General features: G+C 69.7%; 103 protein-coding genes, 2 tRNA genes and 2 pseudogenes (1 of these 107 running past the window's edge). 45 read left to right on the forward strand and 62 right to left on the reverse strand.

All coding sequences use genetic code 11. The annotated features are described in order from the left end of the window. The 3 genes from OG787_RS20395 to OG787_RS20405 form a co-directional block, all read right to left on the reverse strand. A protein-coding gene (locus tag OG787_RS20395; protein WP_405535951.1) for a hypothetical protein crosses the window boundary here: on the reverse strand, window positions 1–419 show its beginning. 673 nt of this gene lie to the left of the window's left edge; 419 of the gene's 1092 nt are visible here — the first part of the coding sequence; the start codon lies at window positions 417–419; the stop codon falls past the left edge of the window. A 298-nt stretch (window positions 420–717) separates the two neighbouring features. After that, window positions 718–1485 carry a maleylpyruvate isomerase family mycothiol-dependent enzyme gene (locus OG787_RS20400; protein ID WP_405535952.1) on the reverse strand — a complete coding sequence of 256 codons (768 nt, stop codon included), beginning with the start codon at window positions 1483–1485 and terminating at the stop codon, window positions 718–720. Between the two features lie 72 nt (window positions 1486–1557). After that, complete coding sequence (locus tag OG787_RS20405; RefSeq protein WP_405535953.1) at window positions 1558–2355, reverse strand: SDR family NAD(P)-dependent oxidoreductase; 798 nt, start codon at window positions 2353–2355, stop codon at window positions 1558–1560. Between the two features lie 111 nt (window positions 2356–2466). Between OG787_RS20405 and OG787_RS20410 the strand changes: the two genes are divergently transcribed. Further along, window positions 2467–3069, forward strand: a complete 603-nt coding sequence (locus tag OG787_RS20410) for a TetR/AcrR family transcriptional regulator (protein ID WP_405535954.1) — start codon at window positions 2467–2469, stop codon at window positions 3067–3069. 120 nt (window positions 3070–3189) lie between these two features. Here the strand turns inward: OG787_RS20410 and OG787_RS20415 are convergent, their stop codons facing one another. Next, window positions 3190–3378: a hypothetical protein gene (locus OG787_RS20415; protein ID WP_405535955.1), complete on the reverse strand. Its 189-nt coding sequence runs from the start codon at window positions 3376–3378 to the stop codon at window positions 3190–3192. A gap of 253 nt (window positions 3379–3631) precedes the next feature. Here OG787_RS20415 and OG787_RS20420 point away from each other — a divergent pair, with 253 nt between their 5' ends. The 3 genes from OG787_RS20420 to OG787_RS20430 all read left to right on the forward strand — a co-directional run bounded on the left by OG787_RS20420 (window position 3632) and on the right by OG787_RS20430 (window position 9717). After that, entirely contained in the window at window positions 3632–4627 is a 996-nt protein-coding gene (locus tag OG787_RS20420) for a hypothetical protein (protein WP_405535956.1), read from the forward strand. A 120-nt stretch (window positions 4628–4747) separates the two neighbouring features. Next, window positions 4748–6517, forward strand: a complete 1770-nt coding sequence (locus OG787_RS20425; protein ID WP_405535957.1) for a SpoIIE family protein phosphatase — start codon at window positions 4748–4750, stop codon at window positions 6515–6517. 128 nt (window positions 6518–6645) lie between these two features. Next, window positions 6646–9717 carry an FG-GAP-like repeat-containing protein gene (locus OG787_RS20430; RefSeq protein WP_405535958.1) on the forward strand — a complete coding sequence of 1024 codons (3072 nt, stop codon included), beginning with the start codon at window positions 6646–6648 and terminating at the stop codon, window positions 9715–9717. On the opposite strand, the gene OG787_RS20435 is transcribed toward OG787_RS20430, so the two are convergent. Then, on the reverse strand, window positions 9711–10316 hold the full coding sequence (locus tag OG787_RS20435) for a TetR/AcrR family transcriptional regulator (RefSeq protein ID WP_369034364.1): 606 nt from the start codon (window positions 10314–10316) through the stop codon (window positions 9711–9713). The two genes, OG787_RS20430 and OG787_RS20435, sit on opposite strands and share 7 nt — an antisense overlap. Before the next feature lie 131 nt (window positions 10317–10447). Here OG787_RS20435 and OG787_RS20440 point away from each other — a divergent pair, with 131 nt between their 5' ends. From OG787_RS20440 to OG787_RS20460, 5 genes are read left to right on the forward strand one after another with little or no spacing between them, the layout of a single operon-like run. Beyond that, the gene (locus OG787_RS20440) at window positions 10448–11509 is read left to right on the forward strand and encodes a zinc-binding dehydrogenase (protein ID WP_369034365.1); all 1062 of its coding nucleotides are present in this window, start codon (window positions 10448–10450) and stop codon (window positions 11507–11509) included. A 36-nt stretch (window positions 11510–11545) separates the two neighbouring features. Then, window positions 11546–12043 carry a nuclear transport factor 2 family protein gene (locus tag OG787_RS20445; protein WP_405535959.1) on the forward strand — a complete coding sequence of 166 codons (498 nt, stop codon included), beginning with the start codon at window positions 11546–11548 and terminating at the stop codon, window positions 12041–12043. After that, complete coding sequence (locus OG787_RS20450; RefSeq protein ID WP_405535960.1) at window positions 12040–12912, forward strand: NAD(P)-dependent oxidoreductase; 873 nt, start codon at window positions 12040–12042, stop codon at window positions 12910–12912. The genes OG787_RS20445 and OG787_RS20450 overlap by 4 nt, the downstream gene beginning before the upstream one ends. After that, complete coding sequence (locus tag OG787_RS20455; protein WP_369034368.1) at window positions 12909–13730, forward strand: NAD(P)-dependent oxidoreductase; 822 nt, start codon at window positions 12909–12911, stop codon at window positions 13728–13730. The genes OG787_RS20450 and OG787_RS20455 overlap by 4 nt, the downstream gene beginning before the upstream one ends. Next, entirely contained in the window at window positions 13730–14545 is an 816-nt protein-coding gene (locus tag OG787_RS20460; protein ID WP_405535961.1) for an SDR family NAD(P)-dependent oxidoreductase, read from the forward strand. The genes OG787_RS20455 and OG787_RS20460 overlap by 1 nt, the downstream gene beginning before the upstream one ends. A gap of 31 nt (window positions 14546–14576) precedes the next feature. Here the strand turns inward: OG787_RS20460 and OG787_RS20465 are convergent, their stop codons facing one another. Continuing rightward, on the reverse strand, window positions 14577–15512 hold the full coding sequence (locus tag OG787_RS20465) for an alpha/beta hydrolase family protein (RefSeq protein ID WP_369034370.1): 936 nt from the start codon (window positions 15510–15512) through the stop codon (window positions 14577–14579). A gap of 101 nt (window positions 15513–15613) precedes the next feature. Here OG787_RS20465 and OG787_RS20470 point away from each other — a divergent pair, with 101 nt between their 5' ends. Next, window positions 15614–16201 carry a TetR/AcrR family transcriptional regulator gene (locus OG787_RS20470; RefSeq protein WP_369034371.1) on the forward strand — a complete coding sequence of 196 codons (588 nt, stop codon included), beginning with the start codon at window positions 15614–15616 and terminating at the stop codon, window positions 16199–16201. Between the two features lie 104 nt (window positions 16202–16305). Here the strand turns inward: OG787_RS20470 and OG787_RS20475 are convergent, their stop codons facing one another. From OG787_RS20475 to OG787_RS20525, 11 genes are all read right to left on the reverse strand, one after another. After that, window positions 16306–17601 (reverse strand): ammonium transporter, encoded by a 1296-nt coding sequence (locus OG787_RS20475; RefSeq protein ID WP_369034372.1) that lies wholly within the window; start codon window positions 17599–17601, stop codon window positions 16306–16308. Between the two features lie 115 nt (window positions 17602–17716). Continuing rightward, window positions 17717–18340 (reverse strand): XRE family transcriptional regulator, encoded by a 624-nt coding sequence (locus OG787_RS20480; protein ID WP_235475946.1) that lies wholly within the window; start codon window positions 18338–18340, stop codon window positions 17717–17719. 9 nt (window positions 18341–18349) lie between these two features. Continuing rightward, window positions 18350–19435 carry an FAD-dependent oxidoreductase gene (locus tag OG787_RS20485; protein ID WP_405535962.1) on the reverse strand — a complete coding sequence of 362 codons (1086 nt, stop codon included), beginning with the start codon at window positions 19433–19435 and terminating at the stop codon, window positions 18350–18352. After that, window positions 19432–20751, reverse strand: a complete 1320-nt coding sequence (locus tag OG787_RS20490) for an FMN-binding glutamate synthase family protein (RefSeq protein ID WP_405535963.1) — start codon at window positions 20749–20751, stop codon at window positions 19432–19434. The genes OG787_RS20485 and OG787_RS20490 overlap by 4 nt, the downstream gene beginning before the upstream one ends. 93 nt (window positions 20752–20844) lie before the next feature. Next, window positions 20845–21522: a glutamate synthase gene (locus OG787_RS20495; protein ID WP_405535964.1), complete on the reverse strand. Its 678-nt coding sequence runs from the start codon at window positions 21520–21522 to the stop codon at window positions 20845–20847. Beyond that, window positions 21510–22367: a glutamine amidotransferase gene (locus OG787_RS20500; RefSeq protein ID WP_369034376.1), complete on the reverse strand. Its 858-nt coding sequence runs from the start codon at window positions 22365–22367 to the stop codon at window positions 21510–21512. Before OG787_RS20500 ends, OG787_RS20495 begins: the two co-directional genes overlap by 13 nt. A 62-nt stretch (window positions 22368–22429) precedes the next feature. After that, complete coding sequence (gene glnT, locus OG787_RS20505) at window positions 22430–23773, reverse strand: type III glutamate--ammonia ligase (RefSeq protein ID WP_405535965.1); 1344 nt, start codon at window positions 23771–23773, stop codon at window positions 22430–22432. Window positions 23774–23890: 117 nt separating this feature from the next. Continuing rightward, window positions 23891–24568, reverse strand: coding sequence for a GntR family transcriptional regulator (locus tag OG787_RS20510; protein WP_405535966.1), 678 nt, complete (start codon window positions 24566–24568; stop codon window positions 23891–23893). A gap of 10 nt (window positions 24569–24578) precedes the next feature. Then, a complete protein-coding gene (locus tag OG787_RS20515) occupies window positions 24579–25082 on the reverse strand; it encodes a flavin reductase family protein (RefSeq protein ID WP_405535967.1) in 504 nt (167 codons plus the stop codon). Window positions 25083–25108: 26 nt separating this feature from the next. Further along, on the reverse strand, window positions 25109–25534 hold the full coding sequence (locus OG787_RS20520) for an ester cyclase (RefSeq protein WP_369034379.1): 426 nt from the start codon (window positions 25532–25534) through the stop codon (window positions 25109–25111). Beyond that, window positions 25521–26147, reverse strand: coding sequence for a BCCT family transporter (locus OG787_RS20525; protein ID WP_405535968.1), 627 nt, complete (start codon window positions 26145–26147; stop codon window positions 25521–25523). Before OG787_RS20525 ends, OG787_RS20520 begins: the two co-directional genes overlap by 14 nt. Here OG787_RS20525 and OG787_RS20530 point away from each other — a divergent pair. Then, on the forward strand, window positions 26094–26747 hold the full coding sequence (locus tag OG787_RS20530; RefSeq protein ID WP_405540535.1) for an LLM class flavin-dependent oxidoreductase: 654 nt from the start codon (window positions 26094–26096) through the stop codon (window positions 26745–26747). The two genes, OG787_RS20525 and OG787_RS20530, sit on opposite strands and share 54 nt — an antisense overlap. Before the next feature lie 51 nt (window positions 26748–26798). Further along, a complete protein-coding gene (locus tag OG787_RS20535; protein ID WP_405535969.1) occupies window positions 26799–27512 on the forward strand; it encodes a hypothetical protein in 714 nt (237 codons plus the stop codon). 10 nt (window positions 27513–27522) lie between these two features. Here OG787_RS20535 and OG787_RS20540 read toward each other — a convergent pair whose 3' ends face one another. Both OG787_RS20540 and OG787_RS20545 read right to left on the reverse strand, forming a co-directional pair. Beyond that, window positions 27523–28194 (reverse strand): hypothetical protein, encoded by a 672-nt coding sequence (locus OG787_RS20540; protein WP_405540536.1) that lies wholly within the window; start codon window positions 28192–28194, stop codon window positions 27523–27525. Window positions 28195–28209: 15 nt separating this feature from the next. Then, on the reverse strand, window positions 28210–28365 hold the full coding sequence (locus OG787_RS20545) for a hypothetical protein (RefSeq protein WP_405535970.1): 156 nt from the start codon (window positions 28363–28365) through the stop codon (window positions 28210–28212). A gap of 139 nt (window positions 28366–28504) precedes the next feature. On the opposite strand from OG787_RS20545, the gene OG787_RS20550 reads away from it, so the two are divergent. Continuing rightward, window positions 28505–28678 (forward strand): hypothetical protein, encoded by a 174-nt coding sequence (locus OG787_RS20550; RefSeq protein WP_405535971.1) that lies wholly within the window; start codon window positions 28505–28507, stop codon window positions 28676–28678. 126 nt (window positions 28679–28804) lie between these two features. On the opposite strand, the gene OG787_RS20555 is transcribed toward OG787_RS20550, so the two are convergent. The 11 genes from OG787_RS20555 to bldG form a co-directional block, all read right to left on the reverse strand. Further along, window positions 28805–28878, reverse strand: a tRNA-Thr gene (locus OG787_RS20555). 130 nt (window positions 28879–29008) lie between these two features. Beyond that, window positions 29009–30544, reverse strand: a complete 1536-nt coding sequence (locus tag OG787_RS20560; protein WP_405535972.1) for an alpha/beta hydrolase — start codon at window positions 30542–30544, stop codon at window positions 29009–29011. Between the two features lie 119 nt (window positions 30545–30663). Next, entirely contained in the window at window positions 30664–31869 is a 1206-nt protein-coding gene (locus tag OG787_RS20565) for a DNA polymerase III subunit delta' (RefSeq protein ID WP_369034385.1), read from the reverse strand. 227 nt (window positions 31870–32096) lie between these two features. Further along, entirely contained in the window at window positions 32097–35453 is a 3357-nt protein-coding gene (gene tmk / locus OG787_RS20570) for a dTMP kinase (protein WP_405535973.1), read from the reverse strand. Between the two features lie 125 nt (window positions 35454–35578). Further along, window positions 35579–38470, reverse strand: a complete 2892-nt coding sequence (gene topA / locus OG787_RS20575; protein WP_405535974.1) for a type I DNA topoisomerase — start codon at window positions 38468–38470, stop codon at window positions 35579–35581. A 269-nt stretch (window positions 38471–38739) separates the two neighbouring features. Continuing rightward, on the reverse strand, window positions 38740–38937 hold the full coding sequence (locus OG787_RS20580; RefSeq protein ID WP_405535975.1) for a hypothetical protein: 198 nt from the start codon (window positions 38935–38937) through the stop codon (window positions 38740–38742). A gap of 513 nt (window positions 38938–39450) precedes the next feature. Then, window positions 39451–40983 carry a methyltransferase gene (locus tag OG787_RS20585; RefSeq protein ID WP_405535976.1) on the reverse strand — a complete coding sequence of 511 codons (1533 nt, stop codon included), beginning with the start codon at window positions 40981–40983 and terminating at the stop codon, window positions 39451–39453. A gap of 86 nt (window positions 40984–41069) precedes the next feature. Beyond that, a complete protein-coding gene (locus tag OG787_RS20590; protein WP_369034389.1) occupies window positions 41070–41666 on the reverse strand; it encodes a small secreted protein in 597 nt (198 codons plus the stop codon). 195 nt (window positions 41667–41861) lie between these two features. Then, complete coding sequence (locus OG787_RS20595) at window positions 41862–44264, reverse strand: sodium-translocating pyrophosphatase (RefSeq protein WP_389355934.1); 2403 nt, start codon at window positions 44262–44264, stop codon at window positions 41862–41864. 326 nt (window positions 44265–44590) lie between these two features. Next, on the reverse strand, window positions 44591–45025 hold the full coding sequence (locus OG787_RS20600; RefSeq protein ID WP_369034391.1) for an ATP-binding protein: 435 nt from the start codon (window positions 45023–45025) through the stop codon (window positions 44591–44593). A gap of 126 nt (window positions 45026–45151) precedes the next feature. Further along, a complete protein-coding gene (gene bldG / locus OG787_RS20605) occupies window positions 45152–45493 on the reverse strand; it encodes an anti-sigma factor antagonist BldG (protein ID WP_005475923.1) in 342 nt (113 codons plus the stop codon). Between the two features lie 80 nt (window positions 45494–45573). Between bldG and OG787_RS20610 the strand changes: the two genes are divergently transcribed. Beyond that, window positions 45574–48048 (forward strand): DEAD/DEAH box helicase, encoded by a 2475-nt coding sequence (locus OG787_RS20610; RefSeq protein ID WP_405535977.1) that lies wholly within the window; start codon window positions 45574–45576, stop codon window positions 48046–48048. Between the two features lie 74 nt (window positions 48049–48122). Here OG787_RS20610 and OG787_RS20615 read toward each other — a convergent pair whose 3' ends face one another. From OG787_RS20615 to ssd (OG787_RS20645), 7 genes and pseudogenes are all read right to left on the reverse strand, one after another. Further along, the gene (locus OG787_RS20615; RefSeq protein ID WP_405535978.1) at window positions 48123–48581 is read right to left on the reverse strand and encodes an Rv3654c family TadE-like protein; all 459 of its coding nucleotides are present in this window, start codon (window positions 48579–48581) and stop codon (window positions 48123–48125) included. Continuing rightward, entirely contained in the window at window positions 48578–48970 is a 393-nt protein-coding gene (locus OG787_RS20620) for a TadE family type IV pilus minor pilin (RefSeq protein ID WP_369034394.1), read from the reverse strand. The genes OG787_RS20615 and OG787_RS20620 overlap by 4 nt, the downstream gene beginning before the upstream one ends. Further along, the gene (locus OG787_RS20625; RefSeq protein WP_369034395.1) at window positions 48957–49175 is read right to left on the reverse strand and encodes a DUF4244 domain-containing protein; all 219 of its coding nucleotides are present in this window, start codon (window positions 49173–49175) and stop codon (window positions 48957–48959) included. The genes OG787_RS20620 and OG787_RS20625 overlap by 14 nt, the downstream gene beginning before the upstream one ends. Before the next feature lie 88 nt (window positions 49176–49263). Beyond that, window positions 49264–50052 (reverse strand): type II secretion system F family protein, encoded by a 789-nt coding sequence (locus OG787_RS20630; protein ID WP_405535979.1) that lies wholly within the window; start codon window positions 50050–50052, stop codon window positions 49264–49266. Window positions 50053–50122: 70 nt separating this feature from the next. Next, on the reverse strand, window positions 50123–50968 hold the full coding sequence (locus tag OG787_RS20635; RefSeq protein ID WP_369034418.1) for a type II secretion system F family protein: 846 nt from the start codon (window positions 50966–50968) through the stop codon (window positions 50123–50125). A gap of 20 nt (window positions 50969–50988) precedes the next feature. Further along, a complete protein-coding gene (locus OG787_RS20640) occupies window positions 50989–52194 on the reverse strand; it encodes a TadA family conjugal transfer-associated ATPase (protein WP_405535980.1) in 1206 nt (401 codons plus the stop codon). Further along, window positions 52191–52784 (reverse strand): annotated as a pseudogene (ssd, locus tag OG787_RS20645) (septum site-determining protein Ssd); the annotation flags it as partial. The pseudogene ssd (OG787_RS20645) and the gene OG787_RS20640, both read right to left, overlap by 4 nt. A gap of 657 nt (window positions 52785–53441) precedes the next feature. On the opposite strand from ssd (OG787_RS20645), the gene OG787_RS20650 reads away from it, so the two are divergent. The 3 genes from OG787_RS20650 (at window position 53442) to OG787_RS20660 (ending at window position 58113) form a co-directional block, all read left to right on the forward strand. Then, window positions 53442–53726: a hypothetical protein gene (locus OG787_RS20650; RefSeq protein ID WP_405535981.1), complete on the forward strand. Its 285-nt coding sequence runs from the start codon at window positions 53442–53444 to the stop codon at window positions 53724–53726. Between the two features lie 401 nt (window positions 53727–54127). Then, the gene (locus OG787_RS20655) at window positions 54128–55342 is read left to right on the forward strand and encodes a PIN domain-containing protein (protein WP_405535982.1); all 1215 of its coding nucleotides are present in this window, start codon (window positions 54128–54130) and stop codon (window positions 55340–55342) included. A gap of 251 nt (window positions 55343–55593) precedes the next feature. Further along, window positions 55594–58113 (forward strand): DEAD/DEAH box helicase, encoded by a 2520-nt coding sequence (locus OG787_RS20660; protein ID WP_405535983.1) that lies wholly within the window; start codon window positions 55594–55596, stop codon window positions 58111–58113. 186 nt (window positions 58114–58299) lie between these two features. Here OG787_RS20660 and OG787_RS20665 read toward each other — a convergent pair whose 3' ends face one another. From OG787_RS20665 to OG787_RS20675, 3 genes are all read right to left on the reverse strand, one after another. Then, window positions 58300–59226 carry a hypothetical protein gene (locus tag OG787_RS20665; protein ID WP_405535984.1) on the reverse strand — a complete coding sequence of 309 codons (927 nt, stop codon included), beginning with the start codon at window positions 59224–59226 and terminating at the stop codon, window positions 58300–58302. 252 nt (window positions 59227–59478) lie between these two features. Then, window positions 59479–59748 carry a hypothetical protein gene (locus OG787_RS20670; RefSeq protein WP_405535985.1) on the reverse strand — a complete coding sequence of 90 codons (270 nt, stop codon included), beginning with the start codon at window positions 59746–59748 and terminating at the stop codon, window positions 59479–59481. A 166-nt stretch (window positions 59749–59914) separates the two neighbouring features. Further along, window positions 59915–60514 carry a hypothetical protein gene (locus OG787_RS20675; protein WP_405535986.1) on the reverse strand — a complete coding sequence of 200 codons (600 nt, stop codon included), beginning with the start codon at window positions 60512–60514 and terminating at the stop codon, window positions 59915–59917. Between the two features lie 112 nt (window positions 60515–60626). Between OG787_RS20675 and OG787_RS20680 the strand changes: the two genes are divergently transcribed. From OG787_RS20680 to OG787_RS20690, 3 genes are all read left to right on the forward strand, one after another. Beyond that, window positions 60627–61226, forward strand: a complete 600-nt coding sequence (locus tag OG787_RS20680; protein WP_405535987.1) for an RNA polymerase sigma factor — start codon at window positions 60627–60629, stop codon at window positions 61224–61226. 148 nt (window positions 61227–61374) lie between these two features. Then, window positions 61375–61563 (forward strand): hypothetical protein, encoded by a 189-nt coding sequence (locus tag OG787_RS20685; protein ID WP_405535988.1) that lies wholly within the window; start codon window positions 61375–61377, stop codon window positions 61561–61563. A 947-nt stretch (window positions 61564–62510) separates the two neighbouring features. Then, window positions 62511–62837 carry a hypothetical protein gene (locus tag OG787_RS20690; RefSeq protein WP_405535989.1) on the forward strand — a complete coding sequence of 109 codons (327 nt, stop codon included), beginning with the start codon at window positions 62511–62513 and terminating at the stop codon, window positions 62835–62837. Between the two features lie 99 nt (window positions 62838–62936). Here the strand turns inward: OG787_RS20690 and OG787_RS20695 are convergent, their stop codons facing one another. Continuing rightward, entirely contained in the window at window positions 62937–63563 is a 627-nt protein-coding gene (locus OG787_RS20695) for a hypothetical protein (RefSeq protein ID WP_405535990.1), read from the reverse strand. Window positions 63564–63916: 353 nt separating this feature from the next. Between OG787_RS20695 and OG787_RS20700 the strand changes: the two genes are divergently transcribed. Both OG787_RS20700 and OG787_RS20705 read left to right on the forward strand, forming a co-directional pair. Continuing rightward, window positions 63917–64534 (forward strand): hypothetical protein, encoded by a 618-nt coding sequence (locus OG787_RS20700; protein ID WP_405535991.1) that lies wholly within the window; start codon window positions 63917–63919, stop codon window positions 64532–64534. Continuing rightward, on the forward strand, window positions 64527–65663 hold the full coding sequence (locus OG787_RS20705; protein WP_405535992.1) for a helix-turn-helix domain-containing protein: 1137 nt from the start codon (window positions 64527–64529) through the stop codon (window positions 65661–65663). Before OG787_RS20700 ends, OG787_RS20705 begins: the two co-directional genes overlap by 8 nt. A gap of 266 nt (window positions 65664–65929) precedes the next feature. On the opposite strand, the gene OG787_RS20710 is transcribed toward OG787_RS20705, so the two are convergent. From OG787_RS20710 to ssd (OG787_RS20730), 5 genes and pseudogenes are all read right to left on the reverse strand, one after another. After that, window positions 65930–67306 carry an IS1380 family transposase gene (locus OG787_RS20710; protein ID WP_405534056.1) on the reverse strand — a complete coding sequence of 459 codons (1377 nt, stop codon included), beginning with the start codon at window positions 67304–67306 and terminating at the stop codon, window positions 65930–65932. Window positions 67307–67412: 106 nt separating this feature from the next. After that, window positions 67413–69653: a hypothetical protein gene (locus OG787_RS20715; protein WP_405535993.1), complete on the reverse strand. Its 2241-nt coding sequence runs from the start codon at window positions 69651–69653 to the stop codon at window positions 67413–67415. Window positions 69654–69755: 102 nt separating this feature from the next. Next, on the reverse strand, window positions 69756–70100 hold the full coding sequence (locus OG787_RS20720) for a helix-turn-helix domain-containing protein (RefSeq protein WP_405535994.1): 345 nt from the start codon (window positions 70098–70100) through the stop codon (window positions 69756–69758). Then, on the reverse strand, window positions 70097–71224 hold the full coding sequence (locus OG787_RS20725) for a tyrosine-type recombinase/integrase (RefSeq protein WP_405540537.1): 1128 nt from the start codon (window positions 71222–71224) through the stop codon (window positions 70097–70099). The genes OG787_RS20720 and OG787_RS20725 overlap by 4 nt, the downstream gene beginning before the upstream one ends. A 176-nt stretch (window positions 71225–71400) precedes the next feature. Continuing rightward, window positions 71401–71952 (reverse strand): annotated as a pseudogene (ssd, locus tag OG787_RS20730) (septum site-determining protein Ssd); the annotation flags it as partial. Between the two features lie 553 nt (window positions 71953–72505). On the opposite strand from ssd (OG787_RS20730), the gene OG787_RS20735 reads away from it, so the two are divergent. Beyond that, a complete protein-coding gene (locus OG787_RS20735; RefSeq protein WP_369034399.1) occupies window positions 72506–73339 on the forward strand; it encodes an HAD family hydrolase in 834 nt (277 codons plus the stop codon). Window positions 73340–73746: 407 nt separating this feature from the next. Here the strand turns inward: OG787_RS20735 and OG787_RS20740 are convergent, their stop codons facing one another. Then, entirely contained in the window at window positions 73747–74571 is an 825-nt protein-coding gene (locus OG787_RS20740; protein WP_369034400.1) for an oxidoreductase, read from the reverse strand. A 101-nt stretch (window positions 74572–74672) separates the two neighbouring features. Between OG787_RS20740 and OG787_RS20745 the strand changes: the two genes are divergently transcribed. Further along, window positions 74673–75656 carry an ATP-binding protein gene (locus OG787_RS20745; RefSeq protein WP_369034401.1) on the forward strand — a complete coding sequence of 328 codons (984 nt, stop codon included), beginning with the start codon at window positions 74673–74675 and terminating at the stop codon, window positions 75654–75656. A 93-nt stretch (window positions 75657–75749) separates the two neighbouring features. Here the strand turns inward: OG787_RS20745 and OG787_RS20750 are convergent, their stop codons facing one another. Further along, window positions 75750–77030, reverse strand: a complete 1281-nt coding sequence (locus OG787_RS20750; RefSeq protein WP_369034402.1) for a hypothetical protein — start codon at window positions 77028–77030, stop codon at window positions 75750–75752. A gap of 305 nt (window positions 77031–77335) precedes the next feature. Here OG787_RS20750 and OG787_RS20755 point away from each other — a divergent pair, with 305 nt between their 5' ends. The 6 genes from OG787_RS20755 (at window position 77336) to OG787_RS20780 (ending at window position 85448) form a co-directional block, all read left to right on the forward strand. Continuing rightward, entirely contained in the window at window positions 77336–79795 is a 2460-nt protein-coding gene (locus OG787_RS20755) for a bifunctional SulP family inorganic anion transporter/carbonic anhydrase (RefSeq protein ID WP_405535995.1), read from the forward strand. A gap of 174 nt (window positions 79796–79969) precedes the next feature. Then, window positions 79970–81967 carry an acetate--CoA ligase gene (gene acs / locus OG787_RS20760; RefSeq protein WP_369034404.1) on the forward strand — a complete coding sequence of 666 codons (1998 nt, stop codon included), beginning with the start codon at window positions 79970–79972 and terminating at the stop codon, window positions 81965–81967. 163 nt (window positions 81968–82130) lie between these two features. Continuing rightward, the gene (gene nhaA / locus OG787_RS20765; RefSeq protein WP_405535996.1) at window positions 82131–83582 is read left to right on the forward strand and encodes a Na+/H+ antiporter NhaA; all 1452 of its coding nucleotides are present in this window, start codon (window positions 82131–82133) and stop codon (window positions 83580–83582) included. A 131-nt stretch (window positions 83583–83713) separates the two neighbouring features. Then, on the forward strand, window positions 83714–84190 hold the full coding sequence (locus OG787_RS20770; protein ID WP_405535997.1) for a phage holin family protein: 477 nt from the start codon (window positions 83714–83716) through the stop codon (window positions 84188–84190). Further along, entirely contained in the window at window positions 84187–85152 is a 966-nt protein-coding gene (locus OG787_RS20775) for an alpha/beta fold hydrolase (RefSeq protein WP_369034407.1), read from the forward strand. The genes OG787_RS20770 and OG787_RS20775 overlap by 4 nt, the downstream gene beginning before the upstream one ends. Before the next feature lie 116 nt (window positions 85153–85268). Then, on the forward strand, window positions 85269–85448 hold the full coding sequence (locus OG787_RS20780; protein ID WP_235476119.1) for a hypothetical protein: 180 nt from the start codon (window positions 85269–85271) through the stop codon (window positions 85446–85448). Window positions 85449–85513: 65 nt separating this feature from the next. Here OG787_RS20780 and OG787_RS20785 read toward each other — a convergent pair whose 3' ends face one another. The 3 genes from OG787_RS20785 to nth form a co-directional block, all read right to left on the reverse strand. Beyond that, entirely contained in the window at window positions 85514–86713 is a 1200-nt protein-coding gene (locus tag OG787_RS20785; RefSeq protein WP_369034408.1) for a MarP family serine protease, read from the reverse strand. Window positions 86714–86726: 13 nt separating this feature from the next. Beyond that, window positions 86727–87449, reverse strand: a complete 723-nt coding sequence (locus OG787_RS20790) for a CoA pyrophosphatase (RefSeq protein ID WP_369034409.1) — start codon at window positions 87447–87449, stop codon at window positions 86727–86729. Window positions 87450–87549: 100 nt separating this feature from the next. Further along, a complete protein-coding gene (gene nth / locus OG787_RS20795; RefSeq protein WP_405540538.1) occupies window positions 87550–88638 on the reverse strand; it encodes an endonuclease III in 1089 nt (362 codons plus the stop codon). A gap of 417 nt (window positions 88639–89055) precedes the next feature. Between nth and OG787_RS20800 the strand changes: the two genes are divergently transcribed. From OG787_RS20800 to OG787_RS20810, 3 genes are all read left to right on the forward strand, one after another. Continuing rightward, window positions 89056–89730, forward strand: coding sequence for a Crp/Fnr family transcriptional regulator (locus OG787_RS20800; protein ID WP_006382668.1), 675 nt, complete (start codon window positions 89056–89058; stop codon window positions 89728–89730). Between the two features lie 224 nt (window positions 89731–89954). Further along, the gene (locus tag OG787_RS20805; RefSeq protein WP_369034410.1) at window positions 89955–91037 is read left to right on the forward strand and encodes a PQQ-binding-like beta-propeller repeat protein; all 1083 of its coding nucleotides are present in this window, start codon (window positions 89955–89957) and stop codon (window positions 91035–91037) included. 9 nt (window positions 91038–91046) lie between these two features. After that, window positions 91047–91883 (forward strand): nucleotidyltransferase, encoded by an 837-nt coding sequence (locus OG787_RS20810; RefSeq protein WP_369034411.1) that lies wholly within the window; start codon window positions 91047–91049, stop codon window positions 91881–91883. Here the strand turns inward: OG787_RS20810 and OG787_RS20815 are convergent. From OG787_RS20815 to OG787_RS20830, 4 genes are all read right to left on the reverse strand, one after another. After that, a complete protein-coding gene (locus OG787_RS20815; protein WP_405535998.1) occupies window positions 91880–92710 on the reverse strand; it encodes an MBL fold metallo-hydrolase in 831 nt (276 codons plus the stop codon). The two genes, OG787_RS20810 and OG787_RS20815, sit on opposite strands and share 4 nt — an antisense overlap. Window positions 92711–92807: 97 nt before the next feature. Further along, on the reverse strand, window positions 92808–93683 hold the full coding sequence (locus OG787_RS20820; protein ID WP_369034413.1) for an NUDIX hydrolase: 876 nt from the start codon (window positions 93681–93683) through the stop codon (window positions 92808–92810). A 211-nt stretch (window positions 93684–93894) separates the two neighbouring features. Further along, on the reverse strand, window positions 93895–94362 hold the full coding sequence (locus tag OG787_RS20825; RefSeq protein ID WP_369036832.1) for a RidA family protein: 468 nt from the start codon (window positions 94360–94362) through the stop codon (window positions 93895–93897). Beyond that, window positions 94359–94517: a DUF4177 domain-containing protein gene (locus OG787_RS20830; protein ID WP_086785308.1), complete on the reverse strand. Its 159-nt coding sequence runs from the start codon at window positions 94515–94517 to the stop codon at window positions 94359–94361. The genes OG787_RS20825 and OG787_RS20830 overlap by 4 nt, the downstream gene beginning before the upstream one ends. 95 nt (window positions 94518–94612) lie before the next feature. Between OG787_RS20830 and OG787_RS20835 the strand changes: the two genes are divergently transcribed. Together OG787_RS20835 and OG787_RS20840 are read left to right on the forward strand one after the other, a co-directional pair. After that, window positions 94613–95590, forward strand: coding sequence for an ArsA family ATPase (locus OG787_RS20835; protein WP_369036831.1), 978 nt, complete (start codon window positions 94613–94615; stop codon window positions 95588–95590). After that, window positions 95587–97014 carry an ArsA family ATPase gene (locus OG787_RS20840; protein ID WP_405535999.1) on the forward strand — a complete coding sequence of 476 codons (1428 nt, stop codon included), beginning with the start codon at window positions 95587–95589 and terminating at the stop codon, window positions 97012–97014. The genes OG787_RS20835 and OG787_RS20840 overlap by 4 nt, the downstream gene beginning before the upstream one ends. Window positions 97015–97024: 10 nt before the next feature. Here the strand turns inward: OG787_RS20840 and wblA are convergent, their stop codons facing one another. Further along, window positions 97025–97363, reverse strand: a complete 339-nt coding sequence (gene wblA / locus OG787_RS20845) for a transcriptional regulator WblA (RefSeq protein WP_198655578.1) — start codon at window positions 97361–97363, stop codon at window positions 97025–97027. A 421-nt stretch (window positions 97364–97784) separates the two neighbouring features. Further along, window positions 97785–99011, reverse strand: a complete 1227-nt coding sequence (locus OG787_RS20850; protein ID WP_405536000.1) for an IS110 family transposase — start codon at window positions 99009–99011, stop codon at window positions 97785–97787. Between the two features lie 573 nt (window positions 99012–99584). Between OG787_RS20850 and OG787_RS20855 the strand changes: the two genes are divergently transcribed. Then, window positions 99585–101849, forward strand: a complete 2265-nt coding sequence (locus OG787_RS20855) for a transglycosylase domain-containing protein (protein WP_369036829.1) — start codon at window positions 99585–99587, stop codon at window positions 101847–101849. Between the two features lie 93 nt (window positions 101850–101942). Here OG787_RS20855 and OG787_RS20860 read toward each other — a convergent pair whose 3' ends face one another. Then, window positions 101943–102407, reverse strand: a complete 465-nt coding sequence (locus tag OG787_RS20860; protein ID WP_369036828.1) for a GatB/YqeY domain-containing protein — start codon at window positions 102405–102407, stop codon at window positions 101943–101945. Window positions 102408–102521: 114 nt separating this feature from the next. On the opposite strand from OG787_RS20860, the gene OG787_RS20865 reads away from it, so the two are divergent. From OG787_RS20865 to OG787_RS20895, 7 genes are all read left to right on the forward strand, one after another. Continuing rightward, window positions 102522–103448: a metallophosphoesterase gene (locus OG787_RS20865; protein ID WP_405536001.1), complete on the forward strand. Its 927-nt coding sequence runs from the start codon at window positions 102522–102524 to the stop codon at window positions 103446–103448. 73 nt (window positions 103449–103521) lie between these two features. Continuing rightward, window positions 103522–104301: a Pr6Pr family membrane protein gene (locus OG787_RS20870; RefSeq protein WP_405536002.1), complete on the forward strand. Its 780-nt coding sequence runs from the start codon at window positions 103522–103524 to the stop codon at window positions 104299–104301. 42 nt (window positions 104302–104343) lie between these two features. Beyond that, a tRNA-Pro gene (locus OG787_RS20875) sits at window positions 104344–104417 on the forward strand. A 243-nt stretch (window positions 104418–104660) separates the two neighbouring features. Next, window positions 104661–105341, forward strand: coding sequence for a DUF488 family protein (locus OG787_RS20880; RefSeq protein ID WP_402493789.1), 681 nt, complete (start codon window positions 104661–104663; stop codon window positions 105339–105341). Between the two features lie 86 nt (window positions 105342–105427). Continuing rightward, window positions 105428–106246: a hypothetical protein gene (locus OG787_RS20885; RefSeq protein WP_405536003.1), complete on the forward strand. Its 819-nt coding sequence runs from the start codon at window positions 105428–105430 to the stop codon at window positions 106244–106246. 164 nt (window positions 106247–106410) lie between these two features. Continuing rightward, window positions 106411–109083 (forward strand): ATP/GTP-binding protein, encoded by a 2673-nt coding sequence (locus OG787_RS20890; RefSeq protein WP_405536004.1) that lies wholly within the window; start codon window positions 106411–106413, stop codon window positions 109081–109083. Window positions 109084–109139: 56 nt separating this feature from the next. Then, the gene (locus OG787_RS20895; protein ID WP_405536005.1) at window positions 109140–110036 is read left to right on the forward strand and encodes a phosphorothioated DNA-binding restriction endonuclease; all 897 of its coding nucleotides are present in this window, start codon (window positions 109140–109142) and stop codon (window positions 110034–110036) included. 224 nt (window positions 110037–110260) lie between these two features. Here the strand turns inward: OG787_RS20895 and OG787_RS20900 are convergent, their stop codons facing one another. From OG787_RS20900 to OG787_RS20915, 4 genes are all read right to left on the reverse strand, one after another. Then, window positions 110261–110713 (reverse strand): hypothetical protein, encoded by a 453-nt coding sequence (locus OG787_RS20900; RefSeq protein WP_405536006.1) that lies wholly within the window; start codon window positions 110711–110713, stop codon window positions 110261–110263. Between the two features lie 304 nt (window positions 110714–111017). Beyond that, window positions 111018–112535 (reverse strand): LacI family DNA-binding transcriptional regulator, encoded by a 1518-nt coding sequence (locus tag OG787_RS20905; protein WP_405536007.1) that lies wholly within the window; start codon window positions 112533–112535, stop codon window positions 111018–111020. A gap of 39 nt (window positions 112536–112574) precedes the next feature. Further along, window positions 112575–112901, reverse strand: a complete 327-nt coding sequence (locus tag OG787_RS20910; protein WP_123990764.1) for a helix-turn-helix domain-containing protein — start codon at window positions 112899–112901, stop codon at window positions 112575–112577. Window positions 112902–113026: 125 nt separating this feature from the next. After that, the gene (locus OG787_RS20915) at window positions 113027–113284 is read right to left on the reverse strand and encodes a helix-turn-helix domain-containing protein (protein WP_385134857.1); all 258 of its coding nucleotides are present in this window, start codon (window positions 113282–113284) and stop codon (window positions 113027–113029) included. 475 nt (window positions 113285–113759) lie between these two features. Here OG787_RS20915 and OG787_RS20920 point away from each other — a divergent pair, with 475 nt between their 5' ends. After that, window positions 113760–114614 (forward strand): helix-turn-helix domain-containing protein, encoded by an 855-nt coding sequence (locus tag OG787_RS20920; RefSeq protein ID WP_405536008.1) that lies wholly within the window; start codon window positions 113760–113762, stop codon window positions 114612–114614. A gap of 7 nt (window positions 114615–114621) precedes the next feature. Beyond that, window positions 114622–115308 carry a hypothetical protein gene (locus OG787_RS20925; RefSeq protein WP_405536009.1) on the forward strand — a complete coding sequence of 229 codons (687 nt, stop codon included), beginning with the start codon at window positions 114622–114624 and terminating at the stop codon, window positions 115306–115308. Window positions 115309–115343: the final 35 nt, after the last annotated feature.

Consider the following 115343-nt stretch of genomic DNA (forward strand, 5'->3'; position numbering starts at 1 on the left):
CCGCTCGCCCAGCTCGCCGCCGGCGAACCGCGGAACGGCTTGTCCAGGGTGGGGCGTTGGGCCGCCTCCGCCGAGGGTGCCTGGGTCGGGCCGGTGGTCTCGGGCGCCAGCTGCGGGGAGTCGTCGCCGGTGAACAGGTCCACTACCCGCCCCGGCGCGAGCGCCACCACGAGCAGCATCAACGAGGCCAGCAGTCCGACCACGTACAGGCCCGTGCGCCGCTTGGGCCGCGCGGGCGTGTAGCTGCGCCAGCCCTCCGGGCCGGGGCCGGGCTCCTCACGCAGCCGCTTCGCCACGTCGCGTGCCCGCGCCGACGGCTCCTTGGGCGAGTCGGCGGTACCCGCCACCGACTCGCGCAGAAACCGGTCCCACTCCTCGTCGGACCTGGACGAGCCGTCCGGCTCCTTATCCGCGCCCATCCCCAACCCCCTGGCAATCCGTAGACCGCAGCCCGCTCCCCCGGGACGCGTCCGCATGATGGCACAGAGCACTGACAGCGAGGCCGGCTGGGCGGGCGGTACGGGCGGCGCCGCCCTTTCCCAAGCCGCCACATCCCCCCAAGCCGCCACATCCCCCCAAGTCGCCGCATCTTCCCAAGTCGCCACATCGCAGCCGCTTCGGAGCGCGAAGCGCACGCGACACCTCAAGGTCACCGGCACCTCCCCCGGCGGCGCCGACTCCGAGGAGTTCGGCCGCTCCCCCGGGCCCGACCGCGTCCTACTCCTCCGGCTCCCACTCGCGCAGCAGGTCGAACAGGGCCGCGTCTCCGTCGATCCGCACCGCGTCCGCCTGGATGCGGTCGTACACGAAGAGGACCAGCTCACCGGCCGTGCCGTGGACGGCGACGCCGGGCGGGTCCGAGGCCTCGTCGGTGACGGCGACGCGTGCACCGGCGGCGTCGAGCGTGAGGCGCCAGAAGCGGCCCTCAGTGGCGTGGAAGTCGAAGGCGGTGGGCTTGTGCGGCCAGGCGCTCGTCGTGGCGACGCAGGTGGAGAGGAACTCCTCGACACCGTCGAGGGCCACCTCGGCCGGCAGCGGCTGCGGGGCACCCACGGTGACCTGGGCGTCGTACGTGTGCACCGTGATCTGCTGGAGCTGGTGCCGGGCTACGGCGCCACAGGTCTTCGGCGACTGCGACGCGCCCCACCACGTCCAGCAACCGCGGTCCGGGCCGGCCTCCCGCAGTGCGTCCAGCAGTTCCCGCGTCGACTCGGCCAGCCAGGCCGACAGGGCCTCGCGCTCCCGAGGGGCGACCGGGTCGTTCTCCGGTTCGGACTTGGCCGTCGCGGCAGGGCCTGCGGCGACGGTGGCGGCCCAGGCGCGGCGCCCCTCGCCGATGTGCTGCGCCAGATCGAACAGCGTCCATTCGGGGCAGGTCGGCACCCGCACGTCGAGGCCGGGCGCGGAGGCGACCGCCGTACGGAAGGCGGTCGAGCGTTCGTCGATCAGCCGCAGCAGGTCGGGGAAGTCCAGAGTCTTTTCCACTGCGGCTGTCTATCACCATGATCCGACAGGCAGACAGCGATTTTTGGGGCCTGCCTCTGCGACCCGTTCCGTTCACTGAGCCGCCGTCATGGACCCCATCAGCAGGACCGCACGGCGGCGCGTGACCGTACGGCCCAGGCTCGCCATCACTCGGTTGAGGCGGCCGGAGACCACGCTCGGCGGTGGTGTACGGCGGTCCAGGGCCCGTAGGGCTGTCGCCACGACCTCCTCAGGGGTCTGGCGTCGGGTGCCGCCGTTCGCGGTGTCCGTACCGATGACGTCGAAGAACTCGGTGCTGGTCGCGCCGGGCGACAGCGCGAGCACGCGCAGGCCGGTGCCGAGGGACTCCTGCCACAGGGCCTCGGTGAAACTCAGCACGAACGCCTTGGCCGCCGCGTAGACGGCCATGTTCGGGACGGGCTGGTACGCCGCCATGCTCGCGACGTTGATCAGGACCCCGGTGCCGGATGCCCGCAGCGGCTCGATGAACGCCCGGCTGATGTCGACCACACCGGCGACATCCACGCAGATCTCCTCCCGCAGGCGTTGCGGGTCCTCCGTATGGAACGGGCCGAACGTGCCGAAGCCCGCGTTGTTCACGACGCTCGTCACGGTCAGGCCGCGCCTTGCCACTTCCTCGGCGAGGGTCTGCCCGGCACCCGGCCGGCCGAGGTCGAGGGGGATGGCCACGGCCTCGACGCCGTGCGCCGCGGTGAGTTCGGCGGCCAGTTCGTCGAGGCGTTCGCGGCGCCTGGCCACCAGGACGACGTGTGAGCCGCGCGCGGCGATCCTGCGTGCGAACTCCGCTCCGATACCGGCACTGGCACCGGTGATGAGGGTGGTCTGGCCTCGGTAGTCGACGGCGCTCATGGGCTGCTCCCGGGAGACGGCGGTTGCACTCGAATGGCTGGCACTGTACGCCTGACTTGTCACTGAGTGCCAATACGGTACCGAGTGCACGCCACGGTAGGCTTGGCACCCATGAGCGATCGCGAGGGCAGCCCGTCCGGGCTACGGCAGCGCACCCGGCGGGCCGTGCAGGCCGAGATCGCCGCCACCGCGATGCGGCTCTTCCTCGAACACGGCTTCGAAGCCACCACCATGGAGCAGATCGCCGGGGAGATCGGCATCTCCCGGCGCTCGCTGTTCCGCTACTTCGGCACGAAGGAAGACATCGTGCTCGGCGACCACGCCGAGAGCGGCCGGACACTGCATGCCGCGCTGAACGCCCGTCCGGCGGACGAGCCCCCATGGGAAGCGCTCCGGGCGGCCCTCAAGACGCTCGTCGAGTCCCTCCCGTACACACCGGAGGACTTCCTCAGGATCACGAGCATGCTCCACGCGTCACCCTCCCTCCGCGGCCGTCAGCTGGAGAAACGACAGCAGTGGACGGAACTGCTGGTGCCGGACATCGCCGCGCGCCTGGGCGCCACGGCGGACCCCATGAACGAGCTGCGGGCCCGCGCGCTCGTCGCCTGCGCCCTGGCGTGCTCCGAGGCCGCGACGGAGAGCTGGGTCCGCAGCAACGGCACCATCGACATGGAACAGGCCTTCGACGAGGCGGTCGCCGCGGTACGCGCATAGGGCGCCGCAGTCGCCGCGACCGCTCCGCGCGAGGCTGGGGCCGGCCGGGGCGGCCGAGGCGGCTCCCGAAGAGGCCGCCACCCCGGGTCACGGGCCCCGTGTCACCAGGTCCACATCCGGTCATCGTTCGTGCCGCACGTCCACGGCACGGCCTTCGTACCGATCGTCGAGCGGGAATTCGGGACGGCCGGGCGCTTGCCGCCGTTCGCGTTCCGCGGGCGCCCGGATGCTGTCGTGGATCCGGATCCACTCGTCGACCGTGCCGCCGCAGGCCCACCAGGTGGCCCGGGCTGCGTCGCCGTCGGGCATCGGGCGACGGGTGCGGTTCCAGCCGCCACCCCGCGGGTGATCGGACTCGTGCGACAGGCCGTTCGCAGCGGACCGCCGCGGGGCAGCGCCGGACTCGCGCCGAACCTCCCTCCCCCACCCACCCACCACGGGACGCGTGGCGCGCACAGCAAACGGACCTTTCGCTCATTTGCCCGAGGGGCCGGACAGCCGGACGACCCCTCTCCATACTTGTCAGTACGCGATCACATGAGCAGCTGAGGAGTCCGTTGCCGTGACCATCGTCTTCTCCCGCCGTTCCGCCCTGCTGGCGACCGGCCTCGGCGCACTCGGCGCGGCTGCGGCCCCGGCCCGTGCCTCGGACCGTCCGTCGGTCGTGCACGGTTCCGCGCCCGCGCTGCATCCCGAGGGAATCACCTGGGATCACGCCCGAGGGGCGTTCCTGGTGGGTTCGGTCAGGCACGGCACGATCTCGGTCGTACGGCGGGACGGCACGGTGCGGACGCTGGTCGACGACGGCGTGATGGTGTCCACGCTCGCGGTGCACGTGGACCCCGCACGCGGGCGGGTCCTCGCGACCCACCAGGACCCCGGAGTGGGCACCAGGTCGAGCGCGGCGACGATGTACCGGCAGTCCGGGCTCGGCGTCTTCGACCTGGCCACCGGCGCGCTGCTCCACCGGGTCGACCTCTCCGCCGTGCCCGGGAGCGCCGCGGGTGTCCACGGCGCGAACGACTTCGCCCTCGACGCCTCGGGCAACGCCTACGTCACCGACATCGTGAGCGGCGAGATCTTCCGGGTCGACCCGGCTGCCGGGCGGGCGACGCTGCTGCTGAGCCGTCCGGATCTGCTGGGCCGCGACGGCGTGGGGCCGAACGGCGTCGTGTGGCACCCCGGCGGCTTCCTGCTGGTGGTGCGCTACGACACCGGCGCGTTGCTGCGCGTACCGGTGCACGCGCCCGGCCGGATCTCCGAAGTACGCCTGGACGAGCCCGTGGTGGGCGGTGACGGGCTGGCGCTCCGGCCGGACGGCACCCTCGTGGTCGTCATCAACCGGCTGGCCTCCACCGCCACTCCGGGTGTCGCGGTACTGCGTTCCGACGACGGCTGGTCGTCGGCGCGGACCGTCGCCCGCTCCGCCCCCTGGCCGGACCCCGACCCGACCACTGCCGTGGCCACCGCGCACGGCACGTACGTGATCGAGGGACGCCTCGCCGGCCTGTTCGCGGGCACGCTCGACGACACGTTCACCATTCGCGCACTGCGGTAGGACGATCCGGCCCGCCCGGCACCGCGTGTACCGGTACGCGGCCACACATGGACGCGTACCGGCGCCGATTCCGCCGTACCTCCGCGTGCGCTCACCCGCCTGCCGTGATCGGATGCTGTAGTGGGCCGTCATCGGGCCGGCGACGAGGGCGCGGGCGAGCGTGGGAGCGAGGGCGAGGCCGTGGGGCCGCCGGAGGGCGATCCGGGGTTCCCGAACGCCTGGTCCGCTCAGGTGCGCGAGCTGCTGGGGCAGCTTCTCGACGGGACGCCCGCGGCGATCGCCGTCCTCGACACCCAGCTGCGCTTCCGGTACGTCAACGCCACCCTGGCCGACATGAACGGCGTACCGGCCGAGGAGCACATCGGGCGTACCGTCGCCGAGGTCGTCCCCGGTGTCGACCCCCGCGAGGACGTGCTGCGGGCCGTGATCGCAGACGGCATCCCGCGCGAGACGATCTCCAGCGGGCACACCCAGGCCGACTCCCCGCTGGAACGCCGCTACTGGCACGGCGCCTACCACCGGCTGCGGCAGGACGACCGGACCCTGGGCATCGTCGGCATCGTGCTGGAGATCTCGGCCGCCCGGCAGGAGCAGCGGGAGCTGGAGCGGGCCCGCGAGCGCCTGGCGCTGCTCGACGAGGCCGCCACCCGGGTCGGCACCACCCTGGACATGGACACCACCTGCCAGGAGCTGGCCGAGTTCCTGGTGGCGAAGCTCGCCGACGCGGCCACCGTGAAGATCCTCCCCGAGCACGGCACCAGCCGGGCGCCCCGCGACGGCTCGCTGCGGCTGCGCCGGGCCGCGCTGGCCGCCGTACCCGAGCTGGAGACGGTCATGCGGCCGCTCGGCCGGCCCGGCGAGTACGTCGACCACAAGCCCGGCTCGTCCCTCGTCCGCTGTCTGGAGACCGGACGTCCGGTGATCGACAACCTGATGGACGAGCAGGAGATGAGCCGCTCGGCGCCCCACACCGGGAACGTCGCCGCCTATCTGGCCGCCGGTATCCACTCCGCCCTGATCGTGCCGCTGACCGCGCGCGGCCAACAGGTCGGCACCGTCACCATGGTCCGCGCGGGCGACTCGCCCCTGTTCGGCGAGACCGACGCCGTGATCGCCCAGGACCTGGCCGGCCGGGCCGCGATCAGCCTCGACAACGCCCGCCGCTACACCACCGAGCACAACGCCGTCGTCCAGCTCCAGCGCGCCCTGCTGGCCGAGCCCGGCCGGCCGCACCCGGACGTCGACGTCGCCTACCGCTACCGGCCCGCCGGACGCGGTGTCCTCGTCGGCGGGGACTGGTACGAGACGGTCGCCCTCGACGACGGACGCACCCTGCTCGCCCTGGGCGACGTGATGGGCCACGGCCTGGAGGCCGCCGTCGCGATGAGCCGCTACCAGGCCATGCTGCGCGTGGTCGCCGCCCGCGAACCCGGCCCCGACCGCATCCTGCTCGAACTCGACCACTTGCTCCACACCACCGCCGCCGACCGCCCCGCGACCTGCGTGATCGCCATCGCCGACCCCGGCAAGGGCATCTGCACCTACGCCAGCGCCGGACACCTCCCGCCCGTCGTCTTCCGCCCCGACGGCCGCGCCACCCTCCTCCCCGTCCCGCCAGGACCGCCCCTGGGCACCGGCCACAGCCGGTACGTCTCCTTCACGGCCCCCTGCGAGCCCGGCCACACCCTGCTCCTCTACACCGACGGCCTGATCGAACGCCGCCACGAGGACATCGACGCCTCCCTGCGCCGGCTGACCCGCATCCGCGGCTGCCCGGCCCCCGAGGACCTCCTCGACCTGGTCCTCGACCGGGTCGCCCCCGACGACCCGGAGGACGACATCGCGCTGGTGGCGGCGCGGTACGGGGTGTTTGACCAGTCCCTGACCTGATGGCTGTGGGGCGGCTGTTAATCTCGTGGCGCTTGTTGTGCGCTTGTCATGTGGCGCTTGTCATGGGGGGACAGCCGGGGGGCTGGACCATCTTCATTTCCGTCCAGCCGCTGTCCAGGAGACCCGAGTTGGCCCGTCGTCGTACCGCCACGCGTGGCGTCATCGCCACCTTCGCCGTTCTCGCCGTGACCGCGGGTCCCGGCCCGCTCTCCGTCCCGGCCGGCGCGGAGACCACCGCCGCCGCCGCGGACACGGTCTTCCAGTCGGACCGCTATGTCCCGCGCGGGGACCAACTGCACTCCGCCGGTCCGAGCGGCTATCTGCACGTCCAGGAGGGCCGGTCGGGCTATCTCTGGACGTCGTACGACAGCGGTACGACCACCGAACTGGGCGCCCTGGGCCGGATCAACCGCCCTGCCTACCTGGGCTCGTCGTCCGACACCGTGACCGAGGTCGTCTCACCCACCGAGAAGGTCGTCCTGCGGGACATGGCCGCCGGTACGGCCACGGACGTCGCCCTGACCCACGGCCAGTACTGGGCCACGTACGGCAGACATGTGCTGACGCAGGCTCAGGACACCGACGGCAACCGGGTGCTGTGGCTGTACGGCGAGGGCGCGCCCGCCGAGGGCACGACCATCGACGGCTGGCCGACCGGCATCACCGCCAACTTCACGGTCCTGAGCGGCGACAGCGACACCGCCGTCGTCAGCTACGCGCTCGGCGGCAAGCGGCATCTGGCGCTGGTGGACCTGGCCGCCGCGAAGGTGACCAGCGACGTGGTGGTGTCCGCCGCTCCGACGGCCGCCGCGCTGAGCGCCGACCGGCTGGTCTGGTACGCGTCCGGCAGCACCGCACACGTCCTGGACCGCGCCGACCTGTCCGCCGCAGAGACGACGGTGACGATGCCCAACGCCCTCGGCACCCCCTACCTGGGCATCGCCGGTCGCTGGCTGGTGATCGCCCGTTCCGCTTCGTCGTCCGGCAACATGGCCGACGTGTCCGGCCGGCAGCTCATGGCCGTCCCCCTCGCGGGCGGCGACGCGCTCACCCTCCTCCGGCACGCGAACACGTCGGTCACCCCCACGCCCGACGGCGGACTGCTGGTCGCGGGCGGCGCCGACTCCGGGCACTGGGCGGTACGGAAGGTCGCCGACACGGGGGCGGCCGCACCGACGCTGACGGAGGTGACTGCCGTCCCTCCGGTGGTCGCCAAGATCGACCGGCTGTCGCTTCAGAACGGCCACCTGGCCACCGCCGAGTCGGACAGCAGCTTCTTCAGCGCCTTCTACTCCCGGCGCGTCTCGACCGCCGGGACGTCCTACTCGCCCGGCGCTCCGACCCTGCGGGCGTGGGACGACGGCGAGGCGGGCCCGTACTCCACCGGCGACGGCCGCGCGGTGACGTTCGCGACCGACCGCACCCCCGACGGCAAGTCGGCCATCCGCTCCATCGACGACTCCGACCCCGCGGGCTTCGTCTATCTCCCCTCGACCGCCGGAACCGTCCTCGACGTCACCGGTCGCTACGCGATCGTCAACGGCTCCTCCCCCGCCAAGCAGTACGTCGGCGACCTCGGCGTCTACACCGACCTCCAGCCCATCCTCACCCGCTCCGTCACCGCCGCCTCCGTCTGGGGAGCCAGGCTGTGGACCCCGGGCACCGCCAAGGGCGTCGTCAACGCGCGGGACGTGCGGACCGACAAGACCACCGACACCGTGGACACCGGCGCCCCCTGCGTGCCCAAGGAACTCCAGGCCGTGGGCCGTTGGGTCTACTGGTCCTGCGGCCCGGCCGCGTCCGCCGGTGTCTGGGACCGTACGGCGAAGAAGAGCATCCCCGTCCCGTCCGGCGAGGCGCTGCTCGGCGACGGCTATCTCGTACGCCACGACACCTCGGCCGGCGCCCTCCTGCTCACCGACTTCGCCGACGGCAGCGCGGCCACCCGGAAGATCGGCGACCTGGCGGCGGGCAACTCCAGCCTGCGCGGGGTGAGTTGGACCGTGGACAAGTTCGGCGGACCGGCGGCATATGTGGATGCGGACCAGCGGATCCATCTGGTGCCCAGCGGGGTCACCGCCCAACCGCTCGGCGTCATCGAGTCCGAGGTGACCAACAACTACTGGGAGAGCAGCGCCAGCACGAACCCGTGGTGGCAGTGGCGCGGTCTGCTGTCCAAGCCCGCCGCCTCCTGGACGGCCACGTTCACCAGCAAGGCCACCGGCGCCGTGGTGCGTACGCTCACCGGCGGCGAGGTCAACGGCAACCTGGCCACGCCGTGGAACCTCCGTGACACCGCGGGTGCACTCGTGCCCAACGGCACGTACACGTTCAAACTGACGGCACGGCCCGCCGACGGGTCCGGCGCCGCGCTGACGCTGTCGCAAGCGGTGAACGTCTCCGCCGGGGCCGTCGTACGCCACGACTTCACCAACGGCTCCACCTGGGCGCCCGACGGAATCGGCGACATCCTCACCCTCACGACGACCGGCGTCATCAGCTACCGGCCCGGCACCGGCAGGGGCACGTTCGGCTCCGCCATGGCGGCCGGGGACAACTGGCCCTCCTCGGTGACGCTGGTCCCGTTCGGCGACCTGAACGGCGACCGCCGGGGCGACATCCTCGTACGGTTTGCCAGCGGCGAACTGCGGGCGTACCGAACCATGCGCGGCCAGGCCTTCATCACCGAAACCCCGCGCACATCCTTGGGCACCGGCTGGAACCAGTACAACCTGCTGACTTCCCCGGGTGACATCAGCGGCGACGGCCGCCCGGACCTGATCGCGCGCAAGGCGTCGACGGGCGAGGTGTTCCTCTACAAGGGCACGAGCGCGGGCAAGCTGTCGGCGCGGGTCCGCATCGCCACCAACTGGTCCGGCTACAAGAGGATCGTGGGCGTCGGCGACTTCAACGGCGACGGCCGCGGCGACCTGTTGGCCCAGGACAAGTCCAACACCCTGTGGCGGTACGACGGTACGGGCACCGGCGGCTTCAAGGCGCGGGTGAAGGTGGCCGCCGACTGGGGCTCGACCTACAACGCCGTCATCGGTGTCGGCGACATCACCGGCGACGCCAAGGCGGACATCGTCTCCCGCGACACGGCCGGTAACGTGTGGCGCAACACCGGCAACGGAAAGGGCTCGTTCGGGCCCCGGACGAGGGTCGCGACAGGCTGGAAGGGATTCAAGGGCCTTTACTGACCCTCTGCTTGAGGTCCTGGCAACGGGCGCAGCATCCGCAGGACCATGTCGACCGTGCGCTCGACGGGACGGCGGCGCGTGGTGACCGGCAGCAGGAGGGTGCGGGCCAGCACCGCGCCCAGGAGCATGTCGAAGACGTCGTCCGGGTCGACGGCGGGGTCGACGCTGCCGGGCGGCGCCGCGCGCAGGATGTCCAGGAACTGCGGGCGCGCCGACACCCGCAGGTCCACCTCCGGGGAACGGGGGCGCCCCGACGTCTGGTGGTGGGCGAGGAGACCGGCCGCCGCCGCGCGTGCCGCGGGTGCGCCGAAGGCCGCCAGATAGGCGCGGACGAACCGGCGGACATCGCGCCGCAGATCGCCCGTCGGGCGGACGCCCAGCGGACTGAGTCCGGGGAACGTGGCCTCCTCGATCAGCTCGATCCGGGTCGGCCAGCGCCGGTAGATGGCGGACGCGTGGACGCCGGAGTGCTCCGCGACGGCCTGGATCGTCGTCGCGTCGAAGCCGCGCCCGACGAGCAGTTCGCGGGTCGACGCGAGGGCCCGTTCGTCGATGCTCGTGTCGCGTGGACGGCCCGGGCGGCGGCGGGACTCTGTCATGGCGTCCAGCGTAGGCCGCGGCTCCCTTCATCACAGGAGGTAATTACAGGAGGCGGTCTTCTATAACTCGCCCGGCGTCGCTAGAGTCCCCTGACGTAGGCGAGAACTGGCTTCTCGGGTGGGAGAACCTGATGCGCGCTGCGGTGCTGCGGGGCGGAACGGTCGAGGTGCGGGTCGTCGACGATCCGGTTCCCGGCCCCGGCCAGCTTCTCGTACGGTCCCTCGCGTGCGGGATCTGCGCGTCCGACCTGCATTTCATGGACCATCCGGAGGCGGGCGCCGACGACGACAGCGGGATGTCGACGTACGACCAGGACGTCGACATCGTGATGGGGCACGAGTACTGCGCCGAGGTCGTCGGCCACGGGCCCGGCACCGAGCGGCGCATCCCCGTCGGGACCCGGGTGAGTTCCCTGCCGGTGCTGTCCACGGCCGCCGGGCGCCGCATCATCGGGCAGAACCCGGACTCGCCCGGCGGATTCGGCGAGTACTTCCTGCTCACCGAGGCGATGACCCGGGTCGTGGCCGGTGATCTGCCCAGCGAGGTGGTGTGTGTCGCCGACGCGATCTCGGTGGGCTGGTCGACGGCTTCGCGGGCCCAAGTCACGCCCAGGGAGGTGCCGTTGGTCATCGGGTGCGGTGCCGTCGCCCTGTCGGTGATCGCGCGGTTGCGACGGCTCGGCGTCGGGCCGGTCGTCGCGGTGGACTTCGTGGCCTCGCGGCGCGCGACCGCGCTGGCCATGGGGGCCGACCTGGTCGTGGATCCCGCCGAGATGTCGCCGTACCGGGCCTGGCGGGATGTGGCGTACGGGCCGGACGGACCGACGAAGGACCTGATGGCGTCCATGACCGGCCGCCTGCCGGGGTGCGTCGTCTTCGAGTGCGTCGGGGTTCCGGGCGTCCTCGACTCGATCATCAAGGGGTGCGAGCGCGGCACCCGGATCTTCTCCGTGGGCGGCCCGCCGGAGGGCGACCACCTCCACACCCTGACCGCCAAACGAAAGGGCATCAACATCCAGTTCGGCGGCGGCCCGTCGCCGGACCACTGGGACGAGGCGTTCGAGGCGGTCTGCTCGGGCGGCCTCGACGTCACGCCGATGCTCGGCCGGACGGTCGGGCTCGACGAGGTGCCCGCAGCGCTCGACGCCGCACGCGACGCGGGCGGACCGGCGCGCATCGTCGTCGTGCACTGAGCCGCCGTACCGAGACCGGAGAGGAACGCGGTAGAGATGACCGACCTCGGTGAACTGCGCGCCACCGTCGAGACGCTGGCGGCCCAAGTGCGCCTGCTCCAGGACCAGTTGGAGATCACGCAGCTCGTCGCCCAGTACGGGCCCGCCGTCGACAGCGGCTCCGGCGAGGCGGCGGCGGAACTGTGGACGGAGGACGGCGTCTTCGACGCGATCCCCCACCTCACCATGCGGGGCCGGGCGGAGATCCTCGGCATGGTCCACGGCACCGGCCACCAGAGCGTGATCGCGGGCGGCTGCGGCCATGTGCTGACCGCGCCGCACATCGTCGTCGACGGCGACGAGGCGACGGGCCGCAGTCACGCGCTGCATCTGCGCTGGGACGCCGACGCGGGCCGCTTCTGGGTCTTCCAGGTCTCCGCGAACACCTGGCGCTGGGTCCGCACCGAGCGGGGCTGGCGCATCGCCGAACGCGTCAACGCCAACCTCGACGGCTCCCCCGGCCCCCGCGCGATGCTGGCCCCGGAGGGGACATGAGGCTCGGATTCATCGGGGCGGGCCGGATGGGCAGGCCGATCGTCGACCGACTGCGGGCCGCGGGTCACGAGGTCACCGTTCTCGTACGCCGGCCACAGTCCCGCGCGACCGCCGAGACCGAGGCCGACGGTCTGACCGGGGCCTCCACGGTCGCGGAGACCGTCCGGGACGCCGACGCCGTGTTCGTCGCCGTGCTGACGGACGAACAGGTGCGGTCGGTGTGTCTGGGCCCGGACGGCGCCCTCGCGGCCATGCGCCCGGGGGCGACGCTGATCCAGCACACCACCTCCGCCCCCGCGACCGCCCGCCTGCTCGTCGAGGCGGCGGCGGCACGCGGGACCGGGATCAGGGTGCTCGACGCCGCGCTCTCGGGCGGCCCGAACGACATCGCCGAGGGCCGGCTCACGCTGTGGGTCGGTGGCGACGAAACGGTTCTGGAGGACGTACGGCCGCTGCTGGCGACGTACGCCTCGCCGGTCCTGTGGGTCGGCGCGGCCGGGAACGGGCAGCGGGTGAAGCTCGTGAACAACGCGCTGTTCGTCGCGCAGGTCGGCCTCGCTGTCGACGCGGTACGGCTGGCCGGATCGCTCGGGATCGGCGAGGAGGCGATCCTGGGCGCGTTGCAGCACGGCAGCGGGGCCAGTCGCGCCCTTGCGATCGTGGCCGGCGGGGGTTCGGTCGACGCGGTCGCGGACCGGCTGTCGGCGCTGATGCTCAAGGACGTCACCGTGGTGCGCGAGGTCGCGCGGAACGCGGGAGCCGACCTCGGGATCATCGGGACGGTGCTGTCGTCGGACGCGGTGGAGGACAAGGTGCTGCGGGTGGCCGACGCGGCGGACGACCAGGACACACGGAGGGCGGCATCGTGAAGGTCGGTTTCATCGGGCTCGGCAGCATGGGGCTGCCGATGGCTCAGCGCATCCGGGCCGAGGGGCACGATCTCGCCCTGTACGCCCGTAGGCAGGCGTCGTTGGAACCCTTCGCGGGTGCGGACGGTGTCACGTTCGCGGCGACCCCGGCCGAGCTGGGCGCGGCGGTCGACGCGGTCGGCGTCTGCGTGTTCGACGCGGCGGGGGTGGAGGAGGTCCTGTTCGGGACGGACGGACTGGCCGGGGCCATGGAACCGGGGAGCGTGGTGCTCGTGCACAGCACGCTGTCGCCCGCGCAGATACGGAGCATCGCCGAGCGGGCGACGACGTATGGGCTGCGGGTCCTCGACGCACCGGTGAGCGGCGGCAGCGCCCGGGCCCTCGCGGGCGAGCTGACCATCATGGTGGGCGGGGAGGCGGGGGCGCTGGCCGACGTTTCCGAGCTGCTGGCGGCGCTCTCGGGGCACGTCGTGCATCTGGGCGGGGTCGGGGCCGGGTCGTACGCGAAGCTCGTCAACAACGCCCTGTTCACCGCGCAGATCGTCCTCGCGGACGACGCGATGCGGGCCGGGGAGTCGCTGGGGGTCGATCCGGCGGCCCTCGCGGACATCCTGACGACGGGCAGCTCGGCCTGTGTCGCCTCGGGGATACGCCTGCGGGCCGGCTCCCTCGCCGGGATCGCCGGTACGGCGGCCGACGCGGCCCTCACCAAGGACGTCACGCTGATGGCGGAGCTGCTCGGCGACGCCCCCGGCAGTGAACTCGTCGACGTGGCGCGGCGGTTCGTGACCGCGATGCGAGAAGCAGGGAGTCGGTGATGGGGACGGTGACGACGACCGGCGCATACGGACCGTGGGGCATCGTCGCGGGCGGATCCGACGGGGTGGGGGTCGCCTTCGCGCACGGGATGGCCGCCCGGGGAATCAACGTCGTCCTGGTGGCCCGGCGGGTCCCCGTACTGGAGTCGGCGGCGGCGGAGATCCGCGCCCGGCACGGCGTCGAGGTCCGCACGGTGGCGCTGGACCTGGGCGCGCCGGACGCCCTCGCGGAGCTGGCCGGCGCCACCGCCGAGCTCGAGATCGGGCTGTTCGTGTACAACGCGGGCGCCGACGTCCGCAGCGTCGCGTTCCTCGACCGGGACCTCGACACCCACCTGTCCCTGGTCCAGCGCAACTGCGCCGCCGTACTGGAGGCCGCGCACCGCTTCGGCGCCCCGATGGTGGCCCGGGGACGCGGTGGCCTGGTGCTGGTGACCTCGGGGGCGGCCTGGGCGGGCGGCGCCACGCTCGCGACGTACGGCGCCACCAAGGCGTTCGACCTCATCCTCGCGGAGAGCCTGTGGGCGGAGTGGCGGGGCAGCGGCGTCGACGTCCTGGGCCTGGTCCTCGGCAGGACCGACACACCGTCGCATCGCCGGTTGCTCGACGCGGAGGGCACAGCGAGTGCGGGCGGCCAGGTGTACGAGGGTCTCGCCGACCCCACCGACATCGCCGAGGAGGCGCTCGCCCATCTCGCCGACGGTCCGACCTGGATCCACGGCAGCGAGAACCCGACCGGTGGGTCACCCTTCGGCGCGCTGAACCGCCGGGACTCGGTGCTCGCGATGAGCCGGGGCGCCGCCGGTTCATCGTGACGGATTCCGCGCCGCCTTGGTCGTTGTCCGCTTACTTGGACTCGACCTGGCCGAACGGGTCGGGGCCGGCGGCCAGTTCCTCGCGCGCCGTCCGCCAGGCGGGGTCGCCGGGGTACAGCTCGGTGCGGAGATAGGCCGAGGTGAGGCGTTGGAGCACGGAGACCCGGGCGGGATTCTCGTCCGTGGTCTCGGCGACGTCGTACCCGGAGATCCCGCCCAGTCCGTGCTCCGCGTCGAACAGGGTGAGCAGGGACTTGGGGCCCGGGGCCAGGACGTACGGGTCGGTGTGCCAGTCCGGGCCCATGACGGTCAGATGGGCGGAGGTGTCCTTGTCGCCGGCCACCACGAGGGTGGGTGTGGTCATCCGGGAGAAGTCGGTGGTCGAGAAGAAGGGCCAGTTCTCGACGACGTACTCGGTGAGGGCGTCGCCTCCTCGGCCGGGCGCGGCGAGCAGGACGCCCGCCTTGATCCGGGGCTCGGTGAGGTCCACCTCCGTGCCGTCGTCCGGGTCGGTGAGCCGGGCGCCCAGCAGCAGGCTCGCGGTGTGGCCGCCCATCGAGTGCCCGGCGACGGCGACCCTGGCGCGGTCCAGGCGCCCGGGGAGCTGCGGGACGGCGGCCTCGATCTCGTCGAGCCGGTCGAGGACGCGGGTCATGTCCTCGGCGCGGGAGCGCCAGTACATGGGGGCGCCGGGGGTGTCCGGAGGCAGGGTCGAGGCCAGGGTCGTCGAGCTGAGATGCGTGGGCTGGACGACGACGAAGCCCTGCGCCGCCCAGTAGTGGACGAGGGGCGCGTAGCCGTTGAGCGAGGAGAGGTTGTTGGAGTAGCCCTGGCCGTGCGAGAGGAGGATGACCGGCAGGGGGCCATCACCGGTCGCGGGGGCGGAGACTCGTAGCCGCAGGTCAACGGCCCGGTCGGGAGCCGACAGCACGATCGGGGCGACCGAGAGGACGGGAGTTTCACTCATGACGCGACTTCCCCTAAACTGAGGGTGAGAAACGGAACAACGTTCCGCTTAATATACGGAGCACTGTTCCGTTTAGTCAACGGGAGCCGGAGGGAGACGTGATGGCCAGCTCGGGCCAGTCCGGGGAGGTACCCGCCCGGGGCAAGCGGGCCGACGCGCAGCGCAACCAGCAGACCCTGCTCACCGCCGCCGCAGCGGTCTTCGTCACCTCGGGCGTCGACGCGCCGATCCGCGAGATCGCGGCCAGGGCGGGCGTCGGGATGGGCACGATCTACCGCCACTTCCCGACGCGGGCGGATCTCGTCGTCGCGGTCTACCGCCACCAGGTCGAGGCCTGCGCCGAGGCCGGCCCGGCCCTGCTGGCCGAGGCCGACTCGCCACTCACGGCGCTGCGCCAGTGGGCCGACCTGTTCGTCGACTTCCTGGTCACCAAGCACGGCCTGGCCAGCGCGATGCAGTCCGACAGCAGCGGCTTCGAGGCCCTGCACACCTATTTCCTCGACCGACTGGTGCCGGTCTGCGGGGAGTTGCTCGACGCGGCGGCCGGTGCGGGCGAGATCAGGCCCGGCACACAGCCGTACGAGCTGATGCGCGGCATCGGCAACCTGTGCATCGGGCACGACAACGACCCGCGCTACGACCCGCGCCGCCTGGTCGAACTGCTCCTGCGGGGGCTGGCGAGGAGCTGAACGAGGGGCGGGCGGCGCGGGTCGTCACGCGGGTCCGGGCGGGGTCTGTCCTGCGGTAGCGGGCCGGGGCGGGACCCAACCCGCGGTGGCAGGCTCGGGCGGGACTATCCCGCAGCGGCAGGCTCCGGCACGGACGACGTGGCCGGCGGGTGGGCGAGGTCGTAGGCGCTCTCCGCGTGCAGGTGGACGTCGACGCCCTCCTGTTCGACCTCGGGGCGGACCCGCAGGCCCATCGTCTTGTCCAGAGCCTTGGCGATCAGCCAGGTCACGGCGAAGGAGTACGCGAGTACGGCGAAGGCACCCACCGCCTGCTTGCCGAGGAGGCCGAGCCCGCCGCCGTACAGCAGACCGTCGACGCCGTTGGGGGCGTCCGACGTGGCGAGGACGCCGACCAGCAGGGTGCCGGTGATGCCTCCGACGAGGTGGATGCCGACGACGTCCAGGGAGTCGTCGTACCCGAACTTGTACTTGAGCCCCACGGCCAGCGCGCAGACCGCGCCGCCGATCGCGCCCAGGGCGAGGGCGCCGATCGGGGAGACTGCACCGCAGGACGGGGTGATCGCGACCAGGCCCGCGATCGCGCCGGAGGCGGCGCCGAGGGTCGTGGGGTGGCCGTCGCGGAGCTTCTCGACGAGGAGCCAGCCGAGCATCGCGGAGCAGGTGGCGGTGAAGGTGTTCAGGACGACGACGGAGGCGGCGTTGGAAGACGTCAGCGCGGAGCCGCCGTTGAAGCCGAACCAGCCGAACCAGAGCAGGCCCGCGCCGAGCATCACCAGGGGGAGGTTGTGCGGACGTTCCTGGCCGCCCTCCTTCTGCCAGCCGATACGTCTGCCGAGGACCAGGATCACGGCGAGGGCCGCCGCGCCGGAGTTGATGTGGACGGCCGTACCGCCCGCGAAGTCGATCGCGCCGAGCTTGTTGACGATCCAGCCGCCCACGACGTCCTTGCCGTCGAAGGCGAACACCCAGTGGGCGACCGGGAGATAGACCAGCGTGACCCAGATGCCGGTGAAGGCCATCCAGGCGCCGAACTTGATGCGGTCCGAGATGGCACCGCAGATCAGGGCGGCGGTGAGGGCCGCGAAGAGGGCCTGGAAGGCGGCGAAGACCGAGAGCGGGATGACCGCCTTCGGGTCGTCCGCGATGACGCCGCTCATACCGAAGTACTCGGTGACGTCACCGAGCAGGCCGGCGCCGCCGATCGAGTCGCCGAAGGAGGCCGAGAAGCCGTAGACGACCCAGATGCAGCCGACCAGGGCGACGGAGCCGAAGGTCATCATGATCATGTTCAGGACGCTCTTGGCGGCGACCATGCCGCCGTAGAAGAGCGCGAGGCCCGGCACCATCAGACAGACGAGTGCCGTGCTCGCGAGCATCCAAGCGGTACTTCCGGTGTCCATGCGCACACTCCGCGGAGAAGTCCAGCTGAAGGAAACAAGGTTTCACCGCAGTAGACATGTGGTGCGTTACAGGACAACTCCGTGGCCGATTAAGGCCGGGTTTCAGTGCTGCGGGCTAGTGCTGCGGGCTGTCGCCGAAGGCCGTCACCGTCAGGAAGCGGATCGGGAGTTCGAGCAGGCGTTCGGGGCCGTGCGGGGCCTCGCCGTCGAACTGGAGGGCGTCGCCGGGGCGCAGGGTGTAGCTGGACTTGCCGTGGCCGTAGGCCATGACGCCCTCCAGCATGTAGATGATCTCGGTGCCCGCGTGCTGGAAGAGCGGGAAGACCTCGCTCTGCTCGGTGAGCGTGACGAGCAGGGCGTCCATGCGTTTGTGGGTGCCCCGGAGCGAGCCGAGCTGGGCGTACTCGTGGCCGACCTTCGTACCCCGCCGCACGATCCGGGCGCCGTGTCCCGCCGGGACGAAGACGGCCTCGCGCTCGTCGTCCATACCCCGGAACAGGGCGGTCACCGGGACGTCGAGACCGCGCGCGAGCCGGGAGAGCGTGGTGAGGCTGCACGCGGTCTGGGCGTTCTCGATCTTCGACAGCATCGCTTTCGAGATGCCGACCCGTTGCGCCATCTCCCCGACCGACAGCCCGGCCGCCTGCCGGTACTCACGGGCCCGGACCGCGATGATGCGCTCCAGCGCCTTGTCGTCGGGGTCGCCGGAGTCGCCGCCGTCTTCGTGGTGCTCGGTCATCGGCGCATATTAGCCCGCGCGTTCCAGGCGGAAGCGGGGGTGGGGCTCGGTGCGGCCGGTGGCGAGGTCGGCGGCCATCGCGCCGATGAGCGGGGCGAACTTGGCGCCGTGGCCGGAGCACGGGGAGACGATGACGAAGGGGCCGTGGCGGTCGAGGACGAAGTCCTCGTCGGGGGTGGTGGTGTAGAGGCAGGTCGTCTCGGCCACCGGTTCGGGGACGAGGCCGGGCAGCCGCTCCCGGACGAAGTCGCTCACCCGCGCACGCGACGACGGATCGACGACTCCGCTGCGGGTACGGGCGGTGGTGACGGTCCCCCGGTCGTGCTCGGCGACCTTGACCGCGGGCAGCGGCCCGCCGTCGGCACCGGACGGCAGCCCGAACACCTGCATGGACTCGTCCTTGTGGACCAGGATCGGCCACCGCACACCCCGCTCACGCTGCGGAAAGTGAAAGACCTGCTGCTGGGTGACGCGCAACGGCGGCAGAGGAACGGGCAGTTGGAGATCGGGCAGCCATGCGCCGGCCGCGACGACAAGCGTGTCGGCGACGAGTTCCCGCCCGTCGTCGGTGTGCAGACGAACCTTCTCCCCGACCTCAACCCGCTTGACCCGTACGCCGATCAGCGCGTCGGCGCCATGCTCGACCGCCCGCCGCACACACGCCGCGACGGCCTGGTCGGCGTCGACGACACCCGCGTCCGGGTGGTACAGCACCGGGCCGGTGAAGCGGATGTACGGCCAGCGCTCGGCGGCGGCTTCGGCGTCGAGGAGTTCGTACGGGACTCCGGCCGCGCCCAGTACGGCGGCCAGCCCCTCCGGGTCGCGCCCCTCTCCCAGGTCGAGCCCACCGGTCGTACGCAGCAAGGGAGTTGAACTGTCCTGCTCCAGCTCGCGCCAGTGCTCGTACGCCTGCCCGGTCAGCCCGACGTAGAGCGGATCGGCGTACGCCCGCCGGAAGATCCGGGAGGTGCCGTGCGAACTGCCGTGCCGGTGACCGATGTCGTACGCCTCGATCAGCGTGACCTCGTGCCCCTGCCGGGCCAGTTGCCAGGCGGTGGCCGCGCCCATGAGCCCGGCACCGAGGACGGCGATCACAGACCGGCTCCGGGGATCCAGTTGGTGCCGGCGAGCGGGATACGGGCCATGGCGGCGGACTCGATGGTGAGCGCGACCAGGTCCTCGGGCTCCAGGTGAAGGACGTGGGACTTGCCGCAGGCGCGGGCCAGGGTCTGCGCCTCCATGGTGATCACGCGGAGGAAGTTGGCGAGGCGGCGACCGGCGTCGACGGGGTCGAGGCGGGCGGCGAGTTCCTCGTCCTGGGTGGAGATGCCGGCGGGGTCGCGGCCGTCCTGGTAGTCGTCGAAGTAGCCCGCCGCTGAGCCGAGTTCGCGGTACTCGGCGTCGTACTTCGGATGGTTGTCCCCGAGGGCGATCAGCGCGGCCGTGCCGATGGCGACCGCGTCAGCGCCCAGGGCGAGGGCCTTGGCCATGTCGGCGCCGGAGCGGATACCGCCGGAAACGACCAGCTGCACCTCACGATGAACACCCAACTCCTGGAGCGCCTGGACGGCTTGGGGCAGCGCGGCGAGGGTGGGGATACCGACGTGCTCGATGAAGACGTCCTGGGTGGCGGCGGTTCCGCCCTGCATCCCGTCGACGACCACGACATCGGCTCCGGCATGCACGGCGAGCTTCACGTCGTAGTACGTCCGGGTCGCACCGACCTTCACATAGATCGGCTTCTCCCAGTCGGTGATCTCGCGCAGTTCGAGGATCTTGATGGCGAGGTCGTCGGGGCCGGTCCAGTCCGGGTGCCGACAGGCGCTGCGCTGGTCGATCCCGACGGGCAACGTCCGCATACCGGCGACCCGTTCGGTGATCTTCTGCCCGAGCAGCATGCCCCCGCCACCGGGCTTGGCCCCCTGCCCGAGGACCACCTCGATGGCGTCGGCGGCTCGCAGGTCGTCCGGGTTCATGCCGTACCGGGACGGCAGATACTGATAGACGAGGTGCTTGGAGTGCCCCCGCTCCTCGGGGGTCATCCCCCCGTCCCCGGTGGTGGTGGAGGTACCCACCTCACTGGCACCGCGCCCGAGGGCCTCCTTGGCCTGCGCGGAGAGCGCCCCGAAACTCATCCCGGCGATGGTGACGGGCGTGGAGAGGCGGAGAGGGTTCTTGGCATGCCGGGTCCCGAGAACGACGTCGGTGTCGCAACGCTCCCGGTAACCCTCAAGGGGATAACGGGACATGGAGGCCCCGAGCAGCAACAGGTCGTCAAAATGCGGAAGTCGACGCTTCGCGCCCCAGCCCCGGATGTCGTAGATCCCGGTCTCGGCGGCACGCTGGATGGCATGGATGGTGGCGCGGTCGAAGGTAGCGGACTCACGCAGACCACGGGATGTGGCTTCCAAGGTTCACTCCTCTGGGTAGGGGCGAGTGGTTGCTTTTTAGGGGCGCGGGGAACTGCGCGACCAGCCCCCACCGGCCGTCAGCCAAAAACACCGCTAATACGACGCAGAATTATCAACCTTGAAGTGATAAAGCGCCCTGGCAGACCCATACCGCCGAAAATCCCCAGGGTCCTCATCCCGCTCAGCCGCCTTGAGCAACTCCCCGAGCTCCAAAAGGTGTTCGGGCCGCATCTCCTTCTCGACACAATCCGCACCGAGAGACTTGACCGCGCCCTTCACATAGATCCGAGCCTCATACAGCGAATCCCCCAGCGCCTCCCCCGCATCCCCACAGACAACCAACCGCCCCGCCTGCCCCATGAACGCACTCATATGCCCGACATCACCCCCCACCACGATGTCCACCCCCTTCATGGAGATCCCACACCGGGCAGAAGCGTCCCCCTCGACAACCAGCAACCCCCCATGCGCCGTGGCTCCGGCCGACTGCGACGCATTCCCCCGCACCCGAACCACCCCGGACATCATGTTCTCGGCAACCCCCGTACCCGCGTTGCCATGAACAGTGACCGTCGCCCGCTGATTCATACCGGCGCAGTAATAACCGACGTGCCCTTCGACATCGACGGTGAGTTCCTCCCGTATGCCGCACGCAACGGCGTGCGCACCGCGCGGATTCACCACCCGCCAGACATCCACGCCGCCAGGCGAATGCAACGCCTGGTTCAGCTCCCGCACCGGGGACTCCGCCAGGTCGATCAACGTCGCCATACGTACACCTCTTCCGGCTCGGGTTCGAAGATGCGGGCGTTCTCGATGCCTGGGAGGACATCGAGGGCCCGGTACTCGGACGCCATCGCCACCCACGCGTCGGTCTCGGCGACGAGCGCCGGCTTGCAGGCGATGGCGTCACGGACGACCGCGAAGGAGTCACCGGTGGACACCAGCAACGTGTAGAAACCGTCGAACCGCTCGCACAACAACCGCAGCGCCTTCTCGAGATCGGCGCCCTGTTCCAGCTGATGGGCGACGAACCGCGCGCCGACCTCGGAGTCGTTCTCGCTGTCGAACCCGACGCCCTGGGCACGCAGTTGACGCCGGATGGTGGCGTGGTTGGCGAAGGAGCCGTTGTGCACGAGGCACTGTCCGGGGCCGACGGAGAAGGGGTGGGCGCCCTCCGGCGTCACGGCGGACTCGGTGGCCATCCGGGTATGGCCGACGCCCTGCCAGCCGGTGACATCGGCGAGCCCGAAGGCGTCCGCCAACCGCACCGGATCTCCCGTGCCCTTGAGCACGGCGAATCCCTCGCCGGAGCCGATGACCCGGGCGCCGGGAAGCGCGGCGGCGACCGAGGAGACGTCCGCGTGGACCACGGTCGTGGCGTCGGCGTCGTAGGCCTGTACGCCCGGCAGCACGGCCTCCACCTCGGCCTTCGAGGTGCCCAGCAGCGACACGACGGTCCGTCCCGGCGGGGACAGTCGCGGGTCGCCGTACACCGCGACGCCCGCCGAGTCGGGGCCGCGTTCGACGACCTGGCCGAGCATCGCGGCCAGCAGTTCACCGAGCCGGGGTTCGAGTGCGGGCTCCCGCAGATGGAGCCCGACGATTCCGCACATCTCAAGTCCCTTCAGAAGGCGGCCAACAGGCGGAAGTAGGTCGGAAGCCGACCAGAAGCCGATCAGAAGGCAGTCAGATAGCGGTCGAGTTCCCACGGCCCGACCGTCGCGTGCCACTCGAAGAACTCCTCGCGCTTCAGATCGGCGAAGTACCGGCTCACCCCGGCCCCGACCGCGTCCAGCGCACCGCTGATCACCTCGTCCGCCTGGAGCGCCTCGACGGCGTGCAGCAGGGTCGGCGGGAGTTCCGGGCCCTTGCCTGCCGCGCCGGGCTCGCCCGGGTCGAGGCCGCGTTCGATGCCGTCGAGTCCTGCGGCGAGGGCGGCGGCAGCGGCGAGGTAGGGGTTGGCGGCGCCGTCTCCGCCGCGCAGTTCGATGCGGTTGCCGTCGGGGACGCGTACGAAGTGCGTGCGGTCGTTGCCGCCGTACCCGGCGACGCGCGGTGACCAGGTGGCGCCCGAGCGGGTGTTGACCGCGCCGGTGCGCTTGTAGGAGTTGACAGTCGGCGCGATGACCGCCTGCAACGCCCGCGCGTGCTCGACGATCCCGGCGACGAAGGAGTAGGCGAGCGGGGAGAGTCCGAGCCCGCGCTCGTCGGCGGCGTCGGGGAACGCCGGCTCCTCGCCCCGCCAGAGCGACATGTGCATGTGCATGCCGGTGCCGGTGCGGTCGGTGAACGGCTTCGGCATGAACGTGGCCGTCATGCCCCGCTGTTCGGCCAGCATCGACACCAGGTACCGCATGGTGATGACCCGGTCGGCCGTGGTCAGGGCGTCGGCGTGCTTGAAGTTCTGCTCGAACTGGCCGTTGCCGTCCTCGTGGTCGTTGGCGTAGTTGCCCCAGCCGAGGGAGTTCATGGCGCTGGAGACGGCGGTGAGGTGGTCGTACATCCGGGTCAACCCGCGTGCGTCGTAACACGGTTGGGCAGCGGTGTCCCTGGAGTCGGCGACCCGCAGCACACCGTGCTCGTCCCGGTTGACGAGGAAGTACTCGACCTCGGCGCCCACCGACAGCGACAGCCCCTGCGCGGCGGCCCGCTCCAGCAGCCGGCGCAGGATGACGCGCGGGGCGTACGGCCAGGGCTCGCCCTCCACGTACGGGTCGCAGTGGACCAGGGCCAGGCCCGGCTTGACGAAGGGGACGGGAGTGTACGAGGACGCGTCGGGGCGGGCGATGACATCGGGGTCGCTGGGCTGCTGGCCGAGCGCACCGGCCGCGTACCCGGCGAACCCGACGCCCTCGTCCCGGAGTTCCTCGACGGCCTGGGCCGGGACGAGCTTGGCGCACGGTTTGCCGGTCAGGTCGACGAAGACGGCGAGCACGAACTCGATGCCGTCGGCGCGGACCAGTTCGGCGAGATCCGGAACATCGGGAAGACCGGCGAGATCGGGGGCGGCGGTCACCATGGGCCCCTCCTTAGGGTGTCCACTGTGGTGAATCGTTGTTGCATATCAGTAGACACGCGTGCCGTTACGGAGAGATTTCCGCCGTGCAAGCTCCCCGTAAGCCGACAAGTCGGTAAGTCAGGAGGTGTGCGGACCGCCGATGGGCAGCCCCGCCAGCAACGCCCTCCTGCTGGCCCTGACGTGCTCGCGCATCACCTGCTCGGCGGTGTCCCCGTCCTTCTCCAGGATCAGCTCCACGACGACATGGTGTTCGCGGTCCGACTGTAGGGCGCGGCCCGGCCGGCTCAGCGAGGTGTGCACGAGCCGGGAGTAGTAGGCGAGTTGGTTCATCAGCATGCGGTAGTGGGCTTCCAGCTTGCTGTTGTCGGCGCCGGTGATGAGCAGGTCGTGGAACTCCTGGACCAGCTCGGCGTACCGCTCCCGGTCTTCCCGGGCCACCGCTTCGTCGGCCTCGCGCAGATTGCGTTCGAGCAGGTCGATCTCCGCGACACGGCCACGCCGGGCGAGGAGACGGGCGGCGGCGCCCTCGATGAGTTCCTTCATCTCGAAGAGTTCGGTGATCTCGCGGCGGGAGGGGACGGAGACGAACGTCCCGACGCGGGGCCGGATCTCGACCAGCCCTTCGGTCTGCAACTGCTTGAGGGCTTCGCGCACCGGCGTACGGCTGACGCCGAACTCCTCCGCGAGGGCGAGTTCCGAGGGCGGGGCGCCGGGCTCGATGTCTCCCTTGATGATCCGCCGGCGCATGTCGGCGATCACCCTGGCCTGCATCGACCCGTTCTTCGGCTCGTTCACCGAACCCTCCTCATCCCAGCGGCGCCAGCGCGCCGCCGTCGAAGAACTTACCCGCGCTGTAGACCATCGGATGGTTGTCGGCGACCGCCGCGTGCACCACACGGCAGATGAACACGGTGTGGGTGCCGGCCTGCAACCGCTCGCGGATCTCGACCTCCATCCGCGCACTGCTCCGGGCGATCAGCGGGCTGCCGTACGGCCCGCTCTCCCACTCCACCTCCCGGAACTTGTCCTCGGCCTTGCCCGCGAACACGCCGACGACGTCGAGCTGGTCCGTGGACAGGATGTTGATCGCGAGGTGGTCGGCCCGGAAGAGGCAGTCGTGGGTGGTGGACGTGCGCTGGACGCACACCATCACGGTGGCGGGCTCCAGCGAGATGCTGGAGAACGCGTTGACGGCGAGCCCTCTGGGGGTCTCCCCGTCCATCGCGGTCACGACCGTGACCCCGGTGACGAACTGCCGGTTGACCTGTTTCATCACGCCGAGGTCGGGCTTCGAGGCGAGCGATGCCATGGATGAACTCCTGGTCATGGTGATCGTCAGTCCTGTCCCACCCGGATGACGCCCAGCGCCGAGAGCAGCGCTCTGGGATCCCAGGTCACGTGCTCCTCGACAATGCGGTCCCCCTCGAAGCGCGCGAAGGTGGCGCCGCCGACCTCGACGTACCGCCTGGTGGGCGGGACGCCGAGGAACGAGTTGGTCTGGGTGCCGCCGCTGTGCCAGCGGATCGCGGCCCGGTCGCCCTCGACCACGATGTCGTCGACGGTCGTGACCAGATCCGGGAAGGCCGCCCGGGTCGAGACGATCGTGGCCTTGAGGGCGTTCAGGTCCTGCGGGTGCGGATCGCCGCCGTGGCGGAGGTACGCCGGGCTCAGCAGCGCGTCGAGGGCGTCGACGTCTCCCTGGCCCCAGGCCGCTTCCCACACCTTCTCGATGAGCCCTCGCCGCACGTCAGACCGCGACATCGGCCTTCTCCTTTCCGTCCTCCGCCGCCGGTGCCGCCGCCGATGCCACTCCCGCCTGCGCCGCGTGTCTGTCCGCGCGCAGCTCCGTCCAGAAGGACACCGCCAGCCCGGCGATGATCACGAGGAACGGCAGGGACGTCACGATGACGGTGTTCTGGAGGGCGTTGAGTCCCCCGGCGAGCATGAGGACGACGGCGGTGACACCGGTGAGGACGCCCCAGAGGATGAGCACCGGGCGGCGCGGGGTGAGCGAGCCGTCCGAGGTCATCATCGACAGGACGTAGGTGTTGGCGTCGGCGCCGGAGACGAAGAACATCACGACCAGGATGATCGCGACCACCGAGGTCACGTCGGACAGCGGGAAGTGGTCGAGGGTCGCGAAGAACGCGCTGTTGATGTCGGCCGCGGTCTGCTTGGCGATGTCGCCGCCCTCGAACATGTCGACGTGGATCGCCGTACCGCCGAAGACCGTGAACCAGGTGAAGAAGACGACGCTGGGGACGACCAGGACGCCCATGATGAAGCCGCGGATGGTCCAGCCCGCGAGAGCGGCAAGCACCTGCGCGAACTCGTCCCCGCCGTCCGGGCGTTGTGGCAGGGCGACTACGCCCACGACGGCGAGATCTGGCAGTTCCCGACCTCGACGAGCGTCCCCAAGCCGATCCAGCGGCCCACCCCGCCCATGTGGATCGCGGCCCGCGACCCCGCCTCCCACGACTTCGCGGTGGCGCAGGGCTGCAACGTCATGGTCACGCCGCTGATGAAGGGCGACGAGGAAGTCGTGGACCTGAAGCGGAAGTTCGACACGGCGGTGGCCAACCACCCGGAGGTACCGCGCCCCGACCTGATGGTGCTGCGCCACACGCACGTCCACTCCCCCGACGACCCGGAGGGCTGGCGCCCGGCGGCAGAGGCGATCAACCGCTACTACCGCACGTTCGACGCGTGGTTCGGCAACAAGGCGGCCCCGGTGAACGGCTTCCTGCCACCCAGCCCGGAGTCGAAGTTCGAGGACCGCCCGGAGTTCCGGCCGGAGTCCCTCCACAGAACGGCGATGATCGGCACCCCGGCGGAGGTCGTCGAACGCCTACGTGCCTACGAGGAGTTGGGCGTCGACGAGTACAGCTTCTGGATCGACAACAGCATGTCGCACGAGGAGAAGCGGGCGTCACTGGAGCTGTTCATCAAGGAGGTCGTACCGGCCTTCCAGTGAGCCGGTCCTTCAGCGAACCGGGCTGTCAGTGGGGCCTGCTTGGATACGGCCATGTCCGACCACACGATCGAGGACCTGGTCGCGGACTCGATCCGCGCCCTGGACACCCACACCGAGCCGAACAACCCCCACGTCCGGGACTGGTTCACGGCGCTTTACGCCTTCCAGGCCGGATACGACTGCTCGTTCACGCACTTCCGCGTGCTGGACATCCTGCTGCGCCGCGGCCACACGTACCGTTTCCCACTCGCCCGGCACCCCGACCACGCCGAGAGATCCACCTACGTCGACTCACTGACCGAGTTCACGGGACTGCGCACGTTCGACGAGGACGCCCCCGACTTCGCCGGCTACGACTCCTGGCTCGAGGACGGCTACGTGGACCCGCCGTTCCTCTACTGCGACGCGGGCACAGCCCTGTGGCAACGCATGACGGCCGCAGGCGAACTCCACGGCCCGGACGCCACCCCACCCCGCCGCACCCCACTGATTGAGGTGGTCCACGAGATCGCAGTAGCCGCCGAGAAGGACCGAAACCCCGAACTCATAGGCGAGTGGTACGCGTTCGGCTGCGAAACCCTCCTCGGCGGCCCCGCCGGCTGCCCCTACGACATCGACGAACTGGCCGAGATACCCGCCGTACGAGACCTGCGCGCGCTGGTCCGCCGCACCGAAGCCCTGCCCATCGCCCGACGGTCGCCCTACGCGATGCCGATGGAGCTCACCGACACCCAGGACCCCGAAGCATGGTGGTGGCGCCTGTAGCGGCGGGGACTCACTGCCTCGGCTCGGGACACAACTCGGCGTACACGGGCTCGAAGTCAAAGGGGTACTGCACACAGCTGGCCCCCGCGAAGCACTGACCGGCATGCCGACGCATCCGAGGCCCATACACCGGGTGACCGATCAGATCGGTATAGCTCTCTCGCTCACCGAGCCCCAGAAGATCCGCGGTGTCAGCGAGGTAGACATCGAACCCCGGATACATGAGCCCCAGATACGGAAGATCATCCAAGTCGAGGGCGAACACCGGGTATTCCCCTTCCCCGTCCGGCTCGGCGACGGCCAGAATCCGCCGCGAGTCCGATCCACCGGGAAGAAGAAAGCACTCGGAGAAACGCCCGGACAACCATGCGAACTCCGCACCCCAGAAGTCGCCCATCTCATCCCCGACCAACTGATCGAGGGGCCGCGGCGCAAAGGAACCGTCCGACGCGAACCACCCGTACCGCGCCAACAGACTGGTGTCGTACGCCATCCAGGCACGCAGACTCGGCGACAACGGCCGCCCGGACGGAAACACGACGTCCACGAGCACATCCTCGCCCATCGGCGTGGGAACACCCCCTTCCACCCAGGGCACGTTCACATACGGCAACAGATACGGCAGCGCACTGGCCGCAGGATCACGCCGCACGACCTCGATGACCCGCTCGGTCAACGGCACTCCGTGCATGGGGGACTACCTCTCGTAAGGGAGACGGATGAGGGAGCTGAGGGAGCTGAGGACGAGCAGCCAGACCACGTACTCGTCGCGGCCGTCGGTGTGCGGCTCGTCCGCGTCCCCGAAGGGAATCAGCCGACCGGTGAACTCCGGGGCGCCCGACCAGCCGACCACCAGCCCGGAGAGATCACCGTGATATCCATTACGTCTCCGAGCGGGGAAGAGAAGAAAACGAAGGAAGGCACGGGAGGGGTTCGAGGCGTGGCTGGGCACCCCGGTGTCCGGCCTGGGCAGGATAGCGAACCCTGCCGACATGTCCGACGCCGACGACACCGGCTGGCTGGCGGTCCTGTCGGTCGGCAAGAACAAGGCACACTTCATCGACACCCGAGACCTGACCGACGCAGTCGCCGGCCTACGCCCGGTCGAGAGCCGATTCACCGGCCTTCACGGACCCGGCGGTTCTGGAGCAGCAGACCCCCGATAGAGGGCTTGCCCGCTGAGACCGCAACTGAGACCAGGACCGCAGGGCAGCGCGCACGCAGCGCCGCCACCACATCCGACAAAAGCAAAAGCCCCAGGTCACGGCGAGTGAGTCCTGAGGCTTCCACAGAGCCGCCTTCGGGATTCGAACCCGAGACCTACGCATTACGAGTGCGTTGCTCTGGCCATCTGAGCTAAGGCGGCGCGCTGTCCGCACTATGGTGCGATCAGCAACGTCGGTAAGTCTACACAGTTTCCGAGGGTGCTCCGCACACCCCCCTGAGGCCTCCCAGGAGGCCTCAGCGCCGGTGTCCGCCCCGATCCGGTCACCTCGCTACGAACACCGCTTCCCCTCCACCGGAGGCGTCCCCCGGAGCAGATACGCGTTGATCGTGTCGTCGATGCAGTCGCTGCCCCGACCGTACGCCGTGTGCCCGTCGCCCTCGTAGGTCAGGAGGCGGGCCGAGGAGAGCTGGCGGGCGAGGGACCGGGCCCAGGGGTACGGGGTCGCCGGGTCGCGGGTCGTGCCGACCACCACGATCGGGGCCGCGCCCTTCGCCTCGATGCGATGCGGCTCGCCCGTCGGCCGGACCGGCCAGTACGCGCAGTTCAGGGAGGCCCAGGCCATCACCTCGCCGAAGACCGGGGACGCCTTCTCGAAGGACGGCAGCGCATCCCGTACCTGGTCGGGGGTGGCGTACGCCGCCGGGAGATCGAGGCAGTTCACGGCCGCGTTGGCGAACATCAGGTTCGAGTAGCGGCCGTCGGCGTCACGCTCGTAGTAGCTGTCGGCGAGGAGCAGCAGGCCCGCGCCGTCCTTGTCGCGCATCGCCGAGGTCAGCGACTCGCGCAGCCGCGGCCAGTTGCTCTCGTCGTACATCGCGGCGATCACACCGGTCGTGGCGAGGGCCTCGCCCAGCCGGCGGCCGTCCGCGTCGCCCGTCAGGATCGGCGACGCGTCGAGGCGGCGGAAGAACGCCTTCAGGTTCGTGCCGACCTCGCCCGCCTCCGTACCGAGCGGGCAGTCCGTCTGCCGTACGCAGTCCTTCGCGAACGCGTCGAACGCCGTCTCGAACCCCGCCGTCTGGCCGAGACTCAACCGGCTCGCGGACAGGGAGGGGTCCATCGCGCCGTCCAGGACGAGCCGGCCCACGCGCTTCGGGAAGAGACCCGCGTACGTCGCCCCGAGGAACGTCCCGTACGACGCCCCCACGTACGTCAGCCGCTCGTCGCCGAGCACCGCCCGCAGGATGTCCATGTCCCGGGCCGCCTCCACCGTCGACACATGCCGCAGCAGATCGGGCGAGCTGCTGCCACAGCCCTCGGCGAACTCCTTGTACGCGCCGACCAGTTCGTCCGTCTCCCGGGCGTTGTCCGGCGTCGCGTCCGTCTGCGTGTACGCGTCCATCTCGCGCCCGTCCAGGCACTCGACCGGCTCGCTGCGCGCCACCCCGCGCGGGTCGACCGCGACCATGTCGTAGCGCGCCCGGATCTCCGCCGGGTAGCCGATCCCCGCGTACGACTGCACGTACCCGACCGCCGAACCGCCCGGCCCGCCCGGGTTCACCAGCAGTGAGCCGAGCGATTTGCCCGGCCCCGTGGCCTTCTTGCGGGAGACGGCGAGTCTGACGTCACCCTCGGACGGCGCCGTGTAGTCGAGGGGTGCCTTCATCGTGGCGCACTGGAAACCGGGGACACCGCACGCCCGCCAGCTCAACTTCTGCGCGTAGTACGGCGCGAGCCCGGCCGGCTCCGTGGCCGCCGACGAACTCGCCGCACTCGTCGAACTCCCCGTGGAACAGGCGGAGACGAGCAGCGCGGCGACCGCGAGCAGTGTCCAGGTCTGACGAGGGATGCGCCTCATTTGCATTCACCGAGCGTAACCCTGAGGAGCGGCACGGATACTCTCCGTCCACGATATGACTCATACGAGTTACGGCTGCCGGCGACCGACTATCGGCTACCAGCCATGAACCAGCGGCCCGACCGTCAGCCCGCTCTCAGCGCCAGCGTCATCGCCTCCACCGCCAGCAGCGGAGCCACATTGCGGTCCAGGGCCTCGCGGCACGCGGCGATCGCGTCGATGCGGCGGAGCGTCGACTCGGGTGAGCCGGCGCGGGCCAGGCGCTCCAGGGTGTCCTCGGCCTCCATGTTGGCGATCGCCAGCCGGGAGCCGAGCTGGAGGGCGAGGACGTCGCGGTAGAAGCCGGTGAGGTCGATCAGGGCGAGGTCGAGGGTGTCGCGCTGCGTACGCGTTCTCCGGCGCTTCTGCCGGTCCTCCAGCTCCTTCATCACGCCCGCCGTGCCACGCGGCATCCGGCCGCCCTGGCCCGCGCCCATCGCCTGCTTCAGATCCTCCGTCTCCTTCACGTCGACGCCCTCGGCGAGCTGCTTGGCGTCCTCGGACGCCGAGTCGATCAGCTCCTGGGCCGCCTTGAGGCAGCCGCCGACGTCCTCGACGCGGAGCGGCAGCTTCAGTACGGCGGCCCGGCGCTCACGGGCCCGCGCGTCCGTCGCCAGCCGTCGGGCGCGCCCGATGTGGCCCTGGGTCGCCCGGGCGACGGTGTGCGCGACGTTCGGCTCGATGCCGTCCCGGCGGATGAGGATGTCGGCCACCGCCTCCACCGGCGGGGTGCGCAGCGTGAGGAGACGGCAGCGGGAGCGGATCGTGGGCAGTACGTCCTCGATGGACGGGGCGCACAGCAGCCACACCGTGCGCGGCGCGGGCTCCTCGACGGCCTTGAGCAGGACGTTGCCCGCGCCCTCCGTGAGACGGTCCGCGTCCTCCAGGACGATGACCTGCCAGCGTCCGACAGCCGGTGACAGCTGGGCCCGCCGGACCAGATCGCGGGTCTCCTTGACGCCGATGGAGAGCAGATCGGTACGGACGATCTGCACGTCGGCGTGCGTACCCACCATGCTCGTGTGGCAGCCGTCGCAGAACCCGCAGCCGGGGACTCCGCCGAGGGCCCGGTCGGGGCTCACGCACTGGAGTGCGGCGGCGAAGGCCCGGGCCGCCGTGGACCGGCCCGAGCCGGGCGGGCCGGTGAAGAGCCAGGCGTGCGTCATCTTCGACGCCTCGGGCAGCGGCTCCCTCGCGGCGACGGCGGTGACCAGGGCGTCGGCATCCCGCGCGGCGGCCTCCAGCTGCGCGCTCACCTTCTCCTGACCCACCAGGTCGTCCCACACCGGCATGGGAGCACCGCCCTTCCGTCACGCCGTATACGTCGTCCCGCCTCGGCAGGCCGTTCCGCACGGCTCGCCCTGTGCGGTCCATTGTGCGGGCCACCACTGACAACGGGCCCCACGGGCAACAGACACGCACCCTCACCGGCCCAGCAACAGGCCGAGCCACCGGCAACAGGCACGGTCCCTCGCCGACACCAGCCCTGCCACAGCAGCCCCGCCACGGCAGTCCGGCCTCAGCGGCGCCGCCCGCCCCGCCCCCGCCCCTCGTCCCGATCGTCGTCCGTGCGCGGCCCGAGCAGCTCGTCGGCCAGCGTCGGCAGATCGTCCAGCGGAGTCTCCTCCGCCCAGTCGGAGCGGGGACGGCGACGCGGAGCGCCGTCGGCATCGACCTGGGGCAACTCCCGCGTACGGTCCTCACCGGCCCCGGACTGCCCGTCCGCCCGCTCGTCCCGGAAGAACCCGGGCGGCACCCGATCCGTGGGCGCACTGTCCCGCCGACCCGCACTGTCCTCCCGTACGGGAGGCAGCACCGCGGTCTCGTCGGCCGCACCCGGCACCACGGGCGGCAGCACAGCGGTCTCATCAGCGGCCCCCGAGGGAACCGGCGGCAACACCGCGGTCTCGTCCGCCGCACCCGGCACCACAGGAGGCAGCACAGCCGTCTCATCGGCGGCCCCCGGAGGAACCGGCCGCAGCACAGCTGTCTCGTCCGAAGCCCCCGAAGGCACCGGCGGCTTCTGCAACTTGGCCGTCACCTCCGAATCGGAACCGCGAGACCGCCCGCCACCCGCCTCACCGGAACCCGACTCCGATCCCGACCCCGAATCCGAAGCCCCAGCCGCGCCCTTGCCCGCACCGGCACCCGTGCCCGAAGCCGAACCCGAACCAGCGCCAGCACCCGCACCCGCACCCGCACCCGCAGAACCCGAAGCAGCCGCCTCAGCCTCAGCTGCCGCCGAAGCAGCCGCTGCGGCAGCCGCGGCCGAAGCCGCCGCCTCCGCAGCCTGCCTCCGCTCAGCCTCCGCCCGAACCAGCGCCTCCTCGGCCTTCCGCTGCTTCTCCAGCCGCCGTTCCTCCGCCTCCGCGCGGAGCCTCGCCTCGTCCTCGGCCTGCTTGCGCCGGCGGTCCTCGTCGGCCTTGCGGCGGGCCTCGGCCTCGGCGCGGGCCTTCTCCTCCGCCAGCAGCCGCGCCCGCTCCTCCTCGGCGCGGCGGCGCGCGTCCTCGGCCCGCTGCCGGGCCTCCTCCGCCTGACGTTCGGCCTCGCGGCGCTGCGCCTCCTCCAGCTCGCGGCGCTTGCGCTCCTCCTCCTCAGCGCGCAGCCGGGCCAGCGTCTCCTGACGCTCGCGCTCGAGGCGCTCCTCCTCGGCCTTGCGCGCGGCCTCTTCCTCCGCCTTGCGCCTGGCCTCCTCCTCGGCCGCCTTGCGGGCCTCCTCCTGGGCCTTCACCTCGGCCTCGGAGAGGGGCAGCATCAGGTCGAGGCGGTGACGGACGACCGTCGTGACCGCTTCGGGCTCCTGGCCGGCGTCCACGACCAGATAACGGCCCGGGTCGGCGGCGGCCAGCGTGAGGAAGCCGGACCGCACGCGCTCGTGGAACTCGGCCGGCTCCGACTCCAGTCGGTCCGGCGCCTCGGTGAACCGCTCCCGCGCGGCCTCCGGGGAGACATCCAGCAGAACGGTCAGATGCGGCACCAGTCCGTCGGTCGCCCAGCGCGAGATGCGGGCGATCTCCGTCGGGGAGAGGTCCCGCCCGGCGCCCTGATAAGCCACCGACGAATCGATGTACCGGTCCGAGATGACGACCGCGCCCCGCTCCAGAGCGGGCCGTACGACCGTGTCGACGTGCTCCGCGCGGTCCGCCGCGTACAGCAGCGCCTCCGCGCGGTGCGACAGCCCGGCACTCGACACGTCCAGCAATATCGAACGCAGCCGCTTGCCCACGGGGGTCGCCCCCGGCTCGCGCGTGACCACGACCTCGTGACCCTTGGCCCTTATCCACTCGGCGAGCGCCCTCGCCTGCGTGGACTTGCCGGCCCCGTCCCCGCCCTCCAGGGCGATGAAGAAGCCGTTCGAAGCGGGTGCCTGTACGGGATCGTCGCCACCGCGCACCGCGTCCCGCAGGTCGTGCCGCAGTGGTACGCCGGACCGGTCGTCGACCTTGGCGAGAACCAGCGCGGCCACGGGCAGCAGCAGCGCGCCCACCAGCATCAGCGTGAACGCCGCGCCGCCGTGCGCGAACACGAACTTGCCGCTCTCCAGGCGGTGCGGCCCGATGAGGGCGGCCACCAGGGGCGCGATCAGCGCGGCCAGCGCCACGGACACCCGTACGACCGCGTGCAGATGCTCCGTCAGCCGCGTCCGCCGCTGGTCCTCGGTCTCCTGGTCGAGCAGCGTGTGCCCGGTGTTGGCGGCGACGCCCGCGCCGATGCCCGCGAGGGCGACGATCAGCAGCACCGTCGTCACGTCCGGGACCAGCCCGGCGGCGAGCAGCGCGACCCCGGTGAAGGCGAGGGCCAGCGCGAGCAGCCGGCGCCGCGACAGCGACACCAGCACCTTCGGTGCCGTACGGATGCCGACGACCGTGCCGCCGGTCAGCGCGAGGACGAGCAGCCCGTACGTCACCGGGCCGCCGCCCAGGTCCTTGGCGTGCAGCACGGCCACGGAGACGGCCGCCGCGACGGCGCCGGCGACGGCCGCGCAGGCCAGGACGAGCAGCGGGATCGCGCCCGTACGCCCGGTCTCGGCGACCGTACCGGACTTGGGACGGCGCAGGCCTTCGAGCGGTGACCGCGCGCGCGGGGTGCGTGCGTCGGGCAGTTCCAGGGCGGTGAGCACGGACAGCGAGGCGGCGAACAGCCCGGCCGCGACGTACGACGCGAAAGCCCCCTGGTGCAGGCCGAACCACTCGATGCCGGTGCCCAGCAGGTTGTTGACCAGCCCGGCGGCGACGAGCGCGGCGCCCGCGAGGGGCAGCGTGACGAAGGTCGTCCGCAGGGACAGGCGCCGCAGGGCGTCCATGTGGTCCGGCAGCGGGCGGACCGTCGCCCCCTCCGGGGGAGGCGTGGGCAGCAGCGCGGGCGCCGCGCTCTCCCGGCACACCGTCCAGAAGCGCTCGGCGACACCGGCCACGAAGGCGGTGACCAGCAGGACGGCCAGGGCGTTCTCCGGCGTCCAGTCGATCCACAGGGGCGCGATGATCAGCAGGACGGCGCGCAGCGCGTCGGCGCCGACCATGGTCCAGCGCCGGTCGAGCGGGCCCTCCTGCGAGGTGAGCGACGTGAGCGGGCCGAGCAGGACCGCGCCGAAGAGCAGCGTGGCCAGAACTCGTGCCCCGAAGACGGCGGTCACGGCGAGCGCCACGCCCCGGTAGCCGCCGCCGAACGAGCCCTCGGCGATGGCCGCCTGGAGGGCGAGCACCACCAGCACCAGTAGTGCGAGCGCGTCACCGACACCGCCCACCAGCTGCGCGCTCCACAGCCGCTTCAGCTGGGGCTGGCGCAGCAGGGCGCGGACGGCGCGTTCGCGGGAGTCCGCGACCAACGCGTCGTCGGGGGCCTGGGGAATGGCCGTTGGCTGCTCTGCTGGCGTCATGCTTTCAGCCTATCGGCAGCCACCGACAGCCCGACGTTGCCGTCCGTACGCGCGACCGCCCCGACACCTGATGGTGTCGGGGCGGTTATTTGACGAAGCTCGCGCGCAGACGAAGTGAAGATCACTCACTCGTCGCTTGTGCCACCTGTGACCCTCGAACTCGAAGCGGTCGCCTTCTTGGCCGGGGCCTTCTTGGCGGCCGTCTTCTTCGCGGTGGTCGTCTTGGCGGCCGTCTTCTTCGCGGTGGTCGTCTTGGCGGCCGTCGTCTTCTTGGCGGCGGCCGTCTTGGTCGTGGCCGCCTTCTTGGCGGGGGCCTTCTTCGCCGGCGCCTTCTTCGCGGTCTTCTTGGCGGGCGACTTGGCGCGCTTCTCGGCGAGCAGCTCGTAGCCGCGTTCCGGGGTGATGTCCTCGACGCTGTCGCCGGAGCGCAGGGTCGCGTTGCTCTCCCCGTCGGTGACGTACGGCCCGAAGCGACCGTCCTTGACGACGACCGGCTTCCCGCTGACCGGGTCCGTGCCCAGCTCCTTCAGCGGCGGCTTGGCGGCGGCCCGGCCGCGCTGCTTGGGCTGGGAGTAGATCTCCAGCGCCTCTTCGAGGGTGATCGTGAAGAGCTGGTCCTCGGTCTGGAGCGACCGCGAGTCCGTGCCCTTCTTCAGGTACGGGCCGTAGCGGCCGTTCTGCGCGGTGATCTCCACGCCTTCGGCGTCCTTGCCGACGACCCGGGGCAGGGACATCAGCTTGAGCGCGTCGGCCAGGGTGACCGTGTCCAGGGTCATCGACTTGAACAGCGAGGCCGTACGCGGCTTGACGGCGTTCTTGCCGGTCTTCGGGGTGCCCTCGGGGAGCACCTCGGTGACGTACGGGCCGTAGCGGCCGTCCCTGGCGATGATCTGGTGGCCGGACTCGGGGTCGGCGCCCAGCTCGAAGTCGCCGCTCGGCTTGGCGAGCAGTTCCTCCGCCAGTTCGATGGACAGCTCGTCGGGGGCGAGGTCCTCGGGGACGTCCGCGCGCTGGTGGTTCTCGGAGTCCTTCTCGCCGCGCTCGATGTACGGGCCGTAGCGCCCGACGCGCAGCACGATGTCGTTGCCCACCGGGAACGACGACACCTCGCGTGCGTCGATCGCGCCCAGGTCGGTCACCAGCTCCTTGAGACCGCCGAGGTGGTCCCCGTCGCCGTTGCCCGCCTCGGCCGCGCCGCCGACGGCGGGAACGCCCTTGGCGCCCTCGCCGAAGTAGAAGCGCTTGAGCCACGGCACGGACTGGGCCTCGCCGCGGGCGATGCGGTCGAGGTCGTCCTCCATGCGGGCGGTGAAGTCGTAGTCGACGAGCCGCCCGAAGTGCTTCTCCAGGAGGTTGACCACGGCGAAGGACAGGAAGGACGGCACGAGGGCCGTGCCCTTCTTGAAGACATAGCCGCGGTCGAGGATCGTGCCGATGATCGACGCGTACGTCGACGGGCGGCCGATCTCGCGCTCTTCCAGCTCCTTGACCAGCGACGCCTCGGTGTAGCGGGCCGGGGGCTTGGTGGCGTGCCCGTCGACCGTGAGCTCCTCGGCGGACAGGGCGTCGCCCTCGTTCACCTGGGGCAGCCGGCGCTCGCGGTCGTCCAGCTCGGCGTTGGGGTCGTCGGCGCCTTCGACGTACGCCTTCAGGAAGCCGTGGAAGGTGATCGTCTTGCCGGAGGCGCTGAACTCGGCGTCCCGGCCGTCGGAGGCGGTGCCGGCGATCTTGACGGTGACCGAGTTGCCGACCGCGTCCTTCATCTGGGAGGCGACCGTGCGCTTCCAGATCAGCTCGTAGAGCCGGAACTGGTCGCCGGTCAGGCCGGTCTCGGCAGGCGTGCGGAAACGATCACCCGACGGGCGGATCGCCTCGTGCGCCTCCTGCGCGTTCTTGACCTTCCCGGCGTACGTCCGCGGGGACGAGGGCAGGTAGTCGGCGCCGTACAGCTGGGTGACCTGGGCACGGGCGGCGGTGATCGCCGTGTCCGACAGGGTCGTGGAGTCCGTACGCATATAGGTGATGAAGCCGTTCTCGTACAGCTTCTGCGCCACCTGCATGGTCGCCTTCGCGCCGAAGCCGAGCTTGCGGGCGGCCTCCTGCTGGAGCGTCGTCGTACGGAACGGGGCGTACGGCGAGCGGCGGTACGGCTTCGACTCGACCGAGCGGACGGCGAAGCTCGTGTTCTCCAGGGCGGCGGCGAGGGCGCGGGCGTTCGCCTCGTCGAGGTGGAGGGTGTTCGCGCTCTTGAGTTGTCCCAGGGAGTCGAAGTCGCGGCCCTGTGCGACCCGCCTGCCGTCGACGGTCGTGAGGCGGGCGACCAGCGACGACGGGTCCGACGAGTCTCCCGCGCGGCCCGTCGCGAAGGTCCCCGTCAGGTCCCAGTACTCAGCAGAACGGAAGGCGATGCGCTCGCGTTCCCGTTCCACCACAAGTCGTGTCGCGACCGACTGGACACGCCCGGCCGACAGCCGCGGCATGACCTTCTTCCAGAGGACCGGCGAGACCTCGTAGCCGTAGAGGCGGTCGAGGATGCGGCGGGTCTCCTGGGCGTCGACCAGCTTCTGGTTCAGTTCGCGCGGGTTGGCGACGGCGGCCTGGATCGCGGCCTTGGTGATCTCGTGGAAGACCATCCGTTTGACCGGGACCTTGGGCTTCAGGACTTCCTGGAGGTGCCACGCGATGGCCTCGCCCTCGCGGTCCTCATCGGTGGCGAGGAAGAGTTCGTCGGAGTCCTTCAGCAGGTCCTTGAGCTTCTTGACCTGGGCCCGCTTGTCCGCGTTGACCACGTAGATCGGCGCGAAGTCGTGTTCGACGTCCACCCCGAGGCGACGTACCTCGCCGGTGTACTGCTCGGGCACCTCGGCGGCGCCGTTGGGGAGGTCGCGGATGTGCCCGACGCTCGCTTCGACGACGTATCCGGGGCCGAGATAGCCCTTGATCGTCTTCGCCTTGGCAGGCGACTCGACGATGACGAGTCGGCGGCCGCCGTGTGCGGTCTCGCTGGTCGGGGACAACTTCGCTCTTCTCTCCGGTCGACACTGGGGTCTCCCCCGGCTGCCGTGCTCCCGGGGTCGGGTCATGCTGACGCTGCGGAGTGTGACGGTACATCCCGCCCCCGTGTCAAACGGGAAAAGCCCGCAACGGCCACTCGAACGGTAACCCGACTACCGCCATTCCTGCCGCCCGGAGTGTCGACCTGCCCCGTCGCGCCTATCCGGAGGGTGACTTCCCAGTTACCGGCGACCCTCCGCCGTATGGGCCGCCCAGCCGTCTCTCCCGCACCTCACGCCCGGGTGAAGCACCATGCGCCGACCCCGAGGGCGACCAGTGCGGCGACGCTCGCGAGGGCCGCGGATGCGACGGGGTTCACACCGAGGGCGACGGGCGCCCGGTTCCGGACCCTGGCCGCGGTCCACACCAGCAGTCCGCCCCCGAACAGGGCGAACACCACTCCCACGAAGATCGCCGATCCGCTCTCCATACCCCTGCCCGCCCCTTTTTCTCCCGCCCGGGAGTCCCCGGACCCGGGAGGCTGGCACGCCCGGGAAGCCTCCGTGCGAACCCGAGGTGAACGCCGGACGGACGACGGCCCCGCCTCCCTGTGAGTACCCGCCGATCACCCCCGGAGCACCCACGCGAACGGCCCGGCCGACCACGGTCCGTCGCTACCCGACCCCCGCGAATCTCACAGCCGTTACGCGCGGCCCACCCCGGCCCGGCCGCCCAACTCGGCGCGAATATGCCGCCCGGCCCCGGCCACCCGCACACTCGGCACAGCGGTCACGAGCGAGCGCTACGACGGCACAGGCACCGCAACCGGCCCGCCCGCGCCACCCGCGCGCTTCCCCGCGCCTCACGCGCCGCCCCTGTACCTCCCACCGCCGTACGGCGGACGAGTACGCGACCTGCCGTACCGAACCCGGCCGCGGCACCCCCCTCCACCATGGTCGTCATGCCGTAGCCGACAGCCCCACCACGCCGGGACCTGACCCGCTCACCTGCCCACCGGATCCAGGAACCCCAGCTCCACCAGCAGCCGGATCTGCGCGGGCGTCCGGTCGCGCAGCGACACGGGGTCCTCGCCGACCAGTTGGGCGATGGCGTCCAGGATCCGCCCCGCGCTCAGCGTGCCGTCGCACACGCCCGCGAAGCCCGCGCCGACCGTGTCCACCTTGGTGGCCCGGCGCATCCCGCGGTGCTGGCGCAGCACCACGTGCTCCGGGTCCTCGGCGCCGGGCAGCCCGACCTGCTCCTGCACGACCTCGCTCCCCAGTCTGAAGTGCGCGGCGAGCAGAGCCGCGTCGTCGTGCGCGCGCAGGTAGTCCACGCGCTCGAAGTGCGCCCGGACCGTGTCCCCGAGCGGTTGTTCGACGGAGTGCGGCCACTCCTCCACGGTGATCGAGGGCTCGGCGGCCCCCGTCTTCCGCAGCGTGATCCAGCCGAACCCGACCGACCTCACCTTGCGCGCCTCGAACTCGTCCAGCCACGCGTCGTACCGCGCCCGGTACTCCGCCGGGTCCGAGCGGTGGTCGCCGGCGTCGCGCAGCCACAGTTCGGCGTACTGCGTGACGTCCTGCACCTCGCGCTGCACGATCCAGGCATCGCACCCGCGCGGCACCCAGGACCTCAGTCTGTCCTGCCAGTCCTCCCCTTCCACGTGCTGCCAGTTGGCGAGGAACTGTGCGAACCCGCCCTCGCGCAGCCGCTCCCCCGCCTCCTGAACGAGCGTGCGGCACAGATCGTCCCCGCCCATCCCGCCGTCCCGGTAGGTGAGGCGGGCGCCCGGCGAGATCACGAACGGCGGGTTGGAGACGATCAGGTCGTACGTCTCGTCCTCCCGGACCGGCTCGAAGAGCGAGCCCTCGCGCAGATCGGCCGCCGGGGCGCCGGACAGGGCGAGCGTCAGCGCGGTGATGTGCAGGGCGCGGGGGTTGAGGTCGGTCGCCGTCACGCGTGTGGCGTGCTGGGCGGCGTGCAGCGCCTGGATCCCGGAGCCGGTGCCGAGATCGAGCGCGGCGGCGACCGGCGTACGCACGGTGATGCCGGCGAGGGTCGTGGAGGCACCGCCCACGCCGAGGACGACGCCCTCGTCGTGACTGCCGATGCCACCGGCGCCGCCGACCGCGCATCCCAGGTCGGACACGATGAACCAGTCCTCACCGTCCGGCCCGCTGTAAGGCCGCACATCGACGGCGGCAGCCACCTCGCCACCGCCCCCGGAGTCGAGCCACCCGCTCGCCACGCAGTCGTCGACGGGCAGCACGCCCGCCACGCGCGCGTGGGGCACGGGTTGCTGCAACAGGAAGAGCCGTACGAGCAGTTCCAGCGGCGTGTCGCCACGGGTGGCCCGGAGCGCGGGCACGGTCTCGCTGCGCGCCAGGGCGGCGTACGCGGGCGCGCCGAGCAGGTCGAGCAGCCCGTCGGCGGTGAAGTCGGCGGCCAGGAGGGCGTCCCGGAGGCGCTGGGCGACGTCGGGGCGGTCGGCGGAGGGCAGGGCGTGCAGGCTGGCGTTACTCACGCCTCCCATTGTGTCCGCCCCGCCGCTCCACCGCGCACGCCTGTGGACAGACGCGCGCGGACACCCCGTACGCCTGTGGAAAACTCCCGCAGAGGTCAGCTGGCGGCCGAGGAGGCCGACGGGGCCGCGGTCGTCGACTTGCAGCTCTCCTGCTTGGCCATCGCCTTGCCGACGTCGCCCTCCTCCAGGGCCTTCAGGGCGTCGTTGCCGCTCTGGCTGAGCTTGTCCAGCTGGGTGGCGACACCCTTGAGGCCGTCGGCGAACTTCGCCTGGTCCTTGGTGTCGAGTTCGTCCACCTGCTTCTTGAGGCCCGCGTAGGAGGTCGCGATGTCGTTGAGCTCCTTGACGGCGTTCGTCTTCTTCGTCTCGCCGTCGTCGACGTTGGGCGCGCCCGCCGTGTTCACGGCCGCACCGATCGCCTTGTAGGCGGCCGCCATGTCCTGGAAGGCCTGTGCGTCGGTCTTCTGGACGGCCTCGGGCGTGCTGTTGTCCGAGGTCTCCTTCTGGATCGCGGCGTTGGCGGCCTCGATCTTCTGCGCCTGCGGTTTCACCGCGTCGCACACCTGCTTGGCCCAGGCATCCAGCTTCTCGTTGCCGTCGTCACTGCTGCATCCCGACAGCGCCAGTACCAGTACCGCACCGCCGGACAGTGCGACCGCGAGCTTCTTGTTCACCGGATTGGTCCCTTCCATGGCTCTCGGCCCCGGAACATACACGCCAACTGGGCGACATCAGCGTGACGGACATCCGCTTGATGTGTTATTGCAACCATTTGCACCAAGAGAGATAAGGCTCACGGAAATGGCGTGCAACCCACGCCAAGCGGGCGGACGACGCGTCAAAACGCGTCGTCCGCCCGCTTGTTGGCTGATTCCTGACCGGCTCCGCTACGAAACCACCGCGGGATCGGCCGATTTGGCCACCCGCTGCGCCTCCTCCTCGTCGTCCCCGGCGACCCCGCGCCGCTTCGACACGTACACCGCGCCCACGATCACCGCGATCGACAGGACCGCGATGACGATGCGCAGGGCGAGGTTCTCGTCGTCGCCGTAGCTGAACTTGACGATCGCGGGCGCGATGAGCAGCGCGACCAGGTTCATCACCTTCAGCAGCGGGTTGATGGCCGGGCCCGCGGTGTCCTTGAACGGGTCGCCGACCGTGTCGCCGATGACGGTCGCCGCATGGGCCTCGCTGCCCTTGCCGCCGTGATGACCGTCCTCCACGAGTTTCTTCGCGTTGTCCCACGCGCCACCGGAGTTGGCGAGGAACACCGCCATCAGCGTGCCGGCGCCGATCGCGCCCGCGAGAAACGCGCCGAGCGCGCCGACGCCGAGCGTGAACCCGATGGCGATGGGCGCCAGGACGGCCAGCAGCCCGGGCGTGGCGAGTTCCCGGAGCGCGTCCTTCGTGCAGATGTCGACGACGCGTCCGTACTCCGGTTTCTCGGTGTAGTTCATGATCCCGGGGTGTTCGCGGAACTGCCGCCGCACCTCGTAGACGACCGAACCCGCCGACCGTGAAACGGCGTTGATCGCCAGCCCGGAGAACAGGAAGACGACCGCCGCGCCGGCGATCAGGCCCACGAGGTTGTTGGGCTGCGAGATGTCCATCACGAGGTTCATCGGCCCGCCCTCGCCGACCTTCTCGCCCACCTCCCGCGCCGCGGTCGTGATCGCGTCGCGGTACGACCCGAAGAGCGCCGACGCGGCCAGGACGGCCGTGGCGATGGCGATGCCCTTGGTGATGGCCTTGGTGGTGTTGCCGACGGCGTCCAGGTCGGTGAGTACCTGCGCGCCCGCGCCCTGGACGTCGCCGGACATCTCGGCGATGCCCTGCGCGTTGTCGGAGACCGGCCCGAAGGTGTCCATGGCCACGATCACACCGACCGTGGTGAGCAGGCCGGTGCCGGCCAGTGCCACCGCGAACAGCGCCAGCATGATGGACGTACCGCCGAGCAGGAACGCCCCGTACACGCCGAGGCCGATCAACAGGGCGGTGTAGACGGCCGATTCGAGCCCGATGGAGATACCGGCGAGGACGACGGTGGCCGCGCCGGTGAGGGAGCTCTTGCCGATGTCCCGTACGGGTCGGCGGGTCGTCTCGGTGAAGTAGCCGGTCAGTTGCTGGATCAGGGCGGCCAGCACGATGCCGATGGCCACCGCGAGGAGCGCGAGGATCCGCGGATCGCCGTCCTTGGCGGCGATGGCGGCGTCGGTGATCCCGTCGAGTTCGGCGTACGTCGACGGCAGGTAGACGTAGACGGCGATCGCGACGAGCGCGAGCGAGATCACCGCGGAGATGAAGAAGCCGCGGTTGATCGCGGTCATGCCGCTGCGGTCGGACCGCTTCGGCGCCACCGCGAAGATGCCGACCATCGCCGTGAGCACGCCGATCGCGGGCACCAGGAGCGGGAAGGCGAGCCCGGCATCGCCGAAGGCGGCCTTGCCGAGGATCAGCGCGGCGACGAGCGTCACGGCGTACGACTCGAACAGGTCGGCCGCCATGCCCGCACAGTCGCCGACGTTGTCGCCCACGTTGTCGGCGATGGTCGCGGCGTTGCGCGGGTCGTCCTCCGGGATGCCCTGCTCGACCTTGCCGACCAGGTCGGCGCCGACGTCGGCGGCCTTGGTGAAGATGCCGCCGCCGACACGCATGAACATGGCGATGAGGGCGGCGCCGAGGCCGAAGCCTTCGAGCACCTTCGGCGCGTCGGCCGCGTACACCAGCACCACGCAGGAGGCGCCCAGCAGGCCGAGGCCCACCGTGAACATGCCGACGACACCGCCCGTACGGAAAGCGATCTTCATCGCTTTGTGCGAGACCTCGGTGAGATCCTTTTCCGGCTCGCCTTCCGCCGGGGTCGCCTCCCGCGCCGCGGCTGCCACGCGCACATTGCTGCGCACGGCGAGCCACATGCCGATATAGCCGGTGGCCGCGGAGAACGCGGCGCCGATCAAGAAGAACACCGACCGTCCGGCGCGCTGATTCCAGTCGTCGGCGGGCAGCAGCATCAGCAGGAAGAACACGATCACGGCGAATACGCCGAGCGTGCGCAACTGCCGTGCCAGATAGGCGTTCGCGCCTTCCTGGATCGCCTTCGCGATCTCCTTCATGCTGTCGGTGCCCTCGCCCGCCGCGAGCACCTGGCGCACCAGCACCCCGGCGACCACGAGCGCCGCCAGGGCCACGACCCCGATGACCATCACGAGCAGACGGTTGTCGTCGGTCAGTACTGCGGCTGCGAAGGTTGTGGGTTGATCGAACCGATGAGGGGTAGAAAGCCCCGCCATTCGTCCTCCTTGACGCTTGGGCTGAGCTCAAGATGTGGACGGATTGTAGGTACCGGAAGCTGATCAAAACAGTACGCGGCAAACCGAATTGGCCTTCACATGCCCTTCCGCAAATGATCGACAATCATTTGCGGCGGACGCGGAACTCCAAAAACGGTAACGCTTCAAACGCATTGTCGCTTGATCAAATTACCGCTCCATTGATCGTGAAGCAATTCACGAAACGCCGTGCACGATCACGGTAAGGGCGGGCGCCTGCGCCCGGACATGCCAAAGGGCCCTACTTGGTAGGGCCCTTTGGGCAAGAAACGACGAGACGAGTGGTCTCAGGGGAGGAGCGTGACCGGCGGCGTGGTTGGCCAGCTCATGCGGATGGATCCGCCGTTCTCCCCCGCGGTGACCTCGACGTCGTCGACGAGGCCGCTGATGACCGCGAGGCCCATCTCGTCCTCCTCGGCATCCACGTCCGCGTCGCCGCCGGCACCCGGAGCGTTGCCGCCGGGAGCCGATCGGGGCGCTTCGTCACCGACCTCGATGGAGAACTGCTTCTCCTCCTCGATCAGCGTCACCCGCACCGGGTCCGGGATGCCACTGCTCTGGTGCAGTCCGACGGCACGCGAACAGGCCTCGCCGACGGCGAGTCGCACCTCGTCGAGTACGGCCTCGTCCACTCCGGCCCTGCGCGCCACCGCTGCCGCCACCAGTCGGGCGGTCCTGACGTGCTCGGGCAGCGCGCTGAAGCGGAGTTCAACGGTGGCCATGCATCCCCCTCGGAATACGGGCGTGCGGTCAGGGGGCCAGGTCGCCGAGACCCGGACCCCCCTCGTTAACTTCTTCCGTCACGGACGTGCGTACGGGTGGCCGCACACGCGTCCGGTAAACGGCCGTCAGTCGGTGGCCGCCACCGCTTCGTCGACCGAGGTGTGGATCGGGAACACCTTGGTGAGACCGGTGATGCGGAAGATCTTCAGAATGCGCTCCTGGTTGCAGACCAGGCGCAGCGAGCCCTCATGGGCACGCACACGCTTCAGGCCACCGACCAGCACGCCGAGCCCGGTGGAGTCGAGGAAGTCGACACCCTCCATGTCGACGACGAGGTGGAAACTCCCGTCGTTGACCAGCTCGACCAGCTGCTCACGCAGCTTGGGCGCGGTATAAACGTCGATTTCGCCACCGACCTCGACGACCGTACGATCGCCGACGGTACGGGTCGACAGGGACAGGTCCACGGATCCTCCAGCACCTTGCTATCGAGCGGTCATCCCAAGGGACACCTCGGCAGAGCCCCCGGGACGGTTCGCCAGCCGCGATGGCATTCAATCACTTACCGCAGGGCGTGCACGACGCCTTGGGCCCATTGTCCGTCACGCCAGTGACACACTCGATCCCGATGGCCAAGAATCACCGATCCGAACGACCCTCGACTTTCGCCGCCTCGCGGCCGGATCCGGGCACGATCCTGGACCGGCTCGCCTCGGGGCCGAGCCGGGCTTCGCGCATCACTCATACGGAGCACTTGCCCCCACGTGCGGGCCGCCATGCCGTCTGGCCCGACCGGATTCGCGCCGAGGTCATCGCCGCGATCCAGGCCGCCGGTATCGAACACCCATGGGCCCACCAGGCACTGGCCGCCGAGCACGCCCTGGACGGCGAGAACGTGATCGTCGCCACAGGCACCGCCTCGGGCAAGTCGCTCGCGTATCTCGTACCGGTCCTCTCGTGCCTCCTGGACGGCTCCGAGGCCCCCAACGGCCGCGGGGCGACGGCCCTGTACCTCGCTCCGACCAAGGCTCTCGCCGCCGACCAGCGGCGTTCCGTGAAGGAACTTTCACAACCTCTGGGAAACGCGGTGCGACCGGCCGTGTACGACGGCGACACCCCCTTCGAGGAGCGCGAGTGGGTCCGCCAGTACGCGAACTACGTCCTGACCAACCCGGACATGCTGCACCGGGGGATACTCCCGTCCCACCCCCGCTGGTCCTCCTTCCTGAAGTCGCTGAAGTACGTCGTCATCGACGAATGCCACACCTACCGGGGCGTGTTCGGCTCCCACGTCGCCCAGGTGCTGCGCCGGCTGCGCCGCCTGTGCGCCCGCTACGGCGCCTCCCCCGTCTTCCTGCTCGCCTCCGCCACGGCCGCCGAACCGTCAGTCGCCGCCCGCCGCCTGACGGGCCTCCCGGTGGTCGAGATCGCCGACGACGCCTCACCGCGTGGTGAACTGGTGTTCGCCCTCTGGGAGCCTCCGCTCACCGAACTGCACGGCGAGAAGGGCGCGCCCGTCCGCCGTACGGCCACCGCCGAGACCGCCGACCTGCTGACCGACCTCACCGTCCAGGGCGTGCGCTCGGTGGCCTTCGTACGCTCCCGGCGTGGCGCCGAGCTGATCGCGGTGATCGCCCAGGAACGCCTCGCCGAGGTCGACCGGTCCCTCGCCCGCCGCGTGGCCGCCTATCGCGGCGGCTACCTCCCCGAGGAGCGCAGAGCCCTCGAACAGGCGCTCCACTCCGGCGAACTCCTCGGCCTCGCCGCCACCACCGCCCTCGAACTCGGCATCGACGTCTCCGGGTTGGACGCCGTCGTCATCGCCGGCTACCCGGGCACCCGCGCCTCCCTGTGGCAGCAGGCGGGCCGCGCGGGACGTGCCGGACAGGGCGCGCTGGCGATCCTGGTCGCCCGCGACGACCCACTGGACACCTTCCTCGTCCACCACCCGGAGGCCCTGTTCGACCAGCCGGTCGAGTCGACGGTCCTCGACCCGGACAACCCGTACGTCCTGGCCCCCCACTTGTGCGCGGCGGCGGCCGAATCCCCCCTGGTCGAGGAGGACCTGGAGCTGTTCGGCCCCGAAACGGCCTCCCTGCTCCCGCAGTTGGAGGCGGCGAAGCTGCTCCGCCGCCGTACGAAGGCCTGGCACTGGACCCGCCGCGAACGAGCCGCCGACCTGACCGACATCCGGGGCGGTGGCGGCAACCCGGTCCAGATCGTCGAGGAGGGCACGGGACGGCTGCTGGGCACGGTGGACGCGGGCGCCGCGCACACGGCCGTGCACGAGGGCGCGGTCCACCTCCACCAGGGCCGCACCTATCTCGTCCGCGCCCTCGACCTGAAGGACTCGGTCGCCCTGGTCGAGGAGGCGAGTCCGCCGTATTCGACGGTCGCCCGCGACACGACGTCCATCGCCGTCCTGGAGACGGACACCGAGATCCCCTGGGGCGACGGCCGCCTCTGCTACGGCTCCGTCGAGGTCACCAACCAGGTCGTCTCCTTCCTGCGCCGACGTGTCATGACCGGTGAGGTCATGGGCGAGACCAAGCTCGACCTCCCTCCGCGTACGCTGCGCACCCGCGCCGTGTGGTGGACCGTCACCGAGGACCAGCTCGACGCCGCCCGCATCAACCCGGAGATCCTCGGCGGCGCCCTGCACGCCGCCGAACACGCGTCGATCGGCATGCTGCCCCTCTTCGCGACCTGCGACCGCTGGGACATCGGCGGCGTCTCCGTCCCGCTCCACCCGGACACCCTCCTTCCGACGGTCTTCGTGTACGACGGCCACCCGGGCGGCGCGGGCTTCGCGGAGCGCGCCTTCCACACGGCCCGCTCCTGGCTGACGGCCACCCGCCAGGCCATCGCCTCCTGCGAGTGCGACGCCGGCTGCCCGTCCTGCGTCCAGTCCCCCAAGTGCGGCAACGGCAACGAGCCCTTGCACAAGCGGGGGGCGGTGCGGCTGCTGACGGTGCTGTTGCAGGGGGCCCCGGAGGAGAAGGCCCCGGAGGAGCCGGGCTAGGGCTTACCCGGGTGGGTCCAGGGCCTGCCCGTACGAGGCCGTCAGAGGCCGTCAGAGGCCGTACGGGCGCCGCCTCAGGCCGATCTCAGAGGCCCTGGTGGACCCAACGGCCCCAGCGGCCCTGGTGGCCCTGGTGGCCCTGGTGGCCCTGGTGGTCCCGCCCTCGACCTGACCTCCGCCGAGAACAGCCCCCGCCCCGATATCACCGTCAGGTCCGACGTCTCGCCCACGATCGCGCACCGAGCGAGCCGGGTGCCCTGGGCCGCAGCCACCCGGTCCGCCCGAGCACAGGCCTCCGAGGCGCCCTCCGCCCAGTGGTCCGCCGCGGCGAGCGCCGCCATGTCCGCACCGGCGTCGGCCCGATGCCGGGCCACAGCGGCCTGCCCCATGGCGAGGACAACGCCGAACACCACACAGAGGACGGCGATGGCACCGACACTCCAGACGGTCGCGGAGCCACGGTCGGAGTGGACCGGGCGCCCGGAAGCAGCCCTGGAGAGTCTGGCGAGCCACCCGCCTCCCGGACGCCTCATGCGCCCGCCCCCACCGTCTCCTCGGCCAACGCCACGGCCTCGTGCGCCACATCGACGGTCAGGCCGCCGATTCCCGGCGGCTGCGCCACGACCTCCACGCGCACGAGGTCGCCCTCCCTGCTGACGGTGACCTCCGCCCCGCTCGGGGCGGCACCACGGGCCACCGCGGCGACCGCGTCGGGCGGGTCCTGCCGGGCGGCGGCCCGGGCACCGGCCCGGGCCGCGTCCACGCACTGGATCTGCGCGGCGGCGACGAACAGCGCCCAGACCAGGCCCATCGAGAACAGCACCAGCACGGGCAGCACCACAGCCGCCTCGGCGGTCACGAACCCCCGGTCCCGCCACCGCCCCACATCCCGCTCCCGGGCCCGGCGTTCACATCTTGGCATCGAGGGCCTTCTTCACGATGGCCTGCAACTCCGAGCTGACCTGGCCGCTCGTCACCACCTTGTAGAGCACCGCCGCGAACGCCACCGACGCGATGATGCCTACGGCATATTCCGACGTGACCATTCCGGCATCCCTGCGCGCCCCGATCGCCGCACGCGCCCTGAACGCCAGCGCCCACATCCGTTCCCGCACCACTGCGAACATCTCAACTCCTCTAAGTGTCAATTCCGTTGATGACCTGATGTCGTTGACCTGCTGTTGGTGACCTGCTCCTGATCTCGCACCGCTCGCGTCACCCACCACCCCCGCCCAGCAACCCGTCCGCCAGCCCGATCACCACGGGCAGGACGCCGACCGCGATGAACGCGGGGAGGAAGCACAGCCCCACCGGCGCGGTGACCATGACGGCCGCCCGTCGGGCCCGTTCCGTCGCCGCGCGTCCCCAGCCGGCACGGGTGTCGGCCGCGATACGCGCGACAGGCGCCGCCGCGGCAACGCCCGACTCGTCGGCCCGCTCCAGCAGCCTCGCCAGGGGTCCGGCACCCGGTATCGACGCCAACCTCCGCCACGCTTCGGCCGGTTCGCCGCCGAGACGTACCTCCGCCGCGCCCCGCGCCAACCGTTCCCCGACCGGTCCCGCCAGCGCCTCGCCCACCGCCTGGGCCGCGATCACCGGACCGGCGCCGGCCGCGATACAGGCCGCCAGCAGATCGGCGGCGAGCGGGAGTTGCCGGGCCGCCTCGGCCGCGTCGACCTCCTCCGCCGCAGCGCCACCGGCCGCTTGTCGCAGTCGCCACCGCCACAACCCGAACCCGGCGACCAGTCCCACCACGACGCCTGCGAAGCCGCCGACCAGCACCCACCCGGCGCACACCGCACCCACCACGGGCAGCCACCGCCGTACGGCGTCCCGCGCCCCGAACCGCCGCCTCACCAAGGCCCGTTCCCGTGCCAGCAGCCGCGCCAGCCTCCGGCGCACCCGCCGTTCACGCCGTACCGTCTCGATCCACCGCAGCAGCCACCCGAGGGCCAGCGCGACCCCCAGCACCACCCCCAGCCTGTGGAAAACTTCCGCGCTCACGCCAACTCCCTTCGCCGGTCCCGGTCGACGGCCGTACCGCGACGGCCCCCGTCACGCACTCCCCCGGCCCTCATACCGCCTCCGCTCCCCGCACGATCCGCTGCACCCACCACAGGCCCACGCCCTCCAGCACCCCGCCGACCAGCAGGCAGCCCAGTCCGGCGCCGGTGTGCAACAGCACGTGCAGGGGGTCGGCGCCCAGTGCCGTGCCGAGGAACAGGCCCAGCACCGGCAGGCCCGCGAGCATCACCGCCGTCGAGCGGGCGCCCGCCAACTGGGCGCGCAGGTCCGCGCGTTGGTCCCGGTCGGCACGCAGAGCGCCTTCGAGGCGGTCCAGTCCGGCCGCCAGTCCGGCGCCCTGGTCCACGGCCACCCGCCAGCACGCCGCGAGGCCCAACAGCCCCTCCGCGCCCGGTTGTCGGGCCGCCGAGGCGAGCGCCCCGGGGACGTCCCCGCCGAACCGCGCCGCCGCCAGCACCGACGCCTGGGCCTCGCCGAGCCCGCCGGAGTCACGTGCCGCCCGCAGCAGCGCCTCCCCCGGCTGCCGCCCGGCGCGCACCTCACCGGCGAGCGATCCGCACAGCGCGATCACCTCGTCGCCCCGCCGCTCCCGCGCCCGCCGCACCTCACCGGCCAGCCTGACCCGGCGCAGCAGCGGCACCCCGGCCGCTCCCACCAGCGCCGGCACCACGGAGGCGCCCAGCAGTGCCACCACAAGGCCGACGGCCACCGACCACCACTCGGCCCGCAACCGCCCACGCAGCCGCCGCAGTTCACCGGTTGCCCGCTCCCACGAGGGCGGCCCGGTCCCCGCCGCCCCGCCCCCGGAGAGCAGCAACTCCGCCCGCCGCGCCCCCGGATACCGCCCGCCCAGCAACCAGCAGACCGCCCCGGCACACACCCCGGCCGCCCCCATCGACAGCTCGACCGTTCCGTTCACGCGCCCTCACTCCCCCGCCCTTTGTCGCCTCCGGCGCGAAGCAGCCCCCGCAGCCGCTCCCACCCCCGCTCGTACGCGAACGCCTCCTCGCCCCACCGCAGCGCCGGCACGGTCACCACCAGCCCCGACGGGTCCCGTTCCAGCACATGCACCTCGGCGATCCGGCGCCGCCCGGCCCGGTCGCGGGCGAGATGCAGGACCACCGACAGCGCGGCCGCCAACTGGCTGTGCAGCGCGGCCCGGTCGAGCCCGGCGGCCGTACCCAGCGCCTCCAGTCGCGCCGGTACGTCCGCCGCCGCGTTCGCGTGGACCGTCCCGCACCCGCTGTGGCCCGTGTTCAGCGCGGCGAGCAGATGCACGACCTCGGCGCCCCGGACCTCTCCGACCGCCACCCGGTCCGGCCGCATCCGCAGCGCCTGCCGCACCAGGTCCTGGAGCGTGACCAGGCCCGCACCCTCCTGGTTGGCGGGTCTGGTCTCCAGGCGTACGACGTGCGGATGGTCGGGCCGCAGCTCCGCCGAGTCCTCCGCGAGCACGATCCGCTCGCCCGGGCCGACCAGCCCCAGCAGGGCGCTCAGGAGGGTGGTCTTGCCGCTTCCCGTGCCACCGCTGATCAGGAACGACAACCGGGCGTCGAGCAGCGCCCGCAGCACCCGGTCGCCGCCCGATGGGACCGTCCCCGCGGCCATCAGCTCGTCCAGGGTGAACGCGCGCGGCCGTACCACCCGCAGCGAAAGGCAGGTGCAGCCGACGGCCACCGGAGGCAGTACCGCGTGCAGACGCGTCCCGTCGGGCAGCCTGGCATCGACCCAAGGGCGGGCGTCGTCGAGCCGCCGTCCGGCCACCGCGGCCAGGCGCTGCGCGAGCCGTCGTACGGCGCCCGCGTCCGGGAAGGACACGGCCGTCAGTTCCAGTCCGCCGCCCCGGTCCACCCACACCCGGTCCGGGGCCGCCACCAGCACGTCGGTGACCGATGGATCGGCGAGCAGCGGCTCCAGTGGGCCGGTGCCGACCAGTTCGGACCTCAACCGCTCGGCGGCGCCCAGCACTTCGGCGTCCCCGAGCACCCGCCCCTGCTCCCGCAGGGCCTGCGCCACGCGCGCGGGTGTCGCCTCGGCGCCGCTCTCGGCCAGCCACTGCCGTACGCCGTCCAGCAGCCCGGCGGGCGCCCCCGGCCCCTCGTCCCAGCGCACGCGGCTCATACGCCACCCGCCTCGGCCAGCGCCCGCTCCCAGAACACCGTGCAGAACCGGGCCAGTGGTCCGCGTGGGGCCGCTCCCGGTGGCGCCTTGCCCTCGTGCGGGCGGGCCAGGGCCGATTCGACGGGGACCTCGCCCGCCAGGGGCAGGTCGAGCAGCCTGGCCACCTCGTGGTCGTCCAGGCCGGGTGTGTACGGCCCGCGTACCGCCACGCGCAGGTCGCGCAGGACCATGCGGACGGCGGACGCCACCCGGCCGGCTGCCGCGACGGCGCGCAGTTCACCGGGGACCACCAGGATCCCGACGTCCAGTTGGGCGAGGACCTCGGCGACACCGTCGTCGATGCGCCGAGGAAGGTCGACGACGACCGCTCCGCCGCGCCGTCTGGCCGCGGCGAGCACCGCGCGTACAGCTTGGGGCGGGACGGCCACGCAGTCTCCGCGGTCCCAGCTCAGCACCCTCAGGGAGTGCAGTTTCGGCAGCGACTCCTCCAGGGCGCCCCCGCCGACCCGGCCGCGCGAGGCGGCGAAGGCGGGCCAGCGCAGTCCGTCGGCCGTCTCACCGCCGAGGAGTACGTCGAGTCCGCCGCCCAGTGAAGCACGCGGGTTCGTAGATTCCTGAACGTGTTTGAGCTGGAACCCACGCGGGGCGAAGCACTTGAGCAGGGAGCCCAGCGCGGGTTTATCAACGCCCTCGCCGGTTGTCAGCGGGCTGACCAGGGACGTCTCCTACGGAATCAGCGCGTCCGTAATGTGACGTCGACCACATGGGGCTTTATCACACGAATATGAAGGAAGGCCCGAGGCGCCTTCAAGGAACGGACATCTCGGACATGCGTCAACCGGCCCTGACCTGCCAAGTCGCCCGATCCATGTGACAGTCAACACACATGCCACACCCTCAAAAATAGCGGGCTTGTACACGCACCCGGACTCCTAGTAGGCAGCTTCGAAAATAGGACATCCCACGCAAGCCCGCTGGTGAACGCCCCTCGCTCGTGCGCCCGTTATGACCGTTACGGCGTCAATAAGGAAGCCTTCACACGGAAGTTGGGGCCCCATTTGAACAACTGTGGCGCAGGCCACTTTTGTTGTTTTGGTGCCCCCGCACCGGTACCCCTTGGATCAGCACCCGCCGCGGGTGCACCCATAGGCCATAGGCCGCAGTCGGCCCCTCGGGAATGACTGCGGCCCCCTGTTGGAGCAGGGGGCCGCCGGGTAGTGCGTCGAGCCTCGAAAGGGCCGATACCCATGTTCCAACGTAGTCGCTGGACCCGTACGCGCACAGTGACCCCGCTCACTGGGGGACTGTCCAAGTACGGAATGCGGCGGATTCTGATCGCTTCCGTTACGGCCGTGATCGGCGCGCTCCTCGTCGCCGGTGTCCTCACCCACATGATCGAGCCCGAGCAGGGAACGGCCATCGGTAGCATCGCAGCCGCGACGATCGCCGTCATCGCCTACGTCCTGCGTCGTCCCTCCCCCGAGGAGGTCGTCATGGGCGAGGAGGACGGCGCGTCCCCAGCGCTGAAGTAGCGCCAGGACAGCCAGGGGCTCCGGGACACCTCGTGTCTCGGAGCCTTCGGGCTTCTAGCCGGCCTTGACCAGGCCGTAGGGCTATACCGGTCGCGATGTTGCGGGTACCGCTGCCGGGGCCGGCTGCGGCGACCTTCACGAGGAGGCCGACGTCGTCGGTGCGCAGCAGCACCGAGCCGCCGTCGGCGACGAGTTCGAGGGCGCCCTCACCAGGCGCATAGAAAACCTGATCTATGGCCCCGGCCTGGAGTTCGAGGTCGTCGACATCTTGTTCGTCCCGGCCGCCCTCGTCGACGAGGAGAGCTGACGCCGACACGCGACCGCGCATAAGTCCGGTGCGTCGAGAGGGCAACACCTGAGACCCTGTGATCTAGATCTCGGATCAGACAGAGGTTCAGAGCGTGATCATTCTCGATGCCTGCATCGTCCGGGGTCTCAGCCTGGACGACAGCAGCGCCGACCTTCTGCGGGCGCTGCGCGCCGTCGGCGAACGCGTCGCCATTCCTTGGATGGTGGCGCAGGAACTCCTCGCACAGCGGGTCCTCAGCCACCAGGAAGGCCACGACGCGGCAGCCGCGGCGCTGGCCAACTACGCACGCCACACGCCATGGAAACCGAGCTTTCAGGTCGAGGAGCCCGACGTCGAACGCGTCCGGAAACACTGGACTGCGGCGTTCGGGACTCTCGTAGAGACCCTTCCGCCGAGCCCAACAGCCATGCAAGCGGCCTTTTTCCGCGAGGCGAACGCTCTCCCGCCCTGCAAGAAGCAGGGCAGGAACAAGACCGGGACGAGGGACGCCGTCATCTGGCTCTCGGCGATCGAGTACGCCCGCGAGCACCGCGAAGAGACTGTCTGTTTCGTCAGCAGCAACACCACGGACTTCGGGAAGGGCAACGGGTATCCCCCGCCGATGGACCAGGATGTCGCTGACCTCGGCGACCGGTTCATTCACTTCACGAAGCTCGACGAGGTGATCGAACGATTCACGAAGCGCACGGAGACGGACGAGGCTCTCGCGGCCGAGATCCTCGGCTCGCGAACGGTCCTCATGAGCATGGGGGCGGCGGCAGAGAAGCACCTCGGTGCCTTGAGCGAGACCTTCCCGTGCACGACTCTTGGCCGCGAGGTCGGGCAGGAGACGGCCGTCATGCCCGCCGCGGGCTGGGTCTCGGCCAGGGCGTCGCTCCGCTCCGTGGACAAGCTCCGGGCGTACCGGATCGGCGAGCACGAGTGGTACACGGCCGTCGTTCGGTGGTGTATCTCCGGCATCGCCTACTTCGGCGACGGCGAGTTCAGTGCCGGCTCCGCAGGCTCGTCCTGGACCACATCCGTCCTGTTCACGCCGGACGCCGCCAACCCCCGCTTGACGATCCTCCGCTACGACCTGCCCCTCCAGCTCCCCACCGAGGAGTTCATGTCCCTCGGGCTCAACCAAGGAGTCATCTCACTCGCCCCGCTGGCCGACGTCATCCAGATGCTCGCCCCAGCGCTCAAGAAGCTTGCGCCGCGCGGACTCCCTCGGGCATACGAAGGGGCGCTGGTGAAGCAGGCTCGACAGAGCGCCCTGGAGCGGCGGATCAAGGCCGTGCTGGCAGACAAGGAAGAGGACGAGTAGGCGCGAACCTGTCAGCTCCGGGGGCGGAAGCGGGTGAACACACGCTGGAATTGATACGCCGTCAGAGGGTCAGCGTTCGACCGTCGGCGAAACGCGTCACTCACACTTGGCGCTGAAGCGCCAGCCGGCCCCCACCAGACCGGCTGGCGCTAGCAGCGTCACTCGTCGGGTACCGAGGTGACCGACGGCGGCATGATGGCAACGCGAGACCGGCAGCGTCCGCGGCCGGCGGGAGAGGGGACTCGAAGGACATGCCTCTGGATCTGAGCAGGCTGGGCAAGGGCGATCGTGCACCCCTCATCCGCCCGCGCGACATCTTCAACGGACTGCCGAACCGCCCCTTCCCATACCTCCGCCAGGAACAGGGCGAGGTATTCGAATCATGGTTCGACATCAGAGACAACCATGACGTCGTGATCAAGCAGAACACGGGAGGCGGCAAGACGGTCGTCGGCCTGCTGATCGCGCAGAGCACCTTGAACGAGGGCATCGGCAAGGCCGTCTATCTCACGCCCGACAACTACCTGGCATCCCAGGCACGAGCCGAGGCCCACCGGCTGGGACTGGCGACGGCCAGCGACCCGGACGACATGGAGTTCCGCGCCGAGCGGGCAATCCTGATCACCACTTTCCACACCCTCGTCAACGGCCTGTCCCGCTTCGGAGTGATCGGCGGATCACACCCGCCCATGGATCTGGGCGTCGTGATCGTTGACGACGCCCACGCCGCGCTGGCGGCCACAGAGGCTCAGTTCACGCTCAACATCGCCCGCGGACACGCCGCCTATCAGCCGCTCCTGGACATGTTCGAGGGCGACTTGCGCCGACAGTCCGCGAAGGCATGGGCAGACATCAGCACAGCGGAGTACACGGCGGCCATCCGTGTCCCGTTCTGGGCATGGGCGGACCGGGCCCAGGACGTCATGGAGCTGCTGCACCCGCACCGGGAAAGCAACGACAAGTTCCGGTTCACATGGCCCCTGATCGCGGACGTCCTTCCACTGTGCGCTGCGACCGCGACCAGTCAAGGCTTCGAGATCCGTCCGCCGTGCCCGCCCATCCACATGATCCCGTCCTTCGCGAAGGCCCGCCGCCGCGTCTACCTCACTGCCACTCTCGCAGACGACAGCGTGCTCGTGACCTCGCTCGATGCCGACCCGGAACTCCTGGTCAAACCCGTCACTCCAGGAAGCGCCGCGGACCTCGGCGACCGGCTGATCCTTTCTCCGCTGGCACTCAACCGCAACCTCGACGCCGGGGCGATCAGACTGCTTGCCCGGCAATTCGCCAACGGCGACCGGAACGGTGACGGTGCCCCCGACGCACAGCCGATCAACGTCGTCGTCATCGTGCCCAGCGGGCCGGCCGCAGAGCCGTGGAAGCCGTTCGCGGACGCCGTGCTCAGAGTCAATGACCTTGCAGCCGGAGTGGAATCCCTCAAGTCCACACGCGGCCGTCTCGTGGTCTTGATCAACAAGTACGACGGGGTCGACCTGCCCGGCGACGCCTGTCGCCTCCTGATCCTCGATGGCGTCCCCACTCCGATGAGCGGCGCCGACCGCCGCGAAGCGGATGCCCTGACCGGCAGCCCGACGGTCACAGCCCGTGAGATCCAGAGGATCGAGCAGGGCATGGGCCGAGGCGTGCGTGATCGGGACGACCACTGCGCCGTTCTCCTTCTCGGAGCCAACCTCGCCCGAGCCACTACGGAGCCGAACCGCCTGTCGATGTTCTCCAACGCGACCCAGGCCCAGCTTGGGCTCAGCCAGGAGCTGGCGCTCCAGATCAAGGGTGAGGGAATCAGCTCGATTCGGGAGGCTCTTTCCCTTTTCCTCAGCCGAGATCCGGCCTGGGTCGAGGAGAGCCGGCGCCGCACGGCCACGGTCCGCTACGCCGAGTACACGAGAATCCGCCCCGAGGCCATCGCGAGTCGGAAGGCATTCGACCTGGCCGTCGTCGGCCAGACCAGCAGTGCAGCTGAACGTTTCGTGCAGGTGATCAACCAGACCGATGATCCAGCCTTGCGGGGATGGCTGCTGGAGCAGCGGGCTGGATACGTTCACTTCACCGACTCGCACCAGGCTCAGCAGGTGCTCGTGAACGCTACGGGACTCAACCACGCGGTATTGCGACCAGCTGCCGGCATCGCCCCCGCCAAGGCCAAGGCCGGGGCCGTTCAAGCCCGAGAAGCAGCCGCGTTCCTGGCCGCAACATACGACAATCCAACCCAGTTCGTCCTCGGGGTCAAGGCCATGCTGGAGGACGTCGCCTGGGACGAGGAGCGCACGAACCAGGCCGAAGCCGCCTGGCAACAGCTGGGACGGCATCTCGGGTTCGCCAGCAGCCGCCCCGACAAGGAGAGCGGAGGCGAAGGTCCAGACAACCTCTGGATTCTCAGCCCGACTCGGCATGCCGTCACAGAACTCAAGACGGGCTGCACCACCAACACCATCTCGAAGCACGATCTGGACCAGCTCGGCGGCAGCGTCCGATGGGATCGCCGCGAGTATCCGGAAGCCACTCCCCTGGCGGTCATGCTCCACCCCAGCAACATTTGCGACTCGCTGGGCACCCCGGAGCCGGGCATGGTCGTCATCACGCCTGACAAGCTCGACGCCCTCAAAGCTGCCGTGACCAGGTACACGGTTGCCCTGGCCGACGGACTGGGCCTTTGGCGGGACGAGGGCAGCGTTTCCACGCATCTCGTGGCAAATCGTCTAAATGGCGATCAACTTTTCAATACCTACGCCATCCCGGCGCGCAAGGTCTGAGTCGATCTCAACCATCAAATGACTTGGGGCCGTCGGCCGTAGGTCGGCGGGCCCAAGTAGCAGGTTCTTCCAGTGACAGTGCCACACCTGTTGCACTGTCACTGCCATCGCTCCCAGCGTCGAGCCGCACGAAGCGCCCTCGGCAAGCTTTGTTTCCAGCGTTTGCCCAGGCCCTCAGTTTGGGGCTCAACGCCTTCCGTGGGTGCCTTCGTCCACTGGCGGGGCGTCGTCGACGTGGTCATGAGGTTCGGCATCCAAGAAGATGCCATGGGGCAGGCCGCTCAAGTGCACGAGAAGCTTGGTGCCCACTTCGAGGTCGCATGCTGCGCAGTGAAACCTGTGGGGGCTGAGGAAAACCTCCTCCGTGTCGATGGTGACTTGGCCGTTGTTGTGGTGGTGGATGGCCTCCACCTCGCCAGCCATCCACCCCTGAGAGCCGCAGGCCGGGCATTCCACTGGGGCTTCCCGGCCCATGGTGATCATCGGCTTGCTGGTGATCGCCGCCAGGACCACGTCACGCTCTTTGGGTGACATGTGGCCGAAGCGCTGCTCGAACAATGAACGGGCTTTGACCAGCAGGGCTTCCGCCGCAACGCGTTCCTGTCGCACCTGTTCATCAACCAGTTTGTCGTGCAGGACCAGGTATGGGCCCCAGTAGCTGTTCGGATCAACTTTCAGTTCTTCGAGAACCGGGTCAACCAAGCGCAGACAGGCCGTGAACACTGCTTCAGAATGTGCCGAATCATGTATCGCGCTGTGGGCAACTCCGTTGCGGGCGTCCGCCAGGGGTTCGAGATCCTCTTTGCTGATCGGGATCTTCCTGGGAAGAAGCTTGACCGTCCGCAGGTAGGAGTCAACAAGACCGATGGTCTTGACCTTGGCCAGTGGGCCTGCGTGGGAGCCCAGGCCCGTGGCGTGGAGCAACGAGTCGAAGTGCCGGCCGTCGACGATCAAAGCGGGATGAATCCCGGCGAGGTATGCCTTGAGCAGGTGCTCCGTAGCGACTCCAGCGTGGTGAACGGCGAAGTCGTGACTCTCGGGGCCCTCGACAAAAGCCGCCAGTGCGGCATTCATCCATCTACGGGATGAACCCTTCAACTGCTCTGCATCCATGGCCGAAACGATATGACCGCTGGACCGTCACACGCTCGGGGTTTCTCCAGGGTCCTCCGTGCAGCCCTGGAGGGTGGGGTCGGCCGTGGAGCTGTGCGGCGCATCGAGCCCAGTTGCCCCCGGGCTGGGTCCATGCGGTGGCCGTTCCGGACTTGATTCCCAAGAGCCCTGCGAGAACCGCCTCCAGCAGCTGAGGGAGAGCTCCATCAAACCCAGCGGTTCACTTGAGGGCGGGACTGAGGCTCATGGCGATCACGTGTTGCCGATGGCTTCGTTGGCCCATGCCCGGTGTTCGGCGCCGGGCACAGGTGTTCCGAAGAGTTGATGGAGCGCGGCCTCGACGTCGACGGTGATGTTCCCCGCATTTCGACGTTCCTCCAGCCGCTTGAGCGCGCGACTGGCGGCAGATCTCTGGATGTATTCCTCAAGGCTGATGCCAAGTTCGTTCGCGTGCTCAGCTAGAGCCGCCCCCTCGGCCGGCGAGAAACACACGCTGACTTCATGTGGCACGGGATCGGTCATGCCCAGCATTATGCTCCTCCAGCGCCGGCCGCCCCTGCTGAATGACGGGACGGCCAGCGGTTGCCTATAGGCAACCCGAATGACGAAAACCGTAGTGGTGATTGTCGAGGGGGAGTCCGGCAGACGCCGGACTCCCCCTCGACACTCTCGATGATTCGCGAAGCCCTTATCCCAGACGTGCGCGGATGACGTTCCGGAGCGTCCTGCCACTCTCGGTGACGGTGTCCATTGCCAGTACAGCGAAGGCAGCGACCAGCAGTTCCTTGTGCGGCTGCTCCGCCGCGGCGACAAGGAGCACCAGCACAGCGCTCACGGTCCTGCCAGTGATCCGCGCGTGTTGTCCGGACCGCCCTGCCGATGCTCCGACCTTGACCGCGGCGATGACGTTGCCTTCAGCATCCCGGCCAAGCGAGGTCGCGGTGTTCTTCATCCGCTGGTTCATCAGGTTGATGCGGCTGAGCGTGCCGACTCCGAGATCGATCACTACATCGATCGCCAGCAGCAAGACGGCGGCAAATTGCAGTCCACCGTGCAGGTGCTCGGTGTGCGGCAGGAGCTGCACACCGACCGTGACCGCGCTCGTGATCCTGGCCAGGAGTCGACTGCGGGCTCCGCACTGCGGCGAGCTGGCGGTCTGAGTCCTGTGTTCGTCCTCCACTCGGTTCACAACCGGACCAGCGGTCCCGCGCTTCTTGTCCTTGTTCTTGCCGGAGTTGGACCTGGTCTTGGCCTTGGTGCGGGACTTACCCGAGTTCTTCGTCGTCATGCCCTGGATCACTCCGCAGGCGGCCGAATCTTTCTCGTGCTCCCGGTGCAAGAAGCCGGCGAGCCGCGCGTCGAGAGGGGTGGGCGTACCCCCCACCACGAATGGAGCCCAGATGGCCGCCTTCAACGAGAACCATGACAACGACGCGCAAGGGGGTGATCCACCCAGCGGCAAACGTCTCACGCCGGACCAGATCCCGTACGCCACTGCGCTGGTCAAGGAGCACGATGGGCCGATCCGCCGGTACCTGAGGCGCGCTCTCCGTGACCGCCAGCTCGCAGACGACTACACCCAGGAGACTCATCTCCGCACGATCCGGAAGATCGCCAGCGGTGAGCCGTTCCCGGGGCCGCCGATCGCGTATGCGATGACAATCGCCCGCAATCTGGTGATCGACCACTCGCGCCGTAAGTCATCGAAGGAGCACCCCGTCGGGGAGTTCAACGAGCTCGGCGCCACTTGGCCGCCCCGGCCGTACGACGCCGACCCGACCTCGGCCAGTACCCGCTTCGTCGCCCTTCTCGGTGAGGTCAAGGACGCGATCGGCGACGACCTCGAATTCCAGGTGTGGGAGCTCAGCGTGGTCTGGGATCAGCAGGGCGTCGAGATCGCGGACATCCTCAAGATCAGCGAGGCGCAGGTCTCACGGAAGCTGAAGGCAGCGCGCCTGAAGGCCGGCGGCATCACGCAGGACTCCTCGGAGGGCGTCTAGATCCCGCATACGGGGCGCGGGATGCCCACGGGTACGCCGATTCCGCGCCCCGGTTACGGGACCTAGACGGTCCGTCCCCTGCGAGAGAGGAAGCGCAAGTAACCGCCAAATGATTGCACATCAGAAAATGACCAAGGAAAGGAACAGAATGTTCGACGAGAGCACCGAGGCCCTCCCCGGCAGTCCACACCAGAGGATGCTCGACTTCCTCGCCGAGAGCGACGAGATTGCCGACAACTTCACGGACGAGGACCCGGACTGGAACGCAATGATCAGCGGGTTCAGTCGCGTCCTGGAAAACGAGGACGCATCGTCCCTGACTCCGCAAGGGCGATAACCTCATGCGCAACGGAATCAAGAGCGCGGTGCTGCTATCCGCCGCGCTGGGGGCAGCCTTCGCTGTAGGGGCAAGCGCAGCTCCCGCGTTCGCAAGCTCGGATTCGGTGGCGTTTGCACCGCTCTTGGCTTGCGTGCTCGTCACCGCTTCGGGCATGGGTGCCGTTCTGTCAGTCCTTCCATTCGGAGCACTGACGACGTCTGCCCTCACTCGCCAGCGATCCCTGTGGCGGAACAAGAACCAGTGCTTCTTCGGCCGCGCTGCATCAGGCAACGGAAGTATCTGGGTGAGCCTCCCGTAAGGGAGCGACTCTAGTGTGGGGACAGCAGAATTATCCTGCTGTCCCCACGCTTCTTAGCGGATTTGCCCTTACTCAGCCTTTAGCGAGTTGATCAAGTGCGGCGATAAGCGAGATCCGCTTCAATCTCTGTGACATTGATTGCGGCTCGCCCTCTCCCGCTACGGTCACCCCTGTGTGCAATGAGATTGCGTCGCTCGACAATCCGGTCCAGCTCTACGCCCGCAGCCTCCGCCGGTCGGGTAGTGAACCTCCGCGTTGACGATGGTGAGTAGTTGGCGTACAGAAAGTCCCGGCGATATTGATCTTGGCCTTCCGGACGGGGCGACCCCGCCGGAGCTGCCTTCGGATCGCAGGTCGGTGTGGCCGCTCGCCTTGGCCAAGAGCTGGAAAACGGGACTGTCGGATGTGGTATTGCATCGTGCCTTGCCCTTGCCGGTCCGGCACGGGGAGCGGCGGCCGGACTGGTTGTAAGACCTGTTGCCAGCTATATGCAGCGCGATCCTGGAATTCCTTAACCTCACCTCTGATCAGTACTTTTCCCGGCCCGCGGCAACGCCCGACTCCGAGCGGGATTCACGGAGTGCGCATCAGGCTGGTCGCGTGCCTTGGGTAGCCGACGCGGGCGTGCAGTGCCACCGTGGACGTCATGGGCAACTACGTCGGCGCGGCGGTCGTCATCGCCGATGGAACCGACTACGAGGTGCACGCTGACCTGTGGTGCAGGCGCGACCCACCGCGAATGGTGCGCTCCTTCGGAGGCCCCAGCCCGGTCGGCGGCGGAGGCATCTCATGGGGCGGCACCCTGACCGCCTCGGGGGAACTCGACGCATTCGCCATGCACGACGCCAGCACTCTGACACTGCGTGTGGAGGACGGAACGGAGGCCGCTTTCACCTTCGGCAATGGGGGTGACATCGGGAAAGGAGTCCTGACGATCCGGGGAAGCGGGACCGTCCCCTTCGACTGCAACTGAACGCGGCCGCCAGTTCACGGTCCTCGTGGCGGTGGTCGGCCCCGGTGGGCCAGCCGTCGAACGGAAGCCGTACGGCCAGCGTTACGACCTCCCTACGCCTCAGTCCTGGGGATCGACGACCCGCACGTTGTAGGTGAGCGTCCAGGGCTGGTAGCCGTCGCGTCGGCACCGTACCCACAGTCGTACCGGCGAGTCGTTCCCGTACCGCTCGTGCCAGTACGTCCTGTCGGTCCATGAGGGGGGAAAGGACTCCTCCAGTGCCCGCTTGATCCATCCACCGAGCTCCACCGGCACTGCGGGCGATGTGCGGCCGATCCCGGTAGCGCCGTCGATTCCGGGCTTGAAGCGGTACGGCCCCCAGATGGTGTTCGCGAGTTCCCGCTGGTAGTCCTCCGTGACGTGGCCGACGCCGTGGGTGTATCCGTCGTCGCGGATCTCAAGCTCGACCTCGTCCAGGCGTTCCAGCGCCGCCGGGCCCTCGAACGTCAGCATCAGGCTCGCCTGGTTGCTGCCGGGTCCGAGCCGTGTGATCGTCACGTCGAACTGTGGAATCATCTCGTGGTGCCATCGGTCCCGCTCGACCCGGGCAACGGCGTCCGCTGTGGCGTTCGCCCGCTCCGCGGCCCGGTTGGCGCTCCATGCCGCCTTGTTCGCGGTCCACGCGATGAGCAGGGCGAACACCGCGGTGATGGCGCTGAGGATGTCCGTCCAGGACACGTCGTTCATGGCCGGGGACCGTATCCGCAGGCTGCCCCGTACCGCCAATCGGCTGCCGGGCGAGCGCTGGCTCCGGGCAGATACGGGTGTGAGTAGTTCGAAGGCAGCTCCGGCAGCGTCGCCCCCTCCGGGGACACTGCCCGGCCTTCCAGTCCACTGCGACCGTGCAGGGAGAGTCCCTTCGAGCCACTGCTGACGTGTGATCACGCGAAGCTGAGGCGGTACGCAGCCCTTCGAGCCGTCCATCGTGGCACGCGGCACCTCACTCAGCTCAGGGTGAGGGGAGGTGTGCAGCCCGACCGCGGGACGTTGCGGCAAGGCACTCTTGCAAGTCTGAGAATCTTGGTAATAAAATCACCGCCATGCTCAGACCTGAGGATGCACGGTTCATCACCGAGGCGATCACTCCCCTCGCCGCACCGCTCCACGAGGCCCTGGAGGAAGGGCGGCAGAACGCGAACGACCACTACGACCGCCACGAGATGACGGACCGGCCTTTCCTCAAGGGCCGTACAGATCTGACGCGAGACCACGCTCTGGCTCGCCTGCTGAAGCAGGATCTTGCCGGCTGGAAGCCTTCCCGCAGGGGAAGCGGTCGCCTTCATTTGTCGCGAAACGCGATGTCTATCCGATTGCTCCACCGATCGCCGTTCGGCGATTCTGTACCGCCACCAGGGAAAAATCGGGCCCGTATAAACTACTACCGAAATCCAACACCTGATCTCATCGGCGTAGGAGCCAGTCAACTGCTGGCCGTGTGGGACGTTGACGAAAAAGGTGAGGTGATCATCCGGGTCGTTCGCCCGACAAAGTCCTTCAGGGCTGGCGCGGTATCGACATCGGACTACGACCTGCTCCTGCCGCGCAGCGCAGAGGATCTCTCCAAGCTTGAGTTCGTCTCCAGCGACGAAGAGATCAACCTGGGTTTCCTGTTCGAAGACGACGAAGAGCAAGAAGAAGGCGAAGAGGGAAGTGCTTGATACCGGCGCACGACTGCGCACGCTCCGCATGCTCATGGGCTTGACCCAGAAAGAGCTTGAGGGCATCGCCGGGGTAACGCAGTCGATGATTTCCGGCATCGAAAGGGGTGACAAGACTGCCAGCGAGGAAACGCTGCTGGCAGTCGCCAACGCCACGGGTACTCCGTATAGCTTCTTCCTCGTAGACCCGGACGATCTCCCGACAGACACTCTGCACTTCCGCAAGAAGGCCAGCGCATCGGTCAAGGAGGTCGACCGGGTCAAGGCCACTGCACGCGAGGCGTATCGCGTAGCCGCCCACCTCATCACGGAAACGCGCATGCGACGGCTCCCACTGCCGCGGGCAGAGGGAGAGATCGACGACATGAGCATCGAAACGCTGGCAGCGGAGACCCGGGACGCTCTTGGCGTTGCCCGCGACGGCATTCTGAAGCACGTAATTCGGACTTGCGAACGTGCCGGTATCCCCGTTGTCCCCCTAGTGCTTGTTGACGGAGCTGGCGAACAAGAGGATGTGGCTATCGGGCATTCCGGCGTTTCATGCTGGAGAGGGGTAGCCGATCCGCAACTCATCGCCTACTTCGGCACGGACGCAGGGGATCGTCAGCGGTTCACCGTCGCCCACGAGTTGGGTCACCTTGTGCTGCATCCGGCCCGGCGCACCATTTCAACAAAGCAAGCAGAGACAGAAGCTCACCGATTCGCTGGAGCTTTTCTAATCCCGGAAGATCAAGCGCGTGAATCCCTTAGCGGGAATTTCACCTTGCGGAACCTGGCCGTCTTGAAATCCAACTGGGGAATTTCCATGCAGGCGTTGATTGAAAGGGCGTTTGGGCTAGGACTCATTGACAGCACTCGTCGATCTAGTCTTTACCGGCAGATGGCCACTAATCAGTGGAGGTCCCGAGAGCCTGTCACAGTGCATCCTGAACAACCTGCTCTTATGCGCATGTTGATGACACGCCGGTTCGGTGCTTCACCGTCTCTGCGTCATACCGCGGAAGAACTCGGGCTGCACCCCGTTCTCATGCGGTCGCTAGCACCCGAGGTCTCCAGGCGCTCCGAGGACGCGTCGAGCGCAGAAGTGGTCAGCTTGCGCGACCGGCGCACGAACCTGCAACGCGCATAAAGGGCTCGCCCGAGTTCTGTCGGTACCCACGATCACCTGGGCAGCTTTGCAGTGCGTTCGGGGTGGGCGGCTGAGATGTAGCGCATGGCAGTGGTGTCGCTAACCTCGATCTTTCTTGATGGGCCGTCGACGAAGTCGGCGGCCCATTTCGTTGTCGATGGCCGAGACCGGGCAGGCCGGGGGCCCGGGTGTCGTCTCGGGTGGACGCCGGTTTCCACTGTTCCGGGTGAGGGTGATGCTGCTCGTAGGGGTGGGAAAGCTGCTGGTCAGCCGGGGTTCGGCAAGAGTGCGAGCCGTTCGAGGGCGTCTGTGATCTCGCGGGTCCAGGGCCAGTGGCGGGCAAGGCGGAGGAGGCGGCGCCGGCCGGTGATGACGAGCTGGCCGGCCGCGGAGAACAGGCGGAACCGCAAGCGACGCGGTTCCCAAAGTCTCGCCTGGCCGGTCAGGGCGAGCATGGGCATCCAGGCCAGCAGATCGAGCGCCATCTGGACGGTCTCCAGCCAGACCTGATTCTGCGCGGTGTCGTGCAGGGGAAGGTTGCGGAGCCCGGTGGCCCGGGCGGCTCGGATCCGGTCCTCCGCGCGAGCCCGCAACCGGTGACGGAGCTCGAGTTCGGCGATCGGCCGGTCGGCGGTGTTGGTGGCGAAGCACGTGAGACGCATGCCGTCCGCATCCGTGATCCGCAACTGGGCTCCGGGGTGGGGACGTTCCTTGCGGACGAGCAACCGAATGCCCTGCGGCCAGCCGTCGAGCAGGTCTCCGGTGAGTTCGGCGACCCAGGCCCCGTCACGAACCTCGCCGTCCGGCTCGACCGCGGGCGTCCAGGCCGATGCGGGGATCTGAAGAACGTGCTGGTGGATGGCCTCGGTGATCACCATGCCGACCGAGTAGGACAGCCAACGCCCGCGCTGGGCGAGCCAGGCCACGAACTCATGGGTGCCGCCCGCAGAATCACAGCGGATCAGCGTCCGCCGTCCTTGCCGGTACTTTTTGGGCAGTTGAGCGAGGGCCAGGCGGGCGGCTGCGATGTGGTCGACGGCCGTGTTCGAGCCCGCGTTCCCGGGTCTCAGCAGGGCGGCGACGGGTTCACCGGTCCCTCCCGGACCGTGGTCGACGAACCCCATGAGCGGGTGATGACCGTAGGACTTCTTCCAGGTCGGGGCCGCGTCCTGCTTGTCCGAGTGCGCGACGACCAGGACCCCGTCCAGGTCCACGGTCACCTGTCCGCCGGTGTCCGGAGCCCGGTTGCCGGCCAACTCCCAGACGCGTCGGCGGACTTCGGAACGTGCGGCGCGGATGGCGGTCAGCGCCTTCTCGCCCGAGGCGGCAAGGGTGTCGATCAGCCGGGAGACCGTAGGGTCGGAGGCGACCGGCCCGAACACGGCAGGCTCGGACCGCAGCAGGGTGATATCGGCGAGGCAGTCCCCGCCCAGCGCGACCGCCAGTGCGAGGTCCACGAGTATCTTGCCGGGGTCGTGGACGGCCCGCGGCTTCCGCCACAAGGTCAGGGCTGCGGATAAGGCCTGGTCAAGACCGGTCTTGCGGACAGTTTCGATCAGCAGGACCGAACCGGCCTGCGAGACCACGGCCCGGCCGTCCTCCCGGATACGGACACGGGGGTAGGACCCGATAGGCTTCTTCACCTGGAAAGTGCCTTTGGTTTCAGCGGGAACAAGGACCTAGACAATCCTCATTCTTGCTGGTCAGAGGCACTTTCTGCTTGCCTGACCGCCTATCGGACAGCCCGCTTCATGAAAGCGCGAGGCTAATGCCGAACAGCCGCATGAGGCGGAGAGGGTCAGCGGACTTGCGTGCTTCGTGGAGGATGCGGTCCTGCCGGAGCTGTGACAGCGAGGCGTTCAGCTCGCTGAAGGTCCGCTTGAGCATGGTGGTGGTGACCGGCGGGTGCTCGGCGTGCATCGCGCTCTGCTGGCTGACCAGCAGGTAGGGGTTGGTGGAGCCGGGCCATCGGCGGTGCCGCTCGGTGAGCCACTCCATGGCGATGCCCTGGGTGAACTCTTCGAGGTGGATGGTGTGGCGTCGCAGGCCGCGCCGGACGGCGAGGTGCCCCTTGGCGAGGTCGAGGTCGGCCGTCAGCAGGTGCCGGATTTCGTGACCGGTCAGGGCATGGACGGCGACCAGGGCCAGGGCGAGTCTCCCGGCGGTGCTGTTCGAGCGGTCGAGCAGCCCGGCGAGGACGTCGGAGGGGAGGGCTGGCGGAAGGGTCTGGACGCCGCCGACGATCACGCCCCGGGTGGGGTTCCGGAAGATCAACTGTTCCTGCTTCAGTGCCCGGAACAGACTGCGGAGCGCAACGTGGAGAGAGCGGGCCGGGTTGCCCTGGCGGGCGCCAACAGCCTTCTTGACGTCGTCGTTGGAGATCTCCCGCAGGCTGGTGACGCCGTCGGCTATCCAGCTCTCCAGCGTCGCCTTGAAGGCCGTGAAGTAGCTGCGGATGTTGTAGTAGCTGCGGGGCTCGTGCTCGCGCCGGCCCTGCCCGCGCAGGACGGTGACCCAGGCGCGCACTTCCGTGGCGATCTGCTCCGGCAGCCCGGCCAGGGCATGCTCGATCCACTCGTAATCCCGGTCCCGGTGGAGCGCGGGATCTTCGACAAGCATGCCGCGGGCCTTGAGGAACTGGCAGACGCGCCTGGCGGACAGGTTCACGTCCTGGCGGGAGAGTTCGACCACGTCGGCCTCCCGGATGGGGGCATCGGCGCCGAGCCAAGACAGCAGGATGACCAAGGGCCGCAGGTGAGCGACCCGCTGGTCCAGGTCCCACTGCTGATCACGCATCATGGACACGAACTCGTCGGCCAACTGCTGTGCGGGCTCGGTCAGTTCGGGGAGCTTCTCGAAGCGCCGGTTGATGTCCAGCAGCGGCGTCCAGTCCCTGCGCATCGTGAACAGCGGCTCCTGGCCTGGGAAGGCCGGATGCGGGACGAGCGGAGTGCGGGCGGCCCGCCGTTCGGCGACCTGCCGGTCACGTCCGGGATGCAGGCTCGACAGCTCGTAGCCAAGCTGGCCGCGCAGGACCCGCAGACCGACCGAGAACGGGTCCGCGAACCACAGCTGGGTGAACGGCTCCTCCGCGACGGCCAGCCCGTTGACGTTCACGTGGAGGCAGCAGCCGCGGCAGTGGCCGCCCTTCAGCGGCAGGTCCTCACGGCGGCAGCGTTCGCAGCGGCCCAGGGGCCGGTTCTTGTGCTCGCCGTGCCAGGTCTGGCAGGCATGGCAGCGTCGCTTGTGGACGCCGGTCATCCACGCGTCGCAGTCCCGGCACGATCGCGGGGACGGCGGCAGCGGCGGGGGCGGGGTCGGGACGTAACCGGATTTCGGGGGCCGCCTCCGCCGCGGCGGTGCCGGCGCCTGGCGGGCCCGGAGCATCCCGGCCCGCGTCAGGATTTTCCCGACCGGCGTCCAGTAGCGCGGCAGCTCATCGAGTACTTCCTCGGGCACCAGGTCGTGCCCCTCTGCGTCCCGGATGGCCAGAGCCAGCCGGATCATCTCCGCGACCTGGCGGACCCACGCATCACTCAGGCTGTACTCGCCGGCGAACGCGGCCGTCTCGGCGACGGCCTCCTCGTAGCCGTGCAGGGGCCGGGCGAGGATGCTGCGGACAGTGTCGATCGACATCTCCGCCCGCTTCATCGCGAACAGGGCCTGCTGGCCGCGGACGGCCGGCGGCAGCACCGCCGGGTCGTCGCGGTCGGCGGCGTCCTGGGCGTCCCACTTCTGCTTCCACCGGGCCAGCTCGCGCCTGCCGCCCTTGGTCGACTTCCTCAACGGCAGCGCGTTGGTCACCGCGAACCGCCGGAAGACCAGCAGGAGCTGGCGGTCGCGCGGTGCGGCGGCCTCGGGCGCCACGACCCACTCAACATCGTCGTCGAGCCGGACCGCCTGGAGACACGGACGGCAGATCCCATCAGGTCCCAGGTGTTCCTCGTGACGGCAACGGCTGCAAACGCCCAGCTCAAGGTACTTCTTCACCCAGTGATGGCAGCCCCAGCAGAACTGCCGGGAATTCATCTGGCCCCAGCCCAGGCACGCCTGGCACTGCCGGGAGCCGCGCGGTATCCACGCCATGGAGGATCAGTTCGGCGGGAGCGACCGCGGACCGCTCCGTCGGCCGCTGCGCGGGGTGGGCCGCACCGGTCCGGGCCGTGTCTCCTCGGCGCCGACGGCCTTCTGCCCGTGCTCCGGTGGCGCCTGGGCCGCGTCCAGGGGCTCGGCCTGCAACAGGTCGCCGGGCGTGCAGTGCAGGGCCGCGCAGATCTTGTCCAGGTCGTCGAGGCGGACGGAGATCGGTGTGCCGCCCCACATCGCCGCGACCTTGCTGAGCGAGGGGTTGAACCCGACCTCCTTGAACGCGGCCAGTACTTCGGTCGGCCTCCACAGATCGCGCTGTGCGGCCACCATCCGCAGATTCCACTTCACCGCAGGTTCCCCTTGTCCATCACCAGTCGCTGAGCCGCCTCGGTGCTGGCGGCAAGATTCGCATGTTCGGGATCGGCATGGGCGGTCGCCATGTACCGAAGTGTCGTGGTCGCCCAGTCGTGACCGAGAACCTTCTGAACTTCCCAAAGGCTCATCCCGCGCTCGTAGTTGTGGGTCGCGCAGGCGTGACGCAGGAGGTGGGGGAACAGATCGGTGACCGGGCCGGTCAGGTAGGCGGCCGACGCGTCGTGCAGGTGCTTGCGGAACGTCGAGGGCACGATCGCCGGGGCGATCGGCAGGTTCAGCGCGGCGACCGCCTTCGGCTTGCGCTCCGATGGCCAGAGCGGGGCCCGCGGGTGGTCGGCGTCGTCGCCGAACTCACCGCGTATCTCCTCGATGTACCACCAGAGAAGATCGCGGCCCTCCTGGAAGAGGTATGCCTCCCGCTGCCGCGGGCCGGAGCCGCGGGCGGCCTTGCCGTGCACCAGGAAGCGGCCCCACTGCCCGTGTTCCCAGTGGACGTCTCCGATGCAGACGCCACAGAGCTCGGCCGCCCGGACCCCGGACAGGTAGGCGATCTTCGTCATCACGTAGTCGCGGCAGGCCACCAGGTACTTCCGGTGGTTCTCCAGGTCATCGCGCCAGCGGGCGAAGAACTCCTTCAGCGCCGTCTGCGACGGCGGGATGCGCAGGCCGAAGTCGCCGCGGTGCTTCGGGCGGTTGAACGGGTCGATCGGGGAGTCCACGTTCGCGCCGAAGCGGCGCATGATCTCGCCCGCGTACCGCTGTTCGAGGAACGCGAAGTACCCGTCGATCCGGTTGATCTTCTGCCGCAGCGTCGAGTGCGCCCGCTTGCCCGGCCCGGCGAAGTACTTGTCGACCTGCCTCGGCGTGAGCTTCCAGGGCACCGTGCCGTAGTAGTCGCAGACCTCGATCACGGGCTTGATCAGGGAATCCAGCGTCGAGGTCGCGAGTCCGGCGGAGTCCCGGGCCCACTGGTACTCGGAGAGCGTGTCGATGAAGAAGCTCTCTTCGTCCTGCTGGGACACCCTCGCCTGCCGCCGGCGCTGGAGCGTGACCACGTCCGCCAGCCCGCTGTCGACCGACACCGCGGCGGCGTCCACCCCCGCGGACGGGTCTGGAGCGGGGCGTACGAGAGTGAGCACGCGACTTTCGGAATCCACCACGTCTCGGGAGATTACTAGAGTCACACGCGGATTCTCAGGAGAACTCCTGAAATCCTGTAGAATCTCAGATCACGAGATCAGAGCCTGGTGACCTGCTGAGATGCCGCTTCGCACCCTCCGAGCCCCTCGGGGGAACCTGCGCGTACTCCAATAGGATCCGCGTCCACGAGGAGGGTCCGCAGTCCCTCGCGCGCGGAGGTGACGGCGAGCGCGCAGGCCAGCGTGGACGCTCCGGCCCCGCCCCGGCCGCCGATGACGCCGACGGTGAGCGCGGGCCTGCCGACGCCCTCGGCGACGTCGGCGATCCGGTCGACGAGCCACTGCTCGCCGTCGGGCAGCATCAGGACGTGGTCGGCGCCGATCTCGACGGCCCGCCGCCAGACCCCGGAGTCGTCCTGGTCCCGCCCGACCAGCACCACCCCTCGCCTGCGCGCGGCCCCACGCACCCGGCGTACGGCGTCGTCGCCGACCAGGACAAGGGGTGCCGTTTCCCAGCCACCGCCCCGTTCGGGCACCCCGTGGTGCACTTCGGGTGTGGCGCCTGCCGCCGCGCACAGGCGCAGCAGGTCGTCGAGCAGACCGGCGTCCTCGGTGACGATCAGCGGTCCGCTCTGCCGTCCCTCGGCCGCGGGCTGATCGTTGTCGTGCGTGATGGCTCCTGCCATGGTTTCCGGCCCCCTTCGCTAGTTCCCGGACATGCGGAGAACCGGCGAGCGGCCTCCATATGAACGGCCGGCGGAAACCGGCCAAGCGCGTTCGACAAACCGAACCGGCCATGAACTCGCCGCGAGCGGGACGCGCTGGAATCACGATGGGGCGAAGCTGGAAATCGTGTGGATCTTGGTCGATATCTGTGGACAACACGGTGGTTGTGGATATCTCCCTCACCCAAACAGGTGACTGCTGTACGACTTTCCCCAGAGCAGCACAACGACTACGCACAGTGACGGATCGCGGGCATACGAAAGAGGCGACCGAAGCCGCCTCGTACGGCGCCACGGCCGCGAAGGGAGGATGAAGGAAGAACTAAAACCCACCCGGACATGCGACGACCCCCGCCGGGGGGGAGAGCGGGGGTCGTCCCCACGGTTCGACTCGGGGGGGGAGGAGCCGGACCGGGTTAGCACGGTCGCGAACGATCCGTGACTTCCATGGTGTACCCGACAGCCCTCTCAGGCAAACCCACGCGCCACACCTTACGCCGAATGGTGGGCGCCTATGCTCGGGCTCGTGGAAAACCACTCCTTGCCCCGCACAGCCGCCTTCTTCGACCTGGACAAGACGGTCATTGCGAAGTCGAGCACGCTCACGTTCAGCAAGTCGTTCTACCAGGGCGGTCTGATCAACCGCCGGGCCGTCTTGCGTACCGCCTATGCCCAGTTCGTCTTCCTGGCGGGCGGCGCCGACCATGACCAGATGGAGCGCATGCGCGAGTACCTGTCCGCGCTGTGCCGAGGCTGGAACGTCCAGCAGGTCAAGGAGATCGTCGCCGAGACGCTGCACGACCTGATCGACCCGATCATCTACGACGAGGCGGCCTCCCTCATCGAAGAGCACCACACCGCCGGCCGTGACGTGGTGATCGTGTCCACGTCGGGCGCGGAGGTCGTCGAGCCGATCGGCGAACTGCTCGGCGCGGACCGAGTGGTGGCCACGCGCATGGTCGTCGGCGACGACGGCTGCTTCACGGGCGAGGTGGAGTACTACGCGTACGGACCCACCAAGGCCGAGGCGATCAAGGAGCTGGCCGCGTCCGAGGGATACGACCTCGCGCGCTGCTACGCGTACAGCGACAGCGTCACCGACATCCCCATGCTGGCGTCCGTCGGCCATCCGCACGCCGTGAACCCGGACCGCGCGCTGCGCCGGGAGGCGGTCGCCCGCGGCTGGCCGATCCTGGACTTCCACCGCCCGGTCCGGCTGAAGCAGCGCCTGCCCGCGCTCTCCGTACCGCCGCGTCCGGCCCTGGTCGCCGCTGCCGCGATAGGCGCGGCGGCGGCCACGGCGGGCCTCGTCTGGTACGCGAGCAGGCGTCGTCCGACGGTCGCCTGACCCGCCCCTCCGGCCCCGTCCGGGGCCATCCGGCACACCGGCGCCCGAATCATGCCCGTTTGATCATAAAAGTAAAGAAGTACAGCCAGGGCTTCCGCTTACTCCGGTCCAGGAGTAGAAAGGACTTAACGGCCCGCGAGACCAAGGACATCCGAAAGGATCACCTTAATAACGCAATTGGCCCCACGGACCGAGCATGAACACTGGGCACCCACGCGACGTCGACCCGTCGATTACGGGCCAGCCGCACCAGGTGACGGGCCAAGTTCCCGACCTGATGGGCAATATTTCGAGGACGCTTGGTAACCGGGTGGACATGCCAGCGGCGGTACGAATCCTCGTGCCGCCGCATCCCTTTGAAGGCCCTCCAATGGAGGGCCTTTTCGCTTCTCTCGTGCCCCGCTTCCTTACGCCGCCCCGCGCTGCAACGCCTCGCACACGGCGGTCGATTCACGCGCCCCGAGTACAACCGCCCGGCCACAGTGCGCGATCCACGCCGCCATGCCCTCCGGGGTGCCGGAGACGTAGCCTTCGAACGCCGCCAGATAGGCCGCGCGGCCCGGTTCGGCGTGGCCGACCTCGGCCGGGCACACGGACTTCGGGTCGAGGCCGCTGCCGACCAGGACGATCCGCTCCGCCGCGCGCGCGACAAGGCCGTTGTGGGAGCCGAAGGGGCGCAGCGCGAGGAGTTCACCGTGTACGACGGCCGCCGTGACCAGGGCGGGCGCGGAACCGCCCGCGATGATCAGCTCCGCGAGTCCCTCCAGCCGCCCGGACACCTCGGCGGCGCTCGGCAGCGGCAGTTCGACCAGCGGCTCGTCGACCGGCTCGCCGTCCTGGCGCGGGCGCCCCACCTCGTCGCCCGCGCCCGCGGCGGCGACCAGATGCAGCCGGGCCAGTACGCGCAGCGGCGACTGGCGCCAGATGGACAGGAGTTGGCCGGCCTCCGCGGTCAGCCGGAGGGCCGCGCCGACGACCCGGGCCTCGTCGTCACCGCTGAAGTCGGTGCGCCGACGCACCTCTTCGAGGGCCCAGTCGGCACCGGAGAGGGACGCGGAACCGCGTGCGCCGCGCAGGGCCGCCTCGCCGGTGATCTCGTTGCTGCGCCGCCGCATGATGCGATGCCCGTAGACCCGGTCCACGGACTTGCGGACGGCCTCCACGGAGTCGGCCACCCCGGGCAGCGATCCCAGGGCTGCGAGCGGATCGGCGGTCGCGCCTGTCGTACTCATGAGTACGACCCTACGCAATCCAGGGAGCCGACCCACGAAGGAGTGGACTTCCTCACGCCCCCTGGACACCCTCGGCGGTCGCCCCACTACCTTTAGTGAACATGAAAATTGCTTTCGTCGGGAAAGGCGGCAGCGGCAAGACCACGCTGTCCTCGCTGTTCGTCCGCCACCTCGCGGCCTCCGGGGCGCCGGTCCTCGCCATCGACGCCGACATCAACCAGCATCTGGGCGCCGCACTCGGCCTCCATGACACCGAAGCCGCCGCGATGCCCCCGATGGGCGAGCGGATGGAGCTGATCAAGGAGTACCTCCGCGGCACTAACCCGCGCATCGCCTGCGCCGACGCGATGATCAAGACGACCCCGCCCGGCGAGGGTTCGCGGCTGCTGCGGGTCCAGGAGACCAATCCGGTGTACGACGCCTGTGCGCGGCCGGTGGAACTCGACGGCGGCGCCGTCCGTTTGATGGTCACCGGCCCGTTCACCGAAGCCGATCTCGGAGTGGCCTGCTACCACTCCAAGACGGGCGCGGTGGAGCTGTGCCTGAACCATCTCGTCGACGGCCCGAGCGAGTATGTCGTCGTCGACATGACCGCGGGCTCGGACTCCTTCGCGTCCGGCCTGTTCACCCGCTTCGACATCACGTTCCTCGTCGCCGAACCGACCCGGAAGGGAGTCTCCGTCTATCGCCAGTACAAGGAGTACGCCCAGGACTTCGGGGTCGTCCTGAAGGTCGTCGGCAACAAGGTGCAGGGCCAGGACGACCTCGACTTCCTCCGTGCCGAGGTCGGGGACGACCTCCTGGAGACGGTCGGCCACTCGGACTGGGTGCGCGCCATGGAGAAGGGCCGCTCCACCCGGTTCGAACTCCTGGAGGACACCAACCGCCGTTCCCTGCGCCGCTTGCGAACGGCCGTCGACGCCACCTACGACCTCCGCGACTGGGAGCGCTACACCCACCAGATGGTCCACTTCCACCTGAAAAACGCCCACTCCTGGGCCAACGCAAGAACAGGAGTCGACCTGGCGGCCCAGGTCGACCCGGGTTTCGTCCTCACCGAGCAACTGACGACGACCACTGTCTGATTCGGGTGCGCGCAGCGCCCCGAAAGGGGCGCGGGGAACTGCGCGACCAGCCCCCACCGGCCCGCAGCCGAAGAACCGCGCCCCGATGAACCCCTACCGCTTGGCCGCCGGGGCCCCGGGAACCCCCTTCGGCGCCGGCGCCAAGGCCGGGCGGTCAGCCAAGAAGGCCGCCCACCCCCGCTTCGGCGCCTCGCCAACCTGAAGCGTCCGCAACCGCCCCAACACCTCCGGATCCTGCGCATCCAACCAGTCCGCAAGCTGCCGGAAGGAAACACACCGCACATCGGCCTTCGTACACACCCGCTCGATGACCTCCTCCACGGCGCGCATGTACACCCCACCGTTCCAGGACTCGAAGTGGTTGCCGATGATCAGCGGCGCCCGGTTGCCCTCATGCGCACGCTCGAACCCCTTGAGGAGCCCGTCCCGGAACTGGTCGCCCCAGTACTCGTGCCGGACCTTGTCCCCCGTCCGCGCCCCGGACTGGTTCATGTAGAAGTTGTAGTCCATGGTCAGCGTCTCGAAGCCGCGGCCGGGCATCGGGACGAGTTGCATGGACAGGTCCCACAGGCCCTTCTTCTTCTCGGGCCAGACCTGGTCGTTCACGCCGCTCGTGTCATAGCGGAAGCCCAGTTCGCGGGCGGCGCTCATGAAGTTCTTCTGCCCTTCCAGGCAGGGGGTGCGGGCGCCGACGAGTTCCCGCTCGTAGTCGAAGGGCAGCGGGGACGCCTTCTTCATGCCCGTGGTGGTCTTCCAGGACTTAACGAAACGTTTCGCCTGGGCGATCTCGTCCTTCCAGTCCTCCACCGACCACTCGCCGACACCGCCCCCCGCGCCGCAGAAGTGCCCGTTGAAGTGGGTGCCGACCTCGCTGCCCTCCAGCCAGGCGAGCCGCAGCTGCTTCACGGTGTCGGCGATGCCCTGCTCGTCGTTGAAGCCGATGTCGGAGCGGCCCGGCGAGTGCTGGGGCGGCCGGTACAGGTCCCGCTTGTCCTCCGGGAGCAGGTACACACCGCTCAGGAAGTACGTCATCGTCGCCTTGTTGGCCTTGGCCACCTTGCGGAAGCGGGAGAAGAGCCGCTGGCCGTCCTCACCCGCGCCGTCCCAGGAGAGGACGACGAACTGCGGCGGCTTCTGGCCGGGCTTGAGGCGCTCGGGTCTGGGCTGGTAGGGCTGGGCTCCGGTGTACGCGGTGGAGCCGTCGCCGATCAGCCGGACCGCGCTCCTGGGTGCCGGGGCCGGCGCCGCCTTCTTCGCCCCGGGTGCGCCTCCCTTCGTACCGGAGCCGGTGCCTCCCGCCCCGCAGCCGCCGAGTGACGCGGCACAGGCCGCGACGGCCACGACGCTCGCGGCGATCCTCTTGGTGACGGCCATGTCCGCCCACCTCTTCCTTCGCTCGGGCCGGCGCTTTCGGGCGCGGCGCCGTCAAGATCGCACGGGACCGAGAAGGAATTAGTACGACAAGCCGATCAAAAGTCCAGTTCACCCTTCGGGGTGATCCATTACCCCTTTTGCCCGGAAAATCCATACTCGGCCTTTACTGTGCATTACGATCCATTTACCGAGCGTTGATAAATCCCGCCGCTGCACGCCGTGACCACACGGCCGCGACCCGCCCCCCGCCACAGACGGGGGACCACCTGTTCCGCGACCGCGCTGCCCCGGAGGAGACGGGAAACATGTCTGCCTGCGTCCCCACTCGCGCCCCCGACCCGACTCGGACGAAGCGCATGCACCAGCCCCACAGCCCACCCCAATCGCCGACCCCGCCCCGCCGTTTCCGTATCGCGGGCGCCGATGTGTCGGCCGCGATCGCGGTCTTCCTGATCGCCCTGCCCCTGTCCCTGGGCATCGCCCTCGCCACCGGCGCCCCGCTCCAGGCCGGCCTGGTCGCCGCCGCCGTCGGCGGAATCGTCGCCGGACGGCTCGGCGGCTCCCCGCTCCAGGTGAGCGGCCCCGCCGCCGGGCTCACCGTCGTCACCGCCGAACTCATCCAGCGGTACGGCTGGCGTACGACCTGTGCCATCACCGTCCTCGCCGGGCTCGCCCAGCTCGGCCTCGGCTGTCTGCGGGTGGCCCGCACGGCACTCGCCGTCAGCCCCGCCGTCGTGCACGGCATGCTCGCCGGTATCGGCGTGACCATCGCCGTCGCCCAGCTGCACATCGTCCTCGGGGGTACGCCGGAGAGCGCGGTCCTCGACAATCTCCGCGCGCTGCCCGCCCAGTTGGCCGGTCTTGACCCCGACGCCGTGTCGATGAGCGTGCTGACGCTGACCCTGCTGCTGCTCTGGCCCCGGCTGCCCGGCCGGGCGGGGAGCATGCTGCGCAAGGTGCCGGCCGCACTCGTCGCCGTCACCGGCGCCACGCTCACCGCCGCGCTCGCCGGGCTGAGCCTGCCCAAGGTCGACCTGCCCTCCTGGCGCAGCCACGCGCTGGCCGGGCTGCCCGAAGGACCCGTGCTCGGCCTGGTCGCCGCCGTGCTCACCGTCACGCTGGTGTGCAGTGTGCAGTCGCTGCTGGGCGCGGTCGCCGTGGACAAGCTGGTGGCCTCCCGGCCCGATCTGCTGGCCGGACGGACCGAGCGGTCGGGGGGTGCGACCCGTGTCGGCCGCTCCGACCTGAACCGTGAGCTGCTCGGCCAGGGTGCCGCCAACGTCGTGTCCGGGGTGCTCGGCGGGCTGCCGGTCGCGGGCGTGGCCGTGCGGAGTTCGGCGAATGTGCAAGCGGGTGCCGTGAGCCGGAACTCCACGATGCTGCACGGCGTTTTCGTAGTAGTCGCCGCGTTGCTGATGGTTCCGGTCCTGGAGCTGATCCCGCTCGCCTCACTCGCCGCCCTGGTGATGGCCGTCGGTATCCAGATGGTGTCCCTGCACCACATCCGCACGGTGACGCGCCACCGCGAGGTCCTGGTCTACGCGGTGACGACCCTGGGCGTCGTCCTGTTCGGCGTCCTCGAAGGAGTACTGCTGGGCGTCGCGGTCGCCGTCGCCGTCGCCCTGCACCGTCTCGCCCGCACCCGGATCACCTACGAAGTGAGAAGCGACGAGAGAGAGGGAGTCCATTACGTACACGTACGAGGACAGTTGACGTTCCTCGCGGTGCCCCGGCTCAGCCGGACCCTGCACCTCGTGCCCCGAGGGGCCGACGCCGTCGTGGAGTTGGACGGCTCGTTCATGGACCACGCGGCGTACGAATCGCTTCAGGACTGGCAGAACACGCACACCGCGCAGGGCGGCACCGTCGAGGTGACCGGCCGTACGGGGACCCGTATCGCCGAGCCCACGAACGCCTCCGACTGCCGCTGTCGGCCCTGGACGCCCTGGCGCAACCACCAGTGCGAGGTCCCGGAGCCCGGACAGGGGCGAGGGGAGTCGGTGAGTGGGTCCGGCGGAGCGAGCCGTCCCACCGCTTCCCCCGGCTCGTCCGACTCGGTCGACGCGGCCGATTCGCTCGGTTCCGTCGAGCCGAGCGGGCATCAACTGGCGCGCGGTATCAGCGCGTTCCAGCGGAACACCGCTCCGCTGGTGCGCGGGGAGCTGGCCCGGCTGGCGCGTGAGGGGCAGCGGCCCGCGCAGCTGTTCCTGACGTGTGCCGACTCGCGCCTCGTGACGTCGATGATCACCTCCAGTGGTCCCGGCGACCTGTTCGTCGTACGGAACGTCGGCAACCTCGTGCCGCTGCCCGGCGAGGAGAGCGGGGACGACTCGGTGGCGGCGGCGATCGAGTACGCGGTGGACGTGCTGAAGGTGCGTTCCATCACGGTGTGCGGGCACTCCGGGTGCGGGGCCATGCAGGCGCTGCTCAGCATGGAGCCCGGCGGGGCGCGGACGCCGCTCAGACGGTGGCTGCGGCACGGGGGGCCGAGCCTGGAGCGGATGGCCTCGACGGACGGGCCCTGGGCACGGCTCGCCGGGCGGGCGCCCGCCGACGCGGTCGAGCAGCTCTGCCTGACCAATGTGGTCCAGCAGTTGGAGCATCTGCGGGCGCACGAGTCGGTGGCTCGGGCGCTGCGCGAGGGTGCGCTCGAACTGCACGGGATGTACTTCCATGTGGGTGAGGCGCAGGCGTATCTGCTCACCGGTGAGGTGGGCGGGGACGAGGTGTTCGATCATGTGCGGGCGGCCGGACTGTCCGCCTGACGGGGGCGGATGAACCGGGCGACCGTCGCGCACGTGACCTTGGTTGTCCCCTTCACGAGGAGGCAAGCCGACGGGATTGGCCTGACCGCCTGATAGTCCGACGACTTGAGGGCGCAAAGGTCTAAACCAATTTTCCGTCGGCCCTTGTCATCGGGCCCTTCGGTCTGATGAGCTGTGGCCCGGGACACAACGGACACCCTGGGAAAGGGAGATGTCGTGAGCAACGAAAGCCTGGCCAACCTGCTCAAAGAAGAGCGCAGGTTCGCGCCACCCGCCGAGCTGGCCGCGGACGCCAACGTCACGGCGGAGGCGTACGAACAGGCCAAGGCTGACCGGCTCGGCTTCTGGGCCGCGCAGGCCCGCCGGCTGAGCTGGGCCACCGAGCCGACCGAGACGCTGGACTGGTCGAACCCGCCGTTCGCCAAGTGGTTCAAGGACGGCAGCCTCAACGTCGCGTACAACTGCGTCGACCGGCATGTCGAGGCCGGGAACGGCGACCGGGTCGCCATCCACTTCGAGGGCGAGCCCGGCGACAGCCGCGCGATCACCTACGCCGAGCTCAAGGACGAGGTCTCCAAGGCCGCCAACGCCCTGCTGGAGCTGGGAGTTCGGAAGGGCGACCGGGTCGCCGTCTACATGCCGATGATCCCGGAGACGGCGATCGCGATGCTGGCGTGCGCCCGGATCGGCGCCGCGCACTCCGTCGTCTTCGGCGGGTTCTCCGCGGACGCGCTCGCCACGCGCATCCAGGACGCCGACGCGAAGATCGTCATCACCACCGACGGCGGCTACCGCCGAGGCAAGCCGTCCGCGCTCAAGCCCGCCGTCGACGCCGCCGTGGAGCGCGTCGACAACGTGGAGCACGTGCTCGTCGTACGCCGTACGGGCCAGGACGTCGAGTGGAACGACGGCCGGGACGTGTGGTGGCACGAGGTCGTCGACCGGCAGAGCACCGAGCACACGCCCGAGGCGTTCGAGGCCGAGCAGCCGCTGTTCATCCTCTACACGTCCGGTACGACGGGTAAGCCCAAGGGCATCCTGCACACCTCCGGCGGCTATCTCACCCAGGCCGCCTACACCCACCACGCCGTCTTCGACCTCAAGCCGGAGACCGACGTCTACTGGTGCACCGCCGACGTCGGCTGGGTCACCGGGCACTCCTACATCGTCTACGGGCCGCTGGCCAACGGCGCGACGCAGGTCATGTACGAGGGGACACCGGACACCCCGCACCAGGGCCGCTTCTGGGAGATCGTCCAGAAGTACGGCGTCACGATCCTCTACACGGCGCCCACCGCCATCCGTACGTTCATGAAGTGGGGCGACGACATCCCCGCCAAGTTCGACCTCTCCTCCCTCCGGGTGCTGGGGTCCGTGGGCGAGCCGATCAACCCCGAGGCGTGGATCTGGTACCGCAAGCACATCGGCGGCGACGCGACACCCATCGTCGACACCTGGTGGCAGACCGAGACCGGCGCCATGATGATCTCCCCGCTGCCCGGGGTGACCGAGACCAAGCCGGGGTCGGCCCAGCGCGCGCTGCCCGGGATCTCCGCCACCGTCGTCGACGACGAGGCGAACGAGGTGCCCAACGGCGGCGGTGGCTATCTGGTCCTCACCGAGCCGTGGCCGTCGATGCTGCGCACCATCTGGGGCGACGACCAGCGGTTCATCGACACCTACTGGTCGCGCTTCGAGGGCAAGTACTTCGCGGGTGACGGCGCCAAGAAGGACGACGACGGCGACATCTGGCTGCTCGGGCGCGTGGACGACGTCATGCTCGTCTCCGGGCACAACATCTCCACGACGGAGGTCGAGTCGGCGCTGGTGTCCCACCCGTCGGTCGCCGAGGCGGCCGTCGTCGGCGCCGCGGACGAGACCACCGGGCAGGCCATCGTCGCCTTCGTCATCCTGCGCGGCACCGCCACCGAGACCGACCACCTCGTCGCCGACCTGCGCAACCACGTCGGCAACACCCTCGGCCCGATCGCCAAGCCCAAGCGCATCCTGCCGGTCGCGGAACTCCCCAAGACCCGCTCCGGCAAGATCATGCGCCGCCTGCTGCGCGACGTCGCCGAGAACCGGGAGCTGGGCGACGTGACCACCCTGACCGACTCCACCGTCATGGACCTCATCCAGACGAAGCTGCCGGCCGCGGGCAGCGAGGACTGAGAAGAGAACTACTGGGGGTTTCCTCCGGGCGGCGCTTCCCGCGCACCTTAGGTAGGCTAAAGATCGCGTCAACAACGCGACAAGATCCGCGAGGATCGCCAAAGGTGCGCCGGGAAGTCTGGTCGGCACGCGTTCCGTGCTGCCCACCGACCGGAGGTCCCCCGTGGTCGCCCCCCGTACCGCCAACCGCAAGCTCCTCGGACGGCTCTCGCTGCCCGAGCGGACGTTCGTCGCGGACGCGTTGCGGACCGAGACCGTCGGCGGGGTGCTGCTGCTCCTCGCCGCGATCGCCGCGCTGGTCTGGGCGAACACCCCGATCAAGGACACGTACGAGACCGTCCTCGACTTCCACATCGGGCCCGCGGCCCTCGGGCTCGACCTCTCCCTCCAGCACTGGGCCGCCGACGGACTGCTCGCGGTCTTCTTCTTCGTCGCCGGTATCGAACTCAAGCGCGAACTCGTCGCCGGGGATCTGCGCGACCCGAGGGCCACCGCGCTGCCCGTCGTCGCCGCCCTGTGCGGAATGGCCGTACCGGCGCTCGCCTACACCCTCACCAACCTCACCGGCGGCGGTTCGCTCTCCGGGTGGGCCGTGCCCACGGCCACCGACATCGCCTTCGCGCTCGCCGTGCTCGCCGTCATCGGTACGTCCCTGCCGAGCGCCCTGCGCGCGTTCCTGCTCACGCTCGCCGTCGTCGACGACCTCTTCGCCATCCTGATCATCGCGGTGTTCTTCACCGACGACCTCAACTTCGCCGCGCTCGGCGGCGCGTTCGCCGGCCTCGCCGTCTTCTGGCTGCTGCTGCGGAAGGGCGTACGCGGGTGGTACGTGTACGTCCCGCTCGCGCTGGTCATCTGGGCGCTGATGTACAACAGCGGCATCCACGCCACCGTCGCCGGCGTCGCGATGGGCCTGATGCTGCGGTGCACGACCCGGACGGAGGAGGGCGAGGAACACTCGCCCGGCGAGCGCATCGAGCATCTGGTGCGGCCCCTGTCCGCCGGGCTCGCCGTGCCGCTGTTCGCCCTGTTCAGCGCCGGGGTCTCGGTGTCCGGCGGGGCGCTGGGGGACGTGTTCACGAAGCCCGAGACGCTCGGGGTCGTGCTCGGGCTCGTCGTCGGGAAGACGCTCGGGATCTTCGGCGGGACCTGGCTGACCGCCCGCTTCACCCGGGCCTCGCTCAGCGACGACCTCGCCTGGGCCGATGTGTTCGCGGTCGCCTCCCTCGCCGGGATCGGGTTCACCGTCTCGCTGCTGATCGGCGAACTCGCGTTCGACGGCGACGCGGCGCTCACCGACGAGGTCAAGGCCGCCGTCCTGACCGGCTCCCTCATCGCCGCGCTCGCCGCGACCGTACTGCTGAAGATCCGGAACGCCCGCTACCGCCGGATGTGGGAGGCGGAGGAGCGCGACGACGACCAGGACGGCATCCCCGACATCTACGAGGAGCACGATCCGGCGTACCACCTGCGCATGGCCGAGATCTACGAGGGGAAGGCGGCAGAGCACCGGCGCATCGCCGACCTCAGGGCCGCCGAACTCGACGCCGCCGAGCGGGACCGGCTTGCCGAAGTGCCGGGCGGGGCGGGCGACGGAGGTGACGGTCCGGCATGATCTGACACGTAACGTCGGACCGGTGGGTCGGACGCGTACCCCAGACACGTACAACTGGGCACGTACAGCAGCAACACCCGTACGCCCCACGCGTACGTCAGACATCCGAGCAAGACAACAGGGAGACCTCGATGAGCGCACCCGACGGCAACCCGGTCGGCGCCGAACGGAGCATCGGCCAGTTGTTCGCCTCGGCGACGACCGAGATGTCCGCGCTGGTGCACGACGAGATCGCGCTGGCGAAAGCACAGCTCAAGCAGGATGTGAAGCGCGGCGCGACGAGCGGCGGCGCGTTCCTCGTGGCCGGTACGGTCCTGGTGTTCTCCCTGCCGATGCTCAACTTCGCACTGGCGTACGCCATTCGGACCTGGAGCGACTGGAATCTCGCCCTCTGCTTCCTGCTGTCGTTCGCCGCGAACGTCCTCCTCGCCCTCCTGCTGGTGCTGGTCGGCGTCGTCTTCGCGAAGAAGGCCAAGAAGAGCAAGGGCCCGCAGAAGGTCGCCGCGTCCATGAAGGAGACGGCGGGCGTCCTCCAGAAGGCCAAGCCACACCCCCGGCCCGCCCCGGTGAGTGATGCGGTCGAGATTGTGGCACGCTCGTCCTCATGACGGACCCCGCCACACCCCCGGCGCACCCCTCATCCACCCAGCCCGCCTCGGCGGTACGGCTCGCCCTTCCCGGCGGGCGCGAGGTGCACCACCGGGATGTCGCCGCGAACGGCGCCCGGTTCCACATCGCGGAGCTGGGCGACGGGCCGCTGGTCATGCTCGTGCACGGGTTCCCGCAGTTCTGGTGGACCTGGCGGCACCAGCTGACCGCCCTGGCCGACGCCGGGTTCCGGGCCGTCGCCATGGACCTGCGGGGCGTGGGCGGCAGCGACCGTACGCCCCGGGGTTACGACCCCGCGAACCTCGCCCTCGACATCACGGGCGTCGTCCGCTCCCTGGGCGAGCCCGACGCCGCGCTGGTCGGCCACGACCTGGGCGGATACCTGGCGTGGACGGCCGCGGTGATGCGCCCCAAGCTGGTACGGCGGCTCGTGGTGTCCTCGATGCCCCACCCCCGGCGCTGGCGCTCGGCGATGCTGTCCGACGTCAAGCAGACGGCCGCCGGTTCCTACATCTGGGGGTTCCAGCGGCCCTGGATCCCGGAGCGGCAGCTCATCGCGGACGACGGCGCGCTGGTCGGGCGGCTGATCCGGGACTGGTCGGGGCCGCGGCTGCCGGACGACGAGGCGGTGGCGGCGTACAGCAGGGCGATGTGCATCCCGTCGACCGCGCACTGTGCGATCGAGCCGTACCGCTGGATGGTCCGGTCGATGGCCCGGCCGGACGGCATCCAGTTCAACCGGCGTATGAAGCGGCCGGTGCGGGTGCCGACGCTGCATCTGCACGGCTCGCTCGACCCGGTGCTGCGGACGCGCAGCGCGGCGGGCTCCGGGGAGTACGTCGAAGCGCCGTACCGCTGGCGCCTCTTCGACGGGCTGGGGCACTTCCCGCACGAGGAGGATCCCGCGGCCTTTTCTTCCGAGCTGGTGAACTGGCTGAAGGACCCCGAGCCGGACCGCTGAGCCACCGGCGACACACTGGAACACCTGTACTACGAACAGCCAATTGCCCGGCGCATAGGCCAATTGGGGGCCCATGGGGCGGTTATCGACCTTGGGGCAGGGGCAGACGTCGGGGTATGGGCTGGACGCACGACTACAGTGACGCAGCACGCAATCGCCGCTCGGGCCACGGTCCGGGCTCCCACCGAGGAGGTTCCCCGCAGCTGGCGGGGGCGGACCTGAGGGTGGGAATCCCGCGCATCCTGCGCCGCCGGGCCCGCTGGGTCTCGGTGCGCCTGCGCCACCCCCGTCCCTGAAGCCCGTACGGGATCGCCCGTAGGGGACTCCTGAAGAGGCCCGGGCCGGAAGACGCCGTACCGGCTCAGAGCGCGCAGCTGTCGCTGTCCACCTGCTGGTTGGCGGTACGCCCCAGGACGATGTCCTCCTGGATCTCGTCCGCGGTGAGCGCGTACCCGGTCTCCGGGTCGTCGAGGGACTTCGCGAAGACCACGCCGTACACCTTGCCGTCGGGCGTGAGCAGCGGGCCACCGGAGTTGCCCTGGCGGACGGTCGCGAACAGGGAGTAGACCTCGCGGCGGACCGTGCCGCGGTGGTAGATGTCCGGGCCGTTGGCCGTGATGCGACCGCGCACGCGCGCGGGACGGACGTCGTACGACCCGTTCTCCGGGAAGCCGGCGACGATCGCGCTCTTGCCGCTGCTCGCGACCTCGGTCGTGAACTGGAGGACCGGCGCGTTCAGGTCGGGTACGTCGAGTACGGCGATGTCGCGCTCCCAGTCGTACAGGACGACCGTCGCGTCGTACTTCCTGCCCTCGCCGCCTATCTGGACGGTCGGCTCGTCGACGCCGCCCACGACATGCGCGTTGGTCATCACGCGGCGCCGGTCGAAGACGAAGCCGGTGCCCTCCAGGACCTTGCCGCAGCTCGTGGCGGTGCCCATGACCTTGACGATGGACCGCTGGGCGCGCACGGCGACCGCGCTGTTGGCGAGCGCCGGGTCGGGCGGGTCGACGTCCTTGATGGGCTCGTCGGAGAACGGGCTGAAGACCTGCGGGAAGCCGTTCTGCGCGAGGACCGAGGTGAAGTCCTTGAACCAGGTGTCGGCGTCGGAGGGCAGTACTTCCTGCACACCCGCCAGCACCTTGGAGCCGCGGACCTCCTTGCCGACCGTGGGCATCGTGGTCTGCGCGAGGGCGGCGCCGATCAGCCAGGCGACCAGCAGCATCGCGACGACGTTGACGAGGGCCCCGCCGGTCGCGTCGAGGGCGCGGGCGGGCGACCAGGTGATGTACCGGCGCAGCTTGTTGCCGAGGTGGGTGGTCAGGGCCTGGCCGACGGAGGCGCAGACGATGACGATGACGACCGCGGCGACGGCGGCCGTCGTGTTGACCTCGGCCTCGTCGGTCACGCCGTCCCAGACGACGGGCAGCAGATAGACCGCGACGAGACCACCGCCCAGGAAGCCGATCACCGACAGGATGCCGACGACGAAGCCCTGGCGGTAGCCCACGATCGCGAACCACACGGCGGCGACCAGCAACAAGATGTCCAGCACGTTCACGAGGGCCACCCTGTCACGCGCGCCAGTCGAGTGGGACCTGCTTGTTTCTGTCCCAGGGGCGCTCCCAGCCCGAGTAGTGCAGCAGACGGTCGATGACTCCGGCCGTGAAGCCCCACACGAGGGCCGATTCGACCAGAAATGCCGGACCCTTGTGGCCACTTGGGTGCATGGCGGTCGCACGGTTGGCCGGATCCGTGAGATCCGCCACGGGGACGGTGAAGACCCGGGCCGTCTCGTTCGGATCGACGACCCCGACCGGACTCGGCTCGCGCCACCAGCCCAGCACGGGCGTGACGACGAAGCCGCTGACCGGGATGTAGAGCTTGGGCAGTACGCCGAAGAGCTGGACGCCGGCCGGATCGAGCCCCGTCTCCTCCTCGGCCTCGCGCAGCGCGGCCCGCAGCGGGCCGTCGCCCTGCGGATCGCCGTCCTCGGGGTCGAGGGCGCCGCCGGGGAAGGAGGGCTGACCGGCATGGGAGCGCAGCGAACTGGCCCGCTCCATGAGCAGCAGTTCGGGCCCGCCGGCGCCGTCGGGGTTCCCGCTCTTCCCGTTGCCCTCGCCGAAGAGGATCAGTACGGCGGACTGGCGACCGGCGCCGTCCGCGGGCGGCAGGAAACGGCTCAGCTGGAGCGGCTCGACCGTCTCGGCGGCGTGCACCACCGGGTCGAGCCAGTCGGGCAGGCCCTCCTTGCTGAGCGTCGCCTCACCGCCCTGTGTGTTGCTCGCGCGCGTCACCGCCACCCCCGTTCTGCTGCTTCCAACGCCTGCGACCGTCCCGATGGTTCCAGTGATGCCGTACGCCCCCCTGGCCTCGCCCGACGCCCCGCCCCGGCCCTCATCCGGCCCCCAGCGGGGGCGCCGGGATGCCACCCGCGTCGAGGTAGGCCTGCGGCGGGCTGAGCCGCTGGCCGGGGAAGCCGCCCTTCTCGTACTTCAGGAGCTTCCTGGCCTTCTCCGGATCCGTCTCGCCCTCCCCGTACGCCGGGCAGAGCGGGGCGATCGGGCAGGCGCCGCAGGCGGGCTTGCGGGCGTGGCAGATACGGCGGCCGTGGAAGATCACATGGTGCGAGAGCATCGTCCAGTCGCTCTTGGGGAAAAGGGCGCCGATGGCCGCCTCGATCTTGTCCGGGTCCGTCTCCGCCGTCCACTGCCAGCGGCGCACGAGCCGCTGGAAGTGCGTGTCCACGGTGATTCCGGGGCGCCCGAAGGCGTTGCCGAGCACGACGAAGGCGGTCTTGCGGCCCACGCCGGGGAGTTTGACGAGGTCTTCGAGCCGGCCGGGCACCTCGCCGCCGAACTGCTCCGACAGGGCCTTGGACAGCCCTATGACCGACCTGGTCTTGGCCCGGAAGAAGCCGGTCGGGCGCAGGATCTCCTCGACCTCCTCGGGGTTGGCGGCCGCCAGGTCCTCGGGGGTGGGGTACTTGGCGAAGAGGGCGGGTGTCGTCTGGTTGACCCGCAGGTCGGTGGTCTGCGCGGAGAGGACCGTGGCGACGAGCAGCTGGAAGGAGTTCTCGAAGTCCAGCTCGGGGTGGGCGTACGGATAGATCTCGGCGAGTTCGCGGTCGATCCGGCGAGCGCGACGGACGAGGGCGGTGTGGGACTCGTTGCGGGGCGGCTTGGCCGTGGCGGGTTTGGGGGTGGCTGTCTTGGCGGCGGCCTTCTTGGGGGAGGCGGCCTTGGAGGAGGAGGCGGCAGTCTTGGAAACGGCCGTCCCGGGGGCAGCGGTTTTGGCGGCGGCAGTCTTACGGGCGGCCGGCTTGGCCGCGGCAGTCCTACGGGCGGCCGGCTCGGTCGCGGCCGGCTCGGGGACAGCGGCCTTCGAGGGCGCGGCCTTCGCAGAGCCGCCCGCCACGGACGCGGCCCCCGAGCGGGCGCTCGCCGAAGGCACCGCCTTCTTGGTCGCGGATGCCTTTCTCGGCACCGCGGAGGCGGCCTTCTTCACGGGCTCGGCCCTTTTCGCAGGCTCGGCCACCGGCCCGGTCACCTTCTTGGCGGCTTTCTCCACCGACATCACCTCTGCCGCTTTCTACGCATTCCGGCCCCCACCCGTACCCTGTTCGCCCACAGCGGAATCGCACCCTTCCGCCACCCGCTCAGCCCCCTTGGCCTGTGCTCTCACCGGCGATTTGGACACCCGGCCAGCCTAGAGCCCGGCACTGACATCCGCCCCGGACCCTGGAGATCGGCGCCCAATTGGCCCCCTGCCGCACTGCACGGCACACCCGTGCGGCATCCTTGTGACAGATCACACTGTTTGGACCGTCCGGCAAGATGGGGAGCACGGTCCCCGGTAACCGGGGAGCAAGATCCCCTGAGCAGGTCGACAAGGAGAGAACTCGTGGACGACGTTCTGCGGCGCGCCCCGCTCTTCGCGGCGCTCGATGACGAGCAGGCCGCGGAGCTGCGCGCCTCCATGAGTGAGGTGACCCTCGCGCGCGGTGACGCCCTGTTCCACGAGGGCGACCCGGGAGACCGGCTCTACGTGGTCACCGAGGGGAAGGTCAAGCTCCACCGCACGTCCCCGGACGGGCGCGAGAACATGCTGGCCGTCCTCGGCCCCGGCGAGCTGATCGGCGAGCTGTCGCTGTTCGACCCGGGCCCGCGTACCGCCACGGCCACCGCGCTGACCGAGGTCAAGCTGCTCGGCCTCGGCCACGGCGACCTCCAGCCCTGGCTGAACGCCCGCCCCGAGGTCGCCGCCGCGCTGCTGCGTGCCGTCGCCCGGCGCCTGCGCAAGACCAACGACCAGATGTCCGACCTGGTCTTCTCCGATGTGCCGGGCCGTGTCGCCCGCGCCCTGCTCGACCTCTCGCGCCGCTTCGGCGTGCAGTCGGAGGAGGGCATCCACGTCGTGCACGACCTGACCCAGGAGGAGCTGGCGCAGCTCGTCGGCGCCTCCCGCGAGACGGTCAACAAGGCGCTCGCCGACTTCGCGGGCCGCGGCTGGCTGCGTCTGGAGGCGCGCGCCGTGATCCTGCTGGACGTGGAGCGTCTCGCGAAGCGGTCGCGTTAGCCGGGTCGTCCGTACGCGCTCGTCCGTACGCGCTCGTCCGTAAGTACTGTCGTCCGTAAGTGCTAGAGGGGCCCTGCCGAACGGCGGGGCCCCTCCGGCGTTCATTGGGTTACCGGGTTCATCGGATTACCCGGTAACCGGGTTCACCGGGGCGGGGGCCACGCGGTGACGAGAACGCGGTGACGAGAACGTCATGAACGGATCGGATTCAAGGGGTGGGTGGGATGGACCAGGACAGAGCGCCCGAGTCGGTCTGGGCGGCGGCGCCCGAGCCCGCGAAGCGCCGGCTGCGGCTGTTCCGCCGGGACCCGGAGGCACAGACCCTGTGGCAGTCCGAGTTCGAGCAGCGCGACCTGGGCGAGCCGCTGGGCGTGTGGGCGACGGACGAGACGGTGGCCCTGGTCCGCTTCGACCGCGTGGCGGCGTACGCACCGGCGACCGGTGAGCCCGGCTGGACCTGGCAGCCGCCGGGCCAGGACGTGATCGTCGGGGTGGCCCAGGACCCCGAGGACGGCCTGGGCGTCGTCCTGCACCACGACGACGGCGACCGGAACGCCGAGCACGTCCGCCTCACCGCGCTCCACCTCGGCTCCGGGGACGTGGCCTGGTCGCGCGAGCAGCGCAAGGACCAGCTGGGGTACATCGGCGAGCACCGCACCAGCGAGGTGGGCGTCAGCGGCGGCCGGATAGCCACCGTCCTCGCCTGGGACCGGGACAAGCCGCCGACCGTACGGTGTCTCGACGCGCGCACCGGCGCCCTCCAGTGGGAACGGGCGCTCCCGGACAGCTGGGGCGACTCGTTCTCCGTCCTGGCGACCGACCCGCCGGTCCTTGCCGTCGCCAACAGCGGCCGACGCTCCCGCCCCCGGCTGTACGTGGTGCGCGAGGACAGTGAGTGGTACGTCGAACTTCCCGACGGATACAAGGACTTCGGGCCGGCCGTCGCGGTCGTCGGCGACACCTTCGTGGTCGGTCTGGAACCGAGCGAACCCGCTGACGACGGGGAAAAGTCCGCCGACACGCTCCTCCACGCCTACTCCGTCCCGACCGGCGAGCGGCTCTGGGAGTGGCGCACCGATCACGGCCGTACGCTCCATCCGCTCTCCCACCGCGGGTACTTCATGGTGGGCAACGGCTACGGCAGCAGGGTGACCGTCCTCGACCCCGCCGACGGCCGGGTCGTCGCGGAACGCAGGTTCCCCGGCTTCAGCTATCGCGCGCGGTACGCCGCCTGGGGCGACCACCTCGCCGTGGTGTGCCATGCGGTGAGCGAGACGCGCCGGGTGCGCGTGTTCCGCTGGAAGTGACGTACGCGGATGGAGAGAGTGCTGTTCAAGGGGCTGAACAAGCAGGGGTTCATCGCGCGAGAGGGCTCCCTCGCGCGCGTGCCGCCCGTTTTCCGGCCCGTCGTCGGCGCGGCCCGCGACCGGATCACCGACCTCTTCGGGGAACGGCTGCACAGCGCGTACCTCTACGGGTCGATTCCGCGTGGCACCGCGCGCGTGGGCCGCAGCGATCTGGACCTCCTGCTCGCGCTGCGCGAGGAGCCCACGGAGGCGGACCGGGCGGCGGCCCAGGCCCTGGACGACGCGCTCGACGCCGAGTTCGAGCAGATCGACGGCGCCGGCACGCTGCTGATCTCGCGGGCACAGGTGCTGAGCGACCTGGAGCGGCACGACCTGGGCTGGTTCGTGGCCTGCCTCTGCACGCCCCTCCTAGGCGAGGACCTCGCCGGGCACCTCCCCCGCTACCGCCCCGACTCCCTCCTCGCCCGCGAGACCAACGGCGACCTGGACCTGTGCCTCCCGCGCTGGCGGCGCCTGATCGCGGAGGCGACAGCCCCGGGGGCGCCTGCGGGGGCGGTACGCGTGCGCGTGCGGGGCATTTCCCGCCGTCTGGTCCGTACGGGCTTCACGCTGGTCATGCCTCGCTGGCAGGGCTGGACCAGCGACCTGGACGAGATGGCCGGGGCGTTCGCCGCGTACTACCCTGAGTGGGGCCCGCGCATGAGGGAGGCGGCGGCGCTGGGGCAGGAGCCGACGGACGATCCGGCCGTGCTGCGGTCGTTCCTGCGCTCACACGTCGAGGAGCTGGGCTCCTGGCTGGCCGGGGAGTACGCGCGCGTGCACGGCGTGAAAGCGCCCAGGCCCTAGATGAGGCCGTGTTCGCGGAGGTATTCCAGCTGGGCGCGTACCGACAGCTCGGCGGCCGGCCACAGGGAGCGGTCGACGTCCGCGTACACGTGGGCGACGACCTCCGCGGGGCTCGTGTAGCCGTTCTCGACCGCGGTCTCGACCTGGGCGAGGCGGTGGGCGCGGTGGGCGAGGTAGAACTCGACGGCTCCCTGGGCGTCGTCCAGGACGGGTCCGTGGCCCGGCAGGACGGTGTGCACGCCGTCGTCCACCGTCAGGGACCTCAGCCGCCTCAGGGAGTCCAGATAGTCCCCCAGGCGGCCGTCTGGATGGGCCACCACGGTCGTTCCGCGCCCCAGGACGGTGTCTCCCGTCAGGACGGCCCGATCGGCCGGGAGATGGAAGCACAGCGAGTCCGCGGTGTGCCCCGGCGTCGGTACGACCCTCAGCTCAAGGCCGCCGACGGACACGACGTCCCCGTGCCCGAGGCCCTCGCCCCCCAGCCGCAGCGCCGGATCGAGCGCCCGCACCTTCGTCCCCGTCAGCTCGGCGAACCGTCCGGCGCCCTCCGCGTGGTCCGGATGCCCGTGCGTGAGCAGCGTCAGCGCGACCCGCTTGCCTTCCTTCTCGGCGGTGTCGACGACATGCCTGAGGTGTACGTCGTCCAGGGGCCCCGGGTCGATGACGACGGCCAGCTCGGAGTCCGGCTCGGACACGATCCAGGTGTTCGTGCCGTCGAGGGTCATCGCGGAGGCGTTGGGCGCGAGGACGTTGACCGCGCGTGCGGTGGCGGGGCCCGAGAGAACCCCGCCGCGCGGCTGGCCGGGGAGAGCGGCGGCTTCTGTCATGCGGGGGCACCTGCCAGGTAGTCGGTCGGGGGCACGGTTGTCGGTGCGGTTGCGGTTGCGGTTGCGGTCAGGGGCACGGTCGCGGTCGCGGGCGCGGTCATTCGGGGGCTTCCCCCAGCCGGATGTGCTTCGTGAATTCCTCGTGCCCCGGCCACGCCAGCACAATCTCACCGTCCTCCAGGGTGGCCCTGGCCAGGACCGGCGTCAGGTCTCGCTCCAGGGCCCCGGCGAGGGCCCCGGACGCACTGTCGTACGGGGCCAGCGCGCGCAGGGTCGCGATCGTGGGCGGCATCATCAGCAGCTCGCCCTTGTCGTACGAGGCCGCCGCGGTGGCCGGTTCGATCCAGACCGTGCGGTCCGCCTCCGTGGAGGCGTTCCGGGTGCGCTGGCCCTCCGGGAGCGCGGCCACGAAGAACCAGGTGTCGTAGCGGCGGGCCTCGAACTCCGGGGTGATCCAGCGGGCCCATGCTCCGAGGAGGTCGGAGCGGAGCACCAGTCCTCGGCGGTCCAGGAACTCGGCGAAGGACAGCTCCCGGGCGACCAGGGCGGCGCGGTCCGCCTCCCAGTCGTCGCCCGTGGTGTCGCCGACCACGGAGTCGGCGGACGGGCCGGCGAGCAGGACGCCCGCCTCCTCGTACGTCTCGCGTACGGCGGCGCAGACGACCGCCTGGGCGGATGTCTCGTCGGTGCCCAGGCCGAGGCGGGACGCCCACCACGCGCGCGTGGGGCCCGTCCAGCGGATGAGGTGGTCGTTGTCGCGGGGGTCGACTCCGCCGCCCGGGTACGCGTACGCGCCGCCGGCGAAGGCCATGGAGGCGCGTCTGCGGAGCATGTGGACGACGGGGCGGGTGTCGGTGTCCTTGAGGAGCATGACTGTGGACGCGCGTTTGGGGGTGACCGGGGTGAGGGTGCCTTCGGCGAGTCCGCGGATGAGGTCCGGCCACTCCGGTGGATACCACTGCCCGTTTGCCATGGGCGGAGGCTATCCGGTGGTGAGCACATGTTCGAGGGCCCGGATTTTCTTCGCCCCCGCCGCCCCTACCCGTTCCCATCCTCGGGGGCTCCGCCCCCGAACCCCCGCTCCTCAATCGCCGGAGGGGCTGGGATACCCAGCCAAGGGGGGTCTGGGGGCGCAGCCCCCAGGGATGGGAACGGGTAGGGGCGGCGGGGGCGAGGAAAGTGGGCTACGCCTCCGTCAGTTCCACCTGGACCTCGACCTCGACCGGGGCGTCCAGGGGCAGGACCGCCACCCCTACCGCACTGCGGGCGTGGACGCCCTTGTCGCCCAGTACCTCGCCCAGGAGTTCGCTCGCACCGTTGATGACCCCGGGCTGGCCCGTGAAGTCCGGCGCCGAGGCCACGAAGCCGACGACCTTCACGACACGCGCGACGCGGTCGAGGTCGCCGGCGACCGACTTGACCGCCGCGAGCGCGTTCAGCGCGCACGTGCGGGCCAGTGCCTTCGCCTCCTCGGGCGTGACCTCCGCGCCCACCTTCCCCGTGACCGGAAGCTTCCCGTCCACCATCGGCAGCTGGCCCGACGTGTACACGTACACCCCGGACTGCACAGCCGGCTGGTACGCGGCCAGCGGTGGGACCACCGCCGGTAGCGTCAGGCCCAGTTCGGCGAGCCGGGACTCCACCGCGCTCACGGCTTCGGCCGCTTCAGATAGGCCACGAGCTGCTCGGGGTTGTTCGGCCCGGGCACGACCTGGACGAGCTCCCAGCCGTCCTCGCCCCAGGTGTCCAGAATCTGCTTCGTGGCGTGGACGAGCAGAGGCACGGTCGCGTATTCCCACTTGGTCATGCGGCCGACTTTAGCCGCTGTCACCAGCCGCCTCGCACGCACGTTGTCCACAGCCTCCGGCGTAGCTCGGAGCCGGACTGGTTAACCTCGAATACGTGAGCAGGTTCCAGGTCGTCAGCGGTAAGGGCGGGACCGGAAAGACCACGGTCGCCGCAGCGCTCGCGCTCGCCCTCGCCACCGAGGGGAAGCGCGCGCTTCTCGTCGAGGTCGAGGGCAGGCAGGGCATCGCGCAGCTCTTCGAGACCGAAGCGCTGCCTTATGAGGAGCGGAAGATCGCCGTCGCTCCCGGGGGCGGGGAGGTGTACGCCCTTGCCATCGACCCCGAGCTGGCGCTGCTCGACTACCTCCAGATGTTCTACAAACTCGGCAGCGCGGGCCGCGCCCTGAAGAAACTCGGCGCGATCGACTTCGCCACCACCGTCGCCCCGGGCATCAGGGACGTACTCCTGACCGGGAAAGCGTGCGAGGCGGTGCGGAGGAAGGACAAGAGCGGGCGGTTCGCCTACGACTACGTCGTGATGGACGCCCCGCCGACGGGCCGAGTCACCCGCTTCCTCAACGTCAACGACGAGGTGGCCGGGCTCGCGAAGATCGGCCCGATACACAATCAGGCGCAGGCCGTGATGCGTGTGCTCAAGTCGCCGGAGACGGCGGTGCACCTGGTGACGCTGCTGGAGGAGATGCCCGTCCAGGAGACCGCGGACGGTATCGCCGAGCTGCGGGCGGCGAAGCTGCCGGTGGGGCGGATCATCGTCAACATGGTGCGGCCCGAGGTTTTGGACGAGGCCGAGCTGGAACTCGTACGGGCGGCTCCTCGTACCGCGCTCGCGAAGTCCCTGTCGGCCGCCGGGCTCGGCGGGGCGCGGCGCGGCGGGAACGCCGAGAAGCTGGTGGACCCGCTGCTGACGCAGGCCGAGGAGTACGCCGAGCGGTACGCGCTGGAGCACGAACAGCGGTCCGTGCTCAGTGAGTTGCGGCTGCCTACGCACGAACTGCCGCTGTTCACCGAGGGCATGGACCTGGCGGGTCTGTACGAACTGGCCAACGAGCTGCGGAAGCAGGGGATGTCATGAGCCCGGACTCGCATGACGGCACTGCCCGTCATCGCCTCTCCCCCGCGCGCGTGCTCGAAGTCGATCCGCTGATCGACGATCCGGAGACCCGGATCGTGGTGTGCTGCGGGGCCGGTGGCGTCGGCAAGACGACCACCGCGGCGGCACTCGGGCTGCGGGCCGCCGAGCGGGGGCGGAAGGTGGTCGTGCTCACCATCGACCCGGCCCGCAGGCTCGCCCAGTCCATGGGCATCGACTCGCTCGACAACGTGCCGCGGCGGGTCAAGGGCGTCGAGGGCGGCGGCGAACTGCACGCCATGATGCTCGACATGAAGCGGACGTTCGACGAGATCGTCGAGGCGCACGCCGACCGTGAGCGGGCCGCCGCGATCCTCAACAACCCCTTCTACCAGTCGCTTTCGGCGGGCTTCGCGGGCACGCAGGAGTACATGGCGATGGAGAAGCTGGGGCAGCTGCGCTCGCGCGACGAGTGGGACCTCATCGTCGTCGACACTCCGCCGTCGCGGTCCGCGCTGGATTTCCTCGACGCTCCCAAGCGGCTCGGGTCTTTTCTCGACGGGCGGCTGATCCGGCTGCTGACGGCGCCGGCGAAGTTGGGCGGGCGCGCGGGGATGAAGTTCCTGAACGTCGGGATGTCGATGATGACCGGCACCCTGGGGAAGCTGCTGGGCGGTCAACTCCTGAAGGACGTCCAGACGTTCGTGGCCGCGATGGACACCACCTTCGGTGGTTTCCGTACCCGCGCCGACGCCACGTACCAGCTGTTGCAGGCACCCGGCACGGCGTTCCTGGTGGTGGCGGCCCCGGAGCGGGACGCGCTGCGCGAGGCCGCGTACTTCGTGGAGCGGCTGGCCGCGGAGGACATGCCGCTCGCCGGACTGGTGCTCAACCGGGTCCACGGCAGCGGCGCCGCCCAGCTGTCGGCCGAGCGCGCACTCGCCGCCGCGGAAAATCTTGAAGAGCCCCGCATTGTGGATCAGGAGGACGGGAAAGCTGGTCTTCGTAACTCTCCCGACACGTACGGCAGTTCAGAACCCCAGGTTTCCGAGACACCAGCTCCCGCAGTTCCCGAGACACCGGCTCCCCAAGTTCCCGCAGTTCCTGAGGCAGACGTCGAAGAACACGTCGAAGGCTCCCCCATCGCCACCGACAGTGCCCCGACGGCCGAAGCGAACGACCCCACCGTCGAACAACTCACCGCAGGCCTGCTCCGGCTGCACGCCGACCGTATGCAACTGCTCTCCCGCGAGCAGCGCACACGTGACCGCTTCACCGCGCTCCACCCGGAGGTGGCTGTGACCGAGGTCGCCGCACTGCCCGGCGACGTCCATGACCTCGCTGGACTGCGGAACATCGGCAACCGGCTCGCGACCGACCGGCCGGAGCTGCCGGAGCCGTCGAAGCTTCCGGAGGCGAGTGAGTGAGCGGGACGGCTCAGCCGACCGCCAAGTAGCTCTCGTACACCTCTTCCTCGTCGAGGGGCAGGATTCCCACCCCCCGCTCGTACTCCGTTCGCGCTGTTTCGAGCAGCCGACGCCATGAGGTGACGGTGGGACGCCTGCGCAGCAGTGCGCGGCGCTCCCGCTCCGTCATTCCTCCCCACACGCCGAACTCGACGCGGTTGTCGAGCGCGTCAGCCAGGCATTCCGTGCGTACCGGACATCCGGTGCACACCGCCTTGGCCCTGTTCTGCGCTGCTCCTTGAACGAACAGTTCATCCGGATCGGTAGTGCGGCAGGCCGCCTGCGCACTCCAGTCGGTTACCCAGCCCATACCGGCGCCGTCCTCTCCCGAATCGAGGCTCCCCCACGGCGGCAGCGGCATATTCACCGCCGCCAGTTGAGGACGTTACGGAAGGCGGGCACAGCGCAACACCCCCTTCGGGCCCAATCTTGAATGGCCCGAACGGACTATGGGTAAGCGGCAGATCACCCGGGGGAGTGAGCGACCGACATGCGTGACTATCCCGGCAAACCGGGACAGTTCAGCTGGGTCACAACGGACATCTGGTGACACACAAGGCGGATTCGGGCACGTACTCACCAAAAAAAGTTGGACTACATCCGAAACGATTCGGGTCTCACGGACGTATTGATACGTGACCTCACTGCTGTGACAGTTGTGAGCAGCTTAGGCCAAGGCCTGTACGCGTGTCCGGCGAATGAGAACGTAGACACCTCACGTTGCTATGCCGTCAAGCGGCGGCGGCCAGTTCGGTGGGGAACGCGGTGTTCTCGTCGAACAGCTTGCTGTGCTGGAGGCAGTGGTAGAGCTGGCCGATCATGCGGTTGAAGAGGTTGCGCTGCGCTGCGGCGTGCCAGTCGCCGATCTCTCGGCGCCGCCGGTAATGAGCACCCGCTCCAGGTGAGTGCCGCAGGGCTGCGAAGGCCCACAGGTAGCCAGCATGGTTGAGGCGGTCGTTCTTCACCCAGCGCCGGGTGATGGCCGACTTCTTGCCGGAGGCCCTGGTGATGGGCGAGGAGCCCGCGTAGGCCTTCAGGCCGCGGGCGTCAGCGAAGCGGGTGTGGTCGTCCCCGATCTCAGCCAGGATCCGGGCGGCGAGCTGGATGCCGAGCCCGGGGAAGCTCAGCAGGATCTCGGCGTCCGGGTGCTGAGGGAACGCCTCTTCCACCGCCTTCGCGAGGTCGTCGGCTGCGGTGCAGGCGGCCTCTAGCTGGAGGAGGAGAGCGAGCATCTGCTTTCCGAGGGCGTCTTCGACCAGTGGCGGCTGGTGTGCCCAGTCGGCGCGGAAGACGTCACGGACGCGGTCGACCTCCGCCGTGATGCCGCGCTGGCGGCCGGCGCGTTTGAGGGCAGCCTGGAGCTGGGGGCGGGTCAGTCGCGCGGCCCGGGTGGGCGTCGGTGCAGCCCTGAGGAGTTCGCGGGCCTCAGTACGGCACAGGCCGTTGGCCCAGGTGGCGAAGGCGTCCAGGGCAGCCGGGTAGTACTCGCGAAGCAGGGAGCGCAGCTGGTTGGCGAGCTGCTGCCGGTTCCACAAGGAGTCCTGCTGGGCACGCGCGAGGACGGCGATCGCGCGGCCGAGGTCGGAGTCGTCGGGCAGGGACCGGTGGGCGTACATGTCCGTGCGCAGGATGTTGGCCAGGACGAGGGCGTCGCCGGGATCGGACTTCTTGCGCGAGACCGAGTGGCGGTCGCGGTAGCGGGCCGCGGCCATCGGGTTGATCGCGTATATCTTCCGCTTGCCGGTCCGCAGCACCGCGACCAGCAGACCCCGCGAGGTCTCGATCGCCACCGGGATCGGGTTCTCCTCGCTGTCGCCGTGCTCGGCGAGCAGCTCCAGCAGCAGCTGGTAGCCAGCCGCGTCGTCAGTTATATGACGTTTGGCCAGTAACTGACCAGTGTCGTCGACCAAGGCGACGTCGTGTGTCTTCTCCGCCCAGTCAATGCCGCAGTAGATCATGGGGCTCCCTCCCCGATGTGTAGATGTTTACGCTGGTCACGAGCACATGCGGGCCACGCGAGCGACCTAATCCCAGGCATCGTCCGCCGAGCGGATGTGCCTCCACCTCACTAGCCGTTCGTGGCGCCAGCGCACCCCACGGGCCCCGGTCTGCGCGGGAGCTCAAACGGCTCGGGCGTATCAAGAGGTCACCGTGCGGCGGGCTCGCACCACCAACACCAACGAGTGATCAAGTGATGGGTGTTGACGGCCGACGGCCCCAGCGCCGTAGCTTCGGAATGAGGCATCGATGCCGGGTCGCTAGGGAGTCCGCCGACGCCCAGCGTGGTGGCGGCAGCCACGAAGACGCCGCACGCCGCACGGTCTCTGAGTAGGCATCGATGCCAGGCCAGAGCAAGGCATCCGCCCGGCGCCCACGCGACCGCCGCCACCACGAGCACCAGAGCCGAGCACACGATCTACAGTTCAGGCGTTGCCTGCCCGGCTGCCCTTAGATGTCACGGTCCGGTACTCGAACATCCCGAGAACCACCTGCCCCTCAGGACGCCCTTAATTAGGGATTAGGCTGCCCTCATGCCAAACAAGCGATCGGGTGGTGGCCTGTCGGCAGCGCAGCAGGCCGCCAAGTTCCTCGGTGTCAGCGTGCTCGCGGGAGCCGTCATGGCGGGCATCGCGCTGCCCGCCGCCGGCGCGCTGGGCCTCGCGGCCAAGGGTTCGGTCGAGGGGTTCGACGAGATCCCGGCCAACCTCAAGCGCCCGCCGCTGAGTCAGCGCACCACGATCCTGGACGCCAAGGGCGGCCAGCTCGCCACGGTGTACTCGCGTGACCGCACGGTGGTCGAGCTGAAGGACATCTCGCCGTACATGCAGAAGGCGATCGTCGCGATCGAGGACTCCCGGTTCTACGAGCACGGCGCGATCGACCTCAAGGGCGTCCTGCGCGCCCTCAACAAGAACGCGCAGAGCGGCGGCGTCTCGGAAGGCGCCTCCACGCTCACGCAGCAGTACGTGAAGAACGTGTTCGTCGAGGAGGCGGGCGACGACCCGACGAAGGTCGCGCAGGCCCAGCAGCAGACCATCGGCCGCAAGGTCAAGGAGCTGAAGTTCGCGATCCAGGTCGAGGAGGAGCTGGGCAAGAAGAAGATCCTCGAGAACTACCTGAACATCACGTTCTTCGGCCAGCAGGCGTACGGCGTCGAGGCCGGCTCCCAGCGCTACTTCTCCAAGTCCGCCAAGGACCTCACCCTCCCCCAGGCGGCCCTCCTGGCCGGCATCGTCCAGTCGCCGAGCCGGTACGACCCGGTGAACGACCCGGCGGAGGCCACCAAGCGCCGCAACACCGTGCTCCAGCGCATGGCGGAGGTCGGTGACATCACCCCGCAGGAGGCCGCCGAGGCCAAGGAGAAGCCGCTCGGCCTGAAGGTCAGCCAGCCCAAGAACGGCTGCATCGCGGCGGTCAAGGGCGCGGGCTTCTTCTGCAAGTACGTCGAGCAGGAGTTCCTCGGCAACCCGGTCTTCGGCAAGACCCGCGAGGCCCGGGCGAAGATCTGGAACCAGGGCGGACTGACCATCCGTACGACGCTGGACCCGCAGTCGCAGGCGTCCGTGCAGGCGTCGATCAAGGAGCACGTGTACAAGTCGGACAAGGTAGCGACGGCGGTCACGCTGGTCGAGCCGGGCACCGGCAAGATCCTCGGCATGGGCCAGTCGAAGCCGTACGGCTACGGCAAGAACGAGACCGAGATCAACTACTCGGTCGGCAGCGACCGGGGCGGCTCCAACTTCGGCTTCCCGACCGGTTCGACGTTCAAGCCGTTCGTGGCGGCGGCCGCCCTGGAGGAGGGCCGCCCGGCGATCCAGGAGTACTCGGCGCCGTACGAGATGGAGTACCCGAGCCCGGTCCAGACGTGCAGCGGCAGTCCGTGGACCAACCAGGAGAAGGCGAAGGTCGAGAACGAGAGCGAGTCGGAGAAGGGCCCGTACCGCCTGCGCAAGGCGATGGAGCTGTCGGTCAACACCTACTTCGTGCAGATGATCTCCGACATCGGCCTCTGCCCGGTGGTCAAGATGACCGACGCGCTGCACGTCACCCAGGGCAACGGCGACAAGCTGCCCGAGGTGCCCGCCATCGCGCTCGGTTCCAAGGGCATCTCCCCGCTGACGATGGCGAGCGCGTACGCGGCCTTCGCCTCGCGGGGCATGTACTGCACGCCGATCGCCATCGAGTCGATCACCCAGAAGGCCAACGGCAAGCAGAAGGCCCTCGAAGTCCCGAAGTCGACGTGCTCGCGCGCGATGTCGGAGACCACCGCCGACACCATCAACACCCTGCTCCAGGGCGTGGTCGACTCCGGCACCGGCCAGTCGGCCGGCCTCACCGACCGCGACAACGCCGGTAAGACGGGTACGACGGACGAGCGCAAGAACGCCTGGTTCGTCGGCTACACGCCGACCCTGTCCGGCGCCGTCTGGGTCGGCAGCGCCATGCAGAACGTGAAGATGACCAACATCAGGATCGGCGGCGTCTGGAACGAGCTCGTGTACGGCGGTCAGGTCCCGGGCCCCATCTGGAAGGACGCCATGACCGGCGCCCTCGAAGGCAAGGACTCCGGGCAGTTCAACCTCGTACCGATCATCGAACCGCCCGTCCAGAAGCCGGACGACGGCAACGGAGACGATGACGACAACGGGGACGACCAGGGCAACAACAACGGCGGCAACAACACGGACGGCGGCAACACGACGCTCCCGACGCCGACCTTCTCCCTCCCCGAGGGCTTCATCCAGGGCAACGACAACGGCGGCAACAACGGGAACAGCAACGGGGGTTTCCCGTAGAGATGCCACGTAGTACGCCGATGGGGGCGCCCTTCCTGAGAAGGGCGCCCCCATCGACGTACAGGCGCATCGGTGTCCGTGTGTGGCGGCCGGTCAGCCGGCGAGGAGCTTCTTGACGGCGGCGGCGACCCGGCCGCCCTCCGCGAGGCCCGCGACCTTCGGGTTCACGATCTTCATGACCTGGCCCATGGCCCGCGGCCCCTCGGCGCCGGCCGCCTTCGCCTCCTCGACGGCCTGGGCGACGAGCTGGTTCAGCTCGTCGTCGCCGAGCTGCTTGGGCAGGTAGGTCGCGAGGATCTCGCCTTCCGCCTTCTCGCGCTCGGCCGACTCGGTCCGACCGCCCTGCGCGAACGCCTCGGCGGCCTCGCGGCGCTTCTTCGCCTCGCGCGTGATCACCTTGGTGACCTCCTCGTCGGAGAGCTCGCGCTTCTCCTTGCCGGAGACCTCCTCCTGGGTGATCGCGGTGAGGGTGAGCCGGAGCGTCGAGGAGCGGAGCTCGTCGCGCTCCTTGATGGCGGCGTTGAGGTCTTCCCTGAGCTTCGACTTGAGCGTGGTCATGCGAACGATTGTCGCAGGTGCGGCAAGCACCCCGCCCGCGGATTTCCACCGCGACCTCTACCGCGACCTCTACCGCGATTTCCACCACCCTCCCCCGCCTGACACGATGGGAGCATGCGCGCGCGATACGGAGTACCCCTGGGAATCACGGCGGTTGCCGCCGCCGGCCTCGCCTACTCGGTCGGATTCGAGGCCCGCTTCTTCCGCCTCCGCCGGGTCACCGTGCCGGTACTGCCCGCCGGGATGCGCCCACTGCGCGTCCTCCAGGTCTCCGACATCCACATGGTCGGCGGCCAGTACAAGAAGCAGCGCTGGCTCCGCTCCCTGGCCGGTCTGCGCCCCGACTTCGTGATCAACACGGGCGACAACCTGTCCGACCCGGAGGGCGTGCCCGAGGTGCTGGACGCGCTGGGCCCGCTGATGGAGTTCCCGGGTGCGTACGTCTTCGGCTCGAACGACTACTACGGCCCGACGCCCCGTAACCCCGCCCGGTACCTGGTCGAGAAGATCCAGGGCAGGCACGGCCTCAACGGCAACGCGCCCGCGGTCAACGTGATCCACAACCCGTGGGAGGACCTGCGCGACGGCTTCGACACGGCGGGCTGGCTCAACCTGACGAACACGCGCGGCACGCTGAAGATCGACGGCATGTCGGTGGAGCTGACGGGCCTGGACGACCCGCACATCAAGCGCGACCGCTACGAGGAGGTGGCCGGCGGCCCGTCGTCATCGGCGGACGTCTCCCTGGCCGTGGTCCACGCCCCCTACCTCCGCGTCCTGGACGCGTTCACGGCGGACGCGTACCCGCTGACCCTGGCCGGCCACACGCACGGCGGCCAGCTGTGCATCCCCTTCTACGGCGCCCTGGTCACCAACTGCGACCTGGACACGGACCGCGTCAAGGGCCTGTCGACGCACACGGCGGAGGGCAGGACGTCGTACCTCCACGTCTCGGCGGGCTGCGGCGCGAACCGCTACACACCGGCGAGGTTCGCGTGTCCCCCGGAGGCGACGCTGCTGACGCTGACAGAGGGCCCGTAGCCGCCGCAACCGTCGTAACCCACACAGCCCGCCCGGAATGGTCCGTTTTGCGTGGTCGCCCTAGCGTGAGGGCATGACCGCCCCGATACCCAGCGACATACCGGACCTCCCCGCACTCCCCGGCGTACCCGCGGCCCTGCTCCCCTCCCCCGTCCCCGCGACGGCGGTGGTGACCCCGGTACGCCGCCCGGCGACAGCGCTCTTCCGCCTGCTGACGGCCGCGTCCGCAGCGACGGCCGTCACGATGGAACTCCTCCTGGGCAGCCCCGCGGAGGTCCTGAGCCGCTTCACGATCCAGAGCAGCATCCTGCTGACCCTGGTCATGACGCTCTCGGCCCGCCGGGCCTGGACGGCCCGACGCCCGCTGCCGGCCGGCCTCACGGGCGCCACGCTGCTGTACGTGGTGATCGCGGCCCTGGTCCACCACGGTCTGGTGGCAAACGCGTCGAGCCCCTTCTTCGTATCCGCTCCCCCAACGGGCCGGCACGCCGTCACCAACCAGCTGCTGCATACGGCGATCCCGATCGCGGCACTGGTCGACTGGCTGCTGCTGACCGCCCCCGGCCGGCTGCACCTGCGCCAGGCGGCACCGTGGCTGCTGTACCCCCTGGCGTACTTGGCCTTCTCCCTGGCGAGAGGCGAGCTGCTCCTGCCCGGCACGCCGAGCCGCTATCCGTACGGCTTCCTGGACGTGGCCGAGCACGGCTACAAGAGCGTCCTGGCCAACGCACTCCTTCTCGGCCTGGCCTTCTACGCCCTGGCCGTCGCCCTCGTAACCCTCGACCACATCCGCCCGAACCCGGTCCACCACCGCACGAAAAGCGGATTTCGCCTGGGGCCACCGGTGGGCTAAAGTAAACGACGTCGCCGCGACAAGCAGGACAAGCAGCGACATCGGGGTGTAGCGCAGCTTGGCAGCGCGCTTCGTTCGGGACGAAGAGGTCGTGGGTTCAAATCCCGCCACCCCGACAGTGAAGTACCAGGTCAGGGGCCTGATCCAGTTGATGGATCAGGCCCCTGACTGGTTCCTGGAGATCGCTTGGGAGAAATCTGGGAGAAGATCTTGGTTGGGTTCTCCCAGTGGGTGACTGGTGAGGCCGTCTGAAGTGCGGCGGCTTAGGGCACTCGGACCTGCGCGTTCGCGAATCCAGCCTAGTAGTCGGCCGGGAACACCATGCCCGCCCGCCTCAACCGCCCTTAGGATCACGACACATGGCAAGCCATCACTCAGCGCGTCCCCACGACCACGCCCGAGCACTCGCCCAGCGCGTGCGAGCGATGCGGGAGGCTCGAGGATGGTCGCGGGAGCGGCTCTCCAAGGAAGCTGGCATCGCCGTAGGAACGCTGGCCCGTCTGGAGAGCGAGGGAGCGATCCAGCCAGGTTTCTTCACCGTCGGAGCAGTCGCCGAGGCACTTGAAGTCTCCCTCGATGAACTCTTCCAGGAGACCAAGGTCGCTCCCGGCCTCTGGTCCGCTGGGTACGAAGGCCGGGACATCGACTCGTTCGTCTCCTCTCTCCTCGACAGCCGTATTGATGTCGTGGCGGACGTACGACTTACGCCGATCAGCCGCAAGAAGGGCTTCAGCAAGACTCGGCTCGGGCAGGCACTCGCCGAGGCCGGCATCGAATACACCCACCTGCGTGGCCTGGGCAATCCCAAGGACAACCGGGCGCCGTTCTGGGAGGGCCGCCTCGACGTGGGCCGGGCTCGGTTCCGTGGAGTGCTGCGGTCCGAGGAAGCGCAAACCGATCTTGAGCGCCTCGCAGAGCATGCCCGGCAGTCCCGGGTCGCGGTGCTGTGCTTCGAGAAAGACGAAAGCCGCTGCCACCGACAGGTCGTCCTGGAGACGGTCCGCAAGCGGGCCGCCGTGCCCGTAATTCCCCTGGCCTGACTTCGCCCCTCGCTCCTGTACGCGCCCTTGCCGGTGGCGCATGCCTCTCCTCCAATCGGATCGGGAGATCAGTGGAGGGGGCAACCATGGGATCGGGGATTTGGCAGCGCGCACGGATCATGATCACGGTCAAGACCTATCCGGAACTGTCCGCGAAGTACCACGAGACGAGCTGCGTGGCCGGCATACGGCTCGACCAAGGGACGCCCCAGCATGTGCGGCTCTTCCCGGTTCCGTTCCGGCTGCTGAACGAAGAAAGCCAGTTCGCCAAGTACTCGATCGTCGAGGTCGATGTGCAGCGACACCATGGGGACCGCCGTCCCGAAAGCTTGCGCCCCAACCTGCAGAGTCTCAAGGTCATCGAGCGCCTCGGGACAGCGGATGGCTGGCGCGAACGCTTCTCGCATGTGCAGCCCCTCGTAGCGCCGTCCCTGTGCTCCATAAAGCGGGACCAGGAGCTTCGGGGAACGTCGCTTGGCGTCTTCCGCCCAGCGGAGTTCACCGGCTTCCGCTTCGCTCCTGCCGAGCCCTGGCCAGCTTCGAAGGCGGCCCTGGCAGATCAGTTGGATCTACTCGCACAGGACCTCCGCCAATTGGAGTGGGTGCCACTTGAGTTCCGGTACAGCTTCCGATGCGCGGATCAGGAGTGCGCTGGTCACGACATGGGGCTGAGGGACTGGGAGGCGGGCGAGTCGTACCGCAAGTTCTTTCGCCACTACGGGAAGGACGGCGTGGAGGAGAAGCTTCGCGAGCGTTGGTTCGACCGGATGGTCACTGCGGAGAAGGCCGTGCACTGCTTCGTCGGGAACGTCGCGGCCCGCCCCAAGACGTTCCTGCTGCTGGGCCTGTTCTACCCGCGACGGGATGTCGTCGAGAACTTCCAGGAGAGCCTGTTCGACCTGTGAGGGTGAGTACGCAGGATGGGGAACCCATGTCACCGTCCCGTGACCGAGGTCGTCGGCTGAACTGCCGCGTGCCGGATGCGGCCTGCGGACCTGCCTGAATGCGGGCGTGCCATGCTGTCGTCAACGGAGCTTGTCTTGGCTCCAGTTGATCGTCAGGGGGAGCTGTGGCAGGGCGGGATCTTCGAACGTTGTTCAGCTCGAACGACCGGAGCATCGCCGCCAGTGAGGCGTTCACGAACCGGCAGGCACAGTGGCAGGCCGTAACGGCCGGCCTCGCCGAGCACATACAGCACGTGACCCGTGCGGACTTCGACGTGGAGGACCTGGAAGCTCCCCGCCACAACATCCTCGTGTTCCACGGTGTGGGCGGGATCGGCAAGTCCACGCTCTCCCGAAAGATCGAGGCATCGCTGGCCCGCAGCGAGCACCGCCCGGCGCAATGGGAATCGCCGTCCCACCCCGAGGAGCGGACCCTGCCGGTTCGTATCGATCTCGCGCGCGCCGCGGGCATGGATTTCGAGCGCGTCATCCTCTCCATCCGTCTTGCTGTCGCCGCGCTCGGCCGCCCGATGCCCGCCTTCGACCTCGCCCTGCGCCGCTACTGGGAGCACAACCACCCGGGCGAACCGATCGAGGACTACCTGCGCCGGGGCGGGCTGCTGAGCCGCTTCAGCGCCGCTGCCGCCCTGCCGCAGCAGATGCAGTCCGCCCTCAGCGATGTCGCCCAGGCTCTGCTCCTGCCCGGCACAGTCGGCAGTGCGCTCGGGCACGGGGCCGGCGCGCTCATCAAGGCGTTACGCGAACGGCGCCAGTCCGTACGCGCCCTCGCCGGCTGCTCCCGCCTGGCCGACCTCCTGGAGGCCGAGCCCGACCTGGAAGCCCTCAGCTTCTACCCGCACCTCCTCGCCTGGGACCTGGCCCAAATCCCCGTCGGCAAGAGCGCACTGCCCGTGATCCTGCTGGACACCTTCGAGGACACCGGCGACCGCACGCACCGCGACTTCGAGCGTCTGCTCCAACGCATCATGTGGTTGATGCCCAACGCGTTCTTCGTCGTCACCGGACGCAACCGCCTCCAGTGGGCGGAGACGAGCCTGGAGGGGCAGCTCGACTGGACCGGGCCGCACGCGTGGCCCGGTCTCGCAGTCGGCACGGCACATGTGGGGCGAGCTGTATCGGGCCGTCAGGTCCTGATCGGCGACTTCTCCCCCGAAGACTGCGAGGACTACCTGCTCCGCAGGCTGAGCCGCGACGGGCAGCCGCTGATCGACGAACCGGTCCGCCGGATCATCACCGAGCGCTCCCACGGGTTGCCTCTGCACCTGGACCTGTCGGTCATGCGCTACCTGGAGCTCCGACGCGGCGGCGGACAGCCGCAGGTCACCGACTTCGACCACGACTTCCCCGCCCTGATCGCCCGTACTCTCAGCGACCTGACCGCCGATGAACGCCACGTGCTCCGCTCGGTCAGCCTGCTCAGCGCGTTCTCCGTACCCCTGGCCACCCAAGCTTCCGGCATGGACCACGACGCGCCTGCCCTACGGCTGACCGAGCGCCCCTTCATCCGGGAGTCCTCCTCCGGTGTGTGGCCCTTCCACGTCCACGACCTGATCCGCTCCGCCATTCGCAACGCAGACGACAGCAGTGACGACCGCTGGTCGGAACAGGACTGGCGGCGCGCGGCCGGGCGAGCCTTCCACGCCCTGGAATCACAGTGGCGCCAGGACCTGCGACACGATCGCGCAGTCCTGGTCGGCTGTCTCCAGCAAGGACTACTCCTCGCACGGGACTTCCGTCTCGATCTCGGCTGGCTCGCCGATGCCGCATTCCAGTACGTAGGGGACTCCGTCTGGGAACCGCTGGCGCTTCCCGCCGCCGATGCCACGTCATCAGGTGGTCTGCGGACCGCGGCGGACGCACTGGTGGAGACGCTGAGCGCCATCGCCCGGCGCCAGCACGAGCACCGTGAACGCACGTCCAGTCGGCTCTCGGCCGTCCTCGCCTCGGAGCTGCTCCCCGATGACCTGGTCGAACTGGCCACGTACTACCTGGCGAAGGCCCAGCGAGACCTCGGTCTGACCGACGATTCGCGTCGCGGGATGCAGCGCGTCGCCTCTGCCGACGGTCGGCTCGCTTCCGCGGCTCGGCGCGGCCTGGCACACCTGAGCCGCCTGTCCGGAGACTTCCCGACCGCGGTCGAAGCCGCGGGCAGGCTTGGCTGGGAGGGGCGGCGCCATCGGGTGTTGGGAGACGTGTGGTGGGTGCAGGGTGACATGGAACGGGCAGTCGCCGCCTACCTGGCAGGCCGGAGCGAAGCCGAGGAGCACGGTGTGGTCGGCGAGACCGCCATGGTGCAGGCGCATCTCGCCTTCGCTGTCTCCTTCTCCGATCAGCTTCGGGCCGATGACGAACTCGATCTAGCGGAACGGCTGTTGTCCCACCTCAGCCTGCGCTCCAGCGAGATGACCGCTCGCATCGCCGTGCTCGTACGCGACGCCGGGTTCGCCGCCGACCTGCCCGGCCGGGCGGCCGTACTGCTCGCCGAAATCGGTGTCTCCGGCATTGCCTACGCCGCGGCGAAGCTGCAACTGGCCCTGTGCTTCCACCACGCCGTCCTCGACGCCCAGGACGGCCTCGCCACCGCGATCACCCGCCTGCGCGAACTCACGCAGAGCGGCGACTACGCCTACTACGTCGACATCGCCCACTTCATGGCCGGCCTTCCGCTTCCCGAGCACACCGCGCGAGCACGGTGGATCGACGGAGAACAACGGACCCGCGCACGATGGCGCCACCTGGTCACGGCACGTCGCAGTCAACTCGCCACGCCTCGTTAGGCTTTCCCCACACGCGCAGATCGCTGGTCGACGAAGCGCGGCTACGATCGCCGGTCATGGACTGGCTGGAGCGCACCGCGCAACTGAGACAGTGGACCAGAAGCGGGACCCGCGCTCCGCACAAGCCGTTGCTGCTGCTGTACGCCCTCGGCCGGTTCCAGCAGGATGCCGCCGGCGAACTGCGGTACAGCGCCGTGGAGGAGGATCTGCAACGGCTGCTGACCGAGTACGGGCCGCCGAACAGGACGACTCCGGCATACCCGTTCCACCACCTGGTGAGCGACGGCGTGTGGGAGGTGCGCACCGATCGCGGACCGGGCAGCCCCGGCAGCGGGGTGCGGGAGTTGCGGGCCGCGGGGGCCGCTGGGCGACTGGCGCCGGAACTGCGGGCGGCACTGGGGCGTGAGCCGGAGCTACTCGGCCGGATGGCACGGGTCCTGCTCGACCTACACTTCCCGCCTTCGCTCCACGGCGACCTGTGCGAAGCCGTCGGCCTGGAGCTGGAGCCGGCGGAGACCGGACGGCTCTCGGCCGCCGTGCGCAGGCAGCGGGATCCGCGGATGCGAGAGCGGGTCCTGACGGCCTACGAGTACCGGTGCGCCTTCTGCGGCTACGACGGCAGGATCGGCGCGGTGCCGGTCGGGCTGGAGGCCGCGCACGTGCGCTGGTGGGCGTTCGACGGACCGGACGACGTCGACAACGGACTGTGCCTGTGCTCGCTGCACCACAAGCTCTTCGACAAAGGCGTCCTCGGTGTCGGCGAGGGCCACCGCATCCTGGTCTCCCAGCGGTTCGTCGGCCACAGCCCCGCCGCCCGCGAACACGTCATCGCGCTCGCCGACCGACCACTCATCGGACCTCAACCAGGCGCACACCCCGTCGCCGCGATCCACCGCTCCTGGCACACCAGCCAGGTCTTCCACGACAGCCCACGCCCCGCCACGGCCGCCTGACCGTCGAATCGTCGACCGCGACCCACTGGTAAGGAGTGCACCGCCACCCGCCGAAGATCCTCCGTCAGATGCCATTGATCTTTCAGCCATTACTGCCGACGCCCTGGCTAAAGCTGTCGTGTGCGCAGGATCTCGAAGGTCCTGCGCACACGATGAAGCGCCCGTGGAAGACCGAGCCCTTTTGAGGCCCGTTCAGACGGCCGGAGGGATCCGTTCTGGGGTGCTCAGTTCATCCGCTTCAGGTCCCGGGCGCTCATGCCGAACAGCACATTCGGCTGCTCGTACTTGAAGGTGTAGCCGGCGACGAGAGCGGCCGCGATGAACACACCATTGGTGACGTACCTGCCGGTTGCCCGCTGCATCACGTGTTTCACGGTGTAGCTGCTGACGGTAGGGGTCTTGATCGGCGTGATGTTCTCGCGCAGCCACTCTACGGTCTCCATCACCATGACCACGCCTCCGGCCAACTCCTCGCGGCGGGCCGCGAGTTCGGTCCGGGGCTGCTCGGCCGTTTTGCGCAGCGGATTGAAGACGCCGATGCCGAAGGAGTTGAGCCGCGGATGCTGCTGCATCACCTCGGCCAAGGCAGCGATCTGTCGGCGGGCCACCAGATACGGCGTTCCGGTGGTTGCTTGGTGGGCGTGAATCTCAGCCTTGCGGCGACGGTCCCTGGTCATCGTGTGCTCCATCTGGCGGGACGCCCCACGTCCACCCCGCCGCGGATACTTGGATGACCTGGCGGAACGCTGCTACGCGATTCGGGGAACCTTGTCTTCGCCGCCACGATGGACGTGGGCCATCATGACTCGGAGCGGGCAGGCGCGATCTGCCACGCACAGCGTACGCCCCAGGCCAGCCTTATCCCGGCAATTGGGGGAAATCCGCCGACGCCGCTCCAGGACCAGCGTCAAGGCCACCCAGCCACACACGTCGCGCGCTAGACGGGCTCCATTCGAGGTAACCGGACCCGTCTCCCGACCATCAGGCCATCGTCGTGGCGCGAGCGCGCAGCAGCCGATCGAGTACGGCGACCGGCGAGCGAGGGTGCAGGCCACGCCGGGCATCGAGCGCTGCCTCCCACTGATCGGTCAGGCTGGCCTTGAGGCGCTCGCGCATGCCCGGGGTCACGTGGGCGTAGCGGGCCGAAACCGAGCCGTCGATGTGGCCCATACGCTCGTCCATCAGCACCTTCTCGGTGCCGAGGTCTTCCATGTGCGTGCGATGGGAGTGGCGCAGGCCATGCGGGGTGAGTCCTCTGGCGACGGGCAGCCAGCAGGCGTCGGCCCGGCCACGGGCGTTGCGGCCTCGGACCGGGATGCCGGGCCAAGGCTCGCCGAGCAGCGGGACTGGGCGGGCCTCCTGAGGTGCCTTCTTCGGGTACCAGCCGGAGGTGGCCGGCGCGAACAGCCAGGTGGCGAAGCCGTTGCGGCGCCAGTGGGCGGCGTTCTCCGTCGGGACGCCTCCTCGGACGAACTTCAGCTCGGCTATGGCGCGTTCAACACGTACGCGGGTGTCCTCCCGTACCCGATCGGGGTGGTTAAGAACATTGGACACAGTGCCGCTGGAAACCTCCGCGCGGCGAGCGACGTCCACGAGCTTGGCGCCCGTGTGTCCGCCGGTGCGAGTGGTGCCCTGGCCACGGAACACGTACCTCTTCCCGTGGCAGGCGCACGGTGTCGGCTTCGTACGGGCGATGTGGTCGGCGACCAGGGCCGACAACCAGTCCGTCACGTCGATGGTGCGGTAGCTGTCGTCCTTGGGCGGGCAGCGGATCAGCTCGCCTGAGTCCAGCTCGTACAACTGGTGCTCCACCCGTACGGCGTCAGGTCGTGCGAACTCGGTTTCCAAGCCGACGATTTCGCCCCACCGCATGCCCGTGTATCCCTTGAGGATCACGGCGACGAACTCGTCGTCGCGCCCGGACAGCAGGGCCGTGCGTTCGGCGATGAGCAGCAGGCCGAGCGGATCGGTGATGACCTTCTCGGGTCCCCGGTCACGGGAACGGCCGGCGCGCTTGCCGCGTCCGCGTCGTTTGGTGGCCGGGTTGGCGGCGATGAGGCCCTCATCCACGGCGTCGGCCAGGATGAGGTGGAGCGTCGAGCGCCAGGTCTTGACGCTGGATGCGGCGTAGACGGACTTCTCCCGCTTCTCCCAGGTATCCACGTCTGTGCGGAGAATGCCAGCGAGGGCCTTGTCCTCGAACTCGGGGAGCAAGTGCTCCTCGATGTGGCGCCGGTAGTTCTGCATGGTGGATGCGGCCAGGTCCTGGGCGTCATACCAGCGGCTGGCGTACTCGCCGAAGGTCTCCTGTCCGGCGGACGGGTCGCGCCAGGTGCCGCGCCGGACCTTGGCCTCTTCCTCATCTGCGGCCTGCTTCGCCTCGCGCTTCGTGGCGAATTTGACCACCGCACCCGTCGGGTCGGCGACGGTGCCGTACTTGCCTTCGCTGACCTTGTACCTGCCGCGCCAGTAACTGCCGCGTTTCTCGGCGAAGCCCATGCCTCGTGCTCCCTCCTTCCTGTGGTCTGCCGTGTCGTGCTAGGCCGCAGTGCCGTACTGGGACCTGCGGGGTGGTCGGGCCTGGAGACGTTGCGCGGAGGGCATCGGGGACTGGGGCAGTCGCCCCGTACGCGATGACGTAGTTGTCGGCGCAGGCTGAGGCGTCCGGGGAGGGTTGCGCTGCGCGGACTGCGGGGCCGGCTCTTCGTGGATGCGGATGATCTCGGCGAGGTGTCCAGCGGTGAAGCGGTATGCGCGACCGACCCGCGTGTGCGGGATCAGGCGCCTTCGCGCACGGTCCTTGACCCACCAGGCAGAGCAGCCGAGCGTCTCGGCGATCTCTTCGGGGCGGTAGAGGCGGGGCAAGGATGCTTCGCCCTCAGCCCGGGGAAGCGGGCGTGGGAGAGCAGGTGGCGTTGCGGTGTGGTGCAAGAGGGGTGGGTCCTTACTCGGCTGTGGGATGGGGCGAGCCGCGGCGGGGCGAAGGCGGTTCAGACTGCGCGGAGGCCAGGCAGGAGCGCGGGTGCCGGAACGTGGAGGGCCTCGGCGATCGCGACGAGGTCGTCAACGTCACATCGGCGCTGGGCGCGCTCGATGCGGGACAGCATGGTGTTGGACATCGGGTGGCCGAGGGCTGTCACGCGGTCGGCCAACTGCCTTTGTGACAGGCCGCGTTCGGCGCGGAGGATTTCGATGGCACGGGCCGCCTGCATTCCTGCTGGCCCGATTTCCAATGAGCGTGGGGGCATGGCTCCAATTGAAAGGCTAGATCGCCGGTTTTGGTAACCGGAGATCGTCGGCTATGTTGCCCTCCGCGCCGTACGCTGCAGAGGGATTTCCGGGGGTCGGGAGGGGGAGCGGACGGGTGCGTCGATCGATGCCCTGACGTGCGGTGTTGTGTTGTAGCTTCCCCGTCGGCGGTGCGTCAACGGCTTGCCGATGTGATGCTTCTGGCTTCGCCTGACGGTCCGTTATTTCGGCAGCGGCGGATTCGGGTTTATAATTTTGGGAATGCCTGGCTCGTAGTAAGCGTTCGCCGTCAGCTGTCTGGTTTCTCGGCGGGAATGCTGGACTTGTGAGGCATGGATGTGGCTGTCTTGGCTATACGACGCCACCAGCCCTCCCCCGCGCCTTCGGCCGGGGCGGTGGGCCAACCCCCTCCCTGTGCACCGCCCGACAAGGGCCGACTGCACTCCCATGCCCTGACCTAGGAGCCGCCGCCCGATGAGCTACGACGCCCGCGAATGGGTGTGGGACCACAGCCGCAGCAAGGGCACCGCCCGCATGGTTCTCGCCCTGATCGCCGACCGGTGCCGCGACCGGCACTGCGTCGCGTACGCGTCCGTGCCCACCCTCATGAAACGCGCCAACGCCTCCCGCACCGCCGTACGCGACGCGCTCGCCAAGCTGATCGCTGACGGTGAGCTGGTGCCGCTCCCCGACCGCAAGGGACCCCGAGGCGAGACCTACTACCGCCTCCCAATCGCCGCCGAATTCCTGGCCGATGAGCGCCGAGAGGGGGACCGGAATCCGGCACCTCAAGGGGGTCGGAATCCGACCCTCGGGGGGTCTGAATCCGACCCTGCCGAGCCCGTCGAGGGGGGATCGGAATCTGACCCCGGGGAACAGATTCCGACCCCCAGGGGGTACGGATTCCAACCCGAGGGGGGTGCGGATTCCGACCCCCAGAACAGAAGAGAACCGAAGGTGAACGGTAGTAAGAGCAGCAGCAGCTCTACTCCGCTCATCTCCGCCATCGAGTGGCAGATCGACCCGAGCGCCCGTGCCTGGCTGCAACGCGACGGGCATCTCGATCGGCTCGGCAAGCAGAGCCTGGACGCCGCCGACGCGAAGTGGCGCACCTTCCGGAGCTCGTGGGATCCCCGCACCGCCGACGCGTGGGCCGCCGACTGGCGTGCGTGGATCGCTCGGGAACGCACCCCCGCCCCCGGCCGCCCGAACCTCTACGCCCTGCCCGGTGGCACACCCGCCCCCGCCTCGTCCACCGGCATGACGCGCTCCGAGGCGCACATGGCCGCCCTGCTCGCCGCCCTCGACGAACCGACCGGAACGGAGTAGACCGCCTTTGGACCGACGCGAAGTCGCCGCCGTCCTCGCCTACATCGGGCGCCTCGACCCCCGCACCATCCCCGCCGGCACGGGCAATGCTCGTGACCAGATCGTCCAGTGGCAGGAACTGCTCGCCGACGTGCCCTTCGCCACCGATCACGGCTGGGACGTCCGCGAGGCAATACGGGCCCACGTGCTCGATTCCCCGTACCCGATCCTCCCGGTGGACGTCGCCCGCAAGTGGCGCGCCTATCGCCGCGACCGTATGGAGCGGCACACCGATCCCACTCCGGACGCTGATCCGGACGACCCCGCCGCCTGGCGCACCGAACTCCTCGGCACCCGGCACGCCGTCGCCACCGGTGTGGCCGCGCCCTCCTCGCACCGACAGCTCGCCCAGGGCCCGCGCCGGGACATCGAGGCCCGCCTGGCCGTCGTCGGATCGTCCATCCCGCCAGCCGTCCGCGCGGCACTCGCCCCCTACCGGCCCGCGCGTGCCGCCCGCGAGGCTGCCGTCGCGGCCGGACAGCCCGACGCGCTCAGGGTCCCCTGCCGGTGGTGCCACGCCGACAAGGGCGAGCCCTGCCGCAGTCGGCGCCTCGGGCTCGACGGTCACGCCCGGGGCAACGCACCTCGCACGAGGCCGCACCCCACCCGTATGGACCTCGCTGTGGCGGAGCTGGCCCGGCAGGGCATCGCGTGACCGACGGCTGCCGTATCGGCGCCGGCGCCTGACCA

It is taken from the genome of Streptomyces sp. NBC_00075, assembly GCF_045041225.1.
Lineage (GTDB): Bacteria > Actinomycetota > Actinomycetes > Streptomycetales > Streptomycetaceae > Streptomyces > Streptomyces adonidis.

Coding starts and splice junctions, on each gene's coding strand:
- OG787_RS20440 (WP_369034365.1), top strand. CDS start 10,448: ATGCGCGCTGCGGTGCTGCGGGGCGGAACGGTCGAGGTGCGGGTCGTC.
- OG787_RS20435 (WP_369034364.1), bottom strand. CDS start 10,316: ATGACAGAGTCCCGCCGCCGCCCGGGCCGTCCACGCGACACGAGCATC.
- OG787_RS20870 (WP_405536002.1), top strand. CDS start 103,522: ATGACCGCCCCGATACCCAGCGACATACCGGACCTCCCCGCACTCCCC.
- OG787_RS20580 (WP_405535975.1), bottom strand. CDS start 38,937: ATGGAGAGCGGATCGGCGATCTTCGTGGGAGTGGTGTTCGCCCTGTTC.
- OG787_RS20475 (WP_369034372.1), bottom strand. CDS start 17,601: ATGGACACCGGAAGTACCGCTTGGATGCTCGCGAGCACGGCACTCGTC.
- OG787_RS20405 (WP_405535953.1), bottom strand. CDS start 2,355: ATGAGCGCCGTCGACTACCGAGGCCAGACCACCCTCATCACCGGTGCC.
- OG787_RS20565 (WP_369034385.1), bottom strand. CDS start 31,869: ATGCCGGTGTGGGACGACCTGGTGGGTCAGGAGAAGGTGAGCGCGCAG.
- OG787_RS20635 (WP_369034418.1), bottom strand. CDS start 50,968: ATGGGGGCGGCCGGGGTGTGTGCCGGGGCGGTCTGCTGGTTGCTGGGC.
- OG787_RS20610 (WP_405535977.1), top strand. CDS start 45,574: ATGGCATTCAATCACTTACCGCAGGGCGTGCACGACGCCTTGGGCCCA.
- OG787_RS20860 (WP_369036828.1), bottom strand. CDS start 102,407: ATGACCACGCTCAAGTCGAAGCTCAGGGAAGACCTCAACGCCGCCATC.
- OG787_RS20450 (WP_405535960.1), top strand. CDS start 12,040: ATGAGGCTCGGATTCATCGGGGCGGGCCGGATGGGCAGGCCGATCGTC.
- OG787_RS20600 (WP_369034391.1), bottom strand. CDS start 45,025: ATGGCCACCGTTGAACTCCGCTTCAGCGCGCTGCCCGAGCACGTCAGG.
- OG787_RS20550 (WP_405535971.1), top strand. CDS start 28,505: ATGTCCGACGCCGACGACACCGGCTGGCTGGCGGTCCTGTCGGTCGGC.
- OG787_RS20770 (WP_405535997.1), top strand. CDS start 83,714: ATGAGCGCACCCGACGGCAACCCGGTCGGCGCCGAACGGAGCATCGGC.
- OG787_RS20920 (WP_405536008.1), top strand. CDS start 113,760: ATGAGCTACGACGCCCGCGAATGGGTGTGGGACCACAGCCGCAGCAAG.
- OG787_RS20515 (WP_405535967.1), bottom strand. CDS start 25,082: ATGGCATCGCTCGCCTCGAAGCCCGACCTCGGCGTGATGAAACAGGTC.
- OG787_RS20660 (WP_405535983.1), top strand. CDS start 55,594: ATGCCTCTGGATCTGAGCAGGCTGGGCAAGGGCGATCGTGCACCCCTC.
- OG787_RS20745 (WP_369034401.1), top strand. CDS start 74,673: ATGAAAATTGCTTTCGTCGGGAAAGGCGGCAGCGGCAAGACCACGCTG.
- OG787_RS20855 (WP_369036829.1), top strand. CDS start 99,585: ATGCCAAACAAGCGATCGGGTGGTGGCCTGTCGGCAGCGCAGCAGGCC.
- OG787_RS20445 (WP_405535959.1), top strand. CDS start 11,546: ATGACCGACCTCGGTGAACTGCGCGCCACCGTCGAGACGCTGGCGGCC.
- OG787_RS20895 (WP_405536005.1), top strand. CDS start 109,140: ATGGACTGGCTGGAGCGCACCGCGCAACTGAGACAGTGGACCAGAAGC.
- OG787_RS20585 (WP_405535976.1), bottom strand. CDS start 40,983: ATGGGAGGCGTGAGTAACGCCAGCCTGCACGCCCTGCCCTCCGCCGAC.
- OG787_RS20500 (WP_369034376.1), bottom strand. CDS start 22,367: ATGTGCGGAATCGTCGGGCTCCATCTGCGGGAGCCCGCACTCGAACCC.
- OG787_RS20560 (WP_405535972.1), bottom strand. CDS start 30,544: ATGCAAATGAGGCGCATCCCTCGTCAGACCTGGACACTGCTCGCGGTC.
- OG787_RS20905 (WP_405536007.1), bottom strand. CDS start 112,535: ATGGGCTTCGCCGAGAAACGCGGCAGTTACTGGCGCGGCAGGTACAAG.
- OG787_RS20820 (WP_369034413.1), bottom strand. CDS start 93,683: ATGGCAAACGGGCAGTGGTATCCACCGGAGTGGCCGGACCTCATCCGC.
- OG787_RS20685 (WP_405535988.1), top strand. CDS start 61,375: ATGTTCGACGAGAGCACCGAGGCCCTCCCCGGCAGTCCACACCAGAGG.
- OG787_RS20415 (WP_405535955.1), bottom strand. CDS start 3,378: ATGCCCGACGGCGACGCAGCCCGGGCCACCTGGTGGGCCTGCGGCGGC.
- OG787_RS20775 (WP_369034407.1), top strand. CDS start 84,187: ATGACGGACCCCGCCACACCCCCGGCGCACCCCTCATCCACCCAGCCC.
- OG787_RS20675 (WP_405535986.1), bottom strand. CDS start 60,514: ATGACGACGAAGAACTCGGGTAAGTCCCGCACCAAGGCCAAGACCAGG.
- OG787_RS20805 (WP_369034410.1), top strand. CDS start 89,955: ATGGACCAGGACAGAGCGCCCGAGTCGGTCTGGGCGGCGGCGCCCGAG.
- OG787_RS20780 (WP_235476119.1), top strand. CDS start 85,269: ATGGGCTGGACGCACGACTACAGTGACGCAGCACGCAATCGCCGCTCG.
- OG787_RS20880 (WP_402493789.1), top strand. CDS start 104,661: ATGGCAAGCCATCACTCAGCGCGTCCCCACGACCACGCCCGAGCACTC.
- OG787_RS20900 (WP_405536006.1), bottom strand. CDS start 110,713: ATGACCAGGGACCGTCGCCGCAAGGCTGAGATTCACGCCCACCAAGCA.
- OG787_RS20865 (WP_405536001.1), top strand. CDS start 102,522: ATGCGCGCGCGATACGGAGTACCCCTGGGAATCACGGCGGTTGCCGCC.
- OG787_RS20480 (WP_235475946.1), bottom strand. CDS start 18,340: ATGACCGAGCACCACGAAGACGGCGGCGACTCCGGCGACCCCGACGAC.
- OG787_RS20520 (WP_369034379.1), bottom strand. CDS start 25,534: ATGTCGCGGTCTGACGTGCGGCGAGGGCTCATCGAGAAGGTGTGGGAA.
- OG787_RS20815 (WP_405535998.1), bottom strand. CDS start 92,710: ATGACAGAAGCCGCCGCTCTCCCCGGCCAGCCGCGCGGCGGGGTTCTC.
- OG787_RS20680 (WP_405535987.1), top strand. CDS start 60,627: ATGGCCGCCTTCAACGAGAACCATGACAACGACGCGCAAGGGGGTGAT.
- OG787_RS20735 (WP_369034399.1), top strand. CDS start 72,506: ATGCTCGGGCTCGTGGAAAACCACTCCTTGCCCCGCACAGCCGCCTTC.
- OG787_RS20750 (WP_369034402.1), bottom strand. CDS start 77,030: ATGGCCGTCACCAAGAGGATCGCCGCGAGCGTCGTGGCCGTCGCGGCC.
- OG787_RS20640 (WP_405535980.1), bottom strand. CDS start 52,194: ATGAGCCGCGTGCGCTGGGACGAGGGGCCGGGGGCGCCCGCCGGGCTG.
- OG787_RS20915 (WP_385134857.1), bottom strand. CDS start 113,284: ATGCCCCCACGCTCATTGGAAATCGGGCCAGCAGGAATGCAGGCGGCC.
- OG787_RS20670 (WP_405535985.1), bottom strand. CDS start 59,748: ATGACCGATCCCGTGCCACATGAAGTCAGCGTGTGTTTCTCGCCGGCC.
- OG787_RS20810 (WP_369034411.1), top strand. CDS start 91,047: ATGGAGAGAGTGCTGTTCAAGGGGCTGAACAAGCAGGGGTTCATCGCG.
- OG787_RS20840 (WP_405535999.1), top strand. CDS start 95,587: ATGAGCCCGGACTCGCATGACGGCACTGCCCGTCATCGCCTCTCCCCC.
- tmk (WP_405535973.1), bottom strand. CDS start 35,453: ATGACGCCAGCAGAGCAGCCAACGGCCATTCCCCAGGCCCCCGACGAC.
- OG787_RS20740 (WP_369034400.1), bottom strand. CDS start 74,571: ATGAGTACGACAGGCGCGACCGCCGATCCGCTCGCAGCCCTGGGATCG.
- OG787_RS20665 (WP_405535984.1), bottom strand. CDS start 59,226: ATGGATGCAGAGCAGTTGAAGGGTTCATCCCGTAGATGGATGAATGCC.
- OG787_RS20690 (WP_405535989.1), top strand. CDS start 62,511: ATGGGCAACTACGTCGGCGCGGCGGTCGTCATCGCCGATGGAACCGAC.
- OG787_RS20465 (WP_369034370.1), bottom strand. CDS start 15,512: ATGAGTGAAACTCCCGTCCTCTCGGTCGCCCCGATCGTGCTGTCGGCT.
- OG787_RS20625 (WP_369034395.1), bottom strand. CDS start 49,175: ATGTTCGCAGTGGTGCGGGAACGGATGTGGGCGCTGGCGTTCAGGGCG.
- OG787_RS20850 (WP_405536000.1), bottom strand. CDS start 99,011: ATGATCTACTGCGGCATTGACTGGGCGGAGAAGACACACGACGTCGCC.
- OG787_RS20495 (WP_405535964.1), bottom strand. CDS start 21,522: ATGGCGACGTTGATCGACCTGGCGGAGTCCCCGGTGCGGGAGCTGAAC.
- wblA (WP_198655578.1), bottom strand. CDS start 97,363: ATGGGCTGGGTAACCGACTGGAGTGCGCAGGCGGCCTGCCGCACTACC.
- OG787_RS20620 (WP_369034394.1), bottom strand. CDS start 48,970: ATGCCAAGATGTGAACGCCGGGCCCGGGAGCGGGATGTGGGGCGGTGG.
- OG787_RS20615 (WP_405535978.1), bottom strand. CDS start 48,581: ATGAGGCGTCCGGGAGGCGGGTGGCTCGCCAGACTCTCCAGGGCTGCT.
- OG787_RS20650 (WP_405535981.1), top strand. CDS start 53,442: ATGTTCCAACGTAGTCGCTGGACCCGTACGCGCACAGTGACCCCGCTC.
- OG787_RS20830 (WP_086785308.1), bottom strand. CDS start 94,517: ATGACCAAGTGGGAATACGCGACCGTGCCTCTGCTCGTCCACGCCACG.
- OG787_RS20595 (WP_389355934.1), bottom strand. CDS start 44,264: ATGGCGGGGCTTTCTACCCCTCATCGGTTCGATCAACCCACAACCTTC.
- OG787_RS20755 (WP_405535995.1), top strand. CDS start 77,336: ATGTCTGCCTGCGTCCCCACTCGCGCCCCCGACCCGACTCGGACGAAG.
- OG787_RS20470 (WP_369034371.1), top strand. CDS start 15,614: ATGGCCAGCTCGGGCCAGTCCGGGGAGGTACCCGCCCGGGGCAAGCGG.
- OG787_RS20460 (WP_405535961.1), top strand. CDS start 13,730: ATGGGGACGGTGACGACGACCGGCGCATACGGACCGTGGGGCATCGTC.
- OG787_RS20885 (WP_405536003.1), top strand. CDS start 105,428: ATGGGATCGGGGATTTGGCAGCGCGCACGGATCATGATCACGGTCAAG.
- OG787_RS20700 (WP_405535991.1), top strand. CDS start 63,917: ATGCTCAGACCTGAGGATGCACGGTTCATCACCGAGGCGATCACTCCC.
- OG787_RS20535 (WP_405535969.1), top strand. CDS start 26,799: ATGTCCGACCACACGATCGAGGACCTGGTCGCGGACTCGATCCGCGCC.
- OG787_RS20590 (WP_369034389.1), bottom strand. CDS start 41,666: ATGGAAGGGACCAATCCGGTGAACAAGAAGCTCGCGGTCGCACTGTCC.
- OG787_RS20410 (WP_405535954.1), top strand. CDS start 2,467: ATGAGCGATCGCGAGGGCAGCCCGTCCGGGCTACGGCAGCGCACCCGG.
- glnT (WP_405535965.1), bottom strand. CDS start 23,773: ATGGTGACCGCCGCCCCCGATCTCGCCGGTCTTCCCGATGTTCCGGAT.
- OG787_RS20695 (WP_405535990.1), bottom strand. CDS start 63,563: ATGAACGACGTGTCCTGGACGGACATCCTCAGCGCCATCACCGCGGTG.